Here is a 112,827-nt window from a genome sequence, read left to right as displayed (position 1 = left end):
GGGCAATCCCAACTTGTTCCACAAAAACACCCGGGGTTTTAGCCCCGGGTGCACAGTCTGAAACAAGCGGATATCAAGCGACGTTCTGAAGCTCGGCCTTTGGTGTGACTCCAAGGGCAAAGCACACATCCCGGGTCAGTTCCGGCCGGTTCAGGGTGTAAAAGTGGAGCTTGTCCACTCCGCCCTCAATCAGGTCCGAACACAGTTCTGTGCACAATGCAGTGGCCAGCAGGTCTTCGCGGTCGTCACGAATAGCTTTTTCAAAAGCATTCTCGATCCAATCCGGAATATGTGTCCCACATCTGCGGGCAAAGTTGCGCGCCCCTTTCCAGTTTTCGATCGGCAAGATGCCCGGAACGATGGGCTTGTCGATCCCGGCCTTTTCACAGGCATCGCGGAACCGGAAAAACGTCTCAGCCTCGAAAAAGAACTGCGTCAGCGCTTCGTCGGCACCCGCATCCAGCTTGGCCTTTAGCCAATCGACATCGGCGGAAAAATCCCGTGCTTCGGGGTGTTTGTCTGGATAGGCGCCAACACGGATGCTGAACATCTCGGTTTCTGCCAGTGCTTCGATCAATTCGACCGAGTCCGCGAACCCTTCCGGGTGCGGCGCGAACCGATCCTGACCCTTGGGTGGATCGCCGCGCAAAGCGACGATGTTCTCCACGCCCGCCCGAGCAAAGGTATCTGCGATTTCCAGTGTTTCCTGACGTGACGCATCCACACAAGTCAGATGTGCAGCAACAGGCAGGCCAGAGGACTTGTGCAGTGTGGCCACCGCATCGCGCGTCAGCTCGCGCGTGGTGCCCCCCGCGCCATACGTGACAGAAACAAAGCGCGGTTCAAGCGGTGCCAGTGTTTGCACCGTATCCCAAAGGCGGAATGAAGCCTCAAGTGTCTGTGGCGGGAAAAATTCAAATGAAACTTCTGGTCTTGTCATCTCGGCCTCACGGGTGAAATCTCTGACCCTTGTGCCAGCTTACGCATTGTGAGACAAACTCATATTATTCAAGAACAACATGAGTTCCACGCAATGCATATCGAATTCCGCCACCTGCGTACGATCAAGGCGATCCATGAATGTGGCGGGCTTGCCCGTGCCGCAGATCAACTGAACATCACTCAATCCGCGTTGAGCCATCAAATCAAAGGCCTAGAGGATCAGGCCGGGGTCGAATTGTTCTTGCGCCGGTCCAAACCGATGAAACTTTCGGCGGCCGGTTTGCGGCTGTTACGCCTGGCCGAGCAGATCCTGCCGCAGGTCGAGGCGACACAGCAGGAGTTCTCTTCTTTGCGCGACGGGCGCACGGGCCGTATGCATATCGCCATTGAATGCCACGCCTGTTTTGAGTGGCTGTTCCCGGTGCTGGAATCCTTTCGTAAATCCTGGGGCGATGTGGATGTCGATATCCGCCCCGGCCTAGCCTTTGATGCCTTGCCGGCTTTGCAAAAAGAAGAGGTCGATCTGGTCGTTTCCTCGGACCCAGAAGATCTGCCCGGTGTCGAATTCATCGAACTCTTTGACTATGACGCGGTGTTTGTCGCGGCTTCGACACACCCGCTTGCCCAGAAAGAGTTCATTGAGGCCGAAGATTTTCGGGGCCAGACCCTGATTACCTATCCGGTCGAACGGACACGGTTGGATGTATTCAGCCAGCTGCTGATCCCTGCGCGGGTTGAACCGGCCGCGATCCGGCAGGTTGAGCTGACCGCAGTGATCCTGTTGCTGGTCGCGTCAAACCGGGGGATATCGGTGCTGCCGGACTGGGTCGTGCGTGAGGTGAAGTATAATTCCGACTATGTTACCCGCCCGCTGACCAAGGCGGGCGTAACACGTCGCCTTTATGCTGCAGTGCGCACCGAGGACCTTGAGAAACCCTTTGTGCAAGAGCTGATCAAGCTGGCCAAAACCGAGGCGCGCAAGCTGCAGGAGCAATAGGCACAAAACGCGGGTCTGCTATGCGTATCATTCCTCTTGGCAAGGGCGCATTGCCCCAGTATACGCGCGGTTTGACCGGACAGGAGCCTTTGGACAATGGTTGGCAGTGCAAACCTCAACATCATGATCAAAGCCGCGCGCAAAGCGGGGCGTTCACTGGTCAAGGATTTTCGTGAAGTCGAGAACCTTCAGGTGTCGATGAAAGGCGCCGGGGATTTTGTGTCCAAGGCAGACATTGCAGCCGAGGCGATCCTGAAAGAGGAACTGCTTGGCGCGCGCCCGACCTATGGCTGGCTGGCCGAAGAGGGCGGGGAGATTGCCGGCGAAGATCCCACCCGCCGCTGGATTGTGGATCCGCTGGATGGCACCACGAATTTTCTGCACGGCCTGCCGCACTGGGCAATCTCGATCGCGCTGGAACATAAAGGCAAAATCGTTGCCGGTGTGATCTATGACGCCGCCAAGGACGAGATGTTCTTTGCAGAAAATGGCGAAGGCGCATGGATGAACGACACCCGTATCCGCGTTTCGGGTCGTCACCGCATGATCGAGTCGATCTTTTCGACCGGGCTGCCTTTTGGCGGACGGTCTGACTTGCCTGCGACCCTGCAGGATCTGGCACGTCTGATGCCAGTCTGCGCCGGTGTACGTCGGTGGGGCGCAGCAGCGCTGGACATGGCTTATGTTGCTGCTGGCCGGTATGAAGGCTTTTGGGAACGCCGTCTGAATGCCTGGGATGTTGCCGCCGGGATCATCATCGTGAAAGAGGCTGGTGGCTTTGTGCAGGCTTTGAACCCGGAAGGTAACGTGCTGGAGGACGGCGAGGTCATCTGTTCCAACGAGCCCATCTTTGATCAGTTTTCCAAGGTCATCCGGGGCTGAGCCAGCAACAGACAGGTCAAGCAAGCGCGCCCGATTGAGGCGCGCTTTTTCGTTTCAGAGGGTCGCGCGCTGGGCTAGATCCGCCTCTTCAGCCAATCGTGCAGCGACTGAGGCGACTGCAAGATCCTGCAACCCGACCCCGGTTCCATCAAACAGAGTGATCTGATCGTCGCTTGTCCGACCGGGATGGTCACCATTGATGACGGCGCCGATGGGCGCGATTGCATCCTCGGTCAAGGCGCCAAGGCTGATGGCATGTTGGGCCTCGCCGATTGTCACGGACTGGGCGACCTCGTCGGTAAAGACAGTCGCCGCAGCGACGAGATCCGCGTCAACCTCCTGTTTGCCTTTGGTGTCGGTGCCCATGCAAGCCAGATGCGTGCCGGGCTTGATCCAGTCTTTCATCAAGAGCGGCTCAAAAGCCGAGGTGATGGTGATGATCACATCCGCCTGTGCGCCCAGCTCCTTTTGGCTGACGGCCTCGAATTCCAACCCAACCTCAGTGGCCACAGCTGCAAGGCGGGGCAGCATGTCGGGATGCGGGTTCCAGGCAATGACCTTTTCGAAGTCGCGCTGTTCCGCCGCCGCCCGCAGCTGGAAAGTTGACTGATGTCCGGCCCCGACCATACCAAGTACTCTTGCGTCTTGCCGCGCCAGATGCGCGATCGAAACCGCCGAAGAGGCCGCTGTACGCACCGCTGTCAGGTAATTGCCCCCGACAAGCGCGGACAATCGCCCGGTATCGGGGTCGAACAGAAACACCGTGGATTGGTGGTTGGTCAGGCCCTTCGCCGCATTGCCCGGCCAGTATCCACCGGATTTGAGGCCCAGCACCTGACCGTCGCGGTCAAATCCCGATTTGAACCCATAGAGAGCGTCGGCATGGCCCAAAGCCTCGCGGATAACGGGAAAGTTCCACGCGCCACCTTTAGCCATCGCACCGAACACAGCTTGTACAGCGTCAAAGGCCTGCTGGCGTCCTACCAGTTTCTCGCACAGATCTTCGCCTACAATCAGCAGGCCGTCGCTTTTCATAACATCCCTCATCTCAATAGGCTTTCCCGCGGGCCGAGACCGGCCACAGGGCTTCGACTTTGCCGCCCCGTACGCCCACATACCAATCATGGACATTGCAGGTCGGGTCACAGTGGCCCGGCACCAACCGCAGCTTGTCATTGACTTTCAGTACGCCGTCTGGATCTCCGATAACCCCATGCTCGTCCGAGCACTTGAGGTATTCGACATCATCACGCCCGAACACAAAGGGCAGGCCGCTATCGACCGACTGCGCCTTGAGGCCGGCGTCGCAGATGGCCTTGTCTGCTTTGGCGTGGCTCATGACGCTGGTCAGGATGAACAGCGCATTTTCCCATTCTCCCTGATCAATCCGCTGGCCGTTCTGATCCAGAATCCGCCCATAATCCGCGTCCATGAAGGCGTAAGAGCCGCATTGCAATTCGTTGTAAACGCCCGAGTTACTTTCGAAGTAATAGGAACCGGTGCCGCCGCCCGAAACCAGCTCGCACTCGATCCCTTCTGCTTTCAACCCGGCGACAGCGTCTTTGACCATGGCAATGGCTACATCCAGCTTCTCTTTACGGGCCTCATAGGTGTCGAGATGTTGCATCGCACCCTGATAGGCCTGAATGCCGGTGAATTTCAGATTTGGCGCTGCTTGCACAGCTTTGGCAATCTCGATGACCGCCGATGTCGTGGTTACACCACAGCGCCCTGCGCCGCAGTCGATCTCGATGAACACTTCCAGTTCTGTGCCGTGACGCGAAGCGGCAGCCGACAGGTCGGAGATATTATCGATATCGTCCACGCAGACAATGATACGTGCGCCGAAATTGGGCAGCCGTGCCAGTCGGTCAAGCTTGGCCGGGTCGCGCACCTGGTTGGATACAAGGATGTCCGTAATGCCGCCACGGGCAAATACCTCGGCTTCCGACACTTTCTGACAGCAGACGCCGACCGAACCGCCCAACCGTTCCTGCAGCTTGGCCACATCGACCGATTTGTGCATCTTGCCATGAACACGATGGCGCATCCCATGGGCCTTTGCGAAATCGCCCATCTTTCGGATGTTGCTCTCTAGCGCGTCCAGATCAAGGATCAGGCAAGGCGTCTGTATCTCGCTTTCGTCCATGCCGATCGCGGCAGGGATGTCGAAGCCGACCTCGAGGTCTTCAAAATTTACGGTCTTGTTCATGTTGTTTCTCCTTACCCTTTCAGCCAGGGCAGTTTGTCCAAGTCTACATTGCCACCGGTCACGATGACGCCAATGCGCTTGCCTCGGAAAACCTCTGGGTTCTTCAAAATGGTTGCCAGAGGAACCGCCGAAGACGGCTCCATCACCACGCGCAGGTGCTTCCAGGTCAGTTTCATCGCTTCGATGATTTCCTCTTCCGAGGCGGTAAAAATATCGGTCACGTGGTTGGATACGAAATGCCAGGTGTTTTCTTTCAGGGGCACCAGCAGCCCATCCGCGACTGTCTTGGGGGCGTCATCTGCGATGATATGCCCGGCCTTGAAGGACCGGTAGGCGTCATCCGCCTGTTCCGGTTCCGCTGCATAAATTGCGGTCTCGGGCGCAAGGTTCGAAACCGTCAGACAGGTGCCTGAAATCATGCCGCCACCGCCGATGGGCGCGATAACGGCGTCCATACCACCAGTCTGTTCCAGCAGTTCGGCGGAGCAGGTGGCCTGACCGGTAATCACACGCGGGTCGTTATAGGGGTGAACAAATTCGCCACCGGTTCGGGCCTGAACCTCGGCAAATGTTGCTTCGCGCGAGCTTGTCGAAGGGTCACATTCGGTGATTGTACCGCCATATCGGCGAACTGCATCCTTCTTGGCCTGCGGGGCTGTGCGCGGCATGACCACGTTGCACGGAATACCGCGGCGGCCGGCCGCATAAGACAAAGACAAGGCGTGATTGCCGCTGGAATGCGTGCAGACACCCTTGGGCATCAAATGGTCTGCAAGGCCGAATACAGCGTTGCAGGCCCCACGCACCTTAAAGGCCCCGGCTTCTTGGAAATTTTCGCATTTGAAGAACAGCTGCGCGCCGGTCAGGTCATTCAGGTGGTCCGAAACCATGACCGGAGTTCGGCGGATATGCGGTTTGATCCGATCATGCGCGACACGCATGTCCTCGATCGTCAGATCCGCGGCAGAGGGGTGATCCAACATTGTCATTCTCCTTACGCCGCGGCCTCGGTTCGGTTGCCGGGTGTGGCGCGAAAATGTTCCTGGGCTGCGGCGACGCCAGAGCCCAACGTGATCGGATAGCTTAGATCGGCCATTGCCATCTCGATCGTACAGAGCCCGGACAGGACCATCGCATCTGTCAGACTGCCCAGATGCCCAATACGGAACGCCTTGCCGTGCAACTGGCCCAAGCCAACACCAAAGGACATCCCGTAGGTGTTAAAGGCATGGTCGGTCAAAATGTTGCTGTCGAACCCTTCGGGCACGTAGATTGCGCTGACCGTGTCCGAGTAAAGGTCTGGCGATTGAGCAACCAGTTCCAGCCCCCAAGCATCGACGGCGCGCCGGACACCCTCGGCAAGCCGATGATGACGGGCGTAAACATTCGGTAAGCCTTCTTCAAACAGCATCTTCAGGCTTTCACGCAGCCCGTAGATCAGTTGCAGAGGTGGTGTATAGGGAAACCCTCCGGTCGCATTGGCCGCCATCATATCCCGGAAATCGAAAAAGGTCCGGTGCAGCTCTGCGGTTTCCATCGCGTCCAGCGCTTTCTGGCTGACGCAAAGGATGGCCATGCCAGTGGCCAGCATGAATCCCTTCTGCGATCCCGAAACCGCGATGTCGACGCCCCAGCGGTCGAACTCGAACGGTACAGAGGCCAAAGAGCTGACGCAGTCCACCATCAAAAGCGCCGGATGATTGGCGGCATCCATCGCCCGTCTTACAGCCCCGATATCCGAAAGCACTCCTGTTGCCGTTTCATTATGAGTGACCAGAACGGCGCGAATTTCATGCGCTTTGTCCCCAGTCAGAACCGTCTGAAATTGGTCAGCGGGAGCGCCGCTGCCCCAAGGGCAGTCGATGACCTGAACGTCAAGCCCGTGACGTGTGCACAGATCAATCCAGCGGTGGCTGAAAACGCCATAGCGCGCTATCAGGACCTTATCACCGGGGCTGAGCGTGTTGGTGATTGCAGCCTCCCATCCACCTGTGCCGCTGGCGGGAAAGGTAACGATCTGGGCCGCAGCGGTATCAAAGACCTTCTTGGTGTCTTCCAGTACGGGTGCAAATGTCTGGACAAAGTCCGGCGCGCGATGATCCTGCGTCTGGACCTGCATGGCCAGGCGCAATCTATCAGGTATGTTGGTCGGGCCGGGAATGAAAACCGGGTTTTGGTTCGACATGGCTTGTTCCTCTGCTTTGGAGATAAGTGTCCGGGAAAAAGCTGCATTACGCAATTTTCTTGAAAAATATTTTCATTTATTGAAGATAAATATTAAGCTACTGATATATTAAACTTTTCCGTTTTTCATTTTTACGTACAAGAAATCCGGACGCGAGAAACTTTGGACAGCTGAAAGGAAATGCCTGGGATGGAAACGCAGAAAAGGCCACGCGGCAGACCAAAATCGCTGTTCAAGGAAAGCTCGGCCGGGACCATGCAATCGCTGGATCGGGCGCTTAGCGTTTTGACCACAGTGGCCCGTCTGGAACGCGCAGCACTCAGCGATTTGGCGCGCGAAGTTGATGTGCCCACGGCAACAACACACCGAATTCTGGTGACGCTGCAGAAGCACGGTTTCGTCGCCTTTGATGAAGAGCGTCAAGAATGGATGATCGGGATCGAGGCTTATCGCACCGGAGCGTCCTTTCTACGCCGTAATGGTGTTATCGAAATCGGAAGGCCCATTTTACGCCGGCTGATGCATGATAGCGGCGAAACGGCGAATCTGGCCGTTCCGGACGGGGCCGAAGTGGTGTTTGTGGGGCAGGTCGAAACGGCCAATCCGATCCGGGCCTTTTTTCCTCCGGGCGCGCGGACACCGATGTATGCCTCGGGCACTGGTAAGGCGATCTTGGCCGCGTTGAACGAGGCTGCATTGATCAAAGCGCTGGGCACGTTGGACACAAAGGTCTTTACGCCTCAAACACTGGTGCCCGGCGATGCACTGCAAAGCGATCTGGATCAGACCCGGGCCCGCGGGTGGTCGCATGATCGGGAGGAACGATACGAGGGGATGTCATGCATCGGTGCGGCCATCTTCAACGACCGGGGGGAACCCTGTGCGGGCATTTCCGTATCTGGCCCTACCGCCCGGTTCAGCACTGAACGCGCGCCGGAATTGGGCCGATTGGTACAAGCCGCCGCGCAAGAGGTTACCTTGCTCAGCGGTGGGCGCTTACCGGCGCGGGATGCGGGGGATGCGGGATTGTGACAGCTTGTATTTGTGCTCTGGATGGGGCGGATGCCCATGGGTGCGGTTCCAATAGTCACTCGCGCCGCGCCGCAACCAAAGGGGTATGCACAAGAGCAAACCAACAAGGAAGCCCCCGGTATGGGCCCAATAGGCGACGCCGCCCTCGTCGGGGTTGCTGGACAGGCTCCCAATGAACTGCATACCCAGCCACACGCCTAGCATGACAAACGCCGGGATCGAGAAGACACGGAAATAGATCACCAGAACAAGCAGGATGTCCACGCGCGCTTTGGGGAACATCAACAAATAGCCACCCATGACGCCAGCTATTGCGCCAGACGCACCAATCGTAGGGACCAGAGATTGTGGCGCTGTGACGACGTGGATCAGACCGGCCCCGATACCGGCGGCAAGATAGAACAGCAGAAAGGGCAGGTGGCCCATCTCGTCTTCGAGGTTGTCGCCGAAGATCCACAGGAACAGCATGTTTCCTGCCAGATGCATCCAGCCGCCATGCAGGAACATCGAGGTCACGAGGGTCTCAAGCGTATAGCCGTCCGTAATCCGGGCGGGCACCACCGCAAAGTCGGTATACAGCTGGGTGATCAGCCGCTGGTTCTCCATGCTTCCCGCATAGCTGAGGAAAATCAGGATATTTGCAGCCATCAACAGATAGATGACATACGGTGTGCGTCCCGAAGGGTTATGGTCACGAATTGGAAACATGGTGCGACGCTGGGCGGTTGGCTGCCCAGCGTCAAGGCCTGTTTAGGCCGCACCCCCCAGCAATGCGGCATTCCCACCCGCAGCAGTGGTGTCGACACAGACATGTCGTTCTCCCAGAACGCGGGTGCGATCTGGCAGGCCGGGGATCAGAGGGATGATTGGGCCTGCACGCCGGGACAGATGACGCTCGATTTCCTGACCGGTTGCGTCGTCGCCCCACCACAATACGCCCGAGAAGCCAGTCAGGTTTTCAAGCCGGTGCAGGTCTAACGCTCCGGTAGACATAATGGCCTGACCGCCCAGTGCTTTGACCGCATTGGCCTGCGCCTGCGCGGCTTCAACTCCGGGGCCCATGCACAGAAGTGGCGCGCGCGAGATTTCACTCAGGCGATTTGATTCGCCCGTCGGTCCCGGCAGCAATCGCGCTGTGACCTCAGCGATTTTTCCCTCAGGCATGGGCAGATCGGCCATATCAGAGGCCCATTGCTCGGGACTGACCTTCCGGTCCGGGGCGCAGAAACGGGTCAGGTAGTTCGGCCCGCCCGCCTTTGGGCCGGTCCCCGACAGGCCCTCGCCGCCAAAGGGTTGCGATCCAACTATGGCGCCGATCTGGTTGCGATTGACGTAGATGTTTCCGGCATGAACAGCTTCGGTGATGTGCTGAACGCGGTCGTCGATCCGTGTGTGCAGGCCAAAGGTCAGCCCGTATCCTGTGGCGTTGATATCGGCGATGATCTGATCCAACTCCGAGGAATTGAACCGCACTACATGCAGGACGGGGCCAAACACCTCGCGCTCCAACTCGGCAATGCCGGGGATTTCGATAAGGGTTGGGGCGATGAACGTGCCGTCACCAGGGACGGACATCTCTTTCAGGACACGCCCTTCGGACCGTGCCAATGCGATGTGATCAGCGATTCCAAGGCGGGCATCTTCGTCGATCACGGGGCCGCAATCGGTTGAAATCAACCAGGGATCGCCAACCAGCAGTGCGTCCATGGCCCCTGTCAGCATGGTCAGAAGATCATCGGCAATGTCTTCTTGGACATAAAGACAGCGCAACGCCGAGCACCTTTGTCCCGCTGATTGGAATGCGCTTTCGATGATCGACTGAACCGCCTGTTCGGGCAGGGCGGTGCTGTCCACGATCATCGCATTCAAGCCACCGGTTTCCGCGATCAGAGGCGTTCCCGGTCGCAGGTTTCCGGCCATGGCCGCACGGATTTTCAGGGCGGTCCCGGTCGAGCCGGTAAAGGCCACTCCCGACACCCTCGGGTCCGAGGTCAGGGCTGCGCCCACCGATGGACCGCCCGGCAGAAACTGTAGCGCGCTGCGTGGCACTCCGGCCTCGTGCAGCAATTCAACGGCGCGTTGCGCGATCAATGGTGTCTGCGGTGCGGGCTTTGCCAACACCGCATTCCCAGTGGCCAAAGCGGCGGATATTTGACCGGTGAAAATGGCCAGCGGAAAGTTCCACGGGCTGATGCAAGTGAACACACCCGCTGGTTTTGCGTCGGGTATATTCGCCGCATAATAGCGCAGGAAATCTACCGCCTCGCGCAGTTCGGCGACTGCATCGGGCAGGGACTTACCAGCCTCACGGGCCAGCAGGGCGAAAAGCTCACCGAAATGGGTCTCGTAAAGGTCGGCGGCGGCATTCAGAACCTGCGAGCGTTGATCTGCCACTACCTGCCAGGGGGTGGCTGCAGTCAAAGCAAGCTCGACATCTTGTGCGCTGGCCGGAGCAACGGCACCGGGGCGATCCCGCGACTGTGCGGGGTTGACGATGGGCTGATCGTCATCGGGCCGCGCATCGCCGGACAACAACGGGCGCGCATACCAGTGATGCGTCCGAAACGCGTCCCGCGCGGCATTGACTCGGTCCAAAGTGGGAATGTGCCGCAAGTCAAACCCCTGCGAATTGGGCCGCTCGGGTTGAAACAGTTCGGGTCCGGTTGGAATGGCGCGTGCCGGTTCGAGGAGAGTGAGAAACGGATCGGCTGCAACCTCCTCCGGGGGAACAGTATCATCCACGATTTGGTTCACGAATGAAGAGTTCGCACCATTCTCAAGCAGCCGCCGCACCAGGTAGGCCAGCAAGTCACGATGGGCCCCGACAGGCGCGTATATGCGGCAGCGTGTGTTGTTTGCGTCCTTAACCAGATGGTGCAGGGTTTCTCCCATCCCGTGCAGCCGCTGAAATTCGAAAGGCTGATCAGTTGCCATTTGCAGAATTGCACTGACCGTATGGGCGTTATGGGTGGCAAACTGCGGATAAATCCGGTCGGTCATGCCCAGCAATTTTCGCGCATTAGCAATATAGGAAACATCGGTCACGGCCTTGCTGGTAAACACCGGAAAACCCTCTACGCCTTCAACCTGAGCGCGCTTGATTTCGGTATCCCAATAGGCGCCTTTGACCAGCCGCACCATCAGTTTGCGGTCATAGCGCTCAGCCATTCCATAGAGCGCGTCCAGAGCGATTCCGGCACGCGGACCATAGGCCTGAACCACAATTCCGAACCCGTCCCATCCTGCCAGCGCAGGTTCGGCCATCACCGCTTCGATGACCTGCAGGGACAGCGACAGGCGGTCGGCCTCTTCGGCGTCGATATTCAGGCCCATGCCAGCGGCTTTGGCCAAAAGGCACAGGGCGCGCAGGCGGGGAACAAGCTCGGCCATCACACGCTGTTCCTGGGCCAGCTCATACCGGGGGTGCAGCGCCGACAGCTTGACCGAGATGCCCGGATTGGCCCGAATGTCATCATGGGTGCAGGCCTCTGCAATGGCGGTGATGGCACGGGAATAAGACAAATGATATCGGGCCGCGTCGGCCTCGGTCCGTGCGGCTTCACCCAGCATATCGTAGGAATAGGTATAGCCCTTGGCCTCCATCCCGCTGGCACGTTCCATGGCCGACTGGATGGTCTCGCCCAGCACGAACTGACGGCCCATTTCCTTCATTGCGCGCCCGACGGCCGTGCGGATAACCGGTTCACCCAGTCTTTTGATCGCACCTCGCAGGGCACTGACAGGCGAGGGCTTGCCGTCGTCGAGAACTTTACCGGTCAGCATCAGCGCCCAGGTCGAGGCATTCACCAGCGGCGAGGAGGATTGCCCAAGATGCTTGCCCCAGTCGGACGGCGCGATCTTGTCTTCGATGAGAGCATCGATCGTGTCGGCATCCGGCACGCGCAGCAGCGCTTCGGCCAGACACATCAGCGCCACGCCCTCATCGGTGGACAGGCCATATTCGGCCAGAAACACCTCCATCATGCCCGGCGATGTACTGGATCGAATATCACGCACAAGCTGGGCGGCTGCCGCACAGATTTGGGCTCGATCAGTTTCAGACAGCGCGGCATGATCGATAAGATTGTCGAGAACGGCGGTTTGATCAGCGTAGGTTTGGCTGTCGATATGGGTGCTCAGGCTGTGTGACATGAATCCTCCAGGCTTTTGTTGAATATAATGTCGATTTCTCAGGACGATTGCCGTATTTTTTAATTCATCTGGTCGGATGGACTGTATTTAGGGGATAATGCCGTGCAAATGAACTTTCCGGATTTGGATCGGTTTGATCGAGCGATCTTGGCGATTCTCTCAGAGGATGGGCGCATATCAGTTGCCGACCTAGCGCGGCGGATCGGGCTGTCGAAATCCCCAACCCAGGCGCGTCTAAAGCGACTTGAGGCTAGCGGGGTGATCACCGGGTATCGCGCCCTACTGGACCCGATCCGACTGGGGTTGGACCATGTGGCTTTTGTCGAGGTGCGCCTGACCGACACAAGAGAGAAGGCACTGGCCGAGTTTAACGCCGCAGTCCGCAAGGTGCCCGAAATCGAGCAAGCTCATATGATCGCGTCGAATTTCGACTATCTGCTGAAAATCCGCACTGGTTCAATGTCGGAATACCGCGCCGTTTTGGCTGAGAAGATATCCTCGCTTCCGCATGTGGCGAATACCTCGACCTTTGTGGCGATGGAGGCAGTTAAGGAAACCGTTGTTTCAGGCGCTTTGGACAGGGTGGGTTGACGAATTGCGCAAGCGCGTCACCATACGCGTATGAAGCGTTTTGTGTTCCCTCTGCTAGTGTTGGCGGCCCCTCCGGGTGTCGCCTGGTCTGAAGAATGCCCGTCCTCGCCGGATCATACTGAAAGCATCTCGGCCGTAATCGCGCAAATTCAGGATGTTGGAAACGAGGCCGAAGCCCAGACATTTTCCAATCAGTTATGGGAGTTGTGGACCGATGCGCCCGACGCTGTTGCGCAGGCCGTTCTGGACCGGGGCATGACCCGCCGCAGTGGCTGGGACCTTCGGGGTGCCATCGAGGAGTTTGACAAGCTTATCGAATACTGCCCGCACTATGCCGAGGGGTACAATCAGCGCGCCTTTGCATATTATCTTAGCCAGGATTTCGCATCTGCGTTGCCGGATCTGGACAAGGCGATCGAGCTGTCTCCGAACCATGTCGCGGCGATCAGCGGGCGCGCCCTGACGCTGCTTGGCTTGCATCGGATAGATGAAGCCCGTGCGGCACTGTCACATGCTTTGGAGCTTAATCCCTGGCTGTCCGAGCGCCACTTGATGGCTCCAGGCGGACCGTTGGAGCCGCCCGGTGAGGATATCTGAGGAATAGACGTCCCCGACCCATAGGACCGGGGACAATCTGGAACAGCTTAACCGACCAGCCCGTTATCGGTGCGCTTGATCGTGATCACCGACGAGCGCGGTGTGCCACCATCCGGCCATTCGCTGCCGGGATGCTGAATGCCGACAAACATGGTGCGCAGATCGCTGGACCAGGCCAGACCCGTGACCTCACACCCGTTTGGACCGGTCATGAAACGGGCGATTTCGCCTGTGACCGGATCGCCGACCAGCATCTGGTTGTTGCCGTGACCTGCGAAGTCTTCTTCATTGTCGTCATTGCCGTCGGTCTGGATCCAGACCAGACCGGTCGAGTCAATGGTCATCCCGTCGGGTGAGTTGAACAGGTTGCCCTCGTTCACATTGGCCGACCCGGCGCGGGCGTCAGAATGCACCGTCGGATTGCCGGCCATGACATAGAGATCCCAAACGAACGCGTCGGCTGCGTGGTCGTCATTATCCGGTTTCCAGCGAACGATCTGGCCATATTTATTGGCCTCACGCGGGTTGGGTCCATTGGTCGACGTATCGTCACCCCCGGCATTTGGTTTCACGCCGCGGTTCTTGTTGTTGGTCAGGCAGCAATAGGCTTCGACCGCTACCGGGCTGGACGCCACCCATTCAGGGCGATCCATGGTCGTGCCACCCGCCTTGGACGCCGCCAATCGGGTGAAGATCGCAATATCCGCCGCATCCATGCCTGTTGCATCCGGCGTCAGCGGCAGCCAGGTGCCTGTCATGTCGTCATCGAATTTCGCCACATAAAGCGTGCCGTCGTTCAACAGGTTCTGGGTTTCGCCGCCGGGCTGATAGGTGCCGTTCGAGACGAATTTGTACAGATACTCGCCCCGCTCATCATCACCCATATAGACAACCACGCGGCCATCAGCGGCCAGAGTTACCTCGGCATTCTCATGCTTGAAACGGCCAAGACCGGTGTGTTTGACCGGGGTGCTGTCCGGTTTGGTCGGGTCGATTTCAACGATCCATCCCACTCGGTGCGGCTCATTGGGGTTTTTGGAGGTATCGAACCGTGGGTCGAACAGCTCGTAGCCGTTCCAGCTTTCGGCTTTGACACCATAGCGCTTGAAGCCGTCCGCGACCTTCTGATCGTAGCTGGCGTTTTCGTCGCTGGACCCGAAATAGCCGTTAAAGTTCTCTTCGCAGGTCAGATACGTGCCCCAGGGCGTCTTGCCTGCACCACAGTTGTTCATGGTGCCCAGCGAGGTTGTGCCGGTCGGGTCGGCCTCGGTCTTCAGCAGGTCGTGGCCGGCAGCGGGGCCGACGATGTTCATCTCAGTGTTGTGGTGGATGCGCCGGTTGAACGGGCTGTCCTTGACTACCGACCAACCTTCTGGGCCTTCGGTGATTTCCATTACGGTCACGCCTTGCAGGTTCTGCAGTTTGCGCACGTCGTCAGCACTGGCCGGAACACCTTCCTGCGCGGCTGGCAGGTTGATTTTACCGTTCGGATATTCGTGATTGATCGCAATCAGCGCATGACCCTGGAAGGTAAAGGTCTCCATGCCGTCGGTATTCTCGCCAAAGATGCGGTCCGAGTTCTCGACCGGGCCGCCCTCGGCGAGGTCATAGCCATCGGCATCCGAAAACAGCGGATCGCCCCAGCGCATCAAGATCTTCCACTCAAACCCTTCAGGCACATGGACGGTGCCATCAGTTTGTGCGGCAATCGGGGTGAAAGCGAACCGGGATGCAGCCTGTGCCTGCGCCGAGGTCGAGCCAAGCAGGCCGGTTCCCAACGCAGCCGCGCCAGAGCCGAAGGCCACGACGCCGGACAGAAATCCACGGCGGGAAATGGCGCTTTCGACGACACGGTCAAAGTCGTTTTCTTCAGGGCGGGGGAAATGCAGCTCGTCCCAGTCGTCGGCGGAAAGTGTGGTAGGGTCAACGTCTTTCATGGATTGCTCCTGGCTGTCTGTGAAAAGTCGATGAAACGGACTTAGGGGGCATTTGTGACAGGGTAATAACAGCACCATTAACATTGGTGCCGGGATACTCAGGAAACAGATAAACTCAGGAAGCGTTAGGATACGCCGATTGGATTAGCCCGTCAAAACGGGCTGATCACACCTTGTTTTATTGGCTTTTGACAGGAAAAGCGGTCAGGTAAGGCGCTGACCGTCCGCATTGAACCGATAGGCCTTGTCCGAAGAATAGGCGAAACGCAATTCCTGCCCTTCGGATATCGCATGCTGGCCAAACAGCCGGGCGGTTATGGCGTGTTCGTTGATCTGCGCGATGACATTTGTGTCTCCGCCCAGCTTCTCAACATGGCTGACGCGTGCAGTGAGCGGGCCGTCATCTGCAAGGAACAGATCCTCGGGCCGAATGCCGATCGTGTTCCGACCGCTTTCGTTGAGCAATCCTTGAGGCAGAAAATTCATTGACGGCGAGCCGAGGAACCCTGCCACAAACTGGTTCGCGGGATTGTTATACAGTTCCATCGGGCTACCGATCTGTTCTACCCGGCCGTCACGCAGAACAACGATCTTGTCGGCCAGGGTCATGGCTTCGGTCTGGTCGTGGGTAACATAGATCATCGAGGCGTCCAGTGCGCGGTGCAGATTGGCGATCTCGATCCGTGTGTTCATCCGCAGCGCGGCGTCCAGGTTGGACAGCGGTTCGTCAAACAGGAACAGTTTAGGTTCGCGCACAATGGCGCGACCAATGGCAACCCGTTGCCGCTGACCGCCTGAGAGTTCGGACGGGAAGCGGTCCAGATAGGGTTCCAGGTTCAGCATCCGGCTGGCTTTGGCCACGCGGCCTTCGATTTCCGATTTGGGCTGCTTTTCCTGCTTCAGCGCTAGGGTCATGTTGCCCCGCACGCTGAGATGCGGGTAAAGCGCATAGCTTTGGAATACCATCGCAATGCCGCGTTTGGACGGTGGCACCAGATTGACCTGCTGCCCGCCAATGTTGATCTCACCGGACGATGCATCCTCGAGCCCCGCAATCACCCGCAACAGGGTGGATTTGCCACAGCCCGAAGGGCCGACAAATACGACAAACTCGCCGTCTTCGACTTCAAGCGTGATGTCTTTTAGGACATGCACATTGCCGAAGGATTTATTGATTTTGTTCAACGTCAGGGCGGTCATGTCGCTTGCTCCTCAAAGGAAACGGGCTGGCCAGTGCGGATGCTTTCATCTGCGGCCAGGCAAATGGCAAGGGATTGGACAGCGTCATTCATATGACGCGTCAGGTCTATGTCTTCGGCGATGGCGCGCAGCATATAGCCCTGTTCGGCATCGCAGAGTTCCTGGTGACCGGGTTCACCGGGCATGTCGATTGTGTGGTCGCCTTGCGGTGTGTGGACTAGCAGACCGCCAACCTTTGTGTGGCCGTCGATATCCGCCGAGGCGCCCTTGTTCCCGTCGGTGATCGAGACCGAACCGTTGGGCGACACTATATCTTTCACGAAGAATGCGGTTTCCGACATCATCGGGCCCCAGCCGGCCTCATACCAGCCGACCGAGTCGTCATTGAAAACCACCTGAAATTGCCCGTAATTGTACATGTCGGGCGCGATCTCATCGGACAACCGCAGACCCATTCCGTGGACACGGACGGGCCAGGCATCAGTGATCTGGCACATCACATCGACATAGTGAACGCCGCAATCCACGATGGGCGAGGTGGTCTGCATCAACGCTTTATGCGTCTCCCATTCCGCACCGTTGGATTGCTGGTTCAGGTTCAGGCGGAATACATAAGGCCCACCCAGTTTGCGGGCCTCGGCAATCAGCCGCACCCACGAGGGGTGGTGGCGCAGGATGTAGCCAACAACCAGCTTGCGGTTCAGTCGGATGGCGGTTTCGACCACGCGCCGCGCATCAGCGACATTGGTGGCCAGCGGTTTCTCTACAAAGACATGCGCCCCGGCTTCCATCGCCGCACAGGCATAATCCGCATGGCTGTCGGAATAGGTGGCGATCACGACCAGATCCGGGTTTGTTTCGGCCAGCGCGGTTTCGAAATCCGAATAGGCAGGATAATCCGCCAGATCGGGGTCATCCACGCGCCCGGATCGGTTCACCAGCCCAGCAATTTGCACGTCCGGGTGATGGTGATGGGCCAGCGCGTGGCTGAACCCCATATTGCCAAGACCTGCGATCAGAACACGTGTCATTTGACAGCCCCTGACGTGATGCCGCGGATCAGCTGACGTGAGAATATGACATAGAGAACCAGGACCGGCAGGATTGCCATCGACAAGGCTGACAGGACCGCGTTCCAGTCGGTGACAAATTGACCGATAAAGACCTGGCTGCCCAGCGTCAGGGTCTTGGTCTCTTCGGCGGGGGCCAGGATCAGCGGGAACCAAAGGTCGTTCCAGATCGGGATCATGTTGAACACCGCCACCGTCGCCATGGCGGGCCGCACCAGTGGCAGCACTAGGCGGAAGAAGATCGTATATTCCGACAGCCCATCAATGCGCCCGGCATTCTTAAGATCGTCGCTGACCTGCCGCATGAATTCGGACAGGATGAACACTGCCAGCGGCAAACCCTGTGCCGTATAGACCAAGATCAGCGCCCAAAGTGAGTTCACTAACCCGGTCGCCACCATCATCTCAAGGATTGCGACAGTGCCGATGCGGATCGGAATCATGATCCCCAGTGCCAGATACAGGCCCATCAGCAGGTTGCCTTTGAACTGGTACTCGGACAGCGCATAGGCCGCCATGGCACCGAACAGCAGGATAAAGAACAACGACGCCACGGTGACGATCATCGAGTTCTGAAAGTAGAGGAAGAAATCCCCCTGCTTCATCACCGTCTCATAGCCGATCAGCGAAAAACTGTCTGCGTTGGGCAGGGCCAGCGGTTCGCGAAAGATCGACCGGCGGGTTTTGAAGCTGTTGATCAGGATCACGAAGACCGGGAACAGAGCGATCAGTGTATACAGGATCAGCCCAGCGTGCATCGCTACGGTGTTGAGGGGGTTATGGCGTGCTTTGTTCATCCGTTTGCCCTCACAGTTGATACCGGCGCATCCGGGTCTGGATGCCGAACAGATAGATACAGACGCCCACCAGGATGATTGCGAACATGGCCCCGGCGATGGCCGATCCCATATGCGGGTCGCCTAGTTGCAACTGGAAGCCGAAGAATGTGCGATACATGAAAGTACCTAGAATATCGGTTGAGAAATCCGGCCCTGCCAGCGCGCCTTGTGAGGCATAGATCAGGTCGAATGCGTTGAAATTACCCACAAAGGTCAGGATCGAGATGATCCCGATCGAGGGCAGGATCAGCGGTAGTTTGATCTTCCAGAAGGCCGAGGCCCCGGTGATGCCGTCGATCTCTCCGGCCTCAAGGATTTCTTCGGGGATGGTCAGCAGGGCGGCATAGATCAGCATCATCGGGATGCCTACGAACTGCCAGACCGAGATCAGCGCCAGCGTGGTCAGTGCGTATTCCTCTTTGCCCAACCACGGCGCAAAGAGGGACTTCAGCCCAACAGCATCCAGCATCGAAGGCGCAATGCCCCAGATCGGCGACAGGATCAGTTTCCAGGCAAAGCCCACGATCACAAAGCTGAGGATCGTAGGAATAAAGATCGCCGAGCGATACAGGGCGGCAAACCGTAGGCGGGGGTGGCTGAGAAGGGCGGCCAGCGCGATGCCGATCGGGTTTTGAACCAACATATGGATCAGGAAGAACCAAAAATTATTACCCAGAGCATTCCAGAACTGATCCGACCAGTTGGGATCGAAAAACAGGGTCCGGAAATTCTGCAATCCGACAAACACGCGAGCCTGATCAACCTCTGTATACAGTGCAAGGCGCAGTGTGTTGAACAGCGGGAAAATCATCACAGCGGTATAGACGAGTACGGCAGGTGCCAGAAATACAACGATATGCCAGCGGATGCGGGGGCGGGTCATGGGATTGCTTTCAAAGGGATGTCGGAGTTACCCGGGCGGTCGGCACCGCCCGGGTATGGGTCAGCTTACTGATGCGGAGCGTACCAGGAGGCCAGGCCTTCCTGCAGTTCGGCGCCCAGTTCCTCGGGCGATTTTGCGCCTTTGATGGCTGCAACCGAAGCGCCCCAGGTATCGTTTTCGAGGTTCGGTGTGCCACGCGACAGGATTTGATAGGTCGAGCGGATGGTCGATTCACACTCTTCGCGCCAGCCTACGATTTCCTTGGCCAGCGGATCCTGCAGCTCGACCGGAGTGTTCGAGAGCGGGAAGAAGCCGGGCAGGGCGTTGCCGAAGATTTCCGCGAATTCCGGGCTTGCAACCCAGGCCAGGAACGTCTCGGCAGCTTCGGGATTCGCGGTGGCCGCATTCATACCGATGCCAATGTCGGTGTGGTCCGAGATATAGCAGGTATCGCCCGCATTCTGGACTGGCGGCTTAAAGGCGCCCATTTCGAAATCGGCCTGCGCATTGAAGCCCGAAATTTCCCAGGATCCCGCAGGGTAGACGGCTGCGCGACCCAGGGTAAAGATGTTCTGGCTGTCGGGATAGGTCTGCGCCTCATATCCGTCACCCAGATAAGCGCCCCAACGGGCCAGGGTGGCATAGGGGGCGGTCCAGGCTTCATCGGTCAGCTTTTGCTCGCCCGAGATCAGCGCCTGGCGGCCCTCTTCGCCTTTCCAATAGTTCGGGCCGATGTTGTTATAGCCCATAGTGGCAGCTTCCCACTGGTCGTTGGTGCCCATCGCCATCGGGATATACGTGCCGTCTTCCTTGATCTTGTCGAGGGCGGCAAAGAACTCGTCCTCGGTTGTGGGAACTTCGATGCCCAGTTCGGCAAACGCGTCCTTGTTGTAGATGAACCCGTGGATCACCGATGCCATGGGAACGCAGAAGCTGGCCGAGCCGTCATCCGTCTGCCAGGCCGATTTGGCCACATCCGAGAAGTTGCCCATCGCTTCGACACCCGACAGGTCGCTCAGGTGGCCGGCCTCATAGAGGGCCAGTGATGCATCGAAAGGACGGCAGGTGATCAGATCGCCAGCCGAGCCCGCATCCAGTTTCGAGTTCAGGACAGCGTTGTATTCTGCCGGGGCCGAGGGTGTGAATTGCACTTTGATGCCGGGGTGTTTGGCCTCAAACGCAGGGATGATCTGGTCCTGCCATAGCGTCAGGTCGTCATTTCGCCAGCTTTCGATGGTCAGGGTCACATCATCCGCATAGGCAGCCGACGCCATCAGCGTCGTGCCCAGCAGAGCAAGTTTCAAGCTATTCTTGGTCATCCATATTCTCCCGATTGATGGTTATTATTCTATGGCCAGTGCGGCCGTTAGGATTCCGTCTGATGTTCGTAGGCGTTCGGTGGCTTCGGATGCCGAAACACCTTTTGCGGCGACAAGCACGGCGGGCTTCACATCACCGCGCGTTGCTTCCAGTGCGCGCTTTGCTGCGTCTGTGTCCACCTCGGCAATGCGGGTGACGATTCCGGCCGCGCGGGCGCGCAGTTTGTCATTGTCCGCGCGCAGGTTGACCATCATGCCGCCATGTACGTGGCCAAGGTCCAGCGCCATCAGCGACGACAGCATATTCAAGGCGATCTTTTGTGCCGTTCCCGCGCCCATCCGAGTTGATCCAGAGATCAGTTCGGGCGGTGTGGCAAGCAGGATCGGGATGTTGGCCTGTATCAGCAGGGGGCTGTTGGCGTTATTGGCGATGCCGATCAAGGTCGCGCCGTTTGCGCGGGCGATGCCTGCCGCTGTCATCGTGTAAGGTGTGGATCCGCTGGCGGATACGGCAATTACCGTATCGCGGGCTGTTAACGCGTTCAGCGCCTCACGCAGGTCTCCGTCGGCATCTTCGGAATCGCCAGGCATCTCAACACCCGTCGGAAGGCCGCCAGCCATGTGAATCCGCAACTGGTCTGGCGTGATCGAGAATGTTCCGCCCAGCTCTTGTGCGTCAGCTGCAGCCATCAGCCCGGAGGATCCCGCCGCAACATAGTGCAACATGCCGCCCGAACGCAGAGTCATAGCCATCGCTGCAGCACCCGAGGCGATGGCCTCTAGGGCCGGGCGCACTGCTGCCGCCGCTGCGATCTGACCCTCGGCCAGCAGCAAGGCTGACCCCATCAGGTCATCGCGACAAAGGCTGGCGGCATTATGATGCAGTTGTTCGGTCGACGGCAGCGTCAAGAGAATCCCCTCCCAGGTTTCCTGATTACAATACCTATTTAATACCACCTGTCCAACATTTTATTTTCAGTGAAGGTTTTGTGCTGTTTTCAAAGGAAAAACTGCAATATTTGCGAGCAACGCCAAAATCTAGGCTTTTCTAAATCAAATAGGTATTGTATTGGTATTGTCATGATTGAGTCCCTGCATAATGCTGTATTGGCCGTTGATGGCGGTGGAACGCGCTGTCGTGTGGCCTGTGAGGTTGCTGGAATCGCTCGCAGCGTTGAAGTTGGCGCTGCAAACGTCTCGACTGATTTTCAGGCTGGCGTTTCACAGATAATGCTGGGGTTAGACCAGCTGTCTGGCAAGCTTGGCATCGGGGTTGAGGGCTTGTTGGCAAGTCCTGCCTTTGTTGGTTTGGCTGGGGTCACGGATCAGGCGATCGCAACTCGTTTGAGGGATGCGCTTGGTCTAAAGCACGCCCGGATAGATGATGATCGTCCCGCTGCCTTGCGCGGGGCACTGGGTTCGCAGGACGGGCTGATTGCCCATTGTGGTACAGGTTCGTTTCTGGCCAGGCAAACTGGTAGCGACATGCGCTTTGCCGGTGGCTGGGGCTCGGTCTTGGGGGATGAAGCCTCGGCCCAGTGGGTTGGAAGGATGGCATTGTCCTTGGCATTGCGTGCGTTTGATGGAACGCAGACCCGTTCGGACCTTTTGACCACTTTGCTGTCCGAGCATGACGGACCTGCCGGGATCGTTCGCTTTGCGGGGGCTGCAGACCCTGCGCAGTTTGGTGCGATTGCACCAAAAGTGACCATGGCTGCCCAAGATGACGACGTGGTTGCGCAACAAATCATGCGGGCAGGTGCTGCCTATCTGGCGGATACCGCCACGCATTTGGGGTGGAGCCCGGGAACCGCGCTGTGCCTGACGGGCGGTATTGGTGGTCAATACGCGTCGTATCTGCCCGAAAACATGCAATCCGACCTGCGCGCGCCGTTAGGAGAACCGCTCGACGGGGCGCTCGCCTTGGCAAAGGAGGTCGAACATGAGCATTGCTGATTTTCTGCGTTCGGATTCCTGGCTGACCGCTGATAATGGGCCGAGATATGTCCAACTGCGTCGAAGGCTGCAGGAGGGCATTGATACGGGTGTTCTGCCCCCCAAATCGTCGCTTCCGTCCGAGAGAGAACTTGTCGAGATCACGGACCTTTCGCGCGTCACCGTGCGAAAGGCGATTCAAGAGCTTGTCCAGGAGGGCGTGATCGAACAGCGTCAGGGCTCGGGCTCGTTCATCCGCGAGCGCATGCCACGGGTCGAACAATCGCTGACACATCTGACTTCGTTCACCGAAGACATGTCCAGCCGTGGAATGAAAACCGCGTCGAAATGGCTGGAGCGGGGGGTCTTTGCGCCGACCCAAGAAGAGATTGCCGCCTTGAGCTTGTCCGAGGGTGAGCAAATCTCTCGTATCTACCGATTGCGCGAAGCCGATGGCCGTCCACTGGCGCTGGAAAAAGCGGCGCTACCTTTGGATATCCTGCCGAACCCGATCGAGGTGACCACCTCTCTGTACGAGGTCTTGGATCGGTTGGGCCGCCGTCCTGTTCGGGCGGTTCAGAAGATCTCGGCCCTGAATTTGGCCGCGCGTGAGGCTGAACTGCTTGATGTTCCCGAGGGAGCCGCCGGGCTGAATATTGAACGTGTTTCTTTTCTCAGAAACGGACGCGTCGCCGAACTGACACGCTCGCTTTATCGCGGCGATGCGTATGATTTTGTCGCTGAATTGCGGTTGTAACCTGAAAGGACGGAACTTGATGTCCGTAGAACTCTCGAAGATGCGTCAGGAAATTCTGGAAATTCCTGATGCCGTAGACCGATTGCTAAGCAACGGGGCTGACAATATCCGCCACGCTGCCCAGTTGGCGCGCGACGCAGACCCGCGTTTTCTGGTCTCGGTGGCGCGAGGATCTTCGGATCACGCCTGCACCTATCTGAAATATGCATGCGAACTGTTGCTGAACCTTCCTGTTGCCTCGGTCGGGCCCTCGGTCAACTCGATCTATGGTGCCGAGCTTCGGGCGCAGGGTGCGTTGAGTATATCGGTGTCGCAATCTGGTCAAAGCCCGGACATCGTTGGCATGACGCGCGCGCTGAAACGATCTGGTGCCGTGACGGTCGCCATTACGAACAATACGGAATCCCACCTTGCAGATGCCACGGATGCCGTCCTGCCTCTTCATGCGGGACCGGAATTGAGTGTGGCAGCAACCAAGACCTTTGTGACATCTCTGGTGGCGGGCCTGTGGTTGCTGGCGGAAATCGCGGATGAGGCAGAGCTGAAGCAGGCCATATGGTCACTGCCCGGGTATCTTGGGAAGGCTGCACAATGCGACTGGACCCCGGCTGCAAATGCGATTTCCGGCCGGTCCCTGTTTACCTTGGGTCGCGGTCCGTCGCTGGCGATCTCGAATGAAGCGGCGCTGAAGATCAAAGAGACCTGCCAGATTCACGCCGAGAGCTATTCGACTGCCGAAGTTCTGCACGGGCCGGTCTCAATCGTTGAAGAAGGGTTTCCAACCATTGTGTTCGCCGCCGGTGATGCCGCTGAACAAACAACGGCAGAAGCGGCTGATGCGTTGGCGGCAAAAGGGGCTACCGTTTTTGCCGCAACCTCGGCGGTGAAACAGGCGCAGCCTCTGCCGGTCGTCAGAACGGACCATTGGCTGACCGATCCCATCAGCACCATCACATCGTTCTACAGCATGGTTGAATCGGTCGCCTGCAATCGCGGAATTGACCCTGATGCCCCGCGTCACCTTAAGAAAGTTACGGAAACTGTATGACCTCTGAGACGGTTGTATTCAGAAACGGCACCTATTTCGACGGCACACGCCTGCTGGAGGGGCAGGCGGTTGTGTTTCGCCAAGGTAATTTGTCCGAGATCACCCCGGCAGACGGAACCGAAATCGCCGGGCAGCAGGTCGATCTGAACGGTGATATTCTCTGCCCCGGATTTGTGGACCTACAGGTCAATGGCGGCGGTAGTGTCATGTTCAACGATGATCCTTCTGTCGAGACTATCCAGCGCATTTCTCAAGCGCATAGAAAGCTTGGCGTCGCATCCTTTTTGCCCACCCTGATTACCGACACTGCGGCCAAGACCCAGCAGGCAATAGAGGCCGCGATCAAGGCTGTGGATGTCGGTGTTCCCGGTGTCGCTGGACTGCATCTGGAGGGACCGCATCTTTCATTGGCGCGAAAAGGGGCGCATGACGCCGCGCTGATCCGCCCGATGGATGAAGAGGATCTGACCACCCTGATAGCCGCGGCCAGCCGATTGCCTTGCCTTAAAGTAACCCTGGCGCCAGAAGCTGTGTCTGAGCGACAGGTTACCTCTTTGGCTGAGGCCGGAATTCTGGTGTCTCTGGGTCATAGCGATGCGGATTTTGCGACCTGTCAACGTTATGCTGCGGCGGGCGCGCGCTGTGTCACACATCTGTTCAACGCCATGAGCCAGCTTGGAAACCGCGAGCCTGGTCTTGTGGGGGCGGCGCTGGCCAATGCGGGTTTGTCTGCGGGTCTGATTGCCGACAGTATACACGTACACCCTGAGGTCATGCGGGCGGCATGGGCGGCAAAGACCGGCCCGGCCCGGATATTTCTGGTCAGCGATGCCATGGCTGTTGCCGGAACAGAGGATGCCGAATTCAACCTTGAAGGGCGCCGTATTACCAGAACGGATGGCCGCCTGACGCTTGAAAATGGAACGCTGGCAGGGGCTGACCTGGATCTGACGACGGCTGTTCGCATCCTTGTTAAAAATGTCGGTGTCCCACTGAAGGATGCGCTGAGCGCCGCAACGACCTATCCTGCGAAGTTGATTGGTTTGGACGAATCTTCCAGTAAGAATCTGGCATCCATGATCCGTATTTCGGCGGATCTTGAATCTTGCGAATGGGCGAATGCCGCGCGTTGAATAAGCCGCGCGCTGCCGAAGCGACCCCGGGAATACCGATGCGCCGGGGTCCGTCCCCGGGTGTCATATGATTTTGAATTTCACGTGCGAACTGTGCTTGACGACACCTTGGGCATGGCATAAACCAGCCACCGCTGAGCGGGCGTCGTATACTGGCTATTACCTCAGCCTTCCAAGCTGATGAAGCGGGTTCGATTCCCGCCGCCCGCTCCAAATCAGCCCCAAAAGTCTGCGTCAAATAGCCTTTCGTTTGGGCCATTCGGCTGCACCGCTTGACCCGGCGGGTTGTAGACGCCAAGAAGCGGGATACCGGAATTCGAACACGATGTAAGGGCCTGACATGGCAAAACCCGTCTCAGCCAGTCCAGCAGCAAAACCCGCACCCGGTGCGGCTGAGGAACGGGCCAGGTCCAGGAAGATCGGTGTTCTGGCATCGCTCTGGCCATTCATGAAGCCTTATCGGTTGCAAATGATTGGGGCCTCTTTGGCCTTGGTTCTGACCGCCAGCATGACGCTGACATTGCCTTTGGCCGTCCGCCGTGTGGTCGACAACTTTCGGATCGAAGACGGAGAGCTACTGGATTGGTACTTTCTGGCGGCGCTGGGCATCGCCGCGATTCTGGCCGTCGGAACAGGCATCCGCTACGCGCTTGTTACGCGCCTGGGCGAACGCGTTGTCGCCGATATCCGCAAAGCCGTTTTTGATCGCGTCATCGGGATGAGCCCCGAATTCTATGAACGTATCATGACGGGTGAGGTGCTGAGCCGGATCACGACCGACACCACGCTGATTCAATCCGTGCTGGGCTCGTCGGTCTCGATCGCTCTACGCAATATGTTGATGTTTCTGGGCGGGCTTGTGCTGATGCTGCTGACCTCGGCCAAGCTGACCGGGATGGTCTTGCTGCTGATTCCGCTGGTTGTGGTTCCGATACTGGTATTGGGGCGGCGCCTGCGGGTTATTAGCCGGGAAAACCAAGACTGGATCGCAGCCTCATCGGGAAACGCCGGTGAAGCGCTGAGCGCGGTTCAAACCGTTCAGGCCTTTACCCATGAGCAGGCCAGCCGAAATCAATTCGGTGAGATGACCGAAACGTCCTATACTGTCTCGCTGCGCCGAATTCAGACCCGGGCCGTGCTGACCGTCATCGTCATATTCCTGGTGTTTTCCGGAATCGTGGGCGTGTTGTGGATGGGGGCGAATGATGTCCGCAACGGTGTCATGACCGAGGGCGTTCTGATCCAGTTCGTGATCTATTCGATCATCATGGCCGGTTCGGTCGCGGCCCTGTCCGAAATCTGGAGCGAATTGCAGCGTGCGGCCGGTGCGACCGAGCGGTTGGTCGAGTTGTTGAATGCTCAGGACACCGTGAACGATCCCGGCCAGGCGCAAGTTTTCCCCGCGCCCGTGCGCGGCGAGATTCAGTTCGACGATGTGACTTTCCGCTACCCGGCGCGTCCGGATGTCGTGGCGTTGAATGAACTGTCGCTGACAGTCAACCCCGGGGAAACCGTCGCATTTGTCGGCCCCTCGGGGGCCGGAAAAACAACTGTGATCCAGATGATTCAGCGGTTCTATGATCCTGACTCGGGACGCGTTTGTTTGGATGGTATTGACCTGCGAAATTTGGATCGTTCCAATTTCCGCCGTCATATGGCACTTGTACCTCAGGATCCCACGATATTTGCAGCATCGGCGCGCGAAAATATCCGATTTGGGCGGCTCGATGCGACGGATGCCGAGGTTGAAGACGCAGCCCGCGCAGCTGCGGCCCACGAATTCATCTCGACGCTGCCCGAAGGCTATGACAGCTTTGTAGGAGAGCGAGGCGTCATGCTGTCCGGGGGACAAAAACAGCGGATCGCCATCGCCCGCGCCATTCTGCGCGATGCTCCGATCCTGTTGTTGGATGAGGCGACATCGGCATTGGACGCTGAAAGCGAGCGCGCTGTGCAAGGGGCTGTCGACAGGTTGCGTGCAGGGCGGACGACGCTGATTGTTGCGCACAGATTGGCAACCGTGAAAAAAGCCGACCGCATCATCGTCCTGGAGAACGGGCAGATCGTTGCGCAGGGAACGCATGACGATCTGGTATCGCAGGATGGGCTGTACGCGCGTTTGGCACGGTTGCAATTTACCGATGGTGTTGCAGCAGAGTAACCTGATGGCGAGATATTTTGTTTTGCGCCCCAGCGTCATTCTACATTCTGGGTTGTTCTGCCGTTAAGCCCTTACTTGCACATGAGCGGGTTTTACTTTCATCCTAGATGAGAGCCTGCGCGTGACGCAGTAAAAGTACAGGGAGGAACTAATGGCATTCGCGGGATTAGACGATAAGGCAAGAATAGAAAATGAAATGCCGTGGGAGGATCGAGACGTACCGGTAACCTTTCATCAGTTACTTTCTCGAACGGCGGCCAAGTTCCCCGACCACAAGGCCATTAGCTTTCAGCTGTTTTCCGGCCCAACCGATAAGGCCGAGACACTGACGTGGTCTGATCTGCTGGGTAAGGTCAATCAGGCCGCCAATCTTTTCAGATCTCTGGGTATCGGTGAAAATGATGTGGTGGCCTATGTTCTGCCCAACTGCAACGAAACTCTGGTGACCCTTATGGGAGGGGCCGTCGCAGGGATCGTGAACCCGATCAACCCGTTGTTGGAGCCCGAGCAAATCGCAGCAATTTTGCGCGAGACGAAAGCCAAGGTTGTTGTGACGCTAAAGTCATTTCCCAAAGCCGATGTTGCACAGAAGGTGGAAGAGGCCGTACGCCACGCGCCCGGTGTGAACACAATTCTGGAAATCGACCTGAATCGCTATCTGACGCCTCCGAAATCGTGGATCGTCCCCCTTGTGCGTCCCAAAATGGGCGACAAGGCTAAATTGGCTCATGCGGACTATTTGAATTTCAGTAAAGAGCTGGCGAAACAGTCCAAGACACTGACATTCGAAGACAGTAAATCAGACCGTGTTGCGTGCTATTTCCATACTGGTGGTACAACCGGCATGCCCAAGGTTGCACAACACAAGTATTCCGGCCTGATCTATAATGGCTGGTGTGGTGGCACCTTGTTGTTCGACGAAAACGATGTGGTCATGTGCCCACTGCCCATGTTCCACGTCTTTGCTGTGCATGTGATCGTCATGGCTGCGGTGAGTTCGGGTGCGCATGTGGTCTTCCCGACGCCTCAAGGATATCGCGGGGATGGCGTTTTCGACAATTTCTGGAAACTGATTGAGCGTTGGAAAGTCAGCTTTATCATCACGGTTCCGACAGCGATCTCTGCCAAAATGCAGCGCCCTGTCGACGCCGATATCTCGTCAGTGAAAACGGCCTTCTCAGGCTCGGCTCCTTTGCCGGTTGAACTGTTCCGTCGCTTTGAAGAGGCCACCGGCGTTACTATAGTCGAAGGCTATGGCCTGACCGAAGCCACCTGCCTTGTGTCGTGCAACCCGGTGGATGGCGAAAAGAAGATCGGTTCGATTGGCGTTCCGTTCCCCTATACGGATGTGAAAATCCTGCAGGATGGCCCCGACGGTCCGACCGAATGTAGCACTGATCAGATTGGTGAGATCTGTATCTCGAACCCCGGCGTATTTGCGGGCAACACGTATACGGAGGTCGAAAAGAACGTGGGCCTGTTCCACTATGACAAATATCTGCGTACCGGTGATTTGGGCCGGTTTGACGATGATGGCTATTTGTGGATCACCGGTCGTGCCAAGGATTTGATCATTCGCGGCGGGCACAATATCGACCCGGCCGAGATCGAAGAGGCGCTGTTGGGGCATGAAGCCGTGGCATTTGCCGGTGCGATCGGTCAACCAGACGCCCATGCGGGTGAAGTGCCCTGTGCCTTTGTCGAACTGGTCTCTGGGGCCAGTGTGACAGAGCAGGAGCTGATGGAATACTGCAGAGTTCACGTTCACGAGCGTGCCGCGCAACCTAAGCACATGACCATTCTGGACGAACTGCCCAAGACGGCAGTGGGCAAAGTCTTTAAGCCCGAGCTACGTAAGCAGGCGATCACACGCATCTACAATGGTGCGCTTGAAGACGCAGGCGTTGCTGCGCGTGTGGTTTCGGTTCTGGATGATAAAAAGCGCGGACTTGTCGCGCAGCTTGACGCCAACGGTTCCTCGGACGACGATGTCAGCAAAGTGCTGGGATCGTTCACCCGGCCATGGGAGTGGGCTGCCTGATCGCGGAGGGGCTATGGACTATGAACGTCTGATCGATGAAGAAACCTGGGCGTTCATAAGACGAACGGCTGAAAGCTATCCTGATGACGCGGTCGAATTGTCGATCGAAGATCAGCGCGGCGTCTATGACGTAATGTGCAAGGATTTTCGCCAACCTCGCCCAATGGGTGTTGAAACAGAAGACAGGCGCGCCGATGGCGTGCCTGTTCGCATTTACACCGCAGGCAATCCAAGCCGGACGGTGATCTATTTCCACGGAGGCGGGTTTGTCGTCGGCGGACTGGACAGTCACGACGATGTCTGTGCCGAACTTTGTGCACAAACTGGGTATCGGGTGATTGCCGTGGATTACCGCCTGAGCCCCGAACATATTCATCCTGCCCAGTTTCACGATAGCTGGGCTGCAACCAACTGGGCGGTGCAAGAGTTCCAGGACCCTTTCGTTCTGGCGGGCGACAGCGCGGGTGGAAATCTGGCCGCCGCAGTTTCACAGCACGGACGGACGCAGTTCGACAATCTTCTTGGTCAGGTCCTCATCTATCCAGGCTTGGGCGGAGATTCATCCCGTGGTTCCTATAAGGAACATGCCCATGCGCCTTTGCTGACGCTGGAGGATGTAAGTTTTTACGAGAAGATGCGCTGTGGTGGAGATGTGCCGGAAAACGACCCGACATTCGCTCCATTGCATGACACGGATTTCTCGGGGCTGCCCCCAACCGTGGTGGTAACTGCAGATTGTGATCCCTTACGTGATGATGGTGCGATCTATTGCGAGCAGATCAGGGCTGCAGGTGGGCAGGCTCATTGCATCAATGAACCCGGCCTTGTGCACGGCTATCTGCGGGCGCGCACCATGGTCAAACGTGCGGCGGACAGCTTCGAGAGGATCTCGGTGGCGATAGAGGCGTTGGGCCAGCAGATCTGGCCCTACGACTGATTCCCTACTTCAAGAAGGGCTGACCCTTCATGGTTTCGGCAACCGGGGCACCCAAACGGCCCAGAATCGTGGGCGCCAGTTGTAGCTGGTCGATCACAGCGTCCGCATCGGGGCCTTCGGCGTCACCGAAGTAATACAGCGCGGTTTCCTGCTGCAATGCGCCACGCCCACCGTGATGGCCACGATCGTCCTGGCCGTGATCTGCGGTGACGATGACGTCGTAACCCAATTGCCGCCAGCGCGGGATAAACGGGGCCAGCATTTCGTCCATCACGAAACAGGCATGGTCCATCTCTTCACATTCATGAAAGAATCTGTGACCCATGCTGTCCAAAGTGCTGGTATGCAGCAATCCATAATCCAAGCCATGGCGTAGGCAGAGATTTGTCAGCGTCGCGAACAGATCGACGTCACAGGGCGTCATCTGGTTGGCTTTGCCATAGCCTGTCATCGTGTGGAACCGACCATGATTGATCGTTTTGCTGTTGGGCTCGTCATATTCAACATCGCGGACATAGTCGAATGGATGGCGATTAAAGAATTGTGACCAGAAGCTGTGGGCCACAGCCCCAGTCACGCCGCCGGTTTCGCGCACTTGGCTGAAGATGTCCTTCTGACTCAGGCGGAACACGTTGCCATTGCCGGTACAGCCATGCTCCTGCGGTGTAACACCGGTATGGATCGAGGCATAGCAGCTTGCCGAGATTGACGGCAGCACAGCGCGCTTCTTCCAAACGCGCGCCTCGCCGGTGTCGACCCAGCCTTCCAGATTGCCGAACAAACGACGGAAATTGCGCCATGGAACACCGTCCAGAATGATGAGGAGAAGTTTGCGGTCCATGCTCTGACCCTTTTTCAGATTGCTTCAGCCGACCCTAAAAGATTCGGTGCGGTCTGGCTGCCTGATCCCGCCCCGAATGGCAAAATCCCGACACCTTAATCGAATGGCGCCGGGATTTCATAAACTTACGGGAAAGGCCAGGATCAGTTCCCGGCGCTTTCCATTTTGCGGTGGGCGACGACCTCTTCCAGCCAGCCCAGATGCATTTCGGGGACAGAGCTGAGCAGTAGGTCGGTATAGTCATCAAACGGTGGGCTCAGCACCTGCGACTTGGGGCCGTAGCGGACGACTCGGCCCTGATACATCACCGCAATACTGTCGCTGATCGCGCGCACTGTTGCCAGATCGTGGGTGATGAACAGATAGGCCACATCCTCGATCTTTTGCAGGTCCAGCAGCAGTTTGAGGATACCATCCGCGACTAGCGGATCCAGCGCCGAGGTGACCTCGTCACAGATGATCATCTTGGGCTTGGCCGCCAATGAACGCGCAATGCAAACACGCTGTTTCTGGCCGCCAGACAGTTCCGCCGGATAGCGGTCCATGTATTTTTCGCCCAGCTCGATCTCATCCAGCAGTTCCACGATCCGCTTGCGTTTTTCCGCGCCGCGCATACCGAAGTAGAACTCCAGCGGGCGCCCGATGATAGTGCCGACGGTCTGACGCGGGTTCATCGCCACGTCTGCCATCTGATAAATCATCTGCAACTCACGCAGGTCTTCACGGCTGCGGCCCTTCAGATCGCCACTGAGCTTGCGTCCGGCGAAATTGATCTCGCCATCGCGCGGTGGAAGCAGCCCGGTGATCACCCGTGCCAGCGTGGACTTGCCAGAACCGGATTCGCCCACAACCGCTAATGTTTGGCCCGGATGGAGCTCGACATTGACGTTGTGCAGCACGTCGAAATTCAGCCCCTTATAGCGCGCAGTGATCCCGTCAACTGTCAGCACTGGTTCGGAAGTTGGCTTCTTTTCTTCATGTTCGATGGAGCGGACCGAGACCAGCGCCTTGGTATACTCTTCCTGCGGGTTGTTGATGATCTGATCGGTGTTGCCGTACTCGACCGTGTTACCCATGCGCAGAACCATGATGTCGTCGCTGACTTGCGCAACGACTGCCAGATCGTGGGTGATATAGAGCGCGGCAACGCCGGTATCACGAATGGCTTCCTTAATGGCCATCAGAACATCGATCTGGGTGGTCACATCCAGCGCAGTTGTCGGTTCGTCGAACACCACCAGATCAGGCTCAGGACAAAGCGCCAGCGCTGTCATACACCGCTGTAGCTGACCGCCCGAAACTTGGTGCGGATAGCGATCACCAATATTGTCCGGATCGGGAAGCCCCAGCTTGGCGAACAGTTCCCGCGCTCGGGCTTCGGCCTCTTTACGCGAAAACTTCTTGTGCTCCACCGCGGCTTCGATCACCTGATCCATGATCTTCTTGGCTGGGTTGAACGATGCTGCGGCGGATTGCGAAACATATGCTACTTCGCCTCCGCGCAGATTGCGGATATCGCTATGCGGGGTTTTCAGGATATCGCGCCCGTTAACCCAAACCTCTCCGCCGGTGAGTTCAACACCACCACGGCCATAGGCCATTGAGGCCAGACCAATGGTGGATTTACCGGCCCCGGATTCACCGATCAGCCCCAACACCTTGCCGCGTTCAAGGTCAAAGCTGACCCCGTGCACGATTTCGATATCATGGGGTTTTTCACCCGGTGGATAGACGGTCGCGCCGATTTTGAGGTCGCGGACCTTGAGAAGGGTATCACTCATCCCCGGCCTCCTTTCAGCGATGTGGTACGGTTCAGGACCCAGTCAGCAACAAGGTTGACCGAGATGGCGAGGGTCGCGATGGCAACAGCCGGATATAGCGCCGCGCCGATGCCATAGACGATACCGTCTTTGTTTTCCTTCACGATTCCACCCCAATCCGCCAGCGGCGGTTGGACGCCCAGACCCAGGAACGAGAGGGTCGAGATAAACAGAACCATAAAGATGAACCGCAATCCGAACTCGGCCACCAGAGGCGACAGAGCATTGGGCAGGATTTCCCGGAAGATGATCCAGATACGACCCTCACCGCGCAGCTTGGCAGCCTCAACATAGTCCATCACATTGATATCCACAGCGACTGATCGCGACAGGCGATAGGGGCGTGTGGCATCCAGCAGGCCCATCACGAGGATCAGGATCGGAACAGTCACCGGCACAATCGCCAGAATGACCAGCGCCAGGATCAGTGTCGGGATCGACATGACCAGGTCAACCGCTCGGCTGAGGACCTGATCGGCCCAGCCACCAAGAACAGCGGCCAGCAAGCCCAGCGTGGTGCCGGTGGCAAAGCTGAGGATTGTGGCAGCAGCAGCGATAAAGATGGTCGTGCGCCCGCCATAGATCATGCGAGTTAGCAGATCGCGCCCGATATTGTCCGTACCCAACAGGTGTTTGGCACTGGACGGTTCCCAGACATCACCGACCACCTCGGCCATGCCGTAAGGAGCGATCAGAGGTGCGGCGAGCGCCACGAAAAAGTACAGCCCGGTGAAAAACAGACCGATCATGGCCGAAATAGGAAGATTCTTCATCATTTCGGGTGCCTCAGTCTTGGATTGGCAAGGATGGACACGATATCGGCAACCATGTTCAGCCCGATATAGACCGCAGCGAAGACAACGCCGCAGGCCAGAACCACAGGCACGTCACGCTTGGTCACCGAGTCCACAAGATATTGCCCCATGCCAGGGTAAACGAACACCACTTCGACCACGACGACGCCCACGACCAGATAGGCCAGGTTCAGCATAACAACGTTGACAATGGGCGAAATCGCGTTGGGGAAGGCATGTCGCGCGATGACCTGAAAACTGGACAAACCTTTCAGCTCAGCCGTTTCGATATAGGCCGACTGCATCAGGTTTAGGATTGCGGCGCGGGTCATCCGCATCATCTGTGCCAATACCACCAGCGTCAGCACAAAGGCCGGCAAGGCGATTGCATAGAGCTTTTCACCGAAGGACATCGAATCGTTGATCATCGCAAGCGAGGAAAACCAGCCCAGTTTTACGGAAACGAAATAGATAATCACGTAGCCGATCAGGAATTCGGGGATCGAAACCGTGGTCAAGGTCACAGCCGAGATCAATTTGTCCGGCATGCGGTTGCGATAGCGGACGGCCAACAAGCCAAGGAAGATAGCGAGTGGTACGGAGACGACGGCGGCGGCACAAGCCAGGAACAGCGTGTTGCCCAGGCGCTTGCCGATGCTTTCAGCGATATCCAGTTTGTTGGTCATCGATTGGCCCAGATCGCCTTGAACGATCCCGCCCAGCCATTCGGCGTATCGGGTCAGGGCAGGGCGGTTCAGCCCCATTTCCTCACGTAAGTTAGCAAGAGCCTCAGGAGTTGCGGACTGTCCCAGGACGGCTTGCGCGGCGTCTCCGGGCAGGGCTTCGGTCAGGCCAAAAATCAGGGCCGAAGCGCCAAACAGCAATAGGAGTCCCAGCGCAAGGCGCTGGGAAACCAATTTGATGATAGGATGCATGATCCGTGGTCCTTATCAGGAGAACCACATCTTGCGGGACATGTTGCCGTTCATCATCTCTTGGGTCGGGTCGCTTTCCCAACCTTCCAGCTGATTGCTGACACCTTCGACGAAATCATTGAACATCGGGCAGATTACGCCGCCTTCGTCGCGGACCATCATGCCCATCTGTTTGTAGATGTCCTTGCGCTTGTCATTGTCCAGCTCGGCGCGGGCTGCAAACAGCATCTCGTCAAAGGCCGGAACCTTGAACCGCGTGTCGTTCCAGTCTGCGGTCGACAGATACGCGGTCGAATACATCTGGTCCTGCACCGGACGGCCACCCCAGTACGAGGCGCAGAACGGCTGTACGTTCCAAACCTCGGACCAGTAACCATCGTTGGGTTCACGCTTGATTTCCAGCGGGATACCAGCCTGAGCCGCGGTCTGCTGGAACAGGGCGGCGGCGTCCACCGCACCAGGGAAGGCGCCATCAGCGACCTGCAGAATGATTGGTGAGCCGTCATGACCCGACTTCTTGTAATGCTCAGCTGCTTTTTCGATGCTGAATTCACGCTGCGGGATCGAACCGTCAAACAGCGGGTAGGCCGCGTTGATCGGCATGTCATTCCCAATCGAGCCATAGCCACGCAGAACCTTGTCGACCAGATCCTGACGGTTAATCGCGTGTTTCAGGGCCAAACGCAGTTCATTGTTATCAAACGGTGCCGTGTCGCAATGCATGATAAACACATAGTGGCCACGGCCTGCGGTTGAATGCACAGTCAGGTTCGGTGCGCGACCCAGCAGATCAGCAATCTTGGGCTCAACCCGGTTGATCGCGTGGACCTGACCGGATTGCAGCGCGGCGGTCCGGGCGGTAGCGTCATTGATAACAACCACTTCGACGCTGTCGAAATTGCCGTAATCGCTCCAGTGGTTGGCGAACTTTTTGAACACGTGGCGGACGCCGGGTTCGTTGACTTCCACTTGGTAAGGGCCGGTGCCAACCCCTGCGCCAGGATCTTCCATGCCGCCATCCGGCTGGATGATCAGATGATAGTCTGCCATCAGATAGGGCAGGTCGGCATTTGGTTCATTCAGCGTAACCTGGAAATTGTCGCCATCAGCCTTCATCGATTCGATGCCGCGCATGATTCCCAGAGCACCGGATTGGGAATCCTCGTTCGAGTGACGCTCCATGGTTTTCAGCACGTCTTCGCTGGTCATGGTCTTGCCGTTGTGGAATTCCACGCCCTGACGCAGTTTGAAGGTCCAGACCCTGGCATCCGCGCTGCCTTCGACGCTTTCTGCAAGGCGCGGTTCGATCGATCCATCGGGCGCAACCTCGACCAGTTGGTCGCCGAACTGCTTGCCGTTCTGGAACGGAACCGAGCTGGCATAGGTGGCCGGGTCAAGCGAGTTGGTGGATTCCCCGCCCTGCAGGCCAAATTTCAGATCACCGCCCTTTTTCGGGCCAGCCGCGCGTGCAGCATCGGCAAACATTGTGCTGGCCATCGCAGCAGACACACCAAGTGCTGCAGCTTTCCCCATAAATTCGCGGCGGGTCAGCTTGCCAGCTGTAACCTGCTTGGCCATGTGAGTGATTTGTTCGTTCATTCAGATATCTCCCAGTGATTTATCTCGTCAGCCCCTGACGGGTTTTTTATTGACGCGCCAGTCAAGTTAGGCGCAATTCGGTTGGTCGAGCAAGAAAAAAGTCCGGCTCAGACCTGCTTGAATTTCACATATGATTACGCGGTACGGTATCCTCCTTAGTCTTTGAAAATACCAAACTGCCGTTTTCAAATGCCTTGAGTTCAGCACAGAGGTAGAAGTTTCCGGCGTCTGACCACATTTCGCAAGATGTTTCTGTACGCAGCTCTGTGCCGTCACGGATTATCTCTTGTGTCCAATGGCAATATCCGCGTGCAGATAACGGATCATCAGGGCGAATCGACCAACGTTCAAAGGCTGTTCCGCCATGTGTCAGGCCGTGGTGGTTGTCTGTAACAAGGCCAAAGTCATCTTCTATAATCAGATGAGTTTCCCCCGAATTCATGTCAGTTTCGACCTGTCGAGAGTTCCGGCTGTCTCGGACAGTCGTGATGTCGTGTGCGGCCTCGGCATCCGGGGGAGGGAATACATATGCCTCGCTAGCCGCGTGACGGATGGGCAGCTTGATTTGGCCTTCGGTCAGATGCAGTTCTGCAGACTCGGGCGAAGGCCAGATCAGCGGCCAATAGGCGCTGGATACCGCAATCCGCAAGTGGTGTCCCTTTGGCACCCGATAAGCGATATGGTCCAGATCCAGCGTGACCTCGTAAACCTTGCCAGGGACCAATTCGGTCGGTTGCGAATGGGTATCGCGATGGCACAGGTTAAGGACACCGTATGTTATGCGTGTTGTTGCCCCATCGGGATGGACGTGATTCAAGCGCACGGCCATCTGGGCATGGGGACGGTCGGCACTGATGTGCAGGCATATTTGCGGCGCGCCCACGATGTTCAAATCATTGGCCAGTGGGGCGCTGTCGAAGCAGGCCGAAAATGCATCATCCACACGCTGATCGCCCGGCATATCCGGCCCCAACCAGATGGCGCAGTATTCTCCGCCTTCCATCCCGCAGGTCTGGGGGGATCGGATGCACATGTCCAGCGGTCCGGGTTGGTCCAGCCCAGCATTAGAGATATTCAGAGTTTGAATAGGAAGATGCGAGGTCGCGCCTTTATCCTCGGTTATCCAGCAACCGGGCCGTTCCTTGTACCAGCGCTGGGGGCGTACCCCATCCATAAGATAGGCGCGATAGTCGGGTTCCTGGTCGATGCCAGTATCCTGGCCTTTCAACCAATGGTCCCACCAACGCAGGGCCTCTTGCAGAAATCCGATTCGGGGCTCGGGAACAGCAAAATGCGGATACTTGTGAACCCAAGGTCCGACGATCCCCTTGACCGGAGAATCAAGCTGTTCAACCAATAAAGGCACCGTATTCTTATAGGCGTCACCCCAGCCGCCAACAGCCAAAGTCGCCGCCCGGATAGCGCTGAAATCCTCGCAGACTGACCCGTGACGCCAATAGTCATCTCGCGTCTGATGGCGCAACCAGACAGAGGGCAGAAAGGGCTCGTTCTCAAGGCGGTCCAGCCACAGCTCGCGCCAGTTCGGACGCAGGGCCGGATCGGGAGCGCGCGATGAATAAGACCACATGGTCGCACCCCAGCCGAGATTTTCGTTCAGCAGGCAGCCACCCTTGTAGTGGATGTCGTCCGCATACCGGTCGGCGGTCGAGCACAGCGTGATAATCGCCTTCAGCGCCTCTGGCTGTAGTGCCGCCACCTGCAATGCATTGAAACCGCCCCAACTGATCCCCATCATGCCTACAGAACCAGAACACCACGGTTGCTGCGCCAGCCACTCGATAGTTGCAACTGCATCGTCCAGTTCCTGCTGGGTATACTCATCCGCCATCAGCCCTTCGCTGTCACCATTGCCGCGCATGTCCACTCGGATGCAGGCATAGCCGCGCTTGGCAAACCAAGGATGGGTCAGGGCGTCTCGTGTCGCAGTGCCGTCGCGCTTGCGATAGGGCAGGAACTCCAGAATGGCAGGTACAGGGTGGCTTTCTGCATTCGACGGCTTCCATATCCGGGTTGAAAGCCGGCACCCATCCGGCATGTGAATGCCGACATCTGGCAGGTCTTCGATGTCGAGTAGCGAATTGTCGGCTGGATTCATTCGGTCAGTCTCGGGGCCAAAAGGGATTTGGTGCAGGTGAAAATCGTCAAATCAGCCTCGGATTGCGACAATAAGGTCCATTACGTTGGTTCCGGTCGGTCCGGTGACGAAAAGAGCATTTACGCGTTCCAGATAGCTGCCGCTGTCAGCATCCCGCAGCGCCTTTTCCGCACCATCGCCCCAGGTGGTCCCGTCAACAATCGCCCCCGCGGCCTGGGTTGGTCCGTCGGTGCCGTCGGTGCCCCCGACAAGCAGCGTCAGCCCAGCAATACCCGCGATTTCTCTGGCCAACGCTAAAGCGAGGGCCTGATTGCGCCCACCCTTGCCTGGATTTCTGGGCAGCACGACAGTTGGCTCTCCACCGAAAACCATGACGCCTTCGGGCATATTGCGCAGCTGTGGCCCCAAACGGGCTGCTATGCTTTTCAGGTCATCGTGCAGGCATTCCTCATTCGCTAGAACGGGTGCGCCCTCGGCCATGGCCTGTCGGACGGCGGCAGCACGGGCATGCTTGTTCGATGCAACGATGCGCGCAACTCCCTGAAAATCGCGCGGCTCAGGAAGTGCGCCAATGCCCGATCCGATAACGTTCAGGTCATCGCCCGGCACATCGGAAATCGCCAGAACAGTCGCCTTCGCTCCTTTGAACTGGGCCAACAGGCCAGACCCTTTGATTTGGGACAGTTTGCGCCGTTCGGCGTTCATTTCAGAGATATTCAACCCTTCCGACAGCAGTTTTCGGTTCAACTGCTCCAGATTCGCCAGCGTTTTGCCAGCTACAAGGTCCTCGGCCAAAGACGAGGCCCCGCCCGAAGCCAGCAGCAGCAAATGCGAAGACGATCCCATCGACTGGACCATCTCACGCAGTGCGCGGCCCGCTTGCAGACTGCGAATATCTGGAACGGGATGAGAGGCCTCGATCACCTCTACATAGTCGGGCAGGGCGTCCCCGTGGCCATCTTTGGTGACAACCAAAGCGGGGAGGGGGCCGAAATGGTCCAGCGCTGCGCGGGTCATCGCCGCCGCAGCTTTGCCGACAGCTAAAATTTGGTCGGGCGCCTCGATATCATTCAGCGCCGTTAACGTCGCCGCATATCCACTAACCGCGTCAACTCCGGCCTGCCATATTCGGGTTGCCTTTTGCCTTTGCTCCATCAGCTTTCGACCCAGATCGTGACCGGGCCGTCATTGACCAGTTCGACGGCCATATCCGCCCCGAATTGACCGGTTTCGACAGGGACGCCAAGACCACTTAGCCGATGCGCGAAAACCTCATACAAGCGTTTTCCAACCTCTGGCGGTGCCGCTTCAGAAAACCCCGGGCGGTTCCCGCGCGAGGTATCAGCGGCAAGTGTGAACTGGCTGATTACTAGGGCCGAGCCGCCCATATCCAGAACCGACCTGTTCATCTTGTCGGCCTCATCCTTGAATATCCGCAGCTTCGAGACCTTGGCAGCAAGCTGTTCGGCCTTTTGGTCGTCGTCTCCTTGCATCGCGCAAACCAGTATCAGCAGGCCCGGACCGGTTTGTCCGATCACCGTACCCTCGACCGAGACTTTTGCCAGCGAGACCCTCTGCAACAGCGCACGCATTTGGTTCCTCCATTTGATGGTCAGTCGACCCACTCGACAAACGCGTCGGGCGCGGCGCGACTGGTTCTGAACCCGTTGGCCGGGTGGTCTTTGTCTGCATAGCCGAAAGAGATCGCACATAGGATCAGACGGTCATCCGGGATTTTGAAATATCGGTGCAGAAAAGGGCCATAGCTGGCCACTGCGGCCTGCGGAATTGTCGCTATGCCCAGAGCCTGCGCCGCCAGCGTGAAGGCCGTAACAAAGCCACCACAATCCATGGCGCCATAAGCGCCGAGTTCCGTTGGGCTGGATATGATTGCACAATGGGGCGCTCCGAAAAGGGCGAAATTCTCCATCATCTGCCGGGTGGACCCGGCGCGATCTCCGCGTTCAACGCCAACGGCTTCGTAAAGGGCCCAGCCGCATTCACGGCGTCGTTCCTGGTAGATGCCCGAATAGGAGGCAGGAAAGGGCAGGTCCGGGGATGGCGTGTCCGCGGTTACCTCATCCTGCAGTGCCTTCCGAAACTTATCGGTCTCTGGCCCGCTGGTGATGGTCACGTTCCAGGGCTGCGCATTGCACCAGCTTGGAACGCGGGCTGCGCTGGTCAGGATCTGATTAATCTGATCCTTTGGCACCGGGTCAGAAAGGAAGGCGCGGCAGGAATGCCGTTGATCCAGTAGATTGTTCAGAGCGGATAGTGTCACACAGGCCTCCCCATCGGCGTTGACAGGGCGCAGGATGAGGTCAGACTGGCGGATGTTCAAGTGCTGATGCGGTTAGCCGGTCACGTCATTGCTGACCGGTTGCCACCATGTAACCAACACCGGCAGCTACCAAAAGGCCAAGGCACACGGCGACAGAGATCTTGAGCGCTGACCAGGGACGTTCCCCCTGAACGCGCCCGGTGCGGCCGTTTACTACAAACCTGTACGTCTGCCCCCGATATTTGTAGGCGGCCATCCAGATCGGCAGGAGGACATGCTTGAAGGTCACATCCCGCACATCGGTCTCAACCGCGTGAATGCGCTGCCGGTCGCCACCGATATCAAAGCGCACATCCCGTTCGATCACGCGGGACATACGTGCGCGCGCTTCGGTGTAGCCGTCATTCAGTTCGACCGTATAGGCCTCGGCCCGAAAACCGGCGAGGTACTCAGGCTGATACGGTTCCAACGCGGGTAAATCCCAGGGTTCCAGCGCGTCGGTGTACTTCTTGGGCAAAGACTGGGATGCCAAAACCAGAACGTCATCAAAGAACCGTGCGACCCGGCCCGATTTCGGGGACCATTTCACCTTGGCGACCCTTTGCTGTACACGCTTGCCATCGCGCATGACGCTGCGTGTTTCATAGTAAACGATGCCGCGCTCGCCGTGATATTTGGATTTCGTATCCGCATCGAAGGTCCAGTATGGAACATAGATACCCTGCATCTTGCGCCCTTTGCGGGCATAATCCTTCAACCCGTTTGGGGCGAACCATAACCGTCCCAGCCAGTCTCCCATGGCCTTATGCGCAGTGCGTTCATCCAGCGCAAAGGGCAGCACGCCGCGGGGTTTGATGTGACGGCTGATGCCGGTATCCGTAACTACTGGGGTTGCGCAAAAGGGGCATTCGGCTGCGTGCGTGGCCGGGTCGAATTCAACCTGAGCCGCACAGTTGGGGCAGGTCAGAACACGCGTTTCCTCGATCTCATCGTCAGGCAGCTGATCCGAAAGCGCACTGTTGAAATCCAGCTCTTTCAGGCTGGCACCGCCCCACGGCCCGGCGCCAATGGACTCGGAGTGACCGCAATGGTCACAGGTGAGCGTACCATCACCGGGATTGAACCGATAATCCGCCCCGCATTGATCGCAGGGAAAGCGGTGTTCGTCTACAATGTTAGGGTCGGTAGGGGCCATTGAAGCCTCGAATTTGCGTTATCGGCCAGAGGACAGGCGCATCCGGTTCAGCACCCCGTCCCGTTTGATGAAATGATGCCAGATGGCAAAGGCAGCGTGACCTAATGCGACGAACAACAGGGCATTGCCCACGGTTTCGTGGACCTCACCAGCAACATGGATTCCCCCGAACCAGGCCAGCATACCAAAGATCGGAACGGCGACCATCAGCGCATACAGCAACAGATGTCCCAAATTTGCTGCAGTCGCCATCAGGGCCGAGCTCTCCTCAACCGGGGCAGGCGCGCCCTGTCGCCACCGAAGAAGGATGCGGACCAGGATCAGCGCAAAGACGATGCAGCCAAGCCAGACATGAGGGGTGGCGCCTTCTGTCCAGACCGTGTTGCCCTCGAGCCGGGCGTGCAGGGCGCGTCCCATGCCATCGCTGCTGATCCATTCGCCGATGATGATCACAGCGATCAGCCAGTGCAATACGATTTGGGGCTTTGAGTAGCGGTCCAAAGTAGACATTCGTTTGCTCTTTCAGAGAAGTTGCGGATACGCGTTAAACGTTGCTGCCTAAGCTTTCCGTCACTTCAGGCTCCGGGCGGGGGTGGCGGCAGGATCGTGAACAACTGCGCCAGTTCCTGTACCTCACCCGCCTTTTTCCAGCCGTCCTGACCGGCGGTCCAGACATGGGTGTCTCGGGTGATCTCTCCGTCTGTCGCCATGCGGCCCATCTTGGCCTTGGAAAATGGCCCGCTGGTTTGCCCGTCAACGGCGATATGCCAGACATGTTCCACTGGCGGTGGCGGCGGAGGCGCCGTATGCGCCGCAGGTTGCTGGGCAGCGGGGGCAGAACCGCCCCACGGACCGCTCGGCTGACCCGCTGCCATGTTCGACATCTGCTGTGCCATGGCCATGCCCATTCCCATGCCAAGGCCAGCGCCCATGCCACCGCCCTGACCGGGATTGTTGGCCGCGGCTGTCATCGCCTCAGCGGCTGAATACTGGGTGAATTTACCCAGATCACCAGCCAGCCCCATCGATGTCCGCTTGTCCAGCGCCGCTTCAACTGCGGGTGGCAGTGAGATGTTCTCGATATAAAATTCAGGCATCTCCAGCCCGTACCCGTCCAACACCGGGGTCACTTCTGCCGCGATCAGCTTGCCCAGATCGGCTGTATTGGCGGCCATGTCCAGAACCGGAATGCCTGATCCTGCAATGACCCGGCTGAATTCCTGAACGATGATATTGCGCACCTGAAAGCTGATCTCGTCCATCGTGAACTCACCATCGGTACCGACGATTTCGATCATGAATTTTGCTGGGTCTTTGACCCGGGTTGTATAAGTACCGAAAGCGCGAATGCGGGTCGGTCCGAATTCCGGATCGCGCAGCATGATCGGATTCTTGGTGCCCCATTTGAGGTCATTGAAGCGAGTCGTGTTGACGAAATAAATCTCGGATTTGAACGGAGACTGAAAGCCATGGTCCCAATGCTGCAGTGTCGTCAGGATCGGCATATTGTTGGTCTCAAGCATATAGAGACCGGGAGTGAAAACATCCGCCAGCTGCCCCTCATGCACGAAAACGGCCGCCTGGCCTTCGCGCACGGTCAGTTTGGCACCGTATTTGATCGCATGGCCCTCGCGTTCGAACCGCCAGACCATCGTATCGCGGGTGTCGTCGACCCAGTGGATGACGTCGATGAACTCGCCGGTCAGAAAATCGAAAATACCCATTTGGGGTCTCCTTATCTTGGGCTCACAGCTGCTGGCCCATCAGTTCGCGCGCAATGATCCGCACCACGGGACGCGCGTCTTCGACAGCCACGCCAGGCTCAAGACGCGGGTCATAGAGCATTGTCAGTAATTTCTCGTCATGGCTGGTCAGCAGCGCAAATTCATCGTCATCATTAAAGATGGATGGTCGCGCAGCGTTGCTGTCATTGGAGAGTCCCAGCCCCTGCGCCATTTCTTCGTGGATGCAACTGCGCCGCAGCATATCAGGCAATTCAGCACGGATCAGCACCACCGCCCGAACAAACCGGTGCAGGGACCGGTTGGTCGGAGACGCGATGACAAAACAGTCAATATTTGAACGCGGGTTTGCAACCAGGTCAAGCAATGGCTGATCGATGCCAGGCACAAGCTGTTTCAGGCGGGAGACCACGTATGCACTGTCATCCTTTCCCGCGAAAAAGACATGGAAATTTGCCTTGCGGGTAACGACAGACATCGGATGACCAGTCACTTTGGACAGCCGCGCGGTAAAGATCTCGACCTGTTCGGCATCCTTTGCCCGCATTTCGGGGGACACAGACGGGGCGAATTCTGTCTGAACACGGATGGGGGTGGACCATCGGCTAAGCTGGCCCTCGGTCGAATATGTGGTCGCGGTGACGGCGTGATCTGGATACTCGTTGAAAAAGGCAATCGCCTCGAAATTGCGCTCCAGATCGCTGGCATCATAGGGAGTGTCCGGCCCGCCGCCATCGCTGCGCAGCATACCACGCGTCAGCAGGTCACGTTCTACCCGCTGATAGAACCGCGCCAGATCCTGACTGGCCGCAGATGGAGGTACATAGGCATTAGGGGCAGGCGCTGGGGGGGCTACGGGGCGCGGTTGAGGGGCAACCGAAGACGTCAGGGCCTCGTCGCAGTTGGCCAGCGCCAGCAATGCGACCAGACCCAATACGGGCTTCAGATATCCCTGTGACCGCACCTTCAATCCACCATCAGCCCGGAACAGCTGTTCCGGCGTTGTCACCGATACCGTCCTTGCGCGCTTTGGCTGCGGCCAAAGTGTCGCGCAGTTCGGTTTCCATCTTCTGCAGCTCTTGCTCGGCAGCGGCGCGTTTGGCCTTGCCTTCATCCGCAATCTCCAGGCTTTCATTGATGGTTCCGATCAGATCGGCATTGGCCTGTTTTACGGCCTCGATATCAAAGACACCGCGCTCCATTTCCTTACGGATCACCTTGTTCGACTCGCGCAGGTTGGCGGCATTCGCGGTCAGAAGGTCGTTGGTTAGGTCATTCGCATCGCGCACGGCGGCGGCGGCCTCGGCGCTGCGCTGAATGGTGACGGCTTGTGCCAGCTGGGTTTCCCAGAGCGGCACGGTGTTCACCAGGGTCGAGTTGATCTTGGTCACCAGGGATTTGTCATTTTCCTGAACCAGACGGATCGAGGGCAGCGACTGCATGGTGACCTGTCGCGTCAGCTTCAGATCATGCACCCGGCGTTCCAGATCATCGCGCGCAGCACGCAAATCGCGCAGCTCCTGCGCTTTCATCACCTGATCCTCTTCGGGCGCGGCCTGAACCTCGGCCTCTTTCTGAGGAATGTCCTGGCTGTCCAGTTCGTTCAACTTCTCTTCGCCCGCAGCGATGTAAAGCGCCAGCTCATCATAAAAGCCCAAGGTTTTTTCATACAGGATGTCCAGGGACTTGATGTCCTTCAACAGCGTATGTTCATGCGAAAGCAAGTCATCCGTGATCCGGTCGATCTGGCCTTGAACCTGTTCGTATTGGGCGGTGAACTTGGCGAACGGGGCGGCCTTGCCCAACAGTTTTTCCCACCAGCTACGCTCGCGCCGCACGTCAAGTTCGCTGACCGAGAAACCACGGATCGTGGTCACGATATTACGCAGGCTGTCACCTGCCGGACCGACATCCTTGTTGCGTACATCCGCCAGCATCGCCTGGCTGATTTCCTGCAACTCGGCCTGCGCACCCGAGCCGAAGGACACGATGGAATTCGTGTTCCCCATGTCGATCTCGCCCATGCGTTTACGAATTTCAGCACCTACAGGCTCGTCGGCCTCTTTCAGAAGGACAATTTCCGCCGTGGGGTCGGGCAGGGCGACGGCGGTCACTTCCTGTACCAGCGTTTCGGCTTCGACTGCCTTGTTCTTTACTTCCTCGGACATGGGGTAATCCTCTCTGTATACTTTGGGCCGGTCAGTCCAACCGAACGCCTTCGCGCTGCAACCGTTCGCGCAGCACGTCAATTTCAACCGTCAGATCGCTGCGGTCATCCAATAGCATCTTACGGGTCCTGGCAGAGAAATTCTGTTCCAGGTCATCCAGTAGAGACGAGTAATCCTGCAGTGACTGCGCATCACGTGTTCTGGCATAAACATCCGAGAACTTGACCGTCGCGTCACGGGCCCCCTGCAGATAGACGGTCAGGTATTTTCTTGCTCCGGCCAGATCGCGCGGGTCTTCTTCGACGGTGCGAAACAAATCGCGGGCAGTTTCCTGAAATCGCTCGACCCGCGCTTCGATCCGGCGGTCCCCAGCACGTTTGATGGCGTCGGTCATTTCGGTCAGATGCGCCTCAGCGTCTTCGACTACCCGTGCGACACGGTCCTGCTGAAAGGTATCGATGCCTTCCATGCCTTTGTCTGACATAGGGTCCAGGCCGAAGGAAACGGAATGCAACACAGCAGCGGCGGTGCCGAATAAAACTGGGGCGATGAGGCTGGCGTCAGACACGGTTGCCGCATCGAGAAACTCGGATCGGTATGAGGCCAACCCGGCCCCAAGGCCGGTCAGAACGCTGGAAAATATCTTGCGGGGAATGGCCGGGCGCCGGGCTGTGCGCCGTGCGTTATAGGCCGCCTCTGCCCGCAATCCTTCGCGCAGCAGAAAGGCCGCCCCGGTCAGCAAACCAGCGGCAACAAGTCCAATGGTCATCCCGATCGCACCGTCGTTCAGCGACAGAAACACCAATGGAACAGCCGGGATAAACAGGATATTAGCTCGCGCGCCAGCCGGTTCTACGCGCGCGCCATCAAACTGACCGCGCGCCGGTTGATCTGTCGACGAATCTGAGTCGTTTGGGCTGTATTTGCCGCCAAAGCGTTTGGCCATGTGCTTACAGCCCTCCCAGTAACCCGGTGCAGACGCCGAACAACAGAACCAACAAGGCCACGTAAGCCAGTTTTTGTACTCCGGACCCGGACATGATGCTCCCTGAGTTTCTCTTTGCGGAAAACTTAGGGGATGCGCGGCCCCGGCGCTAGGGGGAAGGTTGCCTAACCCTTATCATTTGCGAGATTTCTTGCCGATCGGAGGCCGTTTGCGCTGTGGTCGTGCAGGGCGTTTGGCCGGAGCCTCTGGCTCAGCCTCAAGACCAAGCTGATCACGCATGACCCGGCGGCGAATTTCCTCGACCTCTCCGGGTTTCAGTTTGCCCAACTGAAACGGGCCGTACGAGACGCGCAGCAACCGGTTCACGGCAAAGCCGATATCCTCGATCGCGCGGCGGATTTCGCGGTTTTTACCTTCGCGCAGGCCAATGGTCAGCCAGGCGTTTGCGCCCTGTTGCCGATCGAGTGTTACGTCCATCGGTTGGAACCGTTCACCCTCGATCACCAGCCCCTTTCGGAGCGGCGCGAAATCCTCGTCTTTTGGACGCCCGTTTACACGGACGCGGTATCTGCGCAGCCATCCGGTGGCAGGCAGTTCCAGCTTGCGCTTGATGCCGCCATCATTTGTCAGCAACAGCAACCCTTCCGAGTTCAGGTCAAGCCGCCCGACACTCATGACGCGGGGCATGTCCTCGGGCAGTTTGTCGAAGATCGTCGCGCGGCCTTTTTCGTCCTTCGTCGTCGTAACCAGACCGGGTGGCTTGTGGTACAGCCAAAGACGTGACGGTTCCGGCTCGGAGACCGGTTTACCGTCGACGGTGATCTTGTCTTTGGCGGTAACGTTCAGCGCGGGGCTGTCGATGGTCTTGCCGTTCACAACCACACGACCTGCTTCGATCATGCGTTCCGCTTCCCGGCGCGAGGCGACGCCAGCGCGGGCAAGGACTTTGGCGATCCGGTCGCCTGGAGGAGGGGTATTAGTCATTTGCAGCCCATAGCGCATCCCGCCGCCTTGCGAAAGGCAGGTTTCTGATGCAGTCAGAGGCATGGAGTTCAAATCGTACATGGATATCGCGCTTGAGCAGGCGCGCGAAGCCGGTGAACGCGGCGAAGTTCCGGTAGGGGCTGCTATCGTGCTGGGCGACCGGGTTGTCGCCGTGGCAGGCAATCAGACACGCGAGTTGAACGACCCAACCGCACATGCCGAGATACTGGCCCTGCGCGCCGCCTGTGCTGCGACCGGATCGGAACGCCTGATTGACCACGACCTCTATGTCACACTGGAACCCTGCGCGATGTGCGCCGCGGCTTTGGCCGCCGCTCGTGTTCGGCGGATCTATTACGGGGCCTCTGACCCCAAATCGGGTGGGGTAGCTCACGGGGCGCGGGTGTTTTCCCATCCACAGTCGCACCATAAACCCGAAGTGTTTGACGGTATTGCCGCCAAGGATTGCGAAGCCCTGCTGCGCGAATTCTTCACCAAAAAGAGAACCGGTAAATAATCTGGGTTGGGACCGGCCTGCGGTGCTAGGGTTTGGCCCAGTCCACGCGATAGACCGTCTGTGGCCCACCGAACCCCTTTAGTTGAGCCGAAATCGCAGCGCTGAACTGCAGCCCGGCGATCTCGCCCAGCAGCAATCGGGTAACGTCGGTGACAAGAATTTCATTCGCGCCACAAAGGCCAGTCACCCGTGCGGCCTTATTGACCACCGATCCAAAGAAATCCTCGTCCCGCTGAATGACATCGCCGGTATGAATGCCAACCCGAAGACCCAAGGGTATATCCGACTGTAGGGCCGCATTTTCCCTTTGGAATTCGGTCGCCGCTTGGATCGCGTCGTGGACAGAGGAGAAGATCGACATCGTGCCATCCCCAAGTGATTTGACCAGTCGGCCGCCATGGGTGTGAATTAGATTTTCAGCCAGATCGAAATGGCTGGATATGAGCGCGGTCCATTTGTGATCTCCGACCTGACGCGTGATTTCAGAAGAACCCGCGATATCAGTAAACATGACCGAAGCCGCGCCCTCTTGTTGATCCTGAGTGAATTCCTGCCGAGCTGCCGCGATCAATGCGTTCAGCGCTTCATGCTCGATCCCGATTTTCTCCATGTTCGAAGTCGGGTTGGAGACATGCATTTGGATCATCTTCCAGACACCGTTTTCCAGATGCAATACAAAGGTGAACCTATGGAGCGCGGCTTTGCCGTTTGATGTGAATGCAAGTGTTGCTTCGCAATGGGCCCATCCTATGTCACCGCATTCAAACGCCTCGAGCGAATGTTCGTCCCAGCTGAAATCCGGAATTTCGCGGGTGTGGTCGGCAAAGCCCTGGCGGAACACCTGTCCGGACCAGCTTTCGCCATCTGCCGACCCCTGATACCGCAGATGTTCAGATGACGAGAGCAGGTTCATCAGCGCGGCGCGATCCTTGAGGCGAACCGCATCATTCCAGCGCCGTATGACGGCGACCAGTTCTGGAGAGGGTGTTACCGCGTTACTCATCAAGCGGCTACAGCTTGATGGCTTGCATCAGCTGCGGTTCGATCACCTCGACACCCGGCAAACCGTCCGCCAGCACCTGCGCGGATTGTTCCAGAATCGGGAAGGTCTTGTAATGGCAGGGAATCACGGTTTTGAAATTGAAATAGCGCTTTGCAGCATAGGCGGCGCCTTTCATGTCCATGGTAAAGTGGCCCCCTGCGGACAGGATACCAATATCGGGATTATAGTAATCCCCCATCCAGTCCATATCGGCCATGATATCGGTGTCGCCCGAAACATAGAGCATGTGCCCCTCGGATGAGATCATGAAACCGACCTCGCTGCCGCCGGTGCGCAGCCCGTCTGGGGTCGAAAATGTCGAGCTGTGCGAGGCGGGTACCATCGAGACCATAACACCGTTCAGGTTGACCGTGCCGCCTTTGTTGAAGCCGACTGTTTCCAGACCTTCGGCTTCGCTCCAGTACCCCATCAGGTCATACTGACCGACCACGGGGACGTTCAGATGTTTGGCCAATGAGACAACGTCAACAACATGATCGAAATGCGTGTGTGTCAGCAGGATATGTGTCGCGCCTTCCAAAGCAGCGTCATGCTGATCTTCAGGCAAAACGGGGTTGCCGGTCAGCCAAGGGTCGATCAGCAGAACCTGTCCTGCTGTTTCAATGCGAAAGCTGCCATGCCCAAGCCAGATGATATTCATGAAAAGCACTCCCAAATGAACTGTTGGCTGCAGACTAGCATCGGGTATGTAAAATTTCATGGATTGGTTTCGGGAAATTGACAGTTATTGCGAGCGTTTATCGCCTGCCTATTGGGCAGAGCCGATAAATGCGGTTACGAATGCCGCCTTTTTGATTGCGGCTTTCATTATGTGGCGGCGGGTGCGCGGGCCGGGGATGCCATTGGCAAAAATGCTTGTGGTTATCCTGGTAGGCATCGGAATTGGCAGTTATTTGTTTCACACCCATGCACAGGTCTGGTCCGCGTTGGCGGATACTGCACCCATCCTGCTTTTTATTCTGACCTATATATTTGCAATGAATCGCGACGTCTGGCAGTTGCGCCCGCTTTACGCGGGGATCGGCGCGGCCCTGTTTGTGCCATATGCCGCTTTGACGATTCCGGTGTTCCAACTGATTCCGGTTTTGGGCGGATCGGCCGCCTATGCTCCGGTGCCGCTATTGATCCTGATTTACGCCGTCCTGTTGTCGAAACGCCTGCCTGATACCGCCCGCGGGCTGGCGACCGGCGCAGTGATCCTGATCGTGTCGATTACCTTTCGCGCTTTGGACGCTCCGATTTGCACGCAGTTCCCGACTGGCACGCATTTTCTGTGGCACATCCTGAACGCCACGATGTTGGGCTGGATGATCGAGGTCTACCGCAGGCACCTAAGCCGTGCGTCTCAGGCCTGAAACGCAGCAGCCAGTTCTGCGGGCAGGTCAAATTCGGCCAGAACCCTGGTGCGTGCATCGGATGACATCTTACGCGCGGTTTTCTCGACAATGCTGAGGATTTTTTCCTGCGAGTGCTTTGCGGCGAAGGGAGCGAAATACCATCTGAGGAACACAAAACAGGCCACATCTTCCAGCGCCTGCACCTCGTTGTCACGTTTGATACCCTGCTTACGCACCATGCGTCCGGCGTCTTGGATTTCGTTTTCTTCAAATCCGCACTGCTTCATCAAGGTCATGACGGTTTGCGCATGGTGTTCGCCCTGCGCCTTGCGCCAAGCCAGATACCCGGCGCGCCCTTCGGGATATTCACTTCGGGCCAGCTTCCAGCGTTCAACATGTTGCCCGCGTGCGGCGATCTCAAGCGAGTTCGATGCATCGGGAAAAAGCCTGGCCAGTTCAGCGCTCATGCGTTGTCCGTAAAGCAACGCTGCAGGTTGGCCGTTCTCTAAGGTTGGATCTTGGGTGTTGGCTGCGTCGATTGCGTCCAGGACTGCCTGTTTTCGCGCGCTCATTCTATGCTCCGTGGGCTTGCCGGAAATCCGGCGGTGTGTTCGGACGCATCGTAGCGAGTCGGCAAATCAAACGCAGCAGTCAAATGCGAAATTCCGGGTCGGAGAGGGGGGGATCCGACCCGGACGAAGTTGTGGTGTCAGTTACCCAGCTTCGTTTTGTCCTGCGTAACTGGTTCGGAAACCTGATCGGGGAAAGACAGGTCGCGGGTTAGCGAACCCATGGTGGGTCCGAATGCCTGAGCTTGCGCAGCAAGAACAGTAGTGGCCAACACAAATGCGGTCATGAGCGTTTTCATCATCTTACTCCAGTTAGTGGCTGTGCCATGCTGTAAGAAGTGAACGGCGCAGTTCACTTTTTCAAGGCGGATTCTGAACTAATTGGTTTACTTTTGTGCATAGGCGCTATGCATTTTTGTATGGCTAAGCCACCTCCTTGCATAGAAGGGGCAGAACAACCGCCTGCTACCCTTGCGACCGAGGCATCAGACAGGTAAATGCCCCCTGACGCATATGAGGTTTTCCGATGTCAATTGACCAAAGCACCGCCGCAAAGGTGGCCAAACTGGCCCGGATCAAGGTCGAGGATGACGCGCTGCCTGCGCTGGCATCCGAGTTCAACACCATTCTTGGGTTCATCGAACAGTTGAATGAAGTGGATGTCGACGGTGTCGAGCCGATGGTTTCGGTCGAACCGATGCGCCTGAAGCGCCGCGAGGATGTGGTCACCGACGGCAGCCAGCAGGACAAGGTTCTGGCCAATGCCCCCGACGCACGCGAGGGTTTCTTCGCAGTCCCCAAAGTGGTGGAGTAAGACATGAGCGAACTGAACAAACTGGGCCTGGCCGAGGCCCGCGACGCGCTGCGTGCCGGTGATGTCACCTCGGTTGAACTTACCGAAGCCTGCTTGACCGCCATTGATGCCGCCGATGCGCTGAACGCTTTTGTCCACAAAACGCCAGAGCTTGCGCTGGAACGCGCCAAGGCTGCGGATACGCGGATCAAAGCAGGGGATGCCCCGTCGATGTGCGGTCTGCCGATCGGCATCAAGGATCTGTTCTGCACCAAGGGCGTGCCCTCGCAGGCGGCCTCGAAGATTCTGGAAGGCTTCAAGCCAGAATATGAATCCACCGTTTCGCAGCAACTGGCCGACGCCGGTGCCGTGATGCTGGGCAAGCTGAACATGGATGAATTCGCCATGGGCAGCAGCAACGAAACTTCGGTCTATGGCAATGCGGTTAGCCCGTGGCGCCGTGGCAATGACGACGCACAGCTGACACCGGGCGGGTCCTCCGGCGGATCGGCTTCGGCGGTGTCGGCTGATCTGTGTCTGGCCGCCACTGGCACCGATACTGGCGGCTCGATCCGTCAACCAGCGGCTTTTGTCGGGATTACTGGCATCAAGCCGACCTACGGCCGGTGTTCGCGCTGGGGCATCGTGGCCTTTGCATCCTCACTGGATCAGGCCGGGCCGATGACCAAGAATGTCCGCGATGCGGCGATCATGCTGGAAACCATGTGCGGTCATGACCCCAAGGATTCCACCAGCGCCGAGTTGGCCGTCCCGAATTTCGAGGCCATGCTGACCGGCGACATCAAGGGCAAGAAGATCGGTATCCCAAAGGAATACCGGATGGACGGCATGCCCGCCGAGATCGAAAAACTCTGGGCAGATGGCGCCGCGATGCTGAAAGACGCAGGGGCCGAGATCGTCGACATCTCGCTGCCGCATACCAAATACGCGCTGCCCGCCTATTACGTGATTGCGCCTGCCGAGGCGTCCTCGAACCTGGCGCGCTATGATGGTGTCCGCTATGGCCGCCGCGCGCAGTTGGGGCAGGGCGACGGCATCACAGAGATGTACGAAAAGACCCGCGCCGAAGGCTTCGGGCACGAGGTGCAGCGCCGGGTGATGGTCGGGACATATGTTCTGTCAGCGGGTTTCTATGACGCCTATTACAACCGCGCCCGCAAGGTCCGCACGTTGATCAAGAAAGATTTCGAGGACGTTTTCGCCGCCGGTGTTGACGCCATCCTGACCCCGGCCACGCCTTCGGCGTCGTTCGGTTTGGGCGAAATGACCGAGGCGGATCCGGTTCAGATGTATCTGAACGACGTCTTTACCGTGACGGTCAACCTTGCTGGTTTGCCGGGCATTTCGGTTCCTGCAGGTCTTGATTCTCAGGGTTTGCCGCTTGGTCTGCAGCTGATTGGCCGTCCATGGGACGAAGGCGATTTGCTGAACACAGCCTATGCGCTGGAAAGCGCTGCGGGCTTTGTGGCCAAGCCGGGGAAATGGTGGTAATCCTCGATCAACAAGACAACGTAGAACGGAGCAGCTGGATGCGCTTTTCGATTCTGATCCCCGCAATCGGGTTGATGGCCGCCTGTAACACGGTGGCCCCGGTTCAGGGTACAGGGTTCAACACCCCGACTTATCAGGCGCAAAGAGAAGCTGAGCTGGCAGGGCAGGGCGGCACTGGAAGCCCTCTGCCGGAACCCTATGAGGTCTCGCAACAACCTCTGGGGTCGTCCACATCGGGCGCGGATGGTGCTGATCTGGCTTCGGCCACTGCCGCCGCGCTTGCAAGCACCTCGACGCAGGCGACCGCAACTTCAGCATCGGTGCCGACTGCCAGCAACAGCGGCATCTCTGACGAACAGGATTTTGCTGCGGTTTCTGAGCGTCGCAGTATCGAAACCGATGCTGCTCGAATCGAACAGAACAGCCAAACCTATGAGGTTGTCGCCCCAACCGCGGTTCCGCAACGCGGAGCGGATGGTCAGCCAAACATCGTCCAATACGCGCTGAGCACATCCAATCCGGTCGGTGCCCAGCTTTACAGCCGTGCGGGGTTCAACCTGCAGGCCAAAGCACAGCGGAATTGCGCGAAATTCCCATCGGCGGACCAGGCGCAGATCGAGTTCCTGTCAAATGGCGGTCCCCAGAAGGACCGCAAGGGGCTTGACCCTGATGGCGATGGATATGCTTGCGGCTGGGATCCCAGCCCGTTCCGCAGTGCCGTCAACAACTGATCCAAAGCCCATCTGGCATCCTTCACCCAATTTCGGAGACCGCCGAGATGGGTTGGTGCCGTCATTGATCGTTTTGCACTATACCGCAATGGACAGCGCGCAGGCTGCGCTGGATCGCTTGTGTGACCCGGCCTTCGAAGTCTCTGCGCATTACCTGATCGGTTCCGATGGCACGCTTTGGCAAATGGTACGCGAAGAGGACCGGGCCTGGCACGCCGGGGCAGGGGAGTGGCGCGGGCGAACCGATATCAATTCGCGTTCGATTGGGATAGAGCTGGATAACACTGGGCTGGTTCCGTTTTCGGAGCCGCAAATGGCTGCTTTGGAGAACTTGTTATCGGATATTCAAGACCGTCTGGGAATCCAACCATGGAATGTTATCGGCCATTCGGATTTGGCCCCCCAGCGAAAACTTGATCCTGGTTCCAAGTTCGATTGGGATCGCCTTGCGCATCTTGGGTTGGCCGTAGGGCCTACTGTCCTCAAGGGTATTTGCCTGGATCAAATGCCTCCAGATGAGAAACACTTCGCATTTATTGCGATGAGAGTAGGCTATCCAGAGGCCAGCACCGAGGATTTACTGAAAGCGTTCAGAAGCCGGTTTTCTCCGGTGCGGCGCGGCCCGCTTTCCAAGGAGGATATGGGTGATATCGAAAGATTGGCAGGGTTCATGGAACATCTTGACGGTATCCGAGCGGAAGTTTAGTCGGGTCTTTGCGCGGAGGGCCGGATGGCCGCTGGGGCGTAAGCCCGAGAGGAAAGTCCGGACTCCACAAGACAACGGTGCCGGGTAACGCCCGGGCGGGGCAACCCGACGGAAAGCGCCACAGAAATCAGACCGCCATGCGTGCATGGTAAGGGTGAAACGGTGGGGTAAGAGCCCACCGCGCCCCTGGCAACAGGGGTGGCACGGCAAGCCCCACCGGGAGCAATGCCAAATAGGGTCCCCACGCGGGCAGGTCGGCGTCCGCCGATACCGCCGCTAAGTGCGTCTTGGCCGAGAGGGACCGGGTTGGCAGCTTGAGCCGTGCAGCAATGCACGGCCTAGAGGAATGGTCATCGAAGGGGGCAACCCTGGAACAAGATCCGGCTTACAGGCCCTCCGCGCGTTAATATTGCTAAGACGAATCGCGTTGTTCCACAGGTGGGTCACGGCTGGAGTCATCCTTTGATACAGGTCTTGCTGTAGCTGCTGAGCTGGCATCCCTTGTGGCCGAAATGGCTGCGTTAAGGTCTGCGATAAGCTGGGTGCAGGGACGATCTTGTGTTTTGATGAAATCTGCGCCGATCTACCCGAATTCAGGTTGACTCGGCTGCATGACCGGGTAAAAGCGCACGCTCATAGGAATTCAACCGAAAGGCCCCTGCCTTTTCGGACGCAGGAGATAACCATGGCGAAGCCGACGACAATCAAGATCCGTCTGAACTCGACCGCGGGCACGGGCCACTTCTATGTGACCAAAAAGAACGCGCGCACCATGACCGAGAAAATGACCGTTCGTAAATACGACCCGGTCGTTCGGAAGCATGTCGAGTACAAGGAAGGCAAGATCAAGTAATCTGCCGTCCTGCTTGGACAGAATGACAAGGGTCCTGTTTCGACAGGGCCTTTTTCGTTTGCGCGACGATGTTTCATACCTGAATCTATCGGCTCAAGGCAGCCGGAGCGCGCTTGGAGGCCGTTGCAGCGAAGCATCAGCAGCCGAGGCATTCGTTTGCCCGCTGGGTTGCTTTTTGGAATGTATTGCAACTACGCTTGAGCTAACCGTTCCAAAATGTTGGCCGTCATGAAAAAAATCTTGTTATCCACAGCAACTATTCTGGCTCTCGCAGCCTGTGAAGACCCCTATAACCGCGAGGGTGTTGGCTTTACGGGCATTGATGGTGAGCCGCGGAGCATCAGCGAAGTGCCGGGTGCGGCGGCGTTTGTTCCAGAGTCCACCAATGTTCCGGCAGAGTTGGCAGAACTGCCCCCGGTCCGAGTTTCAACGGACGAGACCGATCCGGGTAAAATTGCACGTGTTGCAATAGAAAATGGCGCGCGCAGCGATACCAGCGCAGTAGTCGTTTCCGGCTCAGATACAAACCTGTTCCTGAGCACTGTTGAGGTGAACGGAACGCTTTTCGGCGTCGTGCGTACCGAAAATAGCCGCACCAGGGTTCCAAATACGATTGGTGCTAACTTTGGTACTGGCGCTGAACAATTCACTGGCTGCTTGCCTGTCGGCGACGTTTATCGCAAAGGTTCAGAAAAGCGCAGTTCCGGATTTGCTGTTCAGTTGAACTGCAGCTAGATTCATATTACTGTGGAATTGAAGGGCCTCTCATCGTCAGGATGAGAGGCCTTTTTTGTTGCGGCATTCGAGCCTAAAGCCAGTGCGCTAACCAGAAAGAACAAAGGCGGACCAATCGGCCCGCCTTTGACGTTTTCAAAATGGTTGGTGGTCCGGACTATTCACGGCTTCCAAACAACTGCAGCAGGAACATGAACATGTTGATAAAGTCCAGATACAGGCTCAGCGCGCCCATGATGGCTGCTTTGCCCAGCCATTCCTGATCGCCGGTATGTGCCATCTGCAAGTAGGTGGTTTTGATCTTCTGGGTGTCATAGGCGGTCAGACCGGCGAAGATCAGAACACCCAGAACCGAAATCGCGAACGTCATTGCAGACGAGGCCAGGAAGATGTTCACGACCGAGGCAACGATCAGCCCGATCACACCCATGATCAGGAAGGTGCCCATTGCGGACAGGTCTTTCTTGGTCGTGTAGCCGTACAGGGAAAGCCCCGCGAAAGCGATTGAGGTGATCAGGAAAACCTGAATGATCGACTCGCCGGTGAAGACCAGGAAAATCCAGCTGATCGAAACGCCCATGACTGCGGCAAACAGGTAGAACACTGTTTGTGCCGTTGCAGCCGACAGGCGGTTGATGCTGGCGCTGAAGCCAAAGACAAAGGCCAGCGGGGCAAACATGATGACCCAGCGCAACGGCGAGGCGAACAGCGAATACCCAAGCGACGTCAGATATTTGTCAGAGCTCAGCTGTGCCGCAGCCGCCGAAGGGTCGGTTGTGGTCGCTAGGCCAGCTATGGCCCAGGCCGCTGCAAATGTAATCAGCATGCCCACGGACATTGTGCCGTAGACTTTGTTCATATGGGCGCGCAGGCCCTCGTCAATCTGGGCAGCGCGCGTACCGGTCGCCGTCCGGATCGTGTCAAATTGTGCCATTAAAAGGTCTCCCTCCACATATTCTTTTTGCGTCCTGATGTCAGGCCGCGCTCCTCGCAAATATCGGCAAGTGCGGGCTGTGTTTCAAGGGTTTAACGCGGGAAACAGGCTAAAACACGCAACAAAAATGGCGGCTTCGAGGTGTCAGCCGCCATTCAGTGGTAAAAGTAGTGGATTAGGTTCATTTTTGCCAGAATTCCGGAGCATCCCATATGCGGCGTTTTGCTTCGGCTTCGGCCTCTTCACGGGAAATACCGATATCGAGAAGGGCGCGGTCGTCCAATCTGGCGAGCTGACAGCGTTGGCGCCGTAGCGATAGTGCATCCAGAACAGAAGTGAGCTTAAAGCGCTGCCGTGGTTTGCAATATGTTGAAGCTGTGATTTGCGTCATAGCCTTGTCCTTTCGGTTTTGCTGATGTGTTGTGCCTATTGCATCAACTTCCTTGATTTATATGGAGGGCTGTGACACATTTTGAAAATGAATATTATTGAACACATCCATAAGGAATCGTGAAGATGCGAAATTTGGACATCACCACTCTCCGCTCCTTTGTGGCAGTTGCCGATCAGGGTGGCGTGACGCGGGCAGCCGGTTTCCTGCACCTGACACAATCTGCCGTATCGATGCAGCTAAAGCGGTTGGAGGAGCTTTTAGGTCTGGAGCTGCTGGACCGAAGTGGCAGAACCATCGCGCTGACAGCGTCGGGCGAACAGCTTTTGGCCTATGCCAGACGCATGATCTCGTTGAATGACGAGGTGATGTCCAAGCTGACGGATCAGGCCTATGAGGGCGAGGTCGTTCTTGGTGTGCCGCATGATATCGTCTATCCGGCGATCCCCCGGGTGCTGCAGCGATTCAACGCGGATTTCCCACGCGTCCGTGTGCAGCTTATCTCCTCCTATTCGCTGCAACTGAAGGATATGTTTAAGCGCGGAGACTGCGATTTGATCCTAACGACCGAGGCGACAGTGGGGCAAGGGGCCGAGACGATTGCCGAGCTTCCTTTGCGCTGGATTGGTGCGCCGGGCGGGTCTGCCTGGCGAAAACGCCCCATTCCGCTAGCGCTTGGGCGTCGGTGTCTGTTCAGGCCGCAGGTCATTGCTGCGCTGGACGCGGCTGGAATTCCCTGGGAGCTTTCGGTGGAAACCGAAAATGACCGTACTATCGAGGCAACCGTCAGCGCCGATTTGGCGGTTCATGCCATGCTCGAAGGGACAGAGGCCGCACATCTTGCCCAGATCGATTCGGGTGGCGTCCTGCCCGAGCTTCCTGCGCATATGATAAATCTGTATGGCGGCGAAACTGGCCGCGGAGCCGTGGTTGAGGCGTTGGCGACGCTGGTGCGCCAGAACTTTCGTTTGCTTGGGGGGGTGCCGCTCAAAGCCGTTGTCGGTTGATCATCCCTCAGGGGGTTATGACGACTTTCCCGGTGGCCGTCCTGTCGCGCAGCATGGCCAGTCCGCGTTCGGCTTCGGACAGGGGCAGAACATGGCTGATATGGGGTTTGATGCGGCCCTCGCTATGCCAGCGAAACAGCGTTTCAAAGCTGTCCGTCACAATCTGAGGTCGAAACTTCAAGTAGCCTCCGATGTAGAGCCCGATGACTGTCAGGTTCTTGACCAGTAGGTGGTTGGCCGGAATTTGCGGCACCTCACCGCCCGCAAAGCCAATGGGCAAGATGCGACCTTCGGGGTTGGTCGCGCGAAAGGCGGCTTTAAACACATCGCCGCCGATCGCGTCATATACGACATCCGCGCCTCCTAATGCCTGGACACGGGCGCGGAGATCTTCGGATGCGTCGATCAGATGATCGGCCCCGGCCCTCTGTGCCACCTTGAGTTTCTCACTACCGCGCGCCTGCGCAATAACCGTGGCGCCCATAAGCTTGCCGATCTCTACCGCCGTCAGGCCGACGCCACCTGCCGCACCGGTCACCAGCAGGGTTTCGCCGGGCCTGAGCCGCGCACGATGATCCAAAGCAATATGGCTGGTGCCATATGTGATCTGAATTGCGGCGGCGTCTTCAAAGCTCATAGAGTCAGGGATTGCGATTGCACGATCGGCGTCGAACACTCCGAATTCAGCAAGGCCGCCCTGGCCGGAATAGACAGCGACGCGGTCACCCGGGTTCAGGTGGCGTACATTGTTTCCAATTTCTCGAACAATCCCTGCGACTTCCATGCCCAAGGAAAAGGGCGCCACCGGGGTGTCCTGATACGTCCCCTTCTGCATAAGGAGATCCGCAAAATTCAAACCGCAGGCTTTGATTTGAATGCAGACCTGGCTGTCGCCGGGTTCTGGCGGGTCAATATTGCAAAGCTGGGCCTTGGCCCCGTTGGTCTGGATATGAAACGCCAGCATGATTTGGCTCCGTCTTTTCGGGCATAGGTCAGTGCTGTCGTGGTCTTGTCAATCTGTTACCCTGCTGAAGACCCCGTTAATCCGGTGTTGATCGGGTGATTGTTTCCAGATTGGAAGCAACGTGTGCGCGGTATTCACAACACAACTATAAACCATTGTTTGTGGAATCAGATTCAACCTTCTTGAAAAAAGCGCCAAAAAACGTAATAGTGCGCTATGGTGCTGATTTGGGGGGCATGTTCCAAATTAGGGAGTGGTTAAGTCGGGCTCGCTAATGTTGCGGTAACAAAGCATGTTGCGCACCCGTTTCAGTTGTGTGTGTAAGGGAGGATAGTACCAATGACCCATCACGTCGATGTCCATGTGGGCAAACGCGTCAGGCATCGCCGCTGGCTGATTGGCATGACCCAACAGCAGTTGGCACAGCAAGTTGGTATCAAGTTTCAGCAAATCCAGAAATATGAAACCGGTGCCAATCGAATCAGCGCGTCTCGTCTTTGGGACATTGCCGAGGCATTGGATGTTCCCGTCAGTTTCTTCTTTGAAGGCCTGGAAGAGGTCGAGAAAGGAAGCTCGGATAAGAAATCGGTTCCTGCAGACCTTATGGGCGACAAAGAGGCCCTGGATCTCGTCCGCTCTTACTATGCCATACCGGAAAACCAGCGTCGCCGCTTGTTCGAGCTTGCGCGCGTTCTGAGTGATGTTGCCTGATTTCGCGGGTTGACTCTGATCCTGACGGAACGCACGGGTAGCGTATGGATAAGATGTCGCTGAGTGATCTTGAAGTAGCTGAAGAAATGGCCGACGCGGCGCGTGCGGCCATTCTTCCTTTTTTCAGGCAGTCTAATCTTGAGACTTCGAATAAGCTGGATCAGGGATTTGATCCGGTCACTGTCGCCGACCGCGCAGCTGAAAAAGCTATGCGCGCGGTTTTGGCCCGACATCGGCCCCAAGATGGAATCTTTGGCGAGGAATATGGGCAGCACGAGGGGCAAAGTGGCCGAACCTGGGTTCTGGATCCGATCGACGGCACCCGAGGGTTTATCAGCGGGACACCGACATGGGGGGTTCTGATTGCGCTTAGCACGCAGGACGGGCCAATCATGGGGATCATCGACCAGCCGTATATCGGGGAACGCTTCATCGGCTCGGCGGATATCGCGCGAAGCCATGGTCCTACGGGCGATATGTCCCTGAAGACCCGTTCAACACTTTCTCTGGACCAGGCAATTCTGTTCACGACCTTCCCCGAGGTCGGCGCGTCGGAAGATCGTGCCGGGTTTGAGGCTGTGTCACAGCACGTACGCCTGACCCGCTATGGGATGGATTGCTATGCTTATGCTCTGCTTGCAGCGGGTCAGGTGGATTTGGTGATCGAAGCAGGTCTGAACGCCTATGACATTCAGGCGCCAATCGCCGTGATTCATGCGGCTGGCGGTATCGTCACAGACTGGCAAGGCGGCCCCGCCCATAATGGCGGTCGGGCTCTGGCGGCGGCAAACCCGCAGATCCACGCGGCGGCGCTGGAAATTCTGCGCAACTTCTGAAAACTGTTGCGGCGACCCGGCGAGCGGATTAGCCTTAATCCGGCTGGTTCTTGTGCCCGTTTTCCGCCAGCTTTTGCACTCCATGCATGAAACGGGCGATGCAAGGAGAGCACGATGACCGATATCCTCATCAAAAATGCAGACACGATCCTGACCATGGATGACCAGCGCCGTGAGCTTTCTGGCGCGGATATTCTGATCCGAGATGGACAGATTGAACAGATCGGCCATGGGTTGCAGGCGAGCGCTGAGATCCATGATGCAAGCGGATGTGTGGTTACGCCCGGCCTCGTGAACACGCACCACCATCTGTACCAGACCCTGACCCGCGCCGTTCCTGGCGGGCAGGATGCGCTTTTGTTCGGATGGCTGAAAACGCTCTATCCGATCTGGTCGCGATTTGGCCCCGAAGAGATGTTCGTATCCGCCCAGATCGGTTTAGCCGAGCTGGCGTTGACGGGATGCACGCTCAGTTCCGACCACTTATATTTATATCCGAACGGTGCGCGTCTGGATGACACTATTGCTGCGGCTGCCGAGGTTGGCCTGCGGTTCCACCCAACACGCGGCGCCATGAGTATTGGTGAAAGTGATGGTGGCTTGCCGCCGGATTCACTGGTCGAAGCCGAAGCAGATATTCTCGACGACATGATGCGTGTGGTCGACGCGTTTCACGACCCGTCAGAGGGTGCAATGTGCCGGGTCGGGTTGGCACCTTGCTCGCCGTTCTCTGTCAGTCGTGACTTGATGCGTGACACGGCCATTCTGGCCCGTGACAAAGGCGTAATGCTGCACACACATCTGGCCGAAAATGACGAGGATATCGCCTATTCTCAGGAACAATTCGGGTGCCGTCCTGGTCAATATGCCGAGGATTTGGGATGGACCGGGTCAGACGTTTGGCACGCCCATTGCGTGAAACTGGACGGGGCAGAGATTGATCTATTTGCCCGGTCCCGGACTGGCGTGGCCCACTGTCCCTGTTCGAACTGCCGGTTGGGCTCGGGGATAGCACCGGTAAGGTCGATGCGAGATAGTGGCGTGCCTGTGGGTCTTGGCGTCGATGGGTCGGCCAGCAATGACAGCGGCAATCTGATCCTCGAGGCGCGGCAGGCCATGTTGTTGCAGCGTGTCGCCAGCGGTGCCGATGCCATGTCCTCTCGCGAGGCGCTTGAAATTGCCACGCGGGGTGGGGCGGATGTCTTGAACCGACCTGATTGCGGCCGTCTGGCTGTCGGAAAGCGTGCCGATATAGCCATTTGGGATACGCGCGGCATCGAAAGCGCGGGCAGTTGGGATCCGGCAGCCCTGTTGCTTGCCGGTCCGGCGAGGGTAAAGCACCTGTTTGTCGAAGGCCGTCAGATCGTGCGGGACGGGCAGATCGCAACGCTGGATCTGCCCCGGGTGATTGAACGGCAGAACCGATTGGCCCTTGCCTTGCAATCCTAGGTCCTGACAGGTTGACCTGCGATCCAAACCTCGGCAATCGCCCTGTCATCGCCCATCATGATGGTGGGAAAGAGGGCCTCCCACAGGTCATCGGCGCAGGCCTCGCGCTGAGCTATGGCCGGGGTGGAGGCGAGATCGAGCACGATCAGGTCGGCCTCCATTCCCGGGGCGATATTGCCGATGCTGTCATCCAGCCTCAGCGTTCGGGCCGACCCTACGGTGCCCAGCCACAGCAGTTGCGCGGCGTGCAGCGGCGTTCCGCGCAGTTGTCCGATCTCATAGGCCGATGCCATCGTGCGCAGCATCGAGAAACTTGAACCGCCACCAGTATCCGTTGCCAGACCAACTCGGTGTCCGTCGCGCATCAACCCTGCCATGTCGAACAGGCCTGACCCGATAAAGGTGTTAGAGGTCGGACAATGGATCAACGCAGCGTTGACCTCACGCAGTCGGTCGCGTTCACGTGCCTCAAGGTGGATGACGTGGCCATACAGGCCGTTGGGGCCCAGCAGGCCGAACTTTTCATAGGTGTCCAGATAATCGCGGGCGTCGGGAAACAGCTCGCGTACCCAGGCAATTTCATCAGTCTGTTCGCTGAGATGGGTTTGCATCAGGCAATGGGGATGCTCTGCCCATAATGCGCCCATGGCCTCTAGCTGTTCGGGTGTGGAGGTGGGTGAGAAACGCGGCGTAATCGCATAGGACAGGCGGTCGATCCCGTGCCATTTCTCAAGCAAAGTCTGGGATTGGTCATAGGCAGTTTGCACGGTATCTCTCAGGCCATCGGGTGCGTTGCGATCCATGCAGGTTTTGCCCGCAACCACACGTTGACCGCGTTGTTTGGCCGCAAGGAAAAAGGCATCAACACTTTCGGGATGGATGGTGCAATAGCTGCACATCGTGGTGGTGCCGTGTGCCGCTGTCAGGTCCAGATACCGGTTGGCAATCTCAGAGGCATAGGCTGCATCCCCGAATTTCATCTCTTCGGGGAAGGTATAGGTGTTCAGCCAGTCGATCAGGCGTTTGCCCCAACTGGCGATCATGGCGGTCTGCGGATAATGCACATGCGCATCAACAAATCCTGCAAGGATCACGTGCTGACCATGATCCACGACTTTTGCCTCGGGGTGGGCATTGTTCAGACTGTCGGCATCCGATACGCTGGAAATCCGACCGTTTTCGATCAGAACCGCTTCGCTGATTTTCACAGCCTTGGTCGGTTCGCCCTCGAACGGGGTGCCAGTGAAACTCAGGACACGCCCTTTCAGCAGCGTTTTTTGCGCCATACTCATTCATCTCCGCCTGTCTGGGACTGCGAAACAGCATAGGGGCAGGAAAGTTGTCGGTAAATCGGCGCATTGTCATTGTTTTCCGGTAGCTGCTTCTTCTATTTAGGGGCCAATGGGCGAACAGAGCGGGGGCAGATATGACAACAGGTATTAACGAACCCGTAAGTGAGCCGACTTCTGATGATGACGCCTATGCGCTGGATCGTCGAACGGTAGCATCCATTCTGTATGCAGTTGATGTTGATGACCGCGACAAGCTGGTCGAATTGATGGACCCGCTGCACGCTGCCGACATCGCCGACCTTCTGGAACAGATCAACCCCTATGACCGCGCCCGGTTGATCCGTCTGTATGACAAAGAGTTCGACGGCGATATTCTGTCTGAACTGGACGAAGGTGTCAGGGAAGAAGTTATTGAAGTCCTGCGTCCCGATGTTCTGGCGGATGCGGTACGCGACATGGAAAGCGACGATGTCGTCGATCTGCTGGAAGACCTTGAAGAGCCCCAGCAAGAAGCCATCCTGGGTGCGCTGGAGGATTCCGAACGGATCGCGGCCGAACAGGCGTTATCCTATCCCGAAAACTCGGCCGGTCGTCTTATGCAGCGCGAGGTCGTCATGGCGCCCGAGCATTGGACTGTCGGGCAGGCGATTGATTTTATGCGTGCCAATGACGGGCTGCCGGACCAATTCTACCATGTGGTCCTGGTTGACCCGCGTCTGAAGCCAACCGCGCAGGTCACGCTGGGCAAGCTGATGGCCACTCGGCGCGAGGTGGCTCTGCATGAGATTGCCGAAGAAGAATTCTATACCATCCCGGTCGATCAGGACGAAGAAGATGTGGCTTATGCGTTCAATCAGTATCACCTGATCTCGGCCCCGGTGGTGGATGGTGACGGACGGCTGGTCGGGGTGATCACCATTGATGACGCGATGGTGGTTCTGGATGAGGAATACGAAGAGGACATGTTGCGTCTTGCCGGCGTCAGCAACGAAAGCTCGCTGTCCGACAGTGTGGCCGCGACCAGCAGACGACGCCTGCCATGGTTGGCGGTAAACCTGTGTACTTCGATCTGCGCCTCGCTGGTGATTTCCCAGTTCGAGGCGGCGATTGATCAGTTGGTGGCGTTGGCCATTCTGATGCCGATTGTGGCCTCGATGGGGGGCAATGCGGGGACACAATCGCTGACCGTCGCAGTGCGAGCCCTGGCAACGCGCGACCTGACAGGTGCGAACGTAATGCGGGTGATCCGACGGGAACTGCTGGTGGGCATGTTGAACGGGCTGTGTTTTGCCACCGTTCTGGGCGTGGTGGGAATGTATTGGTTCGGCTCGCCGTTGCTGGGTGTCGTGATTGGCTCCGCTCTGGTCGTGAACATGGTGATCGCAGGCTTTGCAGGTACGGTAGTACCGGTCGTGCTGGACCGGATGGGTATTGACCCGGCGCTGGCGTCAGGAACCTTTGTGACGACAACGACGGATGTCATGGGATTCTTTATCTTTCTTGGTCTTGCCAGCGTGGTGCTATTGTGACAGATCTGACCGAAATCAAAGCTGCCGCGCGCAAGGCGGCCTTTGCCCGGCGCAAATCTGCGTTTGATGCAAATCCGCCCGGTGCCGCCGGGCGACTGTCTGAAATTCTGGCCGGGCACCGCGGAGTACCCCTGTCGGGTTATATGCCCATCCGGACCGAGAGTGACCCGCTGCCCGCCATGGCCGAGGCGTCCGCTTATGGCCCGGTTGGCGTACCAGTCATTCAGGCGGCCGGGCAGCCGCTGAAATTCTCTCGTTGGACGCCCGAAGGCAGGCTGAAGGATGGTCCGTTTGGCGCCAAAGTGCCCGAGGTCGATGACTATTTCGATCCCGAAATTCTGATCGTGCCACTGGTGGCATTCGATGCAAATGGAGGGCGTCTGGGTTATGGGGGTGGGTTCTATGACCGGACATTGGAAGGGCTGCGCGCGAAACGCCCGACTCTGGCCATCGGTTTTGCCTTCGATGCGCAAGAAGCAGACGGGCTGCCGCTGGAATCGACGGATCAGCCGCTTGATATGGTAGTAACTGAAAGCCGTGTGTTGACCTTTTAACGAAGGTATCAGCCCTGGTTTTTAGCGCGAAAATATTCCCAGGCATTTTTTTCGGTGCCATCAGGCAATATGCACACGCCGGTCTGGCCATTCTCTCCGTCCCGAATTTCATACCTCCCACCGCTGTCGATGCAATAGATGGCCGAGGGGTTTGGCAGCTGTGGGTTTGAGTTGACCGCTTGCTCTTCCGAGCAGGCAGCAAGCGTGGCACAGACACCAAAGGTCAGACCGATCCGAAACATAAAGAATCTCCTAAATAAAGAGTTTTGCCGTTCATTGGGTCAGCTTAACGGCTTGTACTTGCGAATTGCCACACTTAGACGGTTTCTATGAGGATACTTTTTCTGGGTGACGTTATGGGCCGCGCTGGACGCGCGGCTGTTCAGCAACATCTGCCACGTCTGCGCGACGAATGGCGGCTGGATTTCGTGGTGATCAATGGTGAGAACGCCTCGAACGGAATGGGTTTGACTGGGGATCATGCCAAGCTGCTGTTAGATGCAGGGGCGGATTGCCTGACGCTGGGCGACCACGCTTTCGACCAGAAGGACATGTTGCAATTCATCGAGAGCGAACCGCGCATTGTGCGCCCTGTTAACTTTGCCAAGGGTGCTCCGGGACGCGGGCATCGTCTCTATACCGCCCTTGGCGGACGCAAGGTTTTGGTCGTACAGGTGCTGGGGCAGGTCTTTATGAAGCGGCCCTTCGATGATCCGTTTTCGGCGATCGAGCCAATTCTGAAGTCGCACCCGCGCGGCGGTCAGGCCCAGGCGATCATCGTTGACATGCATTGCGAAGCCACATCCGAGAAGATGGCGATGGGGCATTATTGCGACAAGCGCGCCAGCCTCGTGGTGGGAACACATACGCATGTGCCGACCGCAGATGCTCAGATCCTTCCGGGGGGAACAGCCTATCTGACCGATGCCGGGATGTGCGGGGATTACGATTCTGTCATTGGTATGGAAAAGCTGGAACCGATGCGCCGGTTCATCACCGGCATGCCCAAGGCGCGGTTTACGCCTGCAAATGGCGAAGCAACGCTAAGCGGTGTGTTCGTGGAAACCGATGATCGCAATGGTCAGGCAAAATCCGTGCAAATGGTGCGCGTTGGGGGTCGCTTGCAACAAGCCGGGCTGCAATAGCGCGACGTTGGGCTTGCCCTGCTGCCCGCAATACGGGAAACTGCCCGACGGGCGCGCAAGCTGGGCCAGGGTTCGGACTGAATACCACGAATGCAATTTCTTCAACTGACAGAAACGGGCAGCGCGATCGTGGCGCTATTGGTTGTCGCAGGCATGTTTGTCATGTTCCTGCGCGAGGCTTACCCGACCGAGGTTGTCGCCATCGCGGGCGTTGCCCTGATGCTGGTGACCGGTATCCTGCCCTATCAAAGCGCGTTGGCAGTTCTGTCCAATCCTGCGCCATGGACGATTGCGGCGATGTTCATCGTCATGGGGGCTCTGGTCAGAACCGGGGCATTGGATTCCTTTACCGCAACTGCGCAGAAACAGGCGCAGGTTAACCCGCGTATCGCGATTGCCATGCTGATGGGGTTTGTGGTCTTGGCCTCGGCGGTGGTGTCAAACACACCCGTGGTCGTCGTGATGATCCCGGTTTTTGTACAGATTGCCCGCACGTTGAACGTGCCGGCCTCGAAACTGCTGATCCCGCTCAGCTATGCTGCCATCATGGGGGGGACGCTGACACTGATCGGCACCTCGACCAACCTGCTTGTGGATGGTGTCGCGCGATCTCAGGGTCTGGCTGCATTCACGATTTTCGAAGTCACGCCCTTGGGCATCGCAGTGGTGATCTACGGCATGATCTATCTGCGCTTTGTTGCGCCGCGCCTGCTGCCTGAACGCGATAGCATGGCCTCGCTTCTCAGTGATCGCTCTAAGATGAAGTTCTTCACCGAGGCCGTCATTCCGCCCGACAGCAACCTGATCGGGCGCGAGGTGACAGGGGTGCAACTGTTCAAGCGTCCCGGCGTACGCCTGATTGACGTGGTCCGCGGGGACGAGTCTTTGCGGCGCAACCTCAAAGGGGTGACGCTTGAGGTTGGGGACCGCGTGGTTCTGCGAACCGAGATGACCGAGTTGCTGAGCCTGCAAAGCAACAAAGAACTCAAGCGCGTCGATCAGGTCTCCGCGGTCGAGACCAAAACGGTCGAAGTGCTGATCACACCGGGGTGCCGTATGGTTGGGCGAACGCTGGGCGTGATGCGCCTGCGCCGCCGCTATGGTGTCTACGTACTGGCGGTACATCGGCGGAACCAGAATATCGGTCGTCAACTAGACGACCTCGTGGTGCGAGTCGGGGATACTCTGCTGTTGGAGGGATCACCCGCCGATATCCAGAAGCTTGCCGCTGATATGGATATGGTCGATGTGACACAGCCCTCGGCGCGGGCGTTCCGCCGCAATCACGCTCCGGTGGCGATTGGCGCATTGATCGGGATCGTTGTATTGGCCGCTTTAGGTGTGGCGCCAATTCTGCTGCTCTCCATTCTTGCGGTCGCTCTGGTTCTGGTCACTCGCTGCATAGACGCGGATGAGGCGTTTTCCTTTATCGAAGGGCGGCTTCTGGCGCTGATATTCTCGATGCTGGCCATTGGGGCCGCGCTTGATAAGTCCGGGGCGGTTTCCCTGATCGTCGATGCAATCGCACCTGGGCTTAGTGCGCTGCCACCGTTCCTGATCGTTTGGGCCATCTATGTTTTGACCTCGGTGCTTACCGAACTCGTCTCCAACAACGCCGTTGCGGTAGTGGTCACGCCGATCGCAATCGGGTTGGCGCAGGCCGTCGGCGTAGACCCAAGGCCGCTGGTAGTTGCGGTGATGTTGGCGGCATCTGCATCCTTTGCGACACCAATCGGATATCAGACCAACATGATGGTCTATGGCCCGGGGGGATATCGGTTTGTCGATTTCATGAAGGTTGGCATCCCCTTGAACCTGACGGTCGGGCTGCTTGCTTCGTTGCTTATTCCGATCATCTGGCCGTTGTGACACCGGCGCGAACCCGCCGGTTTTGCGCTGACGGTCTTGTAAAGGCTGATCCAGACACAATCTTTTCCTCTAGAACTTGGACGAAAGGACGGGATTATGCCTTTTCCAAAATTTGGTCAGTTGATCGTAATGGGTGCGATTATGGTGGCGCTGATTGGCAGCGATGTATCGGCTGGTTCGGTGACCGGTACCGCCTCCTATCGCGAACGGATTGCCGTACCTGAAGACGCGACGCTTTATATCGAGCTGCAGAATATATCGCTTGCGGATGCGCCAGCGGTAACGCTGGCTGCGCAGCGCTACGTGCTAAGCGGGGTGCCTGCCGAGTTTGAACTGACCTATGATGATGCTCTGATCCGTGACGGGATGACCTATGCGGTGCGGGGGGCAATATATCGTGGGTCACAACTGCTGTTTACGACCGACACGGTGTATCCGGTCCTGACCAATGGTGCGCCGGATACGGCCGACCTTTTGTTGGTCAAGACGGGCGGCCCCACGTCGGCGGGGCTGGAAAACACAAGCTGGACGGCGATTGGTGTAGATGGGGCCGTGCTGAACAGCGAACGCGCACCGCAACTTGATTTTGCGCAAGGCGGTGCCTTTAGCGGCTCAGGCGGTTGCAACCGTTTCACAGGGCAGGTCGAAATTTCCGGAAATTCGCTTACGTTTCCAGACAATATTGCGGCCACTTTGATGGCCTGCCCGCCCGAGATGGAGCAGGTCGAGGATCAGTTCTTTGCCGCCCTGCAAAACGTGGTGTCCTATGCGGTGGCGGGCGATAGCCTTGCGCTGCTGGACAGCGCAGGCGACCCGGTTCTGAAATTCATACGCACGCAGTAATCAGGCCACAGCGCGCGACCGTCCTGCGTTGCGCCCGGAAAAGATGCAGCCGCCCAGAAATGTGCCTTCCAGCGCGTTGTATCCGTGATAGCCGCCGCCGCCGAAACCGGCGACCTCTCCTGCGGCGAACAGCCCAGGAACGACCTGACCGTTTGCGCCGATCATCTGACTGTCGAGGTTGGTCTGCAAACCGCCCAGCGTTTTGCGCGTCAGCATGTGAAGTTTGACCGCGATTAGCGGCCCATTGGCAGGATCAAGGAACTTGTGTGGTTTGGCGGTGCGGATCAACCTGTCACCCCGATAGTTGCGGGCCGCCAGAATAGCCGCCATCTGCGCGTCCTTGGTAAACGGGTTGTCGACCTGTGAGTCCCGCGCTTCGATCTGGGCGCGCAAATGCGCCTCATTGATCAGATCGCCACCCAGTTGGTTCATGCCGCTGACCAGTTCGGTCAGAGTGTTGGCAACGATGAAATCTTCCCCGTGCTGTTTGAAGGCCTCGACCGGCGCGGTGGCTTGCGATCCTGACAAAATGCGCTGACGGATAACCTCTTTCCAGCTGCCCGAGGTGAAATCCGGGTTCTGTTCCGACCCGGAGAGCGCAAATTCCTTTTTGATGACTTTCTGCGTCAGTACAAACCAGCTGTATTCATAACCGGTCTTTAGGATCTCTTTCAGCGTGCCCAACGTGTCGAACCCCGGCAAACAAGGGGGCAACAGACGATTGCCGCGCGCGTCAAACCACATAGAGCTTGGGCCGGGCAGGATACGAATTCCGTGCGATGGCCAGATAGGGTTCCAGTTTTTGACGCCCTCGGTGTAATGCCACATCCGGTCGCCGTTGATCACATGTCCACCGGCCTTTTCGCTGATGGGGATCATGCGGCCGTCAACGTGGAACGGCACGCCCGCGATCATGTCTTTGGGTGGTTCGCCCAGGCGGTCGCGCGGCCAGTTCTTGCGCACCATTTCGAAATTGCCACCAATACCGCCCGAACTGACGATGACCGAAGGAGCATAGACCTCGAATTCCCCAACCTCTTCTCGGTTGGTCTTGGCGCCATGCGCGGCTGCGTCCTCAGCCAAGACCTCTCCCGAGACGCCTTTGGCACAGCCGTTTTGCATAATGATATGGCTGACTTGGTGGCGGAACTTCAGCTGGATCAGGCCTGTGCTGACATGTTCGCGCACGCGACGGATGAAATGTTCCAGAACACCAGGGCCGGTGCCCCATGTGATGTGGAACCGAGGTACCGAATTGCCATGCCCATCGGCATAAGAACCGCCACGTTCGGCCCATCCAACCACAGGAAACCATCGCAGCCCCATATCGTGCAGCCAGGGCCGCATTTCACCGGCGGCGAATTCGACATAGGCCTCGGCCCATTTGCGGGGCCAAGCGTCTTCTTCGCGGTCAAACTGCGCGCTGCCCTGCCAGTCACGCAAGGCCAGTTCGTGGCTGTCCCTGATGCCCATCCTGCGCTGTTCTGGAGTGTCGACCATGAACAGTCCACCGAGGCTCCAGAATGCCTGACCGCCGAGGAAATGACCGGGTTCCTGATCCAGTATGATCACCTTTTTTCCGCGGTCGCCTAGCTCGGCCGCGGCCGCAAGCCCGGCCAGCCCAGCCCCAACGACAATGGCATCTGCGGTGTTATTGGTCATGTTTTTTCCTCTCAGCTGCGGCGCAGCCAGGCGATAAATGGCAGGGCGACGACATACATCAAGATACCATAGACGGCCGATGGCAGAGCAAGAGGGCTTAGCCCGTTTTCCGTGCTGGTAATCAGCGCTGCCAATGTGATGCCAAGAGTCGAGTTTTGGATGCCAGTTTCGATTGAGATCGTCTTGCTCTCGTTCCATGACAGGTTCACAGCGCGGGCCAGTCCCAGCCCGATCAGCAGCAGCGCAATGTTCAGGGTGATCAACGCCGACCCCATCAGCCCCAAATTTTCGACGAACATTTCCCAGTTCCCGGCCAGCGCGGCGAGAACGATCAGGACGAAAAGAATCGAAGCCAGTTTGGACAATGGGGCATCGACCCGCTCTGCGAATCCTTTTGCGAAATGCCGTATACTGACGCCGATAGCGACGGGCAGGGTGGTGATCAGGAACATCGCTATGGCCAGCCCGGTGATCGAAACCTCGGGTGCGTCCTCGCCCATGAAGTGATTGATCGACCATGCGGCCAATACGGGTACCGTCACCATCGACAACAAGCTGATGATGGCTGTCAGGCTGACGGAAAGAGCGACATCACCCTTGGCCAGTTTAGTCAGGATATTGCTGGTAACACCGCCGGGGCAAAAGCTGAGGAGCATAACACCGACTGCTATTTCCGGTGGCAGTGCAAAGAGTTTGACCGTCGTAAATGCCGCAATGGGAAGCAAGATCACCTGGCAGAACGCCCCTATCGCAAAAGGGTATCGTCTGCTGACAACCCGGCGGAAATCGGCGATCTCAAGCCCGACACCCAAGGACAGCATGATTATGGCCAACGATAGTGGCAGGCCGACATTAATAAGCAGATCCAACTACAACTCCTCCCAAAGCCGTTCGGACCAGCGTAAGCGAGGGTCAAAGCCGCAGGCAACCGCGCCGTAGGGTCAGCCGTAGCGTTGGGCGAACCTGCGCAGGATTTCACCGGGCAGAGTGACATTGGCGGCGTGGCAAATGTCGATCAGACGCTGCGCATCTTCGGGCGGGAAATAGCCGTGGTGTTTGTAGATGGTGATGCGCTCTTCAAAGTCGCGGGCATCCGCCTCGGGGTGGAACTGTGTGGCATAGACATTCTGACCCCAGCGGATCATCTGGAACGGGCAAGGGTCCGAGGCAAGCAGATGCACGCACCCATCTGGCAGGGATTGCACAGCCTCTTTATGGCCCACAAAAGCATCAAAACTCTGACCCAGCCCCGAGATCAGTGGATCGGTCGCACCGTCCTCTGTCACGTGGCAGGTTGAGGGGCCGACGGGCTCTCCGAACTGGTCCTTGCTGACATCGCCCTCCAGATGTGCGGTCAGAATACCCAGCCCATAGCAGCACCCCATGAACGGATGATCGCGCGCGGTGATCTGCGGCATCAGGCCCATGATGGCGGCTTCGGTGCGGGCATCCGTCGGCGATTTTGTCGCCGGATCATCGCTGACACAGCCGGGGCCACCGCCGACGATCACCCCGGCATAGTCGGTCACGTCCAGACCGTCGGGCAGGTCTTCGCAGTCCAGCCGGATGCGGTGGGTCTGTTCGGGGCTCAAGCCGGTTTTGTCCAGAATCGAGGCATATTCGGCATCGGACGCATCGGTTTCCGGGCGTAACTGCAGGATCAGAAATCGTTTCATGAAACGGCTCTTACCCGTCACAGCGGCCAGAACACAAGGATGGCGGGTATCGAAACCGCAATGATCAGGATTTCCAGCGGCAGGCCCATGCGCCAGTAGTCTCCGAACCGATAGCCACCCGGTCCCAGAACCAGCGTGTTGTTTTTATGCCCGATAGGCGTCAGGAACGCAGCCGAGGCTGCAACGGCGACCGTCATCAGAAACGGGTCGGGGGAAACCTCAAGTGTGCGGGCCATCTGAATGCCGACCGGGGCCGCCACAATTGCCGTGGCGGTGTTGTTCAACACGTCCGACAGGGTCATGGTGACCACCATCAGAACGGTCAGAATAGCCCATGCAGGCAGGCCGTTAGTTAACTGGATCAGCGCATTGGCGATCAGTTCGGTGCCGCCCGAGGTTTCCAGCGCGCTGCCCAGCGGGATCATCGAGCCCAGCAAAACGACCACCGGCCATTCGATGTGAGTATAGAGATCCGCGATTGGCATGATCTTGGTCAGCACATAGGCAACCACAACAAGCCCCAATGCGACCGGCAGGTAGATCAGCCCAACACTGGCCGCCAGCACCGCGGTGGCAAACAGGCCAATCGCAAGCCACGCCTTTTCATTGGCGGTGACGTTCAAACCACGTTGGGCCAGCGGTAGGCATCCCAGCCATTCGGTCACATCGGCGCTGCGATCACGCGGGCACAGCAACAACAGGATGTCGCCAGCCTCAACCTCGGTTTTGCGGACCTGTTCAGTGATGCTGCGGCCCTGGCGCGAAATGCCCATCAAAACGGTGCTCTGCCGCCATGCCAATCCCAACCCCTGCGCCGTACGCCCGGTGATGCGGGCGTTTTCGGTCACGACAACCTCGACGACTTCCAGCCCGTCGCCTTCAGCGGTCAGAAGCTCCTGTCGACGTGTGTCCGAAAAATCCAGCTTCAGCGCCGCGCGGAATTCATCCAGCGCCTCGGGGCGGGCCTCAAGCACCAGCGCGTCACCCTGATTCAGTGTTGCATGGGCCGACCGGCCATAGCGGCGCTTGCCGTCGCGGATCAGGCCGATGATGGCGACGTCAGATTTCTCGGCATCTTCATAAAGCTCGCTGACCCGTTTGCCGATCAACGGCGATTCCGGTGGGACGGTTAGTTCTGCGATATATTCGGCCAGCGCCTCAGAGGTTTCGGTTTGCGGTCCCCGGTTCGGGATCAATCGCCAGCCCACCAACGAGACAAAGGCAAGCCCGGCAATCGCAGCAATGCCACCCACAGGGGCGAAATCGAACATACGAAAGGGCTCGCCCAAAGTTTCTGCGCGGATTGAGGCGATGATGATGTTCGGTGGCGTGCCAATTAGGGTCGCCATCCCACCCAGAATTGTTGCAAAGCTGAGCGGCATTAGGGTCAGGCCGACGGCTCGTCCGGCTTTTCGTGCGGTCTGAATGTCGACCGGCATCAATAGGGCCAAGGCAGCGACGTTATTCATGAAGGCGGACAGAACCGCCCCGATACCGCCCATCAAGGCGATATGGGCCCCAAGGCCGCGTGACGCGTCAACCAAGGATCGCGTGATCAGGAATACCGCACCGGACCGGACCAGTCCGGCCGAAACGACCAGAACCAGCGCGACGATGATGGTCGCCGAGTGACCAAAACCGGCAAAAGCGTCATCGACGGGCACGACACCCAACACCACTCCGACCAGAAGCGCGGAAAACGCAACAAGATCATAGCGAAACCGCCCCCAAAGCAGCATTCCGAATACAGTGGCAAAGAGAGCGAAAAGTATGATCTGATCTGTCGTCATACCGCCAACATACTCGCAGAAGAAGCCGTCGCAAGCCGGTCTCTTGATCCCATGGCCCGCAAACGTCTATATGGGCGCCAAATACGCAAACACTATCACGAGGACGCACCATGGCAGGCCACTCCAAATGGGCCAATATCCAGCACCGCAAGGGACGTCAGGACGCCGCGCGGTCCAAACTGTTTTCCAAGCTGTCAAAAGAGATCACTGTTGCCGCTAAGATGGGCGACCCCGACCCCGACAAGAACCCGCGTCTGCGTCTGGCGGTGAAAGAGGCCAAGTCAAACTCGGTCCCCAAAGACGTGATCGACCGGGCGATCAAGAAATCGCAGGCGGGCGATGGCGACGAATACGAAGAAATCCGGTATGAGGGCTATGGCCCCAACGGAGTGGCCGTCATCGTCGAGACGATGACCGACAACCGGAACCGGACCGCATCGACCGTGCGCTCGACCTTTTCCAAGAATGGCGGCAATCTTGGCGAGACCGGCTCCGTCGGCTTTATGTTCGAACGCAAGGGTGAAGTGGTCTATCCAGATACGGTTGGTGATGCCGACACCGTGTTCGAAGCGGCCATTGAGGCAGGCGCGGAAGATGTTGAAAGCTCGGACGAAGGTCATATCATCTGGTGCGCCGACACCGATCTGAACGACGTCTCGAACGCGCTCGAGGCCGCGCTGGGTGAAACGGAATCCACCAAACTGGTTTGGAAGCCAAGCACCACGACCGAGCTGGGGCTTGAGGATATGCAAAAGCTGATGAAGTTGGTCGATGCGCTGGAAGATGATGATGACGTTCAGCGCGTCACAACCAATTTCGAAGCATCGGATGAGGTGATGGCGCAGCTTTGATCTGCCCCGCATCCTGAGATTTGGAAACCCGGCCCTCAGGCCGGGTTTTTTTGTTGGTTGGAGGATAGGGCTATTGGCCGATCAGGTTCGAACTCATAGGCTGGGTCGAATAGCTGGAGCAGCGAGTCAAAGTGCAGATGACCGAACCCCAATCTGAATTGGCCAAACGTAATGTGCCCGTCCTGACCGGGCAGAGCATTCTGTCCCAGGTCGCCTGGACCCTTGGCAGCCCGTCCATTGTCTTGCCGTTTCTTGCGGTTTCGCTGGAACTTCCGATGTTCATCGCCGGTGCGCTGGTTTCGATCCGTATGGTCGGCAGCATGATAGCCGATGTGTTTCTGGCCCAGGTGATTGCGCTGCGCGAACGGAAGAAACGCAGCATCGCGATGACCGAGGTTGTGATCGGGGCGTGCCTTGTCATGGCTCTGGCAGCGGCGGCGACGGGCAGCGTCACGTTGACAGCAATATCCTTTGTTGCCGCATTTTTTGTGATCGGTCTGGTGGATGAGATCCAGACATTGCTGTTCACAGACCTGCTGGGCGACCACGTTCAGTCCAGATCACGGATGATCATGCGATACCTGCAGTTAGGGGCCGGAGGGCTGGCGGCCATTGGTCTTGTGCTGTTGGTCCACCAGATCACGCTGGGCAACCCTCCGTTTGCGCGGCATTCGGTTGTGATTGGGGTGTCAGTTGTGTTCTTCCTGCTGTCGGGCCTATCCATCCTCGCGATGTCCGAGGTCCCGCATCACAGAACTTCCGACGCACATGAGGGCGAAAGCAAAAGGCATTGGTCCGAATATCTCACTGACATTTTGTCGATGTTCAACCACGCCTGGTTCCGGCGCTATATGGTGATGCGCCTGCCGATTGTGGTTGTTGGCCTGTCGGTTCCGTTCTTTGCCCTGATGGCGGCCGAGGCGCATCACAGTTCAGCCAGGGGTCTGACCGCCATGATCATTTCCTCGGCCTCTGGATATCTGGTTGCGGCACCCCTGTGGCAGTTCGTTAACCTGAAATCCCACCGGGCGGTCATGGTCTCAGGCACTCTGATGGTGGCCCTGACCGGAGCAGGGCTGCTGGCGGTCCATTACCTCCATATCGATCATGAGGTGCACACCCATGCGATTGCCCTGTTTGTGGTGACCGTGGCGGTCACGGGTATCAGCAGTGCTCGAAAGCTGTATTTTCTGGATGTCGCCCCGTTTGATCAGCGGGTCAAAGGCGCGGCTGCGGTGAAAAGCATCTCGCGGATTGTTGCGGTCATCGTGTCGGCGGCGCTGGCAGGTCTGGCCCATATGCACGAGGTCTCGGCGGCGGTTGCGATCATTGTTGCGGTCAGCCTGTTCGCGGCGTTCGCTTGTTTCTGGGTGGTGACGCCAATTCCCAAATCACCCGCGCCGACCTGATCCCCCGTTGCTGTCTATCGCTGAATAAGCCCGTCGGTGGCCGCGCGCTTTACTGCGACGGTCAGCGGCGACAGGGCCGAGGATAAGACCCGCCCGACCTGCCAGGTCAGCGGCACATCAAGGGGTGCGTCTGGTATCAGAGGGCAGAGCCGACCATCTGCCAGAGCCTGCTGGACTAACCCTGTCGGGTTCATTCCCCACCCAAGACCGGCAATCGCAGCGTCAACAAACCCATGCGAGGATGGCAGGAAATGCGATGGCGGGGAAATGTGGTGCCCGAACTCTTGCGCAAACCAGGCTTTCTGAAGACCGTCCTTTTGATTGAAGGTCAGGCACGGTGCCATGGCAAGGCTGCTTTTGGTTACACCGTCCCGAAACCATTTTTGCATAAAACCTGGGCTGGCCGTTGGAATATACCTGAAATCCCCAAGTGGATGGGTATCACAGCCAGAGACCGGTTGCCCTCCGGTGGTAACAGCCGCGCTGACCTCACCGCGGCGCAACCAATCGGCCGAATGGTCCTGATCATCAATTACCAGATCGAACAGCAACTCATCTGTTTGGGCCATCGCAGCGATGAACCATGTGGCCAAACTGTCTGCGGGAATTGCAATGCGCACCTGGGTCGGGCCAGAGGTTCCCCCCAACGCAAGTTCACGGGCCAGCTGTGCCTCAAGCAGCCCGATATCCTCGGCGTATCTGGCAATGCGCAAGCCGGCGGGTGTCGCTGTGCAGGGCGCACCACGAGTGATCAGAGCGGCGCCTATCCGATCCTCTAATGACTTGATCCGCTGCGATATCGCCGAAGGCGTCACCGACAGCTCTGTGGCGGCGGCGTCAAAGCTTCCGTGGCGTAGAATGGCCGAAAGTGCGGCAAGGTGATTGGGATCCAGCAACATTAGCAGAGCTTAACCAGGTGTATCTTCTTTAATTTGATAAATCGACTGACTGGCTCTAGTCAATCAAAACGAACACAGGAGGTTTCATGTCCGCATCTCTGATTTCCGGATTCGCTCTGGGCTTTAGTCTGATTTTGGCCATTGGTGCGCAGAACGCCTTTGTCCTGCGTCAAGGGCTGCGCCGCGAACATGTTTTTGCCCTGTGCCTGACCTGCGCCGTATCGGATGCCATTCTGATTGCGGCAGGGGTCGCCGGATTCGGAACGCTTGCTCAGACTGCTCCTTGGTTCGAGCCGGTCATGCGCTATGGCGGGGCTGTGTTTCTGACCTGGTACGGGTTGCGCAGCCTGCTATCGGCTTGGCGCGGCGGGTCTTCCATGGATGTCAGTGAAGGGACACGTTCAAGTCTGAGGTCTGTCCTGCTGACCGTGCTGGCATTCACCTGGTTGAATCCGCATGTCTATCTGGACACGGTGGTTCTGATCGGGTCGATATCTGCACAATATGATGACCGGTTGGCCTTTGCTATTGGAGCGATGCTGTCCAGCTTTGTCTTCTTCTTCTCGTTGGGCTACGGGGCAAGGATTCTGTCGCCGGTCTTTGCCCGCCCAAGGGCATGGCGGGTGCTGGATGTTGTTATCGGTTTTGTCATGCTGGCGATTGCGGCCAAGCTAGTGGCGATCTGAGGTCTTGTTCCCGCCTGTGTTTCGGTGTTGAACCGTTAACATGACAACTCAACCTAACACCTATCGGCCATTGGCGGGAATGTTCTGGATGTTTTCCGCCGGTCTGTCCTTTGTTGTCATGACTGCGCTCGTCAAATCTCTGGGCACCTCCATGGACCCGATACTGGCTGCATTTCTGCGCTTTGTCTTTGGGTTGGTGTTCCTACTGCCAGCGTTAAGGCTGATCGTTACGACACCTCTGACACGGAGGCATCTGACACTGTTCGGCATCCGCGGGGTGGTTCACGCCATTGCCGTGATGCTGTGGTTCTTTTCCATGACCCGAATTCCGTTGGCCGAAGTCACGGCTATGAACTACATGACGCCTGTCTATGTCACATTGGGTGCTGTGCTGTTTCTAGGCGAGAAGCTAGCCTTCCGCCGGATTGCCGCCATTGGTGTCGCATTGATCGGTGTAGCAATTATTCTCCGACCTGGGTTTCGGGATATCTCGGTTGGTCACGTGACCATGTTGGGCACTTCGTTGACGCTTGGTGCATCCTACCTGCTGGCCAAGATGCTGGTGCGAGATCTGCCGCCCTCGGTCGTGGTTGCACATATGTCCATATGGGTGACGATGGCGCTGATACCTTTCGCCATTGCCGTGTGGTCCCCTCCAAGTCTCCATGATTTGGGTGTGCTGTTTCTGATTGCCTGTTTTGCCACACTTGGACACTATCTGATGACCTTGGCCCTGCAGGCCGCCCCCGTAGCAGTGACGCAGCCCGTCACATTCTTACAGCTGATCTGGGCCACGCTGGTTGGGGCGTTGGTTTTCCACGAAAGCGTAGATTTGTGGGTGGTCGCCGGGGGCACGCTGATTCTGTTGGCAGTCAGTTTTATTGCCTGGCGCGAGGCCGTGTTGAACCGCAGCAGCCTGACGACCCCCAGTATTGCACCTAAACTTTAGCCGGTTTCTGCCGAAAAAACGTTATTAATTGACGAGTCAATAAAAATCTCCTAGCGTTTTTCTATCAAAAGCAGTTGAGGGGTACGGATGCCGAAACTCGGAATGGAGCCAATCCGCCGTGATGCGATCGTAAAGGCAACGATTGCTGAGCTCGGGTCGAAAAAATCCCTCGATGTAACCGTCAGCCAGATCGCTAAGCGGGCTGGCATGTCCAGCGCGCTGGCACATCACTATTTCGGCGGTAAAGATCAGATTTTCCTGGCAGCGATGCGCCGCATCCTGTCGGATTTCGGGGCAGAGGTCCGGTCCGAACTGAAAGCAGCCACGCCAAGTGGACGCGCGCAGGCGATCATCCGGGCATGCTTTGCCCCATCCTGTTTCACGCCGGATGTGACGGCAGCGTGGATGACGTTCTACGTTCTTGCGCAGACCAATGACGACGCCCTGCGATTGTGGCAGATTTATCAGGCCCGTATCCGGTCTAACCTGGTTTATGCGCTGCGCCCGCATTTGGCCGATCCGGTTGAGGCGGCCGGGAACATGATCGCCTTGATCGACGGACTTTATATCCACGCCGCGCTGAGCGCCCCGGAAGAACCGCAACTGGCTGTAAACCACGCGATGCGCGTGCTCAGCACCTTGCTCGAGGCCGAGAAATGACAAAACCTAATATTCTGATCCTGATGGTGGATCAGTTGAACGGGACCCTTTTTCCTGACGGTCCTGTCGACTGGCTGCATGCGCCAAACCTGAAAAAGCTGGCCGAACGATCCACGCGATTTGCGAATGCCTATACGGCGTCGCCCCTGTGTGCGCCGGGTCGGGCCAGTTTTATGTCCGGTCAGTTGCCGTCGCGCACTGGTGTCTATGACAATGCCGCCGAGTTTGGCAGTGATATTCCGACATATGCCCACCATCTGCGCCGTGCAGGGTACTATACCTGTTTGTCGGGCAAGATGCATTTCGTCGGGCCCGATCAGTTGCACGGGTTTGAAGATCGCCTAACCACCGACATCTACCCCGCCGATTTCGGCTGGACCCCGGACTACCGTAAACCAGGCGAGCGGATTGACTGGTGGTATCACAATATGGGTTCGGTCACGGGCGCAGGTGTAGCCGAGATTTCCAACCAAATGGAATATGATGACGAGGTGGCCTATAACGCCAAGTCCAAACTATACGATCTTGCCCGTGGCAAGGACGACCGTCCATGGTGCCTGACTGTAAGCTTTACCCACCCGCATGATCCCTATGTTGCACGTCGCAAATACTGGGACCTGTACGAAGATTGCGAGCACCTTCTGCCCGAGATTACCGACCTTGGTTATGATAATCAGGACCCGCATTCGAAACGGATTTTTGATGCCAATGACTGGCGCAGCTTTGACATCACTCAAGAAGATACCCGCAAATCACGCCGCGCCTATTTCGCCAATATCTCTTATCTGGACGACAAGGTCGGAGAAATCCTCGAGGTGTTAGAGACCACGCGGCAAGAGGCGATCATCCTGTTCGTTTCGGATCATGGCGATATGCTTGGTGAACGCGGATTGTGGTTCAAGATGACCTTCTACGAAGGGTCATCCCGCGTCCCGCTGATGATTTGTGCGCCCGATCTGCCAGCGGGCCGGATCGACGCTCCGGTTTCGACCATAGATGTGACGCCGACCTTGGGTGCTCTTGCCGGTGTCGATATGGCAGAGATCGCGCCGTGGACAGATGGCGAAAACCTTGTGCCGCTGGCCAAGGGGCACGAGCGCAGTGCGCCGGTCGCGATGGAATATGCAGCCGAGGCCTCCTATGCGCCACTGGTGTCCTTGCGTTATGGCAAATGGAAATACAACCGATGTGCGCTAGACCCTGATCAACTGTTCGACCTCGAGGCGGACCCTTCCGAGTTGGAGAATCTCGCAGACAGGCCAGAGCACGCAGGAACGTTGCAGACCTTGCGTGCCAAGTCCGATGCCCGTTGGGATCTGGATCGGTTCGACGCCGAAGTTCGCGCCAGCCAGGCGCGTCGCTGGGTCGTGTACGAGGCGTTGCGCCAGGGCGGGTATTATCCTTGGGACTACCAGCCCCTGCAGAAAGCATCTGAGCGGTACATGCGTAACCACATGGATCTGAATATCGTCGAGGAAAGCCAACGCTTTCCACGCGGAGAGTAACAACCCGAATTAACAAGACCCTCTCCGGTCAGGCAGAGATTTTTCGATGAAAAATCTTGGCTCCGGTTGAGAATGGAGACCCGAAAATGGAAACAGATTTCGTCATCGTCGGCGCAGGTTCCGCAGGCTGCGCGATGGCATATCGTTTGAGTGAGGCCGGTGCCTCGGTTCTGGTGATCGAGCATGGCGGTACCGACATGGGCCCGTTTATCCAGATGCCCGCCGCGCTAAGCTATCCGATGAACATGTCGCGCTATGACTGGGGCTATCAATCCGAGCCTGAGCCGCATCTGAACAACCGCCGCCTGGCCTGCCCGCGAGGGAAGGTGATCGGCGGATCCTCTTCGATCAACGGAATGGTTTATGTGCGCGGCCACGCCCGGGACTTCGATACCTGGGCCGAGATGGGCGCGGATGGTTGGTCTTATGCGGATGTGCTGCCATATTACAAACGGATGGAGACCTGGCATGACGGCGGTCATGGTGGGGATTCCGCGTGGCGGGGCACTGACGGGCCGCTGCATGTGTCGCGGGGCCCGCGTGCGAACCCGCTGTTCCAGGCCTTTGTCGATGCGGGCCAGCAAGCCGGGTATGAAGTCACGGGCGACTATAACGGTGAAAAGCAAGAAGGCTTCGGCCCGATGGAGCAGACCGTCTGGAAAGGGCGGCGCTGGTCGGCGGCAAATGCTTATCTGCGGCCTGCGCTCAAGCGCGAGAACTGCGATATCGTGCGCGGTCTTGCGACCCGGATTGTTCTGGAAAACGGAAGCGCTGTTGGTGTTGAACTGATCCGTGGCGGCAAGACAGAGGTCATCCGCGCCCGCCGCGAAGTGGTCATCGCAGCCTCGTCCATCAATTCGCCGAAACTTTTGATGCTGTCTGGAATCGGCCCGGCTGCGCATTTGGCTGAGCAGGGGATCGGAGTTGTTGCAGACCGTCCGGGGGTTGGCGCAAATCTACAGGACCATTTGGAGCTGTATATCCAGCAAGCCTCGCTTCAGCCGATCACGCTCTACAAACACTGGAACCTGGTCAGCAAAGGCCTGATCGGGGCGCAATGGCTGTTCACCAAGACCGGCCTTGGTGCCTCGAACCAGTTCGAAAGCGCGGCCTTCATCCGATCAAGGCCGGGTGTCGAATACCCCGACATCCAGTACCACTTCCTGCCGATGGCGGTGCGCTATGACGGGCAGGCAGCGGCCGAGGGGCACGGGTTCCAAGCACATGTGGGTCCGATGCGATCGGAATCACGCGGTGCTGTGACATTGCGCTCGGCTCGACCCGAGGACGCACCTGTCATCCGGTTCAATTACATGAGCCAGGAAAAAGACTGGGAGGAGTTCCGCACCTGTATCCGCCTGACGCGAGAGATTTTCGGGCAAGAGGCGTTCAGACCCTTTGCCGGGAAAGAGATTCAGCCCGGTGCTGCGGTACAAACAGATGAAGAGTTGAACGCCTTTATCGCTGAGCATGCCGAAAGTGCCTATCATCCCTGCGGCACCTGCAGGATGGGACGGGCGGATGACCAGAACGCGGTTGTCGACTCCGAAGGCCGGGTGATCGGCGTGGATCGGCTGCGTGTGGCGGACAGTTCGATCTTTCCGCAAATCACCAACGGCAACCTTAATGCGCCGTCGATCATGGTGGGCGAGAAAGTCTCGGATCATCTGCTGGGCAAAGATCCGTTGCCCAAAGCCAATGATCAGCCTTGGATTCATCCGCAATGGGCCTCGGCGCAGCGCTGATTTGATCCGCGTCAAAGCGGGGGGAGTGGGACCAATATAGACCTGAATCGCAACGCATTTTCTAAGGAGCGAACAGGAATGTCCCACACCCCGCACGAATTGGCCGAAGAGTTTCCCGACAAGGTCGAATTGATCAGTCAGCTTAAACAGTCTGATGCGCATTTTTCTCGGCTGGCCGAAGAGTATCACGAGGTCAATCGTATCGTGCACCGCGCGGAAACTAACGTCGAGCCGATGGAGGACCTTGCCGAAGGCGAGCTGCGCAAGAAACGCGCCGCATTGAAGGATGAGATCTGGGCGATTTTGTCGAACGCTTAAGGGTTGGGCGGGGGCATTGCCCCCGTTTCGGCTGGCCGTGGTTTTAGGCCGGGTAAAGCTCAGGTGACTTCATAGGGTAAGGTTCCGCGGGTATGAGTGTCGATGGACAGGCGACGTTCCAGCGGAGGAACTGACCGTTGGTGGCAGTTCTGGCGTTCGCAGATCCGGCACGAGATACCTATGGGCTCGTAGGCACTGGCGTTTGAGATATCCAGATTGTCCGCATAAACCAACGCTTCGGCGTGGCGGACCTCGCATCCCAGCGCAATCGCATAGCGCCGGACAGGCGCTCCGTACGAACCGCCCGATTTCGAAACATCCCGCGCCAGCGAGATATAGCGGACCCCGTCCGGGGTTTCGGCTAGCTGCCGCAGGAAGTGACCCGGAGTTTCAAAGGCGCGGTGCACATTCCACAACGGGCAGGCACCGCCAAAGCGCGCAAATTGCAAGCGCGTGGCGGAGTGGCGTTTTGTGATCGTTCCGGCCTGATCCACCCGAACAAAGAAGAATGGTATCCCCTTTGCGCCGGGGCGCTGCAGCGTCGAAAGCCTGTGGGCCACCTGTTCGATGGATGCTCCAAAACGATTGCTAAGCAATTCCAGATCGTGGCGGTAAAGCTGGGCTGCACTGAGAAATTCGCCATAGGGCATCAGAGAGGCGCCAGCGAAATAATTCGCCAGGCCGATCTTCGCAATCGCGCGCGCCTCATCACTGTGAAATTTGGCGAAATCCAGTGTCGCTTCAAGCAGCTTGTCCTGATTGATTAGGGATACCTGCAAGAGCAGCTGAAACACTTGTGTTTGCGGTGCAATCCGTGATGACAGCAGCAATGTTTTGCTATCCGCATCGTATTTCCGGGTTTCTTCGATATCCGGGAACTGAACGCGAATACCATTTTCACCCAAGCTTTCGATTGCGGCGGCGCGAATTCCGCCTTTGTCCTGGGCGCGGCCAGAAAATCGTTCCGCAGCCCGGTCAACCGCGTCAATGTAGTTGTCGCAATAATGGAAAAAGTCTCGCACTTCTTCCCAGGGGCTGGCCTGAATCTGTGCGTCTTCACGTCCCAGGGCCTCGTCCAGCGAGGCCAGCCTTTCATGCGTCTGGCGATACGTGCGGTGCAGGGCGATAAACGCTCGGGCCATTGCGGGGGCGTTTGAAGCTGTCAGGCGCAGATCAGCGAGCGGTGGCATGGCGTCATCAAACACGGGGTCCGCCAGCGCCTCGCGCAGGTCTGAGACCAGACGTTCGCTGTCACCAGTGCTAAGTTCGGTCACGTCCATGCCGAATTCCTGCGCCAGAGCCAGAACAACCGTGGTCGAGATCGGGCGGTTGTTATTCTCCATCTGGTTCAAATAGGGAAGCGAAACCCCCAGTTTGGCTGCGAATTCCTTTTGTGTCAGCGTCAGGCGCGTGCGCATTTCACGCAGTTTTGCACCAGCATAGAGCTTTTGGGTCGCCATGGCGTGCCTTTGCAACTTTTCTAATCTTGAACGCTAGCTTTGCAAACCGTCCTGCGCAAGGCGTGTTACAGGCCCAAATACCGTTCGCGCCGGATCACGATGGCAATAGCAACGATGGCAAATGTTGCAGAGGCCAACATCAGCCACAGCAGCGGCATCGCGCCTGTTTCATGGGTTAGTATTGCGCCCGTGAGCGCGCTCAGGCCAGCTCCGCCGCCCAGCATGATGGCCCCGCTCAGCCCAGATGCTGTCGCGGCCAGGTGCGGGCGGACGGACAGTGCGCCTGAAGTTGCGTTTGGAATGGTCATACCATTGCCCACACCAACAATGGTCATGAACCCAAAGAAGCTGAGAACCGAGCCGAAGCCCGTAAGGAACACGATCGTCGACAGTGCAACACCGGTTGCGTTCATCCAGCACCCCCAAAGAACCATCCGGTTCACGCCAAAGCGGACAGAGAACCTGCCGCTGAAGAAGTTGCCGAAGAAATAACCCACCGCGGGGGCGCCGAAGTAAATGCCAAGTTCTGACGCTGTTAGGCCGAACAGTTCAGTCCCGACGAAAGGCGCGCCGCCCAGATAGGCGAAAAAAGCGCCCGACGACAGGGCTGAGGCCATGGAATAGCCCCAGAACCGAGGGGATCTTAGCAATTCCGGGTATTCACGAAACTGCTGCAGCAAGGTCAGCCCGCTTTTGCGGGATGTTTCTCCGAAGTCGGAATAGGTCAGCATTAGCGCCAGTAGGCCCAGCCCGAAAGGAAGCCAGAAATTTGCCTTCCAGCCAAAGCTCTCTTCCAGAAAGCCGCCGATGGCAGGGCCGATCATTGGAACAATGGCCATTCCCATGGTGACATAGCCGATCATCGAAGCGGCTTGATCTGCTTCGTAAAGGTCTCGCACCGCTGCGCGGCTAAGGACCATTCCAACTGCTACGACCGCTTGAAACATCCTGAAGGCCAGAAATACTTCGGCGTTCGGGGAGTAGATGCAACCCAGTGTCGCAATCAGAAACAGAACCAATCCCCAGAGAATAACCGGCCTGCGGCCCACCTTATCTGCGATGGGGCCGATCAGAATTTGGATTACTGCGCTGATCATCAGATACAGAGCGATCGACAGCTGCATGACTTTGTAGTCTGCGTCAAAATACGCGGCCATATTGGGCAGGCTGGGAAGGAAAAGATTCAAGCTCAGTGCTGACAGCCCGGATAGCATCACAAGTGTGGCAATGGTGGGGGGCGAACGACGCGCTGGCGAAAAAGTAAACTGCATGGTTCACATGTATAGTGACGGTTTTTGGGATTGCCATCCGTGACCGTGTCTCAGTGCGAAACTTTGCATGTTTACAATTACCCGGAACTGTATTTTCAAAGATTTGCAAATTTGCCGAATGAGGCTTTGGTCTGAACGAAACTAAGTATAGTGTCGCGCCAAATTTCAAAGGGGATCATCGTTATGAAAGACATCCTTTCCGAGCTTGAAGGCCGCCGCAACGATGCACGGCTGGGGGGTGGGCAAAAACGTATTGATGCGCAGCATGCGCGGGGAAAGCTGACCGCACGCGAACGCATAGAGCTGTTAGTGGATGAAGGCAGTTTCGAAGAATTCGACATGTTTGTCAGCCATCGCTGCACGGATTTCGGGATGGAAAATCAAAAGCCTGCAGGCGATGGTGTCGTCACCGGATGGGGCACAATCAATGGTCGTATGGTCTATGTCTTCAGCCAGGATTTCACCGTTTTCGGCGGGTCTCTGTCGGAAACCCACGCGCAGAAAATCTGCAAGATCATGGACATGGCAATCCAGAATGGTGCTCCGGTGATCGGCATCAACGATTCGGGTGGTGCGCGAATCCAGGAAGGTGTGGCCTCGCTTGCGGGTTATGCCGAGGTGTTCCAGCGTAACATCATGGCCTCGGGCGTGGTTCCGCAGATCAGTGTGATCATGGGCCCCTGCGCCGGTGGCGCTGTCTACAGTCCGGCGATGACCGACTTTATCTTTATGGTCAAAGACACCTCGTACATGTTTGTGACAGGCCCCGATGTCGTCAAGACCGTCACCAATGAGGTTGTAACCGCCGAAGAGCTGGGTGGTGCATCGACCCATACCAAGAAATCCTCGGTTGCCGACGGTGCATTCGAAAACGATGTCGAAGCACTGGCCGAAGTGCGCCGTCTTGTCGATTTCCTACCGTTGAACAACAAGGAAAAACCGCCCGTTCGTCCCTTCTTTGACGAACCGGGCCGGATTGAGGCTTCGCTGGATACATTGATTCCGGACAACCCGAACACGCCTTATGACATGAAAGAACTCATTGCCAAAGTGGCGGACGAGGGTGATTTTTACGAGATTCAAGAAGATTACGCCAAGAACATCATCACGGGCTTTATCCGTCTGGAAGGTCAGACCGTAGGTGTTGTAGCCAACCAGCCGATGGTGCTGGCCGGCTGTCTGGATATCGACAGCAGCCGAAAAGCCGCGCGCTTCGTCCGGTTCTGTGATTGCTTTGAAATTCCGATTTTGACACTGGTCGACGTGCCGGGCTTTTTGCCGGGAACCTCGCAGGAATATGGCGGTGTGATCAAACATGGCGCAAAACTGCTGTTTGCCTATGGCGAGGCGACCGTTCCGAAGGTCACAGTGATCACCCGAAAGGCCTATGGCGGTGCCTATGACGTGATGGCATCCAAACATCTGCGTGGCGATTTCAACTATGCTTGGCCAACCGCCGAGATCGCGGTGATGGGGGCCAAGGGCGCGACCGAAATCATCCACCGTGCGGATCTGGGCGATGCCGAGAAAATCGCACAGCACGCTCAGGACTATGAGGACCGGTTCGCCAATCCGTTTGTGGCTGCGGAACGTGGATTCATTGATGAGGTGATCATGCCGCATTCGACCCGCCGCCGCGTATCGCGAGCTTTTGCAAGCTTGCGTAACAAGCAACTGAAAAACCCCTGGAAAAAGCACGATAACATTCCGCTGTAAGCTGAAGGTCGCGGGTCAGGTGCTCTGGTGTGCCTGCCTCTCGGCACGTTGGTGTAAAGACCCCCAAACGGCGAATTTGACTTTGAGAGCAAAGCTGCTAAATGAAATGCCTTATTGGACATAGAAAAGCGCGAGCCAGTAGGCATGCGCGCGCGATCCCGGAGAGAGGAGCTCGCCTTTGGTGGGTCTGGGATCGCGCCTTATGTCTGGCAATTCTCTGTCTTGGTTCGCCTACATTCGCTGAAGCATTGGTGCCGGTGCCCTCTGGGCAGCCTGTACATCTGAACGACGTCCTGCTGGACAACAATCCGGGCGAGTTATGGCTGCGCTTTCGGTTCATCGCGCCACAGATCGGCTCGGATGTGGGACGCATTGGATATGATGTCGCCACGATCGACATGGAGCACCTGTGTCAGACGCTGGCCGTGGCCTATGTCGCGCACCACAAGCTGGAACCAGCCAGGGTTGTGATTTCCCTGTCGAACAAGCCGATAGATTTTGGCCATACCGCGCCGGATGCCACGCAGTTCTTCGAAGCGTATCTTCTGCAGGATTCCCAATGTGTCTGGGACGGAGGGATTTGAGAATGGTTGTCAATTACCACAATTTCTGTGCATTCCCCTTCGCCTCAAAGGACCTTAGCGAAGAGGCGCTGAAATGTTGAAACATCGCGGATTTCCCGGCCGTCTGACCGGGACGGATTATCAATTCACTATCAGACGGGCCAACCCAAAGGGTGTTACCCCACTGACAACGCGTGAACGGTTCCGGGATCGTAAACCTGCTGATCGTCGCGCGGATGCAGCCTTTATCGAGGCCTTGTGGGAGCATTTTGGCGACCAGCCATTCGAACGTGGCAATCTGGATGCCGGTCGCCTGAGCTGGTTTTTCGGGCGTGAGGTCATTCCGGCGGAGGATCCGTTTGACCCCGCCAGCTATGATGCATTGCTGGTCATTGATCCGAGCGTGGCCAGAGCCTCGTTTCCTGACATTTTCGGCGGGGATAGCTGAAGGTGATCGACGTCGTCGCACATAAACGCCTTGGAAATTCCAACAGGGTTTCTTTGCCCCGGTTGGGCCAAGAAGGATATGTGCGCTGTGCAGATCGGGCGCGTGACAATCGCGCAAAATACCTGAGGGAAAGGCCGCAAACCACTGATTCTATGGCCTGTATAACCCGTGGCTTGGTCGCGGGAGAACCATCAAGGCTCGGGCAGGAAAAAGGCCAGTCGGCGGGGGGTGGCCGCGGCGACTTAGGATCGAATTCTTCAGGTCATGTGATCTCAGGTAGCGTTGATAAAACAAAGGCTTGCGTGACTGTCGGGGTGCGAATTTCGCCCTGCCCAACCAAAGTTCATGCGAGCGGAATCGGCGCGTTTCTGCGCGATATTTCGCTGAATGGGCAGATTCTGGCCGGAAATTTCACCACTGGCCAATCCCGGTTTGCAGGTGCAACCGGGCCGTGCATGGTGAGCGGGTCGTGCGGCTCTACTTTGCCTGCGTCGCACGCGCACCTACTATTCCGTACCCCTTCCTTCCGCGGGCAGGCTTGTGGTTTTCACAATGTCCTGCCCGCGTTTTTCTTTGTGCAAACTTCAGTCATTGGATGGCATAAAACTGCGCAAATGGGCATTTCGGTACGCTCGTTATTGAATAACAGTGGCGATTTCCCGCATCTGGCTCTGAAATTGTTAAAAAACCAAAAAGGGCAGACATCATGCGAATCTCGAAAGTCATTCTTGCAATGGCGACCTGTGCAGGGCTCGCGGCGTGCGGAGACTCGACCGGCGAGCAGGCGTTGCTTGGCGGCGGAGCCGGCGCCGTTGGCGCGGCAGTCGTCAGTGCCGACCCGCTGTTGGGTGCCGTGGTCGGCGCGGCAGGCAACGTGCTTTACTGCAAGACCCAGAACAACTGTAGATAACGAAATCTTCGGGGCCCCCGTCGCCCCGACCGTCATCGCGCGACACGCCGTCGTGGGGCCATTGCCCCGCGGCGGCGTTTTGCGTTTCCAGAACTTCAAGACAGAGGACGTTCCATGTTCAACAAGATCCTGATCGCCAACCGGGGCGAGATCGCCTGCCGGGTTATCAAAACCGCCCGCAAGATGGGCATCGGCACGGTCGCCATCTATTCTGACGCGGACAAGAACGCCCTGCATGTATCGATGGCGGATGAGGCGGTGCATATTGGCCCACCGCCTGCAAACCAGTCCTATATCGTCATCGACCGCGTGATGGAGGCAATCCGTCAGAGTGGCGCGCAGGCGGTTCACCCGGGGTATGGTTTTCTGTCGGAAAACTCGAGATTCGCCCAAGCGCTGGATGCCGAAGGCGTGGCCTTTATCGGCCCTCCGGTCGGTGCGATTGAAAGCATGGGTGACAAGATCACCTCTAAAAAGATCGCGCAAGAGGCCGGTGTCTCTACGGTTCCGGGCTATATGGGCCTGATCGAAGACGCCGACGAGGCCGTCAAGATTTCGAATGAGATCGGATATCCGGTCATGATCAAGGCCAGTGCTGGTGGCGGTGGTAAGGGTATGCGGATCGCATGGACCGACGACGAGGCGCGCGAAGGGTTCCAGTCCTCTAAGAACGAAGCCGCGAATTCCTTTGGCGATGACCGGATTTTCATCGAGAAATTCGTGACCCAACCCCGTCACATCGAGATTCAGGTTCTATGCGACAGCCATGGTAATGGCATCTATCTGGGCGAACGCGAATGCTCGATTCAGCGCCGAAACCAGAAGGTTGTGGAAGAGGCGCCATCGCCTTTCTTGGACAAGGCGACACGCAAGGCAATGGGCGAACAGGCGGTGGCCCTGGCCAAGGCTGTGGATTATGCCAGCGCTGGCACGGTCGAGTTTATTGTTGATGGTGACAAGAACTTCTATTTTCTGGAAATGAACACACGCCTGCAGGTGGAACACCCGGTGACCGAACTGATCACTGGTGTCGATCTGGTCGAACAGATGATCCGCGTCGCGGCCGGTGAGAAGCTGTCGATCTCGCAGGACGATGTCACACTGACCGGCTGGGCGATTGAAAACCGTTTGTATGCCGAAGATCCTTACCGTGGCTTCTTGCCGTCCATTGGTCGTTTGACGCGCTACCGCCCGCCTCAGGAAACTGCCGCTGGTCCGCTGTTGGTAAATGACAAATGGCAGGGTGAGGCCCCCAGCGGAGAGGCCGCCGTTCGCAACGATACCGGCGTCTATGAAGGCGGCGAGATCAGTATGTATTACGATCCGATGATCGCCAAATTGTGCACCTGGGCCCCGACCCGTGATCAAGCGATTGAGGCGATGCGGGTGGCGCTGGACAGTTTCGAGGTCGAAGGCATCGGGCACAATCTGCCGTTCCTGTCGGCAGTGATGGATCACCCGATCTTCATCAAGGGCGAGATGACTACCGCGTTCATCGAAGAACAGTACCCCGATGGGTTCCAGGGCGTAGAGCTGCCCGAGGCTGACCTGCGCCAGATCGCAGCCTCCTGCGCCGCCATGCACCGGGTGGCCGAGATTCGCCGCACCCGTGTATCGGGCCGGATGGACAACCATGAACGCAAGGTCGGCAAACGCTGGGTCGTGACCCTGCACGGCCAGGAATACGCAGTTCAGGTGAATGCCGATAAAGAGGGCGCGACGGTCAAATTCGAAGACGGCGCGACATTGCGCGTGGCCTCGGAGTGGACGCCGGGCGACCAACTGGCGGTGCTGGACGTAGACGGTAGCCCGCTGGTTCTGAAGGCCGACAAAATCTCGGGCGGGTTCCGGATCCGCAACCGGGGCGCGGATATGAAGGTGCATGTGCGCCGTCCGCGTCAGGCGGAACTGGCCAAGCTGATGCCCGAGAAACTGCCGCCGGATACGTCGAAACTGCTGCTCTGCCCGATGCCTGGCCTGATCGTAAAGGTCGATGTCGAAGTGGGCCAAGAAGTGCAGGAAGGTCAGGCGCTGTGCACCATCGAGGCGATGAAGATGGAAAACATCCTGCGCGCCGAGAAAAAAGGCACCGTTGCCAAGATCAACGCAGGCCCCGGCGACAGCCTCGCCGTGGATGATGTGATCATCGAGTTTGAATGATCATGACCACGCGTTTGACATATCCTGCAAGGGAACCGGCGGTCGCCGCCGGGGCCGTCGGGTATGGGAAACGCGTTCAGCCGCCCTCGCGCCGTTCACGGATTTCGCGTTGGCGCAGGGGGGTCTTGTCGATGGAGCGACCGATTTCACGCACGCTCCAAGGGGAAGGCTTGCGCAGTTTGACCACGCCGTCCTTGTCGACAAACACCATCTGGAACCCGCGCGGGCGCAGTTTTGACCGGATGGGCGAGCGGGCGTCAGGGTCAGTGTCGATCAGAACGACCACATCGCGGTCGCGCATGACGTCCTCCCCTTCCAAAAGCATGTCGACCTGCTGCTGGAATCGCGGGTCAGCAGGTGTATCGGCAAAGACAACAATGGGCCGCTTGATCCACAGATATTCGCTGAGCTCGCTATCCCCCACAGGGCGGATAAATTCATCGTCAGCCGGGGCTGCCCCGTCAGCTGCAAGGGCCGCCAGTGGAAATAGCGCCGAAAAAACAAAGGCTAGCGTTCGTGTCATTGGGCCTCCTGTTGGATTGAATATAGTCCCTGCGCGCCCGAATGCGACCAACGAAATGCACGCAGCCCATAAAATATTGCGTCCCACCCAATTCGAATGGGCGCAACCACGGATGATAACGCGCGGGCCATGCCCTTGCGCGACCCGAATTGAGAAAAGGATATCGCAATGACCAATAGGAAAGACTGGCAGGCGCTGGCCGAGAAAGAGCTGCGCGGTCGCCCGTTGGACGACCTGACAAAAGAGACGCTGGAAGGCATCGCCGTCAAGCCACTCTATACACAGGAAGATACGGCTGATCTGCCGCATATGGACTCCATGCCCGGGTTTGGGCCGTTCACGCGCGGGGTAAAGGCGACAATGTATGCCGGTCGTCCTTGGACGATCCGCCAATATGCGGGGTTTTCCACCGCCGAAGAATCGAATGCCTTCTACCGTCGCAATCTGGCGGCGGGTCAGCAGGGGGTCTCGGTGGCTTTCGACCTGGCGACGCACCGCGGTTATGACAGTGACCATCCGCGCGTTGTCGGTGACGTGGGCAAGGCCGGTGTGGCCATCGACAGCGTCGAGGACATGAAGATCCTGTTCGATGGCATCCCCTTGGACAAGGTCTCGGTTTCGATGACCATGAACGGGGCGGTGGTTCCAATTCTGGCCAGTTTTATCGTTGCAGGTGAAGAGCAGGGGCATGACAAGTCCGTCCTGTCCGGCACTATTCAGAATGACATTCTGAAAGAGTTCATGGTGCGCAACACCTATATCTACCCGCCTGAGCCTTCGATGAAGATCATCTCGGACATCATTGAATTCACATCGAATGAAATGCCCAAGTTCAATTCGATCTCGATCTCGGGCTATCACATGCAAGAGGCCGGGGCGAACCTTGTGCAAGAGCTGGCCTATACGCTGGCTGATGGGCGCGAGTATGTACGCGCCGCGACGCAGGCCGGGATGGACGTAGACAAGTTCGCCGGGCGTTTGTCGTTCTTCTTTGCCATCGGCATGAACTTTTTCATGGAGATCGCCAAACTGCGCGCCGCGCGTACGCTTTGGCACCGGGTGATGACGGATTTTGGTGCGAAATCAGAGCGTTCCAAGATGCTGCGGACCCATTGCCAGACATCCGGCGTGTCGCTGCAGGAGCAGGACCCCTATAACAACGTGATCCGCACCGCCTATGAAGCGATGAGCGCGGTTCTAGGCGGCACGCAGTCGCTGCACACCAATGCGTTGGACGAGGCGATTGCGCTGCCCACCGATTTCTCTGCTCGCATTGCACGGAACACGCAGCTGGTCCTGCAAGAGGAAACCGGGGTGACCGATGTGGTCGATCCGCTGGCCGGGTCTTACTATGTTGAAAGCCTGACCAATGAGCTGGTCGAAAAAGCCTGGGCTCTTATGGAAGAGGTCGAGGAAATGGGCGGCATGACCAAGGCCGTTGCATCCGGCATGCCAAAGCTTCGGATAGAAGAAAGCGCCGCCCGACGGCAGGCGATGATCGACCGGGGTGACGAGGTAATCGTCGGCGTCAACAAGTACCGCAAGGAACGGGAAGACCCGATAGACATTCTGGATGTCGACAACGTGGCTGTCCGCGAGGCGCAGGTAGCACGTCTGGAACGCATCCGTGCCACGCGCGATGAGGCTGCCTGCCAAAAGGCGCTGGACACCCTGACGACCACCGCCCGCGATGGCGGCAACCTGCTGGCCGCTGCTGTCGAAGCCGCCCGTGCCCGCGCATCCGTAGGAGAGATCAGCATGGCAATGGAAAAGGAATTTGGTCGCCACCGCGCCGAGGTCAAAACGCTGGCCGGTGTTTATGGGGCCGCCTATGAGGGCGACGAAGGTTTTGCCGCCATCCAGAAGTCCATTGAGGATTTTGCTGAGGCCGAAGGCCGTCGCCCGCGCCTGCTGGTCGTCAAGATGGGGCAGGACGGGCATGACCGGGGGGCCAAGGTGATCGCCACAGCCTTTGCCGATATCGGCTTTGACGTGGACGTTGGCCCGCTGTTCCAAACGCCGGCCGAGGCAGCACAAGACGCGGTGGACAATGACGTCCATGTCGTCGGCATTTCGTCTCAGGCAGCCGGGCACAAGACGCTGGCCCCGCAGCTGGTCGAAGAACTGAAAAAGGCCGGGGCTGAGGATATCATCGTCATCTGCGGAGGTGTCATCCCACAACAGGATTATAAGTTCCTCTATGATCACGGGGTTAAGGCGATCTTTGGTCCGGGTACGAATATTCCCGAGGCGGCACAAGATATCCTGCGCTTGATCGGCGATTCCAAAGATTGAACCGGCGTCAAGATTTTTCGTCGAAAAATCTTGTGATCCAGCGCCTTTGAGGAAAACATACGGCCAGATCCTTGCGGTCGGGTCGTTTGTCTTTTTGGGGGGCTTATTCGTGTTACTTGATCATCTGGCGGTTGCTGGCGAAACGCTTGAAGAGGCCTCGGCACATGTCGAACAGGCGCTGGGCGTCCCCTTGCAGGATGGCGGCAAGCACGAGAAATTCGGAACTCATAACCGGTTGTTGGGCCTGCGGGACGGTTTCTATCTGGAAGCCATCGCGATTGACCCAGATGCACCCAATCCACAAAGAACCCGCTGGTTTGATCTGGATCGGTTTCAGGGCGCTCCCCGCCTGACCAACTGGATTTGCCAGGTTCCGGTTATCGAGACCTCACTGATGGTCTTTCCTGACGGAGTCGGCCAACCGATCGACCTAAACCGTGGCGCGCTGCGTTGGCGCATGGCGGTGCCCCCGAACGGGCGCTTGCCGTTCGACAACCTCTTTCCAGCGCTCATCCAATGGCAGGGCGATCTGCACCCGGCAAACATGCTGAACGACAGCGGTTGCCGTCTGCGCCGCCTGATTGTCTACCACCCTGACGCGCTGGACCTCGCCAAAGCGCTAGGCCCGTTAGAGCGTGTTGAGTTTGACAGCGGCCCGGCGGCGTTGCGTGCCGAAATCGACACACCGCACGGGGTACGGGTATTGGAATGAACATCCGGCAAGCCCAGCCAGAAGATGCACCCGCTGTTGCGGCAATCTGGAATGCGATCATCCGCGACACGCTGGTGACCTTCACCACCGAATTGCGCAACGATGACACCGTTGCCTTGGATATCGTCTCCAGGGGGGCGGCGTTTCTTGTGGCTGAGAGCGACGGCGTTGTTCTGGGATTCGCAACCTATGGCGCGTTTCGGTCGGGGCCGGGCTATGCCCACACCCGCGAACATTCGATCCTGTTGGCACCGCAGGCGCGGGGCCAGGGGATAGGCCGCACATTGTTGCAGGCCTTGGAAGCCCGCGCACAGATGGACAATGTTCATGTTCTGATTGCGGGCATTTCCTCGGCCAACCCTGCGGCCATCGCTTTCCATACGGCTGCCGGATTTACACAAGTGGGCCTGATGCCCGAGGTGGGGTTTAAATGCGGTCAGTGGTTAGATCTTGTGCTGATGCAGAAAATTCTTGCCCCGCAGTGATCTGTCGCACCTGACAGTCGCGACGGAGCGGGTTAGGGTGCGCTCATGTCGATTTGGACCCGTATATCCGATGCGCTAAGCGCGCTTGCACAGGGCGAAAGCCTGACGGCCGTGTTCGAGAAACTGCGCACGCCGCCGGAACGCTCGGTCGCCTTTGCGATTGCGGTCATCGCCCTGGGGGCCAAGATGGCCAAGGCCGACGGGCAGGTCACGCGAGACGAGGTTACTGCCTTTCGGGACGTATTCCAGATCGCGCGCGAAGATGAGGCCGGTGCAGCCCGTGTTTTTGACATGGCGCGCACCGATGTCGCCGGGTATCAGGAATATGCCAGCAAAATTGCCTATATGTTCGCAGAAGACAGCACCACCTTGTGCGACCTGATGGAGGGGCTGTTTCATATCGCAATGGCCGACGGGTTTTATCATCCCAACGAAAATAAGTTTCTGGAAGATGTCAGCCGGATATTCGGTCAGACCGATGCTCAGTTTCTGGCCTTACGCGCACGGTTTGTACCGGATGCACCAAAGGATCCCTATACGGTGCTGGGTGTGCCGCGGAATATGCCTCTGCCCGACATTCGTAAGGTCTGGCGGCAACTTGTACGCGACACTCATCCCGACGCCATGATGTCACGAGGCGTTCCGGAAGAGGCCATTCGTCTGGCCGAAAAAAAGATGATCGACATCAATCGCGCCTGGGATGAAATCAAAGGCGCGCAGGCCTGAACCGATGCGATTGGCAACCTACAATATTGAATGGTTCGCCAATCTCTTCGACCGGCAAGACCGCTTGATCGTAGATGACAGCTGGTCCGGCAGATACAATGTCACCAAAGCTGAACAGATCGAGGCCATCGCAAAAGTGCTGACGGCAATCGACGCGGATGCCGTGCTGATTGTTGAAGCTCCGAATACTGGTAAGACGCAGAATACGGTGCGTGCGCTGCAAGGGTTTGCCGAAGCGTTCGATCTGCGCATAGGAAACGCGATCATGGGGTTTCCGAACGATACCCATCAGGAACTTGCGTTTCTTTTCGATCCTCAGATCCTGTCATTGCGCCATGATCCCAAAGGAAACAAGGAAGGAAAAGGGGCTGCCCCTCGTTTTGATGGCGTGTTCAAGATCGACCTGGATATTGATGCAACCGAGGATCATGTGCGCTTTTCCAAGCCGCCAATGGAGTTGTCAGCGCAGACGTCAGGCGGGGCGACGTTTCGACTGATCGGAGCGCATCTGAAATCCAAAGCCCCGCATGGGGCAGAAAGCCGCGATGAGGCGATCCGGATATCCATCGCCAATCGACGCAAACAGCTTGCACAGGCTGTCTGGTTGGGGCGGCGAGTACAGGCGCATATTGCGGCTGACGAGCATGTCATCCTTTTGGGCGATCTCAACGACGGGCCGGGCTTGGATGAGTTTGAAAACCTGTTCGGGCGCTCATCTGTCGAAATCCTGTTGCAGACCGGTCTGTTCGATCCGCATGCAGTGATGGCAAACGAGGCTGAACCCGAAATCTTACCCTCGTCCGCGCGCTTTGTGCGCCGCGACAGGGCTGATCATCTTGAGGCGCTGTTGGATTATGTCATGATCAGCGAAGGGCTGCGTGTTAAGCGCCCGAAATGGCGCATATGGCATCCTTACCAGGACCCTGCCTGCTATGCCTCGCGGGACCTGCACGAGGCGCTGCTGACAGCCTCGGATCACTTCCCTGTCACGCTGGATATTGATCTGTGACCTTTCATCGCCAGCGTGGGCGACTTATATCTGAAGCATGAAAAAGTTCATTTCAATATGCGTGGTCACAGCGGCCATGGGCGTTCCGGCACAGGCAGAGGACGACGCAGGCAAATCCTTGATGGAACAAGGGGCTGAGTTGTTCTTTGAAGGGCTGCGTCAGGAAATGGAACCCGCGCTTGAAGATTTGTTGGGGCTGGCAGATCAATTCGGCCCCGCGATGCAGTCGTTTTTTGAGGAAATGGGACCGGCCCTGGCGGAACTGGCCGCCGAAGTACAGGACTGGAGTGTTTATGAGGCTCCGGAAATCCTGCCGAACGGGGATATCATTATCCGCAAAAAGCCGCCCGAGCCCGAGGTTGAGCCGGAAAAACCCGAAAATGAGCCCGAAGGCGAGATTGATATCTGAGGGTCAGCCTTTGATGATCAAGCGGGGTTCGGATTTCAGCGTGCTTGCCAATGAGTTCAGTCGTGCTTCAGCTACTTCGCTAAAGAGAGGGGCTGCGGCTTCGGGCAAAATCAGCTCTAGCTGACGTTTTTTAGGGTACAGCCGAAGCGTGCCCATCGTGGCTTCGTTCTGCATCCACAGCATTGCACCAAAGCGCATGGCTTTGCCCAGAATCTCGGCCTGTTCCTGATCTTTTTCGCCCAACAAGTCATAGAGAGGGGTAAACCGGTTGCCCTCACGCTTGTTGCGATACCTGTGCTGCAGGGCCAGCCCGATATAGACCCGTTCGGAATGCTTTAAACCGCCCAAGTTGGCGCGAGTTACGTAATCAAAGCAGGTTTCAGCCCGGTAATCCGGATGGGCGCGCCAACTGACATCGTGCAAAAGACACGCAGCCTTGATCAGCCTGACCCGCGCGGGCGGCGCGGATTTGAACAGAGGCATGACGAATTCGAACAGATGTTTGCCAAACCCGGGCAGGCGGGCATCTTTGGCTTCGGAAAAATAGCTGGCTTCGATCAGAGGGTCACGATCGCGCAGGATTTGTGGCATCTGTTCGTAAAGCAGGCCTTCGCGGATGCCATAGCTGGAAACGGCAATATCCTTGGGTTTGAACGTTCGCACCAGTCGCGCAAGCACATCCATAGCATAAGGGATCAGCGCCATCCGAGAACCCGAGACGCCTGCCAGACTGCGCAGTTTTTCCGGGTCACCCTTTTCGATGAATTTGATGGTCTGATGCACCTGCTTTGTCGTCATCCGATATTCATGCAGCACGTTCAGGGGATATCCCCGGCGCAGCATGTCGAGCCTTGCAAAGGCCCGCCAGCTTCCGCCCACCAGAAACAGACGATCGCGCTGAGGGCCCATCTGGTCGCGCAGGTTTTCCATCGTCTCCTTGATTTGCGCCTTGCGCGCGCGACGACCGCCCTTGATATCCCGCAGCTTCAGCGGACCCAGGGCCGATGACAGGCGACGACCAACGTCGCCGCCACCGATCTCGGCCAGCTCCATCGAGGACCCGCCGATATCACAGATCAGACCATATGCACCGGGCCAGCCCAGTAAAACGCCCTGAGCGGACAGGCGTGCCTCTTCCCCGCCGTCGATGACCGAGACCGTCAACCCGGTTAGCGCGTGAACTTCGGCGCAGAAATCCGGGCCATCCTTGGCCTCTCGCACGGCGGCGGTGGCCACGACGTGCAGCCCCGGCAGACCCAGATCGTCTGACAGTCGGGAAAAACGCTTCAACGCAGCCAGGGCACGTATCCTGCCAAGCGGGTTCAGGCGGCCGGTCTCGGATAGGCCCGCGCCAAGCTCGCACATGACTTTTTCATTGTAGAAATAGGCAGGCGATCGCGCCGCACCATCAAAGATCACCATCCTGACCGAGTTTGACCCTACATCAACAACGCCGACGCGCGACAGGGCGCGGGCCTCGGGGTTGTCAAACAACGGCTTTCCGAAAGGTCCCCAGTCGGGAATGTTGGTATCTACGGCTTGATCCATATCTCGTCCAGATATTCCAGGCTTAAGATGCGAAATCACCGGGGACGGGTCAATCGCTGGTTTCGGCATCTTCCAGTTCCGCACTCAGTACCCGTACGGCCAGAGCCCGCGTGATGTCTCGTTTCTCAGACAGCGCCAGTTGATCCAGCAGCGCCACAGTGCTGGCGGCGGTTTCGAAACGGCGATCCATATGTTTGACGAGGTAAGCGATGACCTCGGGTCCGGGGTTCAGCTGTCGGTCTACGAACAGTTTGGCCAGCACGGCGCCCAGTAGCGCGTCATCGGGCGGGTCCAGCGCAACGTGATGTGCGCCTTCGATCCTGCTTTGCAGGTCAGGCAAGGGCAACTGCCAGAAATTTGGCGCCAGGCGCCCGGTCATCAGCAGGGCGTGGCCTTCTGCCAACACAAGATTGTGCAAATGGAATAGGGTTTTCTGCTGGTCCATATCGCCAGCAATCATGGGGACATCTTCCACCGCGATCGGTGTTTGGGCGAGGTCAGGAACCTCGTCGTGCTTAATCTGCGAGGCTTGCACAATGCGACCACCGGTCTCTGCCGCCCACACATGGGCCAGATGTGTCTTGCCCGCGCCTGCAGGACCGCTGAGCACCAGTTTATTCCCCGGCCATGAGGTGGCCGAGATCATGGCCACGGCCAGCGCATTTGCGGGCGAGACGAAAAAATCCTCGCGCCCCAGCGCAGTCTTGGCCGGTAGATCAAAGCTCAGCTGTAGGGCCATTCAATCGTCTTCCTGGTCCAAACCCACAAGGCCAGTATACAGACGGCTATCCAAATAGATCGACGTGGCAAAGCGCGCCAGAACGCCAAGTGCTGCAGCGACCGGCACCGCGATCAGCATCCCGACAAATCCGAACAGGGCGCCAAAGACCGACAATGCCAGCAACAGCCAGACCGGGTGCAACCCGACCGAGCTGCCGACGAGCTTTGGCGTCAGAAAATTGCCCTCGGCCACCTGACCCAATGCAAAGACCGCTGCGACCAGCCCAATTTGCGTCCAGTCTCCCCAGAACTGGAACAGTGCCAAACCAATGGCCAGTGAGCCCCCGATCAGGGCGCCCAGATAAGGGATAAACGTGACTAAGCCGGCGATAAATCCAACGACCAGCCCGAACTGCAGTCCGACGGCCATCAGCGCGACGGCGTAATAGGTGCCCAGGATCAGGCAGACCGTGCCCATTCCACGTACAAATGAGGCCAGAACGCTGTCAATCTCGCCAGCCAGCCGCTTGATGGTGGGGGCGTGGTCGCGAGGCAAAAGCTCTGCGATACGAGCAATCATGCGGTCCCAGTCCAACAGCATGTAGACGGTGACCACTGGGACAATCACCAGCAGAACCACCACGTTGATGGCTGATCCAAGCGACGCAGCGACAGATTGCAGGACATCACCAGTTTTGGACTGAAGCGTCTCACCCAAGGACACCAGAAATTGGTGCGTGTTGGATTCGCGGTCCAAAAGCGACGGGAATTGCTGTTCGATAAACCCTCTTAGCTGCTTGAGAAGGCTGGGCATAACCTCGACCAGGTCGATCAACTGGGTGATCAGCGCCGGAACGACCATCAGGATAAGCAGTACGAAACCCAAAACGCCGACAACCGTGATTACCCCCGTAGCGGCCATGCGGGACAGGCCCAGCTTTTCAAGCCTATCCGCAACAGGATCAAGGAAATAGGCAATCGCGCCACCGATTACAAAGGGCAGCAATACATCGCCAAGTGCCCACAACAGCAGTACAATAACCACTGCGGCGATGCCCCAGTACCTGAGTTGATCTCTTACCGGCAAAGCCATGGCTGTCCCCTTGTTTCGGCACGTGCAAATGTTCTTGGCGTATGCGGCCCCACGATGCAAGCGCTTCATGACCCGCCAGAATCGCGCGGGGCTAATCGCTTAACGTGCCCAGTTCAGGGGTGGCGTCATGGGCTGTTTCGTCGGGCCAGTTGGTGCGCCAGATTTCGGCAGACCAATGGCCGCAATGAACGGATGGACGGTCAAAGCCGGGCAGAGGCGTCAAAAGCGGTTCGACAACCACATCATGCCGCGGCACCGCGAAATACGGGAAGGAATAGCGTTCTTGACCCGATCGGTTGACCACCCTGTGAGGGGTGGATTTCAACCTGCCACCCGACCAAAGCTCTAGCATGTCGCCGATATTGACGACAAATCCATCCGGCGGGCAGTCGGGTGTGATCCAGCCGCCATCGCGGGTCTGAACTTCAAGCCCGCCGACCGGGTCAGGGGCGATGATGGTCAGCGCATCTGTGTCCTTATGCGGGTGGATGCCATAGCCGGTATCGTCCGGGGCCTGAGGGGGATAGTGCAGCAGGGACATATTGGTCATAGGATCATGAAATGCGTCTCGCAGCTGGTTCGCAGGTAGCTTCAAACCCATCTCCAGCGCGCCCAGCAGCATATGCGCGACACCATCCAGCTTTGACCAGTAATCCAGAATCACTGCCTGTGCCCGTGGAACATGGCGGGGCCAGATATTTGGGCCATAGAGGGCACAATCTCGGCGGATGGGCGCATCCAGGTCCACCTGATAATGCAGCTTGTAGCCTTCGTATTTATCCGCTTTGCCCGACCCGTCATTCGGGGTGAAAAACCCCATCGGGATAAAACCGCGATAATTCTCGCGTGTGATCGCCTGGTCCCATTTCGCATCATCGTCGATGTCGAAAATCGCCCGGACGCAAGTGCGCATGTTGTTGACGGTGTCCCGCGAATCGCCGGTGCCGGTAATCGACAGGAACCCAATCCGGGTGCAGGCATCCATGACTGCCTGAACGGTTGCGTTGAAATCGGGGTGACTGGAGTCACCCAGCGGAGCAATGTCGATTGTTGGGATGTGGTCCATCAGCGTATCCTCACGCCTTGCCCTGCCAGTTCTTTATGCACCGGGGCAAGGTTCAATTTATCGAGGTCTTGGTTGCTTTTGAGTGAAAGCGCCGCAGCAATCCCCGCGCCCTGACCCATGACCGCACAGCAAGCCATGTTGCGCGTCGCCGCATGGGCAACCCGGTCCGCCCCATGTGACCGGCCCGCGACCAGCAAGCCTCTGATCCCTTTGGGCAGCATCGACCGATAGGGGATATGCATGTACCGACCAGTCGTGGGCAGGATCAAAATGCCATAGCCGTCGATGAATTCGGGATAGATGCCGATGGTGTCTTCGAACCGGCCCTGAAGGCGGGCATCATCCTCGGTCATGTTGTACACCGCGTCGATCTTGCGGGTGTCGCGAATGCCGATGGTCATCCCGAAATTCCGCAGCCGGGCGTTCTCACACCCGGGCATGAACCGGCGCAGCGCCTCGATGGCGAGCATTGACTGACGCCGCCCTTCGATCTCACCGCGGGTCATGCTGTCGGGATCGGTGCCATCGATCCCGGCCAGATGAATCAGGTTCATATAGGTCAGCTCACCGGTGTCATGCATCGCACCCCAAGTGCCCGCGATGGTGTTCAGATGTGCCGGGATCAGCCCCTGATCAATCGCCTGCTGGAACGGTTTGTGCACAAAGGGCGAGTACATGTCGTCCTCTTTACCGCTGGTCTCAATGTTCCATTCGCCACCACCGCCCCAATCCTTATAGGTCTGGGGGTCGGCCTTTACGCCTTCGATAAAGGCGCGCTTGTCGACGCCCGCCAGATGGAACATGACCGAGGCCGCCATCATGTCTTCGCGTGCGGTCTTGTGCGTGGGCGCACCGGCGCGATGGGCGACATCTGCGTCCCCGGTAGCGTCAATGACAACCTTCGCCAGTATCGCCTCGCGCCCGGCTTTGGATTCGGTAATGATGCCGGTGATCCGGTCGCCGTCCATGATCGGAGCCACGAATTGCCGGTGCAGCATCGGATGCACACGGGCCTCTTCAATCAGTTTGTCGGCGACCAATTTGAACCCTTCGCTGTCCAGCTCATAACTCAGCGACTGACTTTCTGGCACCGCCGCACCCATTTCTTTGGCGCGGGTTTCGAACTCCATGCCGATGCCGCCAGCCTCGACCGTTTGTTCGTGGCGATACCAGGCAAAGCCTTCAACGCCGACAGCAGTGATATTGCCGCCCATGCAGCCGAAGCGGTCGACCAGCGACACTTCGGCTCCGGCTCGTGCGGCCGCCAGCGCTGCGGCCAGACCTGCAGGCCCGGAGCCAACAACCAGAACGTCCGTGGAATGGACAACGGGGATCTGACGGGCGGGTTCTTGAATGGTCTGCATGGGCGCCTCGGTGACTTTACATTGCCGCCACATTTGACGCAGCTGACTGGCGGGTCAATCAAAAAACCGACAGGCCCGTGGTCGTAAAATCCCAATGCGTGATTGCCCCCGGCGGGGCTTTGGCATAATCACCTTTGAAGTCGAATTTTACCTCTAAAGGTCAAGCCATGCGCCTCAGCCGTTACTTTCTGCCCGTTCTCAAGGAAAACCCCTCCGAGGCTCAGATCGTCAGCCACCGGCTGATGCTGCGCGCGGGCATGATCAAGCAGGCCGCTGCTGGGATCTATTCCTGGCTCCCGCTGGGGTTCAAAGTTCTGCGCAAGCTGGAAAACATTGTGCATCAGGAGCAGGCCAAAGCCGGCCATATCGCTATCCAGATGCCGATCATCCAATCAGCTGACCTGTGGCGCGAAAGCGGGCGATATGACGATTACGGTCAGGAAATGCTGCGGATGAAAGACCGGCACGACCGCGATATGCTGTTCACGCCCACCGCCGAGGAACTGGTGACCGACATCTTTCGGGGCCACGTCAGCAGCTATAAAGACCTGCCGCTGACGCTCTATCAGATCCAGTGGAAATTCCGCGACGAAATCCGCCCGCGCTTTGGCGTGATGCGGGGGCGCGAGTTCTATATGAAGGACGGCTATAATTTCGACCTGACCAAAGAGGATGCGCTACACGCCTATAACCGCCATCTGGTGACTTATCTGCGCACCTACGAACGTATGGGGCTGCAAGCGATCCCGATGCGCGCGGACAGCGGTCCTATTGGCGGTGACAACACCCATGAATTCTTGGTGCTGGCCGATACCGGCGAATCCGAGGTGTTCTATGACAGCGCCGTCACCGACCTGACCTTTGGCGACCGTCAGATCGACTATGACGATCACGCGCAGTGCCAGTCTATTCTGGAAGAGTTCACCTCAAAATACGCCCGCACCGATGAGACCCATGACGAGGCGTTGTTCAATCAAGTGCCCGAAGACCGCCGCCGTGTGGCGCGCGGCATTGAGGTTGGTCAGATATTTTACTTTGGCACCAAGTATTCCGAAGCAATGGGCGCAACCGTTCAGGGTCCGGACGGCAAGCCGGTTCCGGTGCATATGGGCAGCCACGGCATCGGCGTCAGCCGACTGGTCGGCGCTATCATCGAGGCCAGCCATGACGACAAAGGCATCATCTGGCCCGAAGGTGTGACGCCGTTCCACTGCGGCATCGTCAACCTGAAACAGGGCGATGATGAGGCCGACGCGGCCTGTGAAAAGCTCTATGCCGCGCTCACCGCGCTTGGCCTTGAGCCGCTTTATGACGATCGCAAGGAACGGGCTGGTGGTAAATTCGCCACCATGGACCTGATAGGCCTGCCGTGGCGCATTACCGTTGGACCGCGTGGTCTGAAAAATGGCGTCGTTGAGCTGACGTGCCGCCGCACCGGTGAAAGCGAAGAACTGAGCCCCGAGGCCGCCGTCACCAAAATCGCCGAGATCTATGAGCACATCGCCTGATCAGACCGACGCGCCGTTGATCTCGGTCATCACCGCGACGCATAATCTGCTGTCTCAAGGGCGGCAGGACAGCTTTCGCGAAGTGATCGATTGCATGGCGCGTCAAAGCTGTGAGCGGGCCGAACACATCATTCAGGACGGTGCCTCGACCGACGGCACGGAGGAGTTTCTGCACCAGCTGACGGCAGGTGCACCGCGAACCCGAGTGATCAGCGCGCCTGATACTGGCCTGTATGATGCCATGAACAAAGGCGCCGAGGCTGCACAGGGTGAATATCTGCTGTTCCTGAACTCGGATGACTCGCTGGCATCGGATGGCATTTTGAACACCCTTGCCGACCTGCTTGCGGAATCTCGACCGGATTTCCTGTATGGCTCGACCCTGCGCAAATACGACGACGGTTCGGAAAGTCGGGAAAAGCGCATGTCGCTCAAAGCGATCCTACAGCGGATGCCGTTCTGCCATAATTCGGTGTTGCTGCGGCGGGATGTGTTTCAGGCGCTTGGCGGGCATGACACGCAGTTTCGGGTGGCTGCGGATTATGACCTGATGCTGAGGCTTGTCGCTACCGGATATCAGGGAGAGCGCACGGATGAGCCTGTTTCCATGTTCTGGGGCAGGGGCGTAACCAGCGACACTGTCAAAACCGCCGAGGATTATGCCCGCGTCTGGATTCAATTCTATTCAGGTTTCAATGCAGCGCGGACCCTGACCCGACAGGATTTCTTCCGGTTCTACCGCCGCGGACATATGCCCGCCAATCTGATGATCGAATTGCTGCGGCGCCCAGATACTCCGTTCGGGATCAAACTGGCGGCACGCCATAGCCTATGGAAAACGGCCCGCCGATCCGTACAGTTTTGGCGGCGCTATTAGTGGCCTGCCGCAGTCGGTCGGACGGATAGCAGATCACCATCAGCCTCGGATCCGCGTGGAACAACGATCGGACGGCCCAAGCGATTGACCAGGTCCTTAAATTCGAACCCCAGAAAGCGTATTCCGCAAACACGGTCGCCAGTCATGCGATCGGTGATACATAACCGCCCCTGTCGAAACGCCAAATGGTACCCTTTATCTTTCAGGATATCCGTCAGATTGCCCCAGCTTGCGGCACCGGAAAATATCGGGCGTATCGCCGCGCGCAGCAGTGCTGCGGTCTCGCAATCAATTTCTGTAGATAGTTTCCGGGCCGAAATTGCGCCCGGTTGTTCTGTTTCAGTACGAATATTCATGAGCGACCCCCGCTCTGGAAATGAATTCCCCCACAAAGTAGGGTGACAAAGTTTCTTTAAATAATCAAAAAGCGAAATAATATTGCGCCTAAAATGTTGCATTTTGAGTGCAGTTTCACCCTGAATGCTCACATTGACTTCATAGCTGAAACAATGCGGTGCTGTCTGTGAAGGGCTTCACAACCAAGGGTATAATGCCGCATGTGGAAATCATCCGTATTTTGAAAAACCCCGACCTGATTCGCCGATGGTTGAATTTCTTGCGGAATTGGATCACCAGGAATTTGCTGATACACGGGCCGAAAATCACAAAAGGATCCACGGTTTGCTGAGCTTCACAACCGTCGTCTATTCCAAAGACTTCCCCTTGCTTGAATTGCAGGCATTGTCTTTCGCCCGATTTGTTGACCCTGATCAGGTCGGCTCGATCCGGGTGATCATGAACGATGTGGACGAACCGGCACTGCGCGCGATGGTGGAACCGATTTTGGCTTCTTACGGTCCATTGCGACCCAAAGTTGAAGTCCTGAGCGGCGATGACGTTTTGCTGGCTCCTGGGCAATGCGCGCGCCGGTCGATCTCGGACAGGATATTGGTCGAAAACCGATACCGCATTCCGGGCGCGCGCAAGGGTGGATGGCGTGGCAACAACGGATACCGGACACAGCAGGTTTTGAAATTGGGATCTGCTCGGGCTGCCTCGACAGAAAACATTGTAATACTGGACACCAAGAACCTGTTTCTGCGCCCCTTTCAGGAGGCCGAGTTTTTCTCGGACAGTGGTGCGGCGCGGATTCCGTTTATCGGTGTGAACAGCGATTATCACAGACGCTGGCTGGAACAGAGCTTTGATGCGCTGGGCGCGTCGATCCCGGAAACGGACGGTATACAGACAACAAATTTCGCAACGCCTTATCCTGTGCGCCGGTCGCTGATCCTGGATCTGCTGCAAGAGATAAATGCGCGCCACGGATCGGTTCAGTCGCTATTTGCCTCTCGCAGGCGCCCGTCTGAGTTTATGTTGTTGAATGCATTTTGTCTGAAATCCGAAGCCGGTTTTGCGCCTTGGTTCGAACCCTCGGGAAACACCAGCATAGGGCTGTGGCCATCCTTCTCGGCGCAGAAACTGACCGATGAGCTTTCCCGGCTGGACGATCCGGAAACTTTGACCCTAGGCTTGCATAACAGAGCGCTTTACAAGCTGCCCGCCGACATTCGAAACCGGGTGTTTCACGAGCTGGAAAGCCGCGGTATCTGCGATCGTTCCATCGCCGAGGCCGCCTTGAACAGAACCGCTGCTTTGACGGGGCAAGTCGAAGTGGGCGGATAACCGGCTTGACCCCCGGTCGAATTGCCGAGAGGGTCGCCACAAAACAAAACCAGCGGAGCAGACATGGCCAAGACACCACCGCCATTTGCGCTTTTTGAGTGGAAAATCGCTTGGCGATACCTGCGTGCGCGCCGTGCTGAAGGTGGCGTCAGCGTGATGACATGGATTTCGCTGATCGGGATTACCCTGGCAGTGTTTGCGCTGATCGCCACATTGGCCGTCAGGTCCGGTTTCCGGTCCGAATTTGTCGGAACCATTCTGGGGGCTAACGCCCATGTGACCGTGTATTCATCGGGTGAGTTCACTGCGCAGGGGCAGGTAGATCGCACTATTGCGGATTATACGGACATGGCCGACCGGATCGCTCAGGTTCCGGGCGTTCAGCATGCAGCACCTTTGGTGAAAGGTCAGGTTCTGATCACCAATCGCGACCGCAGCAGCGGGGTTGAAGTATTTGGCATCCAGCCCGAAGATTTGCTGGAGCTGCCCGGTGTCGCCGAAAGCGAACAGGCGGTTGGTGATCTGTCGATGTTTCAGAACGGCCAGGACGTCATTGCCATAGGTTCAGGCGTCGCGCGCAGCATCGGGGCGACGGTGGGCGATACCATCAAGCTGACCTCGCCCAATGGGGTGAAGACCGCGTTTGGCACCTCTCCCCGGGTGAATGCCTATCAGGTGGTCTATGTGTTTTCTGCTGGGCGTTATGACATCGACCGGACGCGGGTCTATATGCCCTTCGAACAGGCGCAGGGTTTTTTCAACCGCGAGGGTGTGGCTGATGAGATCGAAGTTATGGTTGACCGCCCCGAAGAACTGACGCCGATCCTGATCCCGATCCTTGAAGCCGCAGGCGAGCGCAGTCAGATCTGGACATGGCAGGATGCCTCGGGCGGGTTCCTCCGCGCGCTTGAAGTGGAAGACAACGTCATGTTCATCATCTTGTCGATCCTGGTTCTGGTCGCGGCGATGAACATCGTCTCGGGTCTGATTATGCTGGTGAAAAACAAGGGCCGAGACATAGGCATCCTACGCACGATTGGCCTGAGCGAAGGCTCGATCCTGCGCGTGTTCTTCATCTGCGGGGCATTTACGGGGATCATCGGCACTGCGTTGGGTGTGGTGCTGGGCTGTCTCTTTGCGATCTATATCGACCCAATCTTCAGTTTTGTGAACTTTGTGATGGGGGGAGGGGTTTGGGATCCGTCCATCCGCGGCATCTATGCGCTGCCTGCCGAGCTGCATCTGTCGGATGTGCTCAAGGCCGTTGGCCTATCTCTGGGCTTGTCATTCCTGGTCACCTATTTCCCCGCCCGTCGCGCGGCGCGGCTGAACCCTGTCGAGGCGCTGCGCTATGAGTGATGTAATGATGCGATTGGCCAGTCTGACCAAGACTTATCTCAAAGGTAAGCCGGGTGAGGTTCAGGTATTGCGCGGTGTCGATTTGGACCTGCGTGCGGGCGAGGCCGTGGCTCTTGTGGCGCCCTCTGGTGCCGGTAAGTCGACGCTGTTGCATATTGCCGGATTGTTGGACACACCCGACACAGGATCGGTTGAGATTGCAGGCCAGAACGTGACCGGGAAAGGTGATCGCACGCGAACTGCGTTGCGGCGGCAGGATGTCGGCTTTGTCTACCAGTTTCACCATCTGTTGCCGGAATTCACCGCGTTGGAGAATATTACCCTCCCGCAGCTGGCCAATGGCGTGTCCGAAAGGGCAGCCCAGGAACGGGCGATGTCCCTTCTGGATCATGTCGGTGTCGCCGCGCGCGCCGATCACCGGCCGGCCGCCCTGTCTGGTGGTGAGCAGCAACGCGTGGCCTTCTGCCGCGCATTGGCCAACAAACCTCGGGTTCTTCTTGCGGATGAGCCGACAGGTAATTTGGACCCTGAAACCTCGGATCAGGTTTTTGACGCATTGATGGCTTTGGTGCGGGACGAGGGGCTCTCGGCTCTGATCGCCACACATAACATGCAGCTTGCCGCCCGGATGGACCGAACACTGAGGCTGGACGGAGGCGCGCTTAGGCCAGTTGAGTGATGGCAACGCCTGCAGCCATCACTACGATACCGCTTGCGCGAATCCATGTCAGCGGGGTGACCTGCGCGCCAAACAAGCCGAAGTGGTCGATGGCTGCAGTGCTGACGAGTTGCCCAAGAAGGACAAAGAACACCGCGTTGCCGACCCCAAAATGTGGCGCAACATGGGTGATTGACAGAACGTAAAAGGCGACAAGCACACCGGCCAGAAGCAGGTGCTTGGGGGCATCGGCAATTTTTGAAAGGGCTCCAAAGCCGGGAAAAACCACCATCAACGCTGCACTTGATGCAAAGGCTATCGCAAACAGGACCACAGCCGCTGTTGTTGGCGACCCGATCAATTTGCCCAATGCGGCATTCAACGCGGCAAGGATCGGAACCCCAATTCCAGCCACAAGCATAATAGCAGCATATTGTGTCATGCAGTTTTCCTATTGCCTCGTTGATCTGGATCATTGCGCCAAGCCCAGGCACGGGCAAGCCTGAAAATGTCAAATCTGACAGGAGGATGTGATGATCAGACAGGCAATGGGGGCGCTATCGATAGCGGCGTTTGTGACGGCGTCTCAGGTCAGCGCGCAGGATGCAGATACCGGCGCCGAGCTGTACCAGCATTATTGTGCAACCTGCCACGGGATCGACGCGACGGGCTATGGTCCAATGGCAGGCGTCCTTGTTATTCAGCCAACTGACCTGACGCGGCTTGCAAGCAGCGAAGGGGTATTCCCGACCGCTCGTGTTGTGGCGCGCATTGATGGACGAGACCCGCTGGTCAGCCATGGCAGCCCGATGCCAGTCTATGGACCGTATTTCGAAGGGCAGGATACGGCGATGAAAACACCAGATGGGCAGCCGATCCTGACCAGCCAGCCGATCGTGGATCTGGTGGCTTATCTGCAGACGCTGCAGGCCAACTGAACGTCACCGACAGATTCCTTCGATCTCGGCATCGGCCCAGGGGATGACCACTGCGCTTTGACGCTTGTCACCACGTAGCGGAGCCAGATCGAAATGTGCGCCCAGCATCTCGTGCAGACGTCTGGTGCGGGGTGCCGAAGGATCCAGCGCCCGGCAACAAATGTATTCCTCGACAATGGCGCCCTGCTGTTCGAACCCGTAGGAAAGGAAATCTGGTGAGTTCTCCAGGTCGAATTGATAGGGGTCGTTATTCCCGCCATGCTCGGCTGCGGCGCGCAGCGGATGATAGCCGGTCTTCTTGCGGTTTTGCCATTGCCACACATGGGTCAGTTCATGACCCAGCAGCATCGCCGCGATCAGGTTCATCCGATCCGGGAATTCGGACATGTAATCGTCCAGATACCAGTCCCGCGTGAAATAGACCTTGTTAAACAAGGCCACCGCCGCGGGTTTTGCGGTAACGATACCTTCCTGCGGGGCGGGCAAAATGCGTTCGCGGCAAGCAAGGCGTGACCGATCTTTACGATAGAAAGTTATTGGCGCAACTGGTGCGCCTTCGACC

Annotated in this window: 108 protein-coding genes, 1 tRNA gene, 1 other RNA gene and 1 pseudogene (1 of these 111 running past the window's edge); 56 read left to right on the top strand and 55 right to left on the bottom strand. The window is 57.7% G+C overall.

All coding sequences use genetic code 11. From position 1 onward, the window contains the following. Positions 1-73 precede the first annotated feature (73 nt). Positions 74-940, bottom strand: a complete 867-nt coding sequence (gene metF / locus AC2FIP_RS06990) for a methylenetetrahydrofolate reductase [NAD(P)H] (RefSeq protein ID WP_496706658.1) — start codon at positions 938-940, stop codon at positions 74-76. 93 nt (positions 941-1,033) lie between these two features. On the opposite strand from metF, the gene AC2FIP_RS06985 reads away from it, so the two are divergent. Beyond that, positions 1,034-1,939, top strand: coding sequence for a LysR family transcriptional regulator (locus AC2FIP_RS06985; RefSeq protein ID WP_496701538.1), 906 nt, complete (start codon positions 1,034-1,036; stop codon positions 1,937-1,939). A 96-nt stretch (positions 1,940-2,035) separates the two neighbouring features. Then, positions 2,036-2,821: an inositol monophosphatase family protein gene (locus tag AC2FIP_RS06980; protein WP_142636646.1), complete on the top strand. Its 786-nt coding sequence runs from the start codon at positions 2,036-2,038 to the stop codon at positions 2,819-2,821. A 54-nt stretch (positions 2,822-2,875) separates the two neighbouring features. Here the strand turns inward: AC2FIP_RS06980 and bhcD are convergent, their stop codons facing one another. Genes bhcD through bhcA form a run of 4 tightly spaced genes read right to left on the bottom strand, consistent with a single transcriptional unit; the run spans position 2,876 to position 7,218 of the window. After that, positions 2,876-3,856, bottom strand: a complete 981-nt coding sequence (gene bhcD, locus AC2FIP_RS06975) for an iminosuccinate reductase BhcD (RefSeq protein ID WP_496785681.1) — start codon at positions 3,854-3,856, stop codon at positions 2,876-2,878. 13 nt (positions 3,857-3,869) lie between these two features. Then, positions 3,870-5,033 (bottom strand): 3-hydroxy-D-aspartate aldolase BhcC, encoded by a 1,164-nt coding sequence (gene bhcC, locus AC2FIP_RS06970; protein ID WP_496785679.1) that lies wholly within the window; start codon positions 5,031-5,033, stop codon positions 3,870-3,872. An 11-nt stretch (positions 5,034-5,044) separates the two neighbouring features. Further along, positions 5,045-6,016, bottom strand: coding sequence for a beta-hydroxyaspartate dehydratase BhcB (gene bhcB, locus AC2FIP_RS06965; RefSeq protein WP_496694737.1), 972 nt, complete (start codon positions 6,014-6,016; stop codon positions 5,045-5,047). An 11-nt stretch (positions 6,017-6,027) separates the two neighbouring features. After that, positions 6,028-7,218 (bottom strand): L-aspartate--glyoxylate aminotransferase BhcA, encoded by a 1,191-nt coding sequence (gene bhcA, locus AC2FIP_RS06960; RefSeq protein ID WP_281994957.1) that lies wholly within the window; start codon positions 7,216-7,218, stop codon positions 6,028-6,030. Positions 7,219-7,407: 189 nt separating this feature from the next. On the opposite strand from bhcA, the gene AC2FIP_RS06955 reads away from it, so the two are divergent. Then, positions 7,408-8,250, top strand: a complete 843-nt coding sequence (locus AC2FIP_RS06955) for an IclR family transcriptional regulator (RefSeq protein WP_496785677.1) — start codon at positions 7,408-7,410, stop codon at positions 8,248-8,250. On the opposite strand, the gene AC2FIP_RS06950 is transcribed toward AC2FIP_RS06955, so the two are convergent. Both AC2FIP_RS06950 and putA read right to left on the bottom strand, forming a co-directional pair. Then, entirely contained in the window at positions 8,215-8,958 is a 744-nt protein-coding gene (locus AC2FIP_RS06950) for a rhomboid family intramembrane serine protease (protein WP_496694740.1), read from the bottom strand. The two genes, AC2FIP_RS06955 and AC2FIP_RS06950, sit on opposite strands and share 36 nt — an antisense overlap. Before the next feature lie 42 nt (positions 8,959-9,000). Then, positions 9,001-12,402, bottom strand: a complete 3,402-nt coding sequence (gene putA, locus AC2FIP_RS06945) for a bifunctional proline dehydrogenase/L-glutamate gamma-semialdehyde dehydrogenase PutA (RefSeq protein WP_496785675.1) — start codon at positions 12,400-12,402, stop codon at positions 9,001-9,003. Between the two features lie 108 nt (positions 12,403-12,510). Between putA and AC2FIP_RS06940 the strand changes: the two genes are divergently transcribed. Continuing rightward, a complete protein-coding gene (locus tag AC2FIP_RS06940) occupies positions 12,511-12,993 on the top strand; it encodes an Lrp/AsnC family transcriptional regulator (protein ID WP_425595921.1) in 483 nt (160 codons plus the stop codon). Positions 12,994-13,023: 30 nt separating this feature from the next. Beyond that, entirely contained in the window at positions 13,024-13,590 is a 567-nt protein-coding gene (locus tag AC2FIP_RS06935) for a tetratricopeptide repeat protein (protein ID WP_496701545.1), read from the top strand. 47 nt (positions 13,591-13,637) lie between these two features. Here the strand turns inward: AC2FIP_RS06935 and AC2FIP_RS06930 are convergent, their stop codons facing one another. The 7 genes from AC2FIP_RS06930 to AC2FIP_RS06900 all read right to left on the bottom strand — a co-directional run bounded on the left by AC2FIP_RS06930 (position 13,638) and on the right by AC2FIP_RS06900 (position 21,747). Then, positions 13,638-15,527 carry a PhoX family protein gene (locus AC2FIP_RS06930; protein ID WP_496785673.1) on the bottom strand — a complete coding sequence of 630 codons (1,890 nt, stop codon included), beginning with the start codon at positions 15,525-15,527 and terminating at the stop codon, positions 13,638-13,640. A gap of 204 nt (positions 15,528-15,731) precedes the next feature. Then, entirely contained in the window at positions 15,732-16,727 is a 996-nt protein-coding gene (locus AC2FIP_RS06925; protein ID WP_496785671.1) for an ABC transporter ATP-binding protein, read from the bottom strand. Beyond that, complete coding sequence (locus tag AC2FIP_RS06920) at positions 16,724-17,758, bottom strand: Gfo/Idh/MocA family protein (RefSeq protein ID WP_496785669.1); 1,035 nt, start codon at positions 17,756-17,758, stop codon at positions 16,724-16,726. The genes AC2FIP_RS06925 and AC2FIP_RS06920 overlap by 4 nt, the downstream gene beginning before the upstream one ends. Next, positions 17,755-18,594 carry a carbohydrate ABC transporter permease gene (locus AC2FIP_RS06915; RefSeq protein ID WP_271949335.1) on the bottom strand — a complete coding sequence of 280 codons (840 nt, stop codon included), beginning with the start codon at positions 18,592-18,594 and terminating at the stop codon, positions 17,755-17,757. Before AC2FIP_RS06915 ends, AC2FIP_RS06920 begins: the two co-directional genes overlap by 4 nt. Positions 18,595-18,604: 10 nt before the next feature. Further along, positions 18,605-19,519, bottom strand: a complete 915-nt coding sequence (locus AC2FIP_RS06910; RefSeq protein WP_142636674.1) for a carbohydrate ABC transporter permease — start codon at positions 19,517-19,519, stop codon at positions 18,605-18,607. A 65-nt stretch (positions 19,520-19,584) separates the two neighbouring features. Further along, positions 19,585-20,838, bottom strand: a complete 1,254-nt coding sequence (locus tag AC2FIP_RS06905) for an ABC transporter substrate-binding protein (protein ID WP_496785667.1) — start codon at positions 20,836-20,838, stop codon at positions 19,585-19,587. Between the two features lie 24 nt (positions 20,839-20,862). Continuing rightward, positions 20,863-21,747, bottom strand: a complete 885-nt coding sequence (locus AC2FIP_RS06900) for an N-acetylmuramic acid 6-phosphate etherase (RefSeq protein WP_496785665.1) — start codon at positions 21,745-21,747, stop codon at positions 20,863-20,865. Positions 21,748-21,918: 171 nt separating this feature from the next. On the opposite strand from AC2FIP_RS06900, the gene AC2FIP_RS06895 reads away from it, so the two are divergent. From AC2FIP_RS06895 to AC2FIP_RS06860, 8 genes are all read left to right on the top strand, one after another. Continuing rightward, positions 21,919-22,794: a glucosamine kinase nucleotide-binding domain-containing protein gene (locus tag AC2FIP_RS06895; protein ID WP_496785662.1), complete on the top strand. Its 876-nt coding sequence runs from the start codon at positions 21,919-21,921 to the stop codon at positions 22,792-22,794. After that, positions 22,781-23,530 carry a GntR family transcriptional regulator gene (locus AC2FIP_RS06890; protein ID WP_281972698.1) on the top strand — a complete coding sequence of 250 codons (750 nt, stop codon included), beginning with the start codon at positions 22,781-22,783 and terminating at the stop codon, positions 23,528-23,530. The genes AC2FIP_RS06895 and AC2FIP_RS06890 overlap by 14 nt, the downstream gene beginning before the upstream one ends. A 19-nt stretch (positions 23,531-23,549) precedes the next feature. Then, a complete protein-coding gene (locus AC2FIP_RS06885; protein WP_281972699.1) occupies positions 23,550-24,578 on the top strand; it encodes an SIS domain-containing protein in 1,029 nt (342 codons plus the stop codon). After that, on the top strand, positions 24,575-25,711 hold the full coding sequence (gene nagA / locus AC2FIP_RS06880; RefSeq protein WP_496785660.1) for an N-acetylglucosamine-6-phosphate deacetylase: 1,137 nt from the start codon (positions 24,575-24,577) through the stop codon (positions 25,709-25,711). Before AC2FIP_RS06885 ends, nagA begins: the two co-directional genes overlap by 4 nt. A 138-nt stretch (positions 25,712-25,849) precedes the next feature. Then, positions 25,850-25,924, top strand: a tRNA-Gly gene (locus tag AC2FIP_RS06875). Positions 25,925-26,051: 127 nt separating this feature from the next. Then, positions 26,052-27,872 carry an ABC transporter transmembrane domain-containing protein gene (locus tag AC2FIP_RS06870; RefSeq protein WP_496785659.1) on the top strand — a complete coding sequence of 607 codons (1,821 nt, stop codon included), beginning with the start codon at positions 26,052-26,054 and terminating at the stop codon, positions 27,870-27,872. A 151-nt stretch (positions 27,873-28,023) separates the two neighbouring features. Further along, positions 28,024-29,913, top strand: coding sequence for an acyl-CoA synthetase (locus AC2FIP_RS06865; RefSeq protein WP_496785657.1), 1,890 nt, complete (start codon positions 28,024-28,026; stop codon positions 29,911-29,913). A gap of 13 nt (positions 29,914-29,926) precedes the next feature. Beyond that, complete coding sequence (locus tag AC2FIP_RS06860; RefSeq protein ID WP_496694752.1) at positions 29,927-30,850, top strand: alpha/beta hydrolase; 924 nt, start codon at positions 29,927-29,929, stop codon at positions 30,848-30,850. A gap of 4 nt (positions 30,851-30,854) precedes the next feature. Here AC2FIP_RS06860 and AC2FIP_RS06855 read toward each other — a convergent pair whose 3' ends face one another. The 16 genes and pseudogenes from AC2FIP_RS06855 to AC2FIP_RS06780 form a co-directional block, all read right to left on the bottom strand. Further along, positions 30,855-31,691: an alkaline phosphatase family protein gene (locus tag AC2FIP_RS06855; protein WP_496785656.1), complete on the bottom strand. Its 837-nt coding sequence runs from the start codon at positions 31,689-31,691 to the stop codon at positions 30,855-30,857. A 143-nt stretch (positions 31,692-31,834) separates the two neighbouring features. Beyond that, entirely contained in the window at positions 31,835-33,472 is a 1,638-nt protein-coding gene (locus tag AC2FIP_RS06850; RefSeq protein ID WP_496677699.1) for an ABC transporter ATP-binding protein, read from the bottom strand. Beyond that, the gene (locus AC2FIP_RS06845; protein WP_142636698.1) at positions 33,469-34,284 is read right to left on the bottom strand and encodes an ABC transporter permease; all 816 of its coding nucleotides are present in this window, start codon (positions 34,282-34,284) and stop codon (positions 33,469-33,471) included. Before AC2FIP_RS06845 ends, AC2FIP_RS06850 begins: the two co-directional genes overlap by 4 nt. Beyond that, positions 34,284-35,240, bottom strand: coding sequence for an ABC transporter permease (locus tag AC2FIP_RS06840; protein ID WP_142636701.1), 957 nt, complete (start codon positions 35,238-35,240; stop codon positions 34,284-34,286). Before AC2FIP_RS06840 ends, AC2FIP_RS06845 begins: the two co-directional genes overlap by 1 nt. 15 nt (positions 35,241-35,255) lie before the next feature. Next, positions 35,256-36,839 carry an ABC transporter substrate-binding protein gene (locus AC2FIP_RS06835; RefSeq protein WP_142636703.1) on the bottom strand — a complete coding sequence of 528 codons (1,584 nt, stop codon included), beginning with the start codon at positions 36,837-36,839 and terminating at the stop codon, positions 35,256-35,258. Between the two features lie 124 nt (positions 36,840-36,963). Next, positions 36,964-38,955, bottom strand: coding sequence for a CocE/NonD family hydrolase (locus AC2FIP_RS06830; RefSeq protein ID WP_496785654.1), 1,992 nt, complete (start codon positions 38,953-38,955; stop codon positions 36,964-36,966). Between the two features lie 51 nt (positions 38,956-39,006). Then, complete coding sequence (locus tag AC2FIP_RS06825; RefSeq protein ID WP_496785653.1) at positions 39,007-40,110, bottom strand: DUF4147 domain-containing protein; 1,104 nt, start codon at positions 40,108-40,110, stop codon at positions 39,007-39,009. Then, complete coding sequence (dtd, locus tag AC2FIP_RS06820) at positions 40,110-40,547, bottom strand: D-aminoacyl-tRNA deacylase (protein WP_496712783.1); 438 nt, start codon at positions 40,545-40,547, stop codon at positions 40,110-40,112. Before dtd ends, AC2FIP_RS06825 begins: the two co-directional genes overlap by 1 nt. A gap of 20 nt (positions 40,548-40,567) precedes the next feature. Further along, positions 40,568-41,236: a nitroreductase gene (locus AC2FIP_RS06815; protein WP_496701981.1), complete on the bottom strand. Its 669-nt coding sequence runs from the start codon at positions 41,234-41,236 to the stop codon at positions 40,568-40,570. A gap of 85 nt (positions 41,237-41,321) precedes the next feature. Beyond that, the gene (locus AC2FIP_RS06810) at positions 41,322-42,431 is read right to left on the bottom strand and encodes a TFIIB-type zinc finger domain-containing protein (protein ID WP_496785651.1); all 1,110 of its coding nucleotides are present in this window, start codon (positions 42,429-42,431) and stop codon (positions 41,322-41,324) included. An 18-nt stretch (positions 42,432-42,449) separates the two neighbouring features. After that, positions 42,450-42,941, bottom strand: coding sequence for a cytochrome b (locus AC2FIP_RS06805; RefSeq protein ID WP_496701985.1), 492 nt, complete (start codon positions 42,939-42,941; stop codon positions 42,450-42,452). A 65-nt stretch (positions 42,942-43,006) separates the two neighbouring features. Continuing rightward, complete coding sequence (locus AC2FIP_RS06800) at positions 43,007-44,155, bottom strand: SPFH domain-containing protein (RefSeq protein ID WP_281994943.1); 1,149 nt, start codon at positions 44,153-44,155, stop codon at positions 43,007-43,009. A 22-nt stretch (positions 44,156-44,177) separates the two neighbouring features. Beyond that, positions 44,178-45,182, bottom strand: coding sequence for a DUF2927 domain-containing protein (locus tag AC2FIP_RS06795; RefSeq protein WP_496706628.1), 1,005 nt, complete (start codon positions 45,180-45,182; stop codon positions 44,178-44,180). Beyond that, a complete protein-coding gene (locus tag AC2FIP_RS06790) occupies positions 45,151-46,341 on the bottom strand; it encodes a toxic anion resistance protein (RefSeq protein ID WP_496785649.1) in 1,191 nt (396 codons plus the stop codon). Before AC2FIP_RS06790 ends, AC2FIP_RS06795 begins: the two co-directional genes overlap by 32 nt. Positions 46,342-46,372: 31 nt before the next feature. Continuing rightward, on the bottom strand, positions 46,373-47,287 hold the full coding sequence (locus tag AC2FIP_RS06785; RefSeq protein WP_496750253.1) for a 5-bromo-4-chloroindolyl phosphate hydrolysis family protein: 915 nt from the start codon (positions 47,285-47,287) through the stop codon (positions 46,373-46,375). 177 nt (positions 47,288-47,464) lie between these two features. Further along, positions 47,465-48,271 (bottom strand): annotated as a pseudogene (locus AC2FIP_RS06780) (pseudouridine synthase); the annotation flags it as partial. A gap of 61 nt (positions 48,272-48,332) precedes the next feature. Between AC2FIP_RS06780 and AC2FIP_RS06775 the strand changes: the two are divergent. Next, positions 48,333-48,788 carry a nucleoside deaminase gene (locus tag AC2FIP_RS06775; protein ID WP_496694761.1) on the top strand — a complete coding sequence of 152 codons (456 nt, stop codon included), beginning with the start codon at positions 48,333-48,335 and terminating at the stop codon, positions 48,786-48,788. A 25-nt stretch (positions 48,789-48,813) separates the two neighbouring features. Here AC2FIP_RS06775 and AC2FIP_RS06770 read toward each other — a convergent pair whose 3' ends face one another. Together AC2FIP_RS06770 and AC2FIP_RS06765 are read right to left on the bottom strand one after the other, a co-directional pair. Continuing rightward, positions 48,814-49,791 (bottom strand): nuclear transport factor 2 family protein, encoded by a 978-nt coding sequence (locus tag AC2FIP_RS06770; RefSeq protein ID WP_496785646.1) that lies wholly within the window; start codon positions 49,789-49,791, stop codon positions 48,814-48,816. A gap of 7 nt (positions 49,792-49,798) precedes the next feature. Beyond that, entirely contained in the window at positions 49,799-50,491 is a 693-nt protein-coding gene (locus AC2FIP_RS06765) for a metal-dependent hydrolase (RefSeq protein WP_496710118.1), read from the bottom strand. 58 nt (positions 50,492-50,549) lie between these two features. Between AC2FIP_RS06765 and AC2FIP_RS06760 the strand changes: the two genes are divergently transcribed. Beyond that, complete coding sequence (locus AC2FIP_RS06760) at positions 50,550-51,206, top strand: ceramidase domain-containing protein (protein WP_496694765.1); 657 nt, start codon at positions 50,550-50,552, stop codon at positions 51,204-51,206. Here AC2FIP_RS06760 and AC2FIP_RS06755 read toward each other — a convergent pair. Both AC2FIP_RS06755 and AC2FIP_RS06750 read right to left on the bottom strand, forming a co-directional pair. After that, positions 51,197-51,760 carry a DUF4202 domain-containing protein gene (locus AC2FIP_RS06755; RefSeq protein ID WP_496785644.1) on the bottom strand — a complete coding sequence of 188 codons (564 nt, stop codon included), beginning with the start codon at positions 51,758-51,760 and terminating at the stop codon, positions 51,197-51,199. The two genes, AC2FIP_RS06760 and AC2FIP_RS06755, sit on opposite strands and share 10 nt — an antisense overlap. A 137-nt stretch (positions 51,761-51,897) precedes the next feature. Further along, positions 51,898-52,056, bottom strand: a complete 159-nt coding sequence (locus tag AC2FIP_RS06750; protein ID WP_496677714.1) for a hypothetical protein — start codon at positions 52,054-52,056, stop codon at positions 51,898-51,900. Between the two features lie 227 nt (positions 52,057-52,283). Between AC2FIP_RS06750 and gatC the strand changes: the two genes are divergently transcribed. The 7 genes from gatC to AC2FIP_RS06715 all read left to right on the top strand — a co-directional run bounded on the left by gatC (position 52,284) and on the right by AC2FIP_RS06715 (position 57,087). Further along, entirely contained in the window at positions 52,284-52,571 is a 288-nt protein-coding gene (gene gatC, locus AC2FIP_RS06745) for an Asp-tRNA(Asn)/Glu-tRNA(Gln) amidotransferase subunit GatC (RefSeq protein ID WP_170562049.1), read from the top strand. Positions 52,572-52,574: 3 nt separating this feature from the next. Further along, positions 52,575-54,062 carry an Asp-tRNA(Asn)/Glu-tRNA(Gln) amidotransferase subunit GatA gene (gatA, locus tag AC2FIP_RS06740; RefSeq protein WP_496694767.1) on the top strand — a complete coding sequence of 496 codons (1,488 nt, stop codon included), beginning with the start codon at positions 52,575-52,577 and terminating at the stop codon, positions 54,060-54,062. Between the two features lie 38 nt (positions 54,063-54,100). Further along, positions 54,101-54,793, top strand: coding sequence for a hypothetical protein (locus AC2FIP_RS06735; RefSeq protein ID WP_496785643.1), 693 nt, complete (start codon positions 54,101-54,103; stop codon positions 54,791-54,793). Further along, complete coding sequence (locus AC2FIP_RS06730) at positions 54,744-55,499, top strand: N-acetylmuramoyl-L-alanine amidase (RefSeq protein WP_496785811.1); 756 nt, start codon at positions 54,744-54,746, stop codon at positions 55,497-55,499. Before AC2FIP_RS06735 ends, AC2FIP_RS06730 begins: the two co-directional genes overlap by 50 nt. A 12-nt stretch (positions 55,500-55,511) precedes the next feature. Then, positions 55,512-55,903, top strand: an RNA gene (gene rnpB, locus AC2FIP_RS06725) — RNase P RNA component class A. Positions 55,904-56,184: 281 nt separating this feature from the next. Beyond that, complete coding sequence (gene rpmG, locus AC2FIP_RS06720; protein WP_007799108.1) at positions 56,185-56,352, top strand: 50S ribosomal protein L33; 168 nt, start codon at positions 56,185-56,187, stop codon at positions 56,350-56,352. Between the two features lie 228 nt (positions 56,353-56,580). After that, positions 56,581-57,087, top strand: a complete 507-nt coding sequence (locus AC2FIP_RS06715; protein WP_185956682.1) for a hypothetical protein — start codon at positions 56,581-56,583, stop codon at positions 57,085-57,087. Positions 57,088-57,244: 157 nt separating this feature from the next. Here the strand turns inward: AC2FIP_RS06715 and AC2FIP_RS06710 are convergent, their stop codons facing one another. Both AC2FIP_RS06710 and AC2FIP_RS06705 read right to left on the bottom strand, forming a co-directional pair. Further along, the gene (locus tag AC2FIP_RS06710; protein WP_496690953.1) at positions 57,245-58,021 is read right to left on the bottom strand and encodes a Bax inhibitor-1/YccA family protein; all 777 of its coding nucleotides are present in this window, start codon (positions 58,019-58,021) and stop codon (positions 57,245-57,247) included. A 181-nt stretch (positions 58,022-58,202) separates the two neighbouring features. Beyond that, on the bottom strand, positions 58,203-58,412 hold the full coding sequence (locus AC2FIP_RS06705; RefSeq protein ID WP_496690952.1) for a DUF1127 domain-containing protein: 210 nt from the start codon (positions 58,410-58,412) through the stop codon (positions 58,203-58,205). A 125-nt stretch (positions 58,413-58,537) separates the two neighbouring features. On the opposite strand from AC2FIP_RS06705, the gene AC2FIP_RS06700 reads away from it, so the two are divergent. Beyond that, a complete protein-coding gene (locus AC2FIP_RS06700) occupies positions 58,538-59,419 on the top strand; it encodes a LysR family transcriptional regulator (RefSeq protein WP_142636745.1) in 882 nt (293 codons plus the stop codon). A 7-nt stretch (positions 59,420-59,426) separates the two neighbouring features. Here AC2FIP_RS06700 and AC2FIP_RS06695 read toward each other — a convergent pair whose 3' ends face one another. After that, entirely contained in the window at positions 59,427-60,383 is a 957-nt protein-coding gene (locus tag AC2FIP_RS06695; protein ID WP_496785641.1) for an NADPH:quinone oxidoreductase family protein, read from the bottom strand. A 339-nt stretch (positions 60,384-60,722) separates the two neighbouring features. Here AC2FIP_RS06695 and AC2FIP_RS06690 point away from each other — a divergent pair, with 339 nt between their 5' ends. From AC2FIP_RS06690 to AC2FIP_RS06680, 3 genes are all read left to right on the top strand, one after another. Continuing rightward, positions 60,723-61,094: a helix-turn-helix domain-containing protein gene (locus tag AC2FIP_RS06690; RefSeq protein ID WP_142636749.1), complete on the top strand. Its 372-nt coding sequence runs from the start codon at positions 60,723-60,725 to the stop codon at positions 61,092-61,094. Positions 61,095-61,138: 44 nt separating this feature from the next. Beyond that, positions 61,139-61,930: a histidinol-phosphatase gene (gene hisN, locus AC2FIP_RS06685; RefSeq protein ID WP_496785640.1), complete on the top strand. Its 792-nt coding sequence runs from the start codon at positions 61,139-61,141 to the stop codon at positions 61,928-61,930. 114 nt (positions 61,931-62,044) lie between these two features. Continuing rightward, positions 62,045-63,379, top strand: coding sequence for an 8-oxoguanine deaminase (locus AC2FIP_RS06680; RefSeq protein ID WP_496785639.1), 1,335 nt, complete (start codon positions 62,045-62,047; stop codon positions 63,377-63,379). On the opposite strand, the gene guaD is transcribed toward AC2FIP_RS06680, so the two are convergent. Beyond that, a complete protein-coding gene (gene guaD, locus AC2FIP_RS06675; protein ID WP_496785810.1) occupies positions 63,376-64,665 on the bottom strand; it encodes a guanine deaminase in 1,290 nt (429 codons plus the stop codon). The two genes, AC2FIP_RS06680 and guaD, sit on opposite strands and share 4 nt — an antisense overlap. 140 nt (positions 64,666-64,805) lie before the next feature. Here guaD and mgtE point away from each other — a divergent pair, with 140 nt between their 5' ends. Together mgtE and AC2FIP_RS06665 are read left to right on the top strand one after the other, a co-directional pair. Next, positions 64,806-66,200 (top strand): magnesium transporter, encoded by a 1,395-nt coding sequence (gene mgtE / locus AC2FIP_RS06670; RefSeq protein ID WP_496785637.1) that lies wholly within the window; start codon positions 64,806-64,808, stop codon positions 66,198-66,200. After that, the gene (locus AC2FIP_RS06665) at positions 66,197-66,754 is read left to right on the top strand and encodes a 5-formyltetrahydrofolate cyclo-ligase (RefSeq protein WP_142636757.1); all 558 of its coding nucleotides are present in this window, start codon (positions 66,197-66,199) and stop codon (positions 66,752-66,754) included. Before mgtE ends, AC2FIP_RS06665 begins: the two co-directional genes overlap by 4 nt. An 8-nt stretch (positions 66,755-66,762) precedes the next feature. Here AC2FIP_RS06665 and AC2FIP_RS06660 read toward each other — a convergent pair whose 3' ends face one another. Then, complete coding sequence (locus AC2FIP_RS06660) at positions 66,763-66,996, bottom strand: putative hemolysin (protein ID WP_142636759.1); 234 nt, start codon at positions 66,994-66,996, stop codon at positions 66,763-66,765. Positions 66,997-67,083: 87 nt separating this feature from the next. Between AC2FIP_RS06660 and AC2FIP_RS06655 the strand changes: the two genes are divergently transcribed. The 3 genes from AC2FIP_RS06655 (at position 67,084) to AC2FIP_RS06645 (ending at position 70,611) form a co-directional block, all read left to right on the top strand. Further along, positions 67,084-67,899, top strand: a complete 816-nt coding sequence (locus tag AC2FIP_RS06655) for a TIGR00282 family metallophosphoesterase (RefSeq protein WP_496785635.1) — start codon at positions 67,084-67,086, stop codon at positions 67,897-67,899. A gap of 90 nt (positions 67,900-67,989) precedes the next feature. Continuing rightward, positions 67,990-69,768 (top strand): SLC13 family permease, encoded by a 1,779-nt coding sequence (locus tag AC2FIP_RS06650; protein WP_496689672.1) that lies wholly within the window; start codon positions 67,990-67,992, stop codon positions 69,766-69,768. Positions 69,769-69,864: 96 nt separating this feature from the next. Further along, on the top strand, positions 69,865-70,611 hold the full coding sequence (locus tag AC2FIP_RS06645; protein WP_496785634.1) for a YbaY family lipoprotein: 747 nt from the start codon (positions 69,865-69,867) through the stop codon (positions 70,609-70,611). Here AC2FIP_RS06645 and AC2FIP_RS06640 read toward each other — a convergent pair whose 3' ends face one another. The 4 genes from AC2FIP_RS06640 to AC2FIP_RS06625 all read right to left on the bottom strand — a co-directional run bounded on the left by AC2FIP_RS06640 (position 70,612) and on the right by AC2FIP_RS06625 (position 75,739). After that, complete coding sequence (locus AC2FIP_RS06640) at positions 70,612-72,273, bottom strand: FAD-binding dehydrogenase (RefSeq protein ID WP_496690946.1); 1,662 nt, start codon at positions 72,271-72,273, stop codon at positions 70,612-70,614. Positions 72,274-72,284: 11 nt separating this feature from the next. Further along, complete coding sequence (locus AC2FIP_RS06635; protein WP_496690945.1) at positions 72,285-73,142, bottom strand: bile acid:sodium symporter family protein; 858 nt, start codon at positions 73,140-73,142, stop codon at positions 72,285-72,287. Positions 73,143-73,214: 72 nt separating this feature from the next. Further along, positions 73,215-73,949 carry a glutamine amidotransferase gene (locus tag AC2FIP_RS06630; protein WP_496690944.1) on the bottom strand — a complete coding sequence of 245 codons (735 nt, stop codon included), beginning with the start codon at positions 73,947-73,949 and terminating at the stop codon, positions 73,215-73,217. Positions 73,950-73,966: 17 nt separating this feature from the next. Beyond that, entirely contained in the window at positions 73,967-75,739 is a 1,773-nt protein-coding gene (locus AC2FIP_RS06625; RefSeq protein WP_496785632.1) for an SLC13 family permease, read from the bottom strand. Between the two features lie 110 nt (positions 75,740-75,849). Here AC2FIP_RS06625 and AC2FIP_RS06620 point away from each other — a divergent pair, with 110 nt between their 5' ends. Then, positions 75,850-76,590 (top strand): YebC/PmpR family DNA-binding transcriptional regulator, encoded by a 741-nt coding sequence (locus tag AC2FIP_RS06620; RefSeq protein WP_142636775.1) that lies wholly within the window; start codon positions 75,850-75,852, stop codon positions 76,588-76,590. Positions 76,591-76,727: 137 nt separating this feature from the next. Beyond that, the gene (locus tag AC2FIP_RS06615; protein ID WP_496706598.1) at positions 76,728-77,999 is read left to right on the top strand and encodes an MFS transporter; all 1,272 of its coding nucleotides are present in this window, start codon (positions 76,728-76,730) and stop codon (positions 77,997-77,999) included. Positions 78,000-78,013: 14 nt separating this feature from the next. Here the strand turns inward: AC2FIP_RS06615 and AC2FIP_RS06610 are convergent, their stop codons facing one another. After that, a complete protein-coding gene (locus AC2FIP_RS06610) occupies positions 78,014-78,898 on the bottom strand; it encodes a LysR family transcriptional regulator ArgP (protein WP_496785631.1) in 885 nt (294 codons plus the stop codon). Positions 78,899-78,984: 86 nt separating this feature from the next. Between AC2FIP_RS06610 and AC2FIP_RS06605 the strand changes: the two genes are divergently transcribed. From AC2FIP_RS06605 to AC2FIP_RS06580, 6 genes are all read left to right on the top strand, one after another. Next, positions 78,985-79,584, top strand: coding sequence for a LysE/ArgO family amino acid transporter (locus AC2FIP_RS06605; RefSeq protein WP_496785630.1), 600 nt, complete (start codon positions 78,985-78,987; stop codon positions 79,582-79,584). A gap of 40 nt (positions 79,585-79,624) precedes the next feature. After that, complete coding sequence (locus tag AC2FIP_RS06600; protein ID WP_496785628.1) at positions 79,625-80,533, top strand: DMT family transporter; 909 nt, start codon at positions 79,625-79,627, stop codon at positions 80,531-80,533. Positions 80,534-80,620: 87 nt separating this feature from the next. Beyond that, positions 80,621-81,193: a choline-binding transcriptional repressor BetI gene (gene betI / locus AC2FIP_RS06595; RefSeq protein ID WP_271949443.1), complete on the top strand. Its 573-nt coding sequence runs from the start codon at positions 80,621-80,623 to the stop codon at positions 81,191-81,193. Next, positions 81,190-82,698: a choline-sulfatase gene (gene betC / locus AC2FIP_RS06590; protein WP_496785627.1), complete on the top strand. Its 1,509-nt coding sequence runs from the start codon at positions 81,190-81,192 to the stop codon at positions 82,696-82,698. The genes betI and betC overlap by 4 nt, the downstream gene beginning before the upstream one ends. Positions 82,699-82,784: 86 nt before the next feature. Then, positions 82,785-84,443, top strand: coding sequence for a choline dehydrogenase (gene betA / locus AC2FIP_RS06585; RefSeq protein ID WP_496785625.1), 1,659 nt, complete (start codon positions 82,785-82,787; stop codon positions 84,441-84,443). 78 nt (positions 84,444-84,521) lie between these two features. Beyond that, positions 84,522-84,761: an HP1242/YdcH family protein gene (locus AC2FIP_RS06580; protein WP_142636790.1), complete on the top strand. Its 240-nt coding sequence runs from the start codon at positions 84,522-84,524 to the stop codon at positions 84,759-84,761. 59 nt (positions 84,762-84,820) lie between these two features. On the opposite strand, the gene AC2FIP_RS06575 is transcribed toward AC2FIP_RS06580, so the two are convergent. Further along, on the bottom strand, positions 84,821-86,221 hold the full coding sequence (locus tag AC2FIP_RS06575; RefSeq protein WP_142636792.1) for a helix-turn-helix domain-containing protein: 1,401 nt from the start codon (positions 86,219-86,221) through the stop codon (positions 84,821-84,823). A 65-nt stretch (positions 86,222-86,286) separates the two neighbouring features. Further along, entirely contained in the window at positions 86,287-87,492 is a 1,206-nt protein-coding gene (locus AC2FIP_RS06570; RefSeq protein WP_281972733.1) for a multidrug effflux MFS transporter, read from the bottom strand. Between the two features lie 183 nt (positions 87,493-87,675). On the opposite strand from AC2FIP_RS06570, the gene AC2FIP_RS06565 reads away from it, so the two are divergent. From AC2FIP_RS06565 to AC2FIP_RS06545, 5 genes are all read left to right on the top strand, one after another. After that, complete coding sequence (locus AC2FIP_RS06565) at positions 87,676-89,208, top strand: acyl-CoA carboxylase subunit beta (RefSeq protein ID WP_142636795.1); 1,533 nt, start codon at positions 87,676-87,678, stop codon at positions 89,206-89,208. Positions 89,209-89,459: 251 nt separating this feature from the next. Next, the gene (locus tag AC2FIP_RS06560) at positions 89,460-89,792 is read left to right on the top strand and encodes a DUF6497 family protein (protein WP_496785624.1); all 333 of its coding nucleotides are present in this window, start codon (positions 89,460-89,462) and stop codon (positions 89,790-89,792) included. A gap of 73 nt (positions 89,793-89,865) precedes the next feature. Further along, on the top strand, positions 89,866-90,219 hold the full coding sequence (locus tag AC2FIP_RS06555) for a hypothetical protein (RefSeq protein ID WP_142636799.1): 354 nt from the start codon (positions 89,866-89,868) through the stop codon (positions 90,217-90,219). Between the two features lie 706 nt (positions 90,220-90,925). Further along, on the top strand, positions 90,926-91,129 hold the full coding sequence (locus AC2FIP_RS06550) for a hypothetical protein (protein ID WP_142636801.1): 204 nt from the start codon (positions 90,926-90,928) through the stop codon (positions 91,127-91,129). A 114-nt stretch (positions 91,130-91,243) separates the two neighbouring features. Beyond that, positions 91,244-93,289 (top strand): ATP-binding protein, encoded by a 2,046-nt coding sequence (locus AC2FIP_RS06545; RefSeq protein ID WP_496785623.1) that lies wholly within the window; start codon positions 91,244-91,246, stop codon positions 93,287-93,289. 76 nt (positions 93,290-93,365) lie between these two features. On the opposite strand, the gene AC2FIP_RS06540 is transcribed toward AC2FIP_RS06545, so the two are convergent. Continuing rightward, complete coding sequence (locus tag AC2FIP_RS06540) at positions 93,366-93,812, bottom strand: DUF4174 domain-containing protein (protein WP_496677726.1); 447 nt, start codon at positions 93,810-93,812, stop codon at positions 93,366-93,368. A 168-nt stretch (positions 93,813-93,980) separates the two neighbouring features. Between AC2FIP_RS06540 and scpA the strand changes: the two genes are divergently transcribed. From scpA to AC2FIP_RS06510, 6 genes are all read left to right on the top strand, one after another. Further along, the gene (gene scpA, locus AC2FIP_RS06535; protein WP_496785622.1) at positions 93,981-96,107 is read left to right on the top strand and encodes a methylmalonyl-CoA mutase; all 2,127 of its coding nucleotides are present in this window, start codon (positions 93,981-93,983) and stop codon (positions 96,105-96,107) included. Between the two features lie 109 nt (positions 96,108-96,216). Next, positions 96,217-96,819, top strand: a complete 603-nt coding sequence (locus AC2FIP_RS06530; protein WP_496785621.1) for a VOC family protein — start codon at positions 96,217-96,219, stop codon at positions 96,817-96,819. Then, positions 96,816-97,304 carry a GNAT family N-acetyltransferase gene (locus AC2FIP_RS06525; RefSeq protein WP_496785620.1) on the top strand — a complete coding sequence of 163 codons (489 nt, stop codon included), beginning with the start codon at positions 96,816-96,818 and terminating at the stop codon, positions 97,302-97,304. The genes AC2FIP_RS06530 and AC2FIP_RS06525 overlap by 4 nt, the downstream gene beginning before the upstream one ends. A gap of 45 nt (positions 97,305-97,349) precedes the next feature. Beyond that, positions 97,350-98,030: a molecular chaperone DjiA gene (locus tag AC2FIP_RS06520; RefSeq protein WP_142636813.1), complete on the top strand. Its 681-nt coding sequence runs from the start codon at positions 97,350-97,352 to the stop codon at positions 98,028-98,030. A 4-nt stretch (positions 98,031-98,034) separates the two neighbouring features. After that, positions 98,035-99,039, top strand: a complete 1,005-nt coding sequence (locus AC2FIP_RS06515) for an endonuclease/exonuclease/phosphatase family protein (protein WP_496785618.1) — start codon at positions 98,035-98,037, stop codon at positions 99,037-99,039. A gap of 37 nt (positions 99,040-99,076) precedes the next feature. Further along, complete coding sequence (locus tag AC2FIP_RS06510; protein ID WP_496785617.1) at positions 99,077-99,448, top strand: hypothetical protein; 372 nt, start codon at positions 99,077-99,079, stop codon at positions 99,446-99,448. A gap of 3 nt (positions 99,449-99,451) precedes the next feature. On the opposite strand, the gene AC2FIP_RS06505 is transcribed toward AC2FIP_RS06510, so the two are convergent. From AC2FIP_RS06505 to AC2FIP_RS06485, 5 genes are all read right to left on the bottom strand, one after another. After that, positions 99,452-100,996: a Ppx/GppA family phosphatase gene (locus AC2FIP_RS06505; protein ID WP_271949467.1), complete on the bottom strand. Its 1,545-nt coding sequence runs from the start codon at positions 100,994-100,996 to the stop codon at positions 99,452-99,454. A gap of 49 nt (positions 100,997-101,045) precedes the next feature. After that, positions 101,046-101,735 (bottom strand): P-loop NTPase family protein, encoded by a 690-nt coding sequence (locus AC2FIP_RS06500; RefSeq protein WP_142636820.1) that lies wholly within the window; start codon positions 101,733-101,735, stop codon positions 101,046-101,048. Further along, a complete protein-coding gene (locus AC2FIP_RS06495) occupies positions 101,736-102,809 on the bottom strand; it encodes an AI-2E family transporter (RefSeq protein ID WP_142636822.1) in 1,074 nt (357 codons plus the stop codon). Positions 102,810-102,900: 91 nt separating this feature from the next. After that, positions 102,901-103,875: an isopenicillin N synthase family dioxygenase gene (locus AC2FIP_RS06490; RefSeq protein ID WP_496785616.1), complete on the bottom strand. Its 975-nt coding sequence runs from the start codon at positions 103,873-103,875 to the stop codon at positions 102,901-102,903. Then, on the bottom strand, positions 103,875-105,239 hold the full coding sequence (locus AC2FIP_RS06485) for an FAD-dependent oxidoreductase (protein WP_496785615.1): 1,365 nt from the start codon (positions 105,237-105,239) through the stop codon (positions 103,875-103,877). The genes AC2FIP_RS06490 and AC2FIP_RS06485 overlap by 1 nt, the downstream gene beginning before the upstream one ends. Positions 105,240-105,406: 167 nt before the next feature. Between AC2FIP_RS06485 and proS the strand changes: the two genes are divergently transcribed. Both proS and AC2FIP_RS06475 read left to right on the top strand, forming a co-directional pair. Then, complete coding sequence (proS, locus tag AC2FIP_RS06480) at positions 105,407-106,747, top strand: proline--tRNA ligase (protein WP_496785613.1); 1,341 nt, start codon at positions 105,407-105,409, stop codon at positions 106,745-106,747. Continuing rightward, positions 106,731-107,624 carry a glycosyltransferase family 2 protein gene (locus tag AC2FIP_RS06475; protein ID WP_496785611.1) on the top strand — a complete coding sequence of 298 codons (894 nt, stop codon included), beginning with the start codon at positions 106,731-106,733 and terminating at the stop codon, positions 107,622-107,624. Before proS ends, AC2FIP_RS06475 begins: the two co-directional genes overlap by 17 nt. On the opposite strand, the gene AC2FIP_RS06470 is transcribed toward AC2FIP_RS06475, so the two are convergent. Continuing rightward, a complete protein-coding gene (locus tag AC2FIP_RS06470; protein WP_281972745.1) occupies positions 107,621-107,980 on the bottom strand; it encodes a hypothetical protein in 360 nt (119 codons plus the stop codon). The genes AC2FIP_RS06475 and AC2FIP_RS06470 overlap by 4 nt on opposite strands. A gap of 247 nt (positions 107,981-108,227) precedes the next feature. Here AC2FIP_RS06470 and AC2FIP_RS06465 point away from each other — a divergent pair, with 247 nt between their 5' ends. The 3 genes from AC2FIP_RS06465 (at position 108,228) to AC2FIP_RS06455 (ending at position 111,348) form a co-directional block, all read left to right on the top strand. Beyond that, positions 108,228-109,310, top strand: coding sequence for a DUF6492 family protein (locus AC2FIP_RS06465; protein ID WP_496785609.1), 1,083 nt, complete (start codon positions 108,228-108,230; stop codon positions 109,308-109,310). Between the two features lie 63 nt (positions 109,311-109,373). Continuing rightward, positions 109,374-110,669 carry a lipoprotein-releasing ABC transporter permease subunit gene (locus tag AC2FIP_RS06460; RefSeq protein WP_496785608.1) on the top strand — a complete coding sequence of 432 codons (1,296 nt, stop codon included), beginning with the start codon at positions 109,374-109,376 and terminating at the stop codon, positions 110,667-110,669. Next, positions 110,662-111,348 carry an ABC transporter ATP-binding protein gene (locus AC2FIP_RS06455; RefSeq protein WP_496785606.1) on the top strand — a complete coding sequence of 229 codons (687 nt, stop codon included), beginning with the start codon at positions 110,662-110,664 and terminating at the stop codon, positions 111,346-111,348. Before AC2FIP_RS06460 ends, AC2FIP_RS06455 begins: the two co-directional genes overlap by 8 nt. Here the strand turns inward: AC2FIP_RS06455 and AC2FIP_RS06450 are convergent. After that, a complete protein-coding gene (locus tag AC2FIP_RS06450; protein ID WP_496785605.1) occupies positions 111,332-111,769 on the bottom strand; it encodes a DMT family transporter in 438 nt (145 codons plus the stop codon). The genes AC2FIP_RS06455 and AC2FIP_RS06450 overlap by 17 nt on opposite strands. 91 nt (positions 111,770-111,860) lie before the next feature. On the opposite strand from AC2FIP_RS06450, the gene AC2FIP_RS06445 reads away from it, so the two are divergent. Beyond that, on the top strand, positions 111,861-112,265 hold the full coding sequence (locus AC2FIP_RS06445; RefSeq protein WP_496690926.1) for a c-type cytochrome: 405 nt from the start codon (positions 111,861-111,863) through the stop codon (positions 112,263-112,265). Between the two features lie 3 nt (positions 112,266-112,268). On the opposite strand, the gene AC2FIP_RS06440 is transcribed toward AC2FIP_RS06445, so the two are convergent. Next, on the bottom strand, positions 112,269-112,827 hold the 3' portion of the coding sequence (locus tag AC2FIP_RS06440) for a hypothetical protein (RefSeq protein ID WP_496785604.1). The gene runs 128 nt beyond the window's last position; 559 of the gene's 687 nt are visible here — the last part of the coding sequence; its start codon lies off the right edge, out of view; it ends in the stop codon at positions 112,269-112,271.

It is taken from the genome of Ruegeria sp. CDSB114 (assembly GCF_059611025.1).
The sequence above is the reverse complement of the archived record's forward strand: the minus strand, read 5'-3'. Positions and strand labels throughout refer to the sequence as shown.

Excerpts from the sequence above, each read along its gene's own strand:
- metF (WP_496706658.1), bottom strand. The coding sequence starts at position 940 with ATGACAAGACCAGAAGTTTCATTTGAATTTTTCCCGCCACAGACACTT.
- AC2FIP_RS06985 (WP_496701538.1), top strand. The coding sequence starts at position 1,034 with ATGCATATCGAATTCCGCCACCTGCGTACGATCAAGGCGATCCATGAA.
- AC2FIP_RS06980 (WP_142636646.1), top strand. The coding sequence starts at position 2,036 with ATGGTTGGCAGTGCAAACCTCAACATCATGATCAAAGCCGCGCGCAAA.
- bhcD (WP_496785681.1), bottom strand. The coding sequence starts at position 3,856 with ATGAAAAGCGACGGCCTGCTGATTGTAGGCGAAGATCTGTGCGAGAAA.
- bhcC (WP_496785679.1), bottom strand. The coding sequence starts at position 5,033 with ATGAACAAGACCGTAAATTTTGAAGACCTCGAGGTCGGCTTCGACATC.
- bhcB (WP_496694737.1), bottom strand. The coding sequence starts at position 6,016 with ATGTTGGATCACCCCTCTGCCGCGGATCTGACGATCGAGGACATGCGT.
- bhcA (WP_281994957.1), bottom strand. The coding sequence starts at position 7,218 with ATGTCGAACCAAAACCCGGTTTTCATTCCCGGCCCGACCAACATACCT.
- AC2FIP_RS06955 (WP_496785677.1), top strand. The coding sequence starts at position 7,408 with ATGGAAACGCAGAAAAGGCCACGCGGCAGACCAAAATCGCTGTTCAAG.
- AC2FIP_RS06950 (WP_496694740.1), bottom strand. The coding sequence starts at position 8,958 with ATGTTTCCAATTCGTGACCATAACCCTTCGGGACGCACACCGTATGTC.
- putA (WP_496785675.1), bottom strand. The coding sequence starts at position 12,402 with ATGTCACACAGCCTGAGCACCCATATCGACAGCCAAACCTACGCTGAT.
- AC2FIP_RS06940 (WP_425595921.1), top strand. The coding sequence starts at position 12,511 with ATGAACTTTCCGGATTTGGATCGGTTTGATCGAGCGATCTTGGCGATT.
- AC2FIP_RS06935 (WP_496701545.1), top strand. The coding sequence starts at position 13,024 with ATGAAGCGTTTTGTGTTCCCTCTGCTAGTGTTGGCGGCCCCTCCGGGT.
- AC2FIP_RS06930 (WP_496785673.1), bottom strand. The coding sequence starts at position 15,527 with ATGAAAGACGTTGACCCTACCACACTTTCCGCCGACGACTGGGACGAG.
- AC2FIP_RS06925 (WP_496785671.1), bottom strand. The coding sequence starts at position 16,727 with ATGACCGCCCTGACGTTGAACAAAATCAATAAATCCTTCGGCAATGTG.
- AC2FIP_RS06920 (WP_496785669.1), bottom strand. The coding sequence starts at position 17,758 with ATGACACGTGTTCTGATCGCAGGTCTTGGCAATATGGGGTTCAGCCAC.
- AC2FIP_RS06915 (WP_271949335.1), bottom strand. The coding sequence starts at position 18,594 with ATGAACAAAGCACGCCATAACCCCCTCAACACCGTAGCGATGCACGCT.
- AC2FIP_RS06910 (WP_142636674.1), bottom strand. The coding sequence starts at position 19,519 with ATGACCCGCCCCCGCATCCGCTGGCATATCGTTGTATTTCTGGCACCT.
- AC2FIP_RS06905 (WP_496785667.1), bottom strand. The coding sequence starts at position 20,838 with ATGACCAAGAATAGCTTGAAACTTGCTCTGCTGGGCACGACGCTGATG.
- AC2FIP_RS06895 (WP_496785662.1), top strand. The coding sequence starts at position 21,919 with ATGATTGAGTCCCTGCATAATGCTGTATTGGCCGTTGATGGCGGTGGA.
- AC2FIP_RS06890 (WP_281972698.1), top strand. The coding sequence starts at position 22,781 with ATGAGCATTGCTGATTTTCTGCGTTCGGATTCCTGGCTGACCGCTGAT.
- AC2FIP_RS06885 (WP_281972699.1), top strand. The coding sequence starts at position 23,550 with ATGTCCGTAGAACTCTCGAAGATGCGTCAGGAAATTCTGGAAATTCCT.
- nagA (WP_496785660.1), top strand. The coding sequence starts at position 24,575 with ATGACCTCTGAGACGGTTGTATTCAGAAACGGCACCTATTTCGACGGC.
- AC2FIP_RS06870 (WP_496785659.1), top strand. The coding sequence starts at position 26,052 with ATGGCAAAACCCGTCTCAGCCAGTCCAGCAGCAAAACCCGCACCCGGT.
- AC2FIP_RS06865 (WP_496785657.1), top strand. The coding sequence starts at position 28,024 with ATGGCATTCGCGGGATTAGACGATAAGGCAAGAATAGAAAATGAAATG.
- AC2FIP_RS06860 (WP_496694752.1), top strand. The coding sequence starts at position 29,927 with ATGGACTATGAACGTCTGATCGATGAAGAAACCTGGGCGTTCATAAGA.
- AC2FIP_RS06855 (WP_496785656.1), bottom strand. The coding sequence starts at position 31,691 with ATGGACCGCAAACTTCTCCTCATCATTCTGGACGGTGTTCCATGGCGC.
- AC2FIP_RS06850 (WP_496677699.1), bottom strand. The coding sequence starts at position 33,472 with ATGAGTGATACCCTTCTCAAGGTCCGCGACCTCAAAATCGGCGCGACC.
- AC2FIP_RS06845 (WP_142636698.1), bottom strand. The coding sequence starts at position 34,284 with ATGAAGAATCTTCCTATTTCGGCCATGATCGGTCTGTTTTTCACCGGG.
- AC2FIP_RS06840 (WP_142636701.1), bottom strand. The coding sequence starts at position 35,240 with ATGCATCCTATCATCAAATTGGTTTCCCAGCGCCTTGCGCTGGGACTC.
- AC2FIP_RS06835 (WP_142636703.1), bottom strand. The coding sequence starts at position 36,839 with ATGAACGAACAAATCACTCACATGGCCAAGCAGGTTACAGCTGGCAAG.
- AC2FIP_RS06830 (WP_496785654.1), bottom strand. The coding sequence starts at position 38,955 with ATGAATCCAGCCGACAATTCGCTACTCGACATCGAAGACCTGCCAGAT.
- AC2FIP_RS06825 (WP_496785653.1), bottom strand. The coding sequence starts at position 40,110 with ATGGAGCAAAGGCAAAAGGCAACCCGAATATGGCAGGCCGGAGTTGAC.
- dtd (WP_496712783.1), bottom strand. The coding sequence starts at position 40,547 with ATGCGTGCGCTGTTGCAGAGGGTCTCGCTGGCAAAAGTCTCGGTCGAG.
- AC2FIP_RS06810 (WP_496785651.1), bottom strand. The coding sequence starts at position 42,431 with ATGGCCCCTACCGACCCTAACATTGTAGACGAACACCGCTTTCCCTGC.
- AC2FIP_RS06805 (WP_496701985.1), bottom strand. The coding sequence starts at position 42,941 with ATGTCTACTTTGGACCGCTACTCAAAGCCCCAAATCGTATTGCACTGG.
- AC2FIP_RS06800 (WP_281994943.1), bottom strand. The coding sequence starts at position 44,155 with ATGGGTATTTTCGATTTTCTGACCGGCGAGTTCATCGACGTCATCCAC.
- AC2FIP_RS06790 (WP_496785649.1), bottom strand. The coding sequence starts at position 46,341 with ATGTCCGAGGAAGTAAAGAACAAGGCAGTCGAAGCCGAAACGCTGGTA.
- AC2FIP_RS06785 (WP_496750253.1), bottom strand. The coding sequence starts at position 47,287 with ATGGCCAAACGCTTTGGCGGCAAATACAGCCCAAACGACTCAGATTCG.
- AC2FIP_RS06775 (WP_496694761.1), top strand. The coding sequence starts at position 48,333 with ATGGAGTTCAAATCGTACATGGATATCGCGCTTGAGCAGGCGCGCGAA.
- AC2FIP_RS06770 (WP_496785646.1), bottom strand. The coding sequence starts at position 49,791 with ATGAGTAACGCGGTAACACCCTCTCCAGAACTGGTCGCCGTCATACGG.
- AC2FIP_RS06765 (WP_496710118.1), bottom strand. The coding sequence starts at position 50,491 with ATGAATATCATCTGGCTTGGGCATGGCAGCTTTCGCATTGAAACAGCA.
- AC2FIP_RS06760 (WP_496694765.1), top strand. The coding sequence starts at position 50,550 with ATGGATTGGTTTCGGGAAATTGACAGTTATTGCGAGCGTTTATCGCCT.
- AC2FIP_RS06755 (WP_496785644.1), bottom strand. The coding sequence starts at position 51,760 with ATGAGCGCGCGAAAACAGGCAGTCCTGGACGCAATCGACGCAGCCAAC.
- AC2FIP_RS06750 (WP_496677714.1), bottom strand. The coding sequence starts at position 52,056 with ATGAAAACGCTCATGACCGCATTTGTGTTGGCCACTACTGTTCTTGCT.
- gatC (WP_170562049.1), top strand. The coding sequence starts at position 52,284 with ATGTCAATTGACCAAAGCACCGCCGCAAAGGTGGCCAAACTGGCCCGG.
- gatA (WP_496694767.1), top strand. The coding sequence starts at position 52,575 with ATGAGCGAACTGAACAAACTGGGCCTGGCCGAGGCCCGCGACGCGCTG.
- AC2FIP_RS06735 (WP_496785643.1), top strand. The coding sequence starts at position 54,101 with ATGCGCTTTTCGATTCTGATCCCCGCAATCGGGTTGATGGCCGCCTGT.
- AC2FIP_RS06730 (WP_496785811.1), top strand. The coding sequence starts at position 54,744 with ATGCTTGCGGCTGGGATCCCAGCCCGTTCCGCAGTGCCGTCAACAACT.
- rpmG (WP_007799108.1), top strand. The coding sequence starts at position 56,185 with ATGGCGAAGCCGACGACAATCAAGATCCGTCTGAACTCGACCGCGGGC.
- AC2FIP_RS06715 (WP_185956682.1), top strand. The coding sequence starts at position 56,581 with ATGAAAAAAATCTTGTTATCCACAGCAACTATTCTGGCTCTCGCAGCC.
- AC2FIP_RS06710 (WP_496690953.1), bottom strand. The coding sequence starts at position 58,021 with ATGGCACAATTTGACACGATCCGGACGGCGACCGGTACGCGCGCTGCC.
- AC2FIP_RS06705 (WP_496690952.1), bottom strand. The coding sequence starts at position 58,412 with ATGACGCAAATCACAGCTTCAACATATTGCAAACCACGGCAGCGCTTT.
- AC2FIP_RS06700 (WP_142636745.1), top strand. The coding sequence starts at position 58,538 with ATGCGAAATTTGGACATCACCACTCTCCGCTCCTTTGTGGCAGTTGCC.
- AC2FIP_RS06695 (WP_496785641.1), bottom strand. The coding sequence starts at position 60,383 with ATGCTGGCGTTTCATATCCAGACCAACGGGGCCAAGGCCCAGCTTTGC.
- AC2FIP_RS06690 (WP_142636749.1), top strand. The coding sequence starts at position 60,723 with ATGACCCATCACGTCGATGTCCATGTGGGCAAACGCGTCAGGCATCGC.
- hisN (WP_496785640.1), top strand. The coding sequence starts at position 61,139 with ATGGATAAGATGTCGCTGAGTGATCTTGAAGTAGCTGAAGAAATGGCC.
- AC2FIP_RS06680 (WP_496785639.1), top strand. The coding sequence starts at position 62,045 with ATGACCGATATCCTCATCAAAAATGCAGACACGATCCTGACCATGGAT.
- guaD (WP_496785810.1), bottom strand. The coding sequence starts at position 64,665 with ATGGCGCAAAAAACGCTGCTGAAAGGGCGTGTCCTGAGTTTCACTGGC.
- mgtE (WP_496785637.1), top strand. The coding sequence starts at position 64,806 with ATGACAACAGGTATTAACGAACCCGTAAGTGAGCCGACTTCTGATGAT.
- AC2FIP_RS06660 (WP_142636759.1), bottom strand. The coding sequence starts at position 66,996 with ATGTTTCGGATCGGTCTGACCTTTGGTGTCTGTGCCACGCTTGCTGCC.
- AC2FIP_RS06655 (WP_496785635.1), top strand. The coding sequence starts at position 67,084 with ATGAGGATACTTTTTCTGGGTGACGTTATGGGCCGCGCTGGACGCGCG.
- AC2FIP_RS06650 (WP_496689672.1), top strand. The coding sequence starts at position 67,990 with ATGCAATTTCTTCAACTGACAGAAACGGGCAGCGCGATCGTGGCGCTA.
- AC2FIP_RS06645 (WP_496785634.1), top strand. The coding sequence starts at position 69,865 with ATGCCTTTTCCAAAATTTGGTCAGTTGATCGTAATGGGTGCGATTATG.
- AC2FIP_RS06640 (WP_496690946.1), bottom strand. The coding sequence starts at position 72,273 with ATGACCAATAACACCGCAGATGCCATTGTCGTTGGGGCTGGGCTGGCC.
- AC2FIP_RS06630 (WP_496690944.1), bottom strand. The coding sequence starts at position 73,949 with ATGAAACGATTTCTGATCCTGCAGTTACGCCCGGAAACCGATGCGTCC.
- AC2FIP_RS06625 (WP_496785632.1), bottom strand. The coding sequence starts at position 75,739 with ATGACGACAGATCAGATCATACTTTTCGCTCTCTTTGCCACTGTATTC.
- AC2FIP_RS06620 (WP_142636775.1), top strand. The coding sequence starts at position 75,850 with ATGGCAGGCCACTCCAAATGGGCCAATATCCAGCACCGCAAGGGACGT.
- AC2FIP_RS06615 (WP_496706598.1), top strand. The coding sequence starts at position 76,728 with ATGACCGAACCCCAATCTGAATTGGCCAAACGTAATGTGCCCGTCCTG.
- AC2FIP_RS06610 (WP_496785631.1), bottom strand. The coding sequence starts at position 78,898 with ATGTTGCTGGATCCCAATCACCTTGCCGCACTTTCGGCCATTCTACGC.
- AC2FIP_RS06605 (WP_496785630.1), top strand. The coding sequence starts at position 78,985 with ATGTCCGCATCTCTGATTTCCGGATTCGCTCTGGGCTTTAGTCTGATT.
- AC2FIP_RS06600 (WP_496785628.1), top strand. The coding sequence starts at position 79,625 with ATGACAACTCAACCTAACACCTATCGGCCATTGGCGGGAATGTTCTGG.
- betI (WP_271949443.1), top strand. The coding sequence starts at position 80,621 with ATGCCGAAACTCGGAATGGAGCCAATCCGCCGTGATGCGATCGTAAAG.
- betC (WP_496785627.1), top strand. The coding sequence starts at position 81,190 with ATGACAAAACCTAATATTCTGATCCTGATGGTGGATCAGTTGAACGGG.
- betA (WP_496785625.1), top strand. The coding sequence starts at position 82,785 with ATGGAAACAGATTTCGTCATCGTCGGCGCAGGTTCCGCAGGCTGCGCG.
- AC2FIP_RS06580 (WP_142636790.1), top strand. The coding sequence starts at position 84,522 with ATGTCCCACACCCCGCACGAATTGGCCGAAGAGTTTCCCGACAAGGTC.
- AC2FIP_RS06575 (WP_142636792.1), bottom strand. The coding sequence starts at position 86,221 with ATGGCGACCCAAAAGCTCTATGCTGGTGCAAAACTGCGTGAAATGCGC.
- AC2FIP_RS06570 (WP_281972733.1), bottom strand. The coding sequence starts at position 87,492 with ATGCAGTTTACTTTTTCGCCAGCGCGTCGTTCGCCCCCCACCATTGCC.
- AC2FIP_RS06565 (WP_142636795.1), top strand. The coding sequence starts at position 87,676 with ATGAAAGACATCCTTTCCGAGCTTGAAGGCCGCCGCAACGATGCACGG.
- AC2FIP_RS06555 (WP_142636799.1), top strand. The coding sequence starts at position 89,866 with ATGTTGAAACATCGCGGATTTCCCGGCCGTCTGACCGGGACGGATTAT.
- AC2FIP_RS06550 (WP_142636801.1), top strand. The coding sequence starts at position 90,926 with ATGCGAATCTCGAAAGTCATTCTTGCAATGGCGACCTGTGCAGGGCTC.
- AC2FIP_RS06545 (WP_496785623.1), top strand. The coding sequence starts at position 91,244 with ATGTTCAACAAGATCCTGATCGCCAACCGGGGCGAGATCGCCTGCCGG.
- AC2FIP_RS06540 (WP_496677726.1), bottom strand. The coding sequence starts at position 93,812 with ATGACACGAACGCTAGCCTTTGTTTTTTCGGCGCTATTTCCACTGGCG.
- scpA (WP_496785622.1), top strand. The coding sequence starts at position 93,981 with ATGACCAATAGGAAAGACTGGCAGGCGCTGGCCGAGAAAGAGCTGCGC.
- AC2FIP_RS06525 (WP_496785620.1), top strand. The coding sequence starts at position 96,816 with ATGAACATCCGGCAAGCCCAGCCAGAAGATGCACCCGCTGTTGCGGCA.
- AC2FIP_RS06520 (WP_142636813.1), top strand. The coding sequence starts at position 97,350 with ATGTCGATTTGGACCCGTATATCCGATGCGCTAAGCGCGCTTGCACAG.
- AC2FIP_RS06515 (WP_496785618.1), top strand. The coding sequence starts at position 98,035 with ATGCGATTGGCAACCTACAATATTGAATGGTTCGCCAATCTCTTCGAC.
- AC2FIP_RS06510 (WP_496785617.1), top strand. The coding sequence starts at position 99,077 with ATGAAAAAGTTCATTTCAATATGCGTGGTCACAGCGGCCATGGGCGTT.
- AC2FIP_RS06505 (WP_271949467.1), bottom strand. The coding sequence starts at position 100,996 with ATGGATCAAGCCGTAGATACCAACATTCCCGACTGGGGACCTTTCGGA.
- AC2FIP_RS06500 (WP_142636820.1), bottom strand. The coding sequence starts at position 101,735 with ATGGCCCTACAGCTGAGCTTTGATCTACCGGCCAAGACTGCGCTGGGG.
- AC2FIP_RS06495 (WP_142636822.1), bottom strand. The coding sequence starts at position 102,809 with ATGGCTTTGCCGGTAAGAGATCAACTCAGGTACTGGGGCATCGCCGCA.
- AC2FIP_RS06490 (WP_496785616.1), bottom strand. The coding sequence starts at position 103,875 with ATGGACCACATCCCAACAATCGACATTGCTCCGCTGGGTGACTCCAGT.
- AC2FIP_RS06485 (WP_496785615.1), bottom strand. The coding sequence starts at position 105,239 with ATGCAGACCATTCAAGAACCCGCCCGTCAGATCCCCGTTGTCCATTCC.
- proS (WP_496785613.1), top strand. The coding sequence starts at position 105,407 with ATGCGCCTCAGCCGTTACTTTCTGCCCGTTCTCAAGGAAAACCCCTCC.
- AC2FIP_RS06475 (WP_496785611.1), top strand. The coding sequence starts at position 106,731 with ATGAGCACATCGCCTGATCAGACCGACGCGCCGTTGATCTCGGTCATC.
- AC2FIP_RS06470 (WP_281972745.1), bottom strand. The coding sequence starts at position 107,980 with ATGAATATTCGTACTGAAACAGAACAACCGGGCGCAATTTCGGCCCGG.
- AC2FIP_RS06465 (WP_496785609.1), top strand. The coding sequence starts at position 108,228 with ATGGTTGAATTTCTTGCGGAATTGGATCACCAGGAATTTGCTGATACA.
- AC2FIP_RS06460 (WP_496785608.1), top strand. The coding sequence starts at position 109,374 with ATGGCCAAGACACCACCGCCATTTGCGCTTTTTGAGTGGAAAATCGCT.
- AC2FIP_RS06455 (WP_496785606.1), top strand. The coding sequence starts at position 110,662 with ATGAGTGATGTAATGATGCGATTGGCCAGTCTGACCAAGACTTATCTC.
- AC2FIP_RS06450 (WP_496785605.1), bottom strand. The coding sequence starts at position 111,769 with ATGACACAATATGCTGCTATTATGCTTGTGGCTGGAATTGGGGTTCCG.
- AC2FIP_RS06445 (WP_496690926.1), top strand. The coding sequence starts at position 111,861 with ATGATCAGACAGGCAATGGGGGCGCTATCGATAGCGGCGTTTGTGACG.